At 72.8% G+C, this 86,193-nt stretch carries 75 protein-coding genes and 1 pseudogene; 41 read left to right on the top strand and 35 right to left on the bottom strand.

Annotated elements, in window-relative coordinates; translation table 11 throughout:
• Positions 1-27: 27 nt before the first annotated feature.
• The 4 genes from M8I34_RS29725 to M8I34_RS29710 form a co-directional block, all read right to left on the bottom strand.
• Entirely contained in the window at positions 28-1,554 is a 1,527-nt protein-coding gene (locus tag M8I34_RS29725; protein WP_250054555.1) for an alpha/beta fold hydrolase, read from the bottom strand.
• A gap of 217 nt (positions 1,555-1,771) precedes the next feature.
• Positions 1,772-3,061 carry a nucleotide disphospho-sugar-binding domain-containing protein gene (locus tag M8I34_RS29720; protein ID WP_250054553.1) on the bottom strand — a complete coding sequence of 430 codons (1,290 nt, stop codon included), beginning with the start codon at positions 3,059-3,061 and terminating at the stop codon, positions 1,772-1,774.
• A gap of 248 nt (positions 3,062-3,309) precedes the next feature.
• Positions 3,310-4,329, bottom strand: a complete 1,020-nt coding sequence (locus M8I34_RS29715; protein WP_250054551.1) for a methyltransferase — start codon at positions 4,327-4,329, stop codon at positions 3,310-3,312.
• Between the two features lie 159 nt (positions 4,330-4,488).
• Positions 4,489-4,959 (bottom strand): hypothetical protein, encoded by a 471-nt coding sequence (locus M8I34_RS29710; RefSeq protein WP_250054549.1) that lies wholly within the window; start codon positions 4,957-4,959, stop codon positions 4,489-4,491.
• Positions 4,960-5,071: 112 nt separating this feature from the next.
• Here M8I34_RS29710 and M8I34_RS29705 point away from each other — a divergent pair, with 112 nt between their 5' ends.
• The 5 genes and pseudogenes from M8I34_RS29705 to M8I34_RS29685 all read left to right on the top strand — a co-directional run.
• The gene (locus tag M8I34_RS29705) at positions 5,072-6,085 is read left to right on the top strand and encodes a Gfo/Idh/MocA family protein (protein ID WP_250054547.1); all 1,014 of its coding nucleotides are present in this window, start codon (positions 5,072-5,074) and stop codon (positions 6,083-6,085) included.
• A gap of 29 nt (positions 6,086-6,114) precedes the next feature.
• Positions 6,115-7,362: a cytochrome P450 gene (locus tag M8I34_RS29700; RefSeq protein ID WP_250054545.1), complete on the top strand. Its 1,248-nt coding sequence runs from the start codon at positions 6,115-6,117 to the stop codon at positions 7,360-7,362.
• 62 nt (positions 7,363-7,424) lie between these two features.
• The gene (locus M8I34_RS29695; protein WP_250054543.1) at positions 7,425-8,483 is read left to right on the top strand and encodes an acetylserotonin O-methyltransferase; all 1,059 of its coding nucleotides are present in this window, start codon (positions 7,425-7,427) and stop codon (positions 8,481-8,483) included.
• 79 nt (positions 8,484-8,562) lie between these two features.
• Positions 8,563-9,585: an acetylserotonin O-methyltransferase gene (locus M8I34_RS29690; RefSeq protein WP_250054540.1), complete on the top strand. Its 1,023-nt coding sequence runs from the start codon at positions 8,563-8,565 to the stop codon at positions 9,583-9,585.
• 167 nt (positions 9,586-9,752) lie between these two features.
• Positions 9,753-10,361: pseudogene (locus M8I34_RS29685) on the top strand (SDR family NAD(P)-dependent oxidoreductase); the annotation flags it as partial.
• A 98-nt stretch (positions 10,362-10,459) separates the two neighbouring features.
• Here the strand turns inward: M8I34_RS29685 and M8I34_RS29680 are convergent.
• Together M8I34_RS29680 and M8I34_RS29675 are read right to left on the bottom strand one after the other, a co-directional pair.
• A complete protein-coding gene (locus M8I34_RS29680) occupies positions 10,460-11,632 on the bottom strand; it encodes a winged helix DNA-binding domain-containing protein (RefSeq protein WP_250054538.1) in 1,173 nt (390 codons plus the stop codon).
• Between the two features lie 203 nt (positions 11,633-11,835).
• On the bottom strand, positions 11,836-13,398 hold the full coding sequence (locus M8I34_RS29675) for an MFS transporter (RefSeq protein WP_250054536.1): 1,563 nt from the start codon (positions 13,396-13,398) through the stop codon (positions 11,836-11,838).
• A gap of 249 nt (positions 13,399-13,647) precedes the next feature.
• Between M8I34_RS29675 and M8I34_RS29670 the strand changes: the two genes are divergently transcribed.
• The 3 genes from M8I34_RS29670 to M8I34_RS29660 all read left to right on the top strand — a co-directional run bounded on the left by M8I34_RS29670 (position 13,648) and on the right by M8I34_RS29660 (position 16,500).
• Positions 13,648-14,880 (top strand): class I SAM-dependent methyltransferase, encoded by a 1,233-nt coding sequence (locus M8I34_RS29670; RefSeq protein WP_250054534.1) that lies wholly within the window; start codon positions 13,648-13,650, stop codon positions 14,878-14,880.
• A gap of 70 nt (positions 14,881-14,950) precedes the next feature.
• Entirely contained in the window at positions 14,951-15,532 is a 582-nt protein-coding gene (locus M8I34_RS29665) for a dTDP-4-dehydrorhamnose 3,5-epimerase family protein (RefSeq protein ID WP_250054532.1), read from the top strand.
• An 11-nt stretch (positions 15,533-15,543) separates the two neighbouring features.
• Positions 15,544-16,500 carry an NAD(P)-dependent oxidoreductase gene (locus tag M8I34_RS29660; protein ID WP_250054530.1) on the top strand — a complete coding sequence of 319 codons (957 nt, stop codon included), beginning with the start codon at positions 15,544-15,546 and terminating at the stop codon, positions 16,498-16,500.
• 86 nt (positions 16,501-16,586) lie between these two features.
• On the opposite strand, the gene M8I34_RS29655 is transcribed toward M8I34_RS29660, so the two are convergent.
• The 4 genes from M8I34_RS29655 to M8I34_RS29640 all read right to left on the bottom strand — a co-directional run bounded on the left by M8I34_RS29655 (position 16,587) and on the right by M8I34_RS29640 (position 20,997).
• Entirely contained in the window at positions 16,587-17,699 is a 1,113-nt protein-coding gene (locus tag M8I34_RS29655; protein ID WP_250054528.1) for a winged helix DNA-binding domain-containing protein, read from the bottom strand.
• 66 nt (positions 17,700-17,765) lie between these two features.
• Positions 17,766-19,151, bottom strand: coding sequence for an NDP-hexose 2,3-dehydratase family protein (locus M8I34_RS29650; RefSeq protein ID WP_250054518.1), 1,386 nt, complete (start codon positions 19,149-19,151; stop codon positions 17,766-17,768).
• A 4-nt stretch (positions 19,152-19,155) separates the two neighbouring features.
• Positions 19,156-20,376 (bottom strand): cytochrome P450, encoded by a 1,221-nt coding sequence (locus M8I34_RS29645; protein ID WP_250054516.1) that lies wholly within the window; start codon positions 20,374-20,376, stop codon positions 19,156-19,158.
• A 72-nt stretch (positions 20,377-20,448) separates the two neighbouring features.
• Positions 20,449-20,997: a nuclear transport factor 2 family protein gene (locus M8I34_RS29640; protein ID WP_250054507.1), complete on the bottom strand. Its 549-nt coding sequence runs from the start codon at positions 20,995-20,997 to the stop codon at positions 20,449-20,451.
• 221 nt (positions 20,998-21,218) lie between these two features.
• Here M8I34_RS29640 and M8I34_RS29635 point away from each other — a divergent pair, with 221 nt between their 5' ends.
• The gene (locus M8I34_RS29635; protein ID WP_250054505.1) at positions 21,219-21,722 is read left to right on the top strand and encodes a DinB family protein; all 504 of its coding nucleotides are present in this window, start codon (positions 21,219-21,221) and stop codon (positions 21,720-21,722) included.
• Between the two features lie 118 nt (positions 21,723-21,840).
• Positions 21,841-22,872, top strand: coding sequence for an NADP-dependent oxidoreductase (locus M8I34_RS29630; protein WP_250054503.1), 1,032 nt, complete (start codon positions 21,841-21,843; stop codon positions 22,870-22,872).
• Between the two features lie 79 nt (positions 22,873-22,951).
• Here M8I34_RS29630 and M8I34_RS29625 read toward each other — a convergent pair whose 3' ends face one another.
• Positions 22,952-23,335, bottom strand: a complete 384-nt coding sequence (locus M8I34_RS29625) for a hypothetical protein (RefSeq protein ID WP_250054500.1) — start codon at positions 23,333-23,335, stop codon at positions 22,952-22,954.
• A gap of 187 nt (positions 23,336-23,522) precedes the next feature.
• On the opposite strand from M8I34_RS29625, the gene M8I34_RS29620 reads away from it, so the two are divergent.
• Positions 23,523-24,002, top strand: a complete 480-nt coding sequence (locus tag M8I34_RS29620) for a hypothetical protein (protein ID WP_250054498.1) — start codon at positions 23,523-23,525, stop codon at positions 24,000-24,002.
• A 54-nt stretch (positions 24,003-24,056) separates the two neighbouring features.
• On the opposite strand, the gene M8I34_RS29615 is transcribed toward M8I34_RS29620, so the two are convergent.
• The 6 genes from M8I34_RS29615 to M8I34_RS29590 form a co-directional block, all read right to left on the bottom strand.
• On the bottom strand, positions 24,057-25,298 hold the full coding sequence (locus M8I34_RS29615; RefSeq protein WP_250054495.1) for an NAD(P)/FAD-dependent oxidoreductase: 1,242 nt from the start codon (positions 25,296-25,298) through the stop codon (positions 24,057-24,059).
• Positions 25,298-25,621 (bottom strand): 2Fe-2S iron-sulfur cluster-binding protein, encoded by a 324-nt coding sequence (locus M8I34_RS29610; RefSeq protein ID WP_030984744.1) that lies wholly within the window; start codon positions 25,619-25,621, stop codon positions 25,298-25,300. Before M8I34_RS29610 ends, M8I34_RS29615 begins: the two co-directional genes overlap by 1 nt.
• A gap of 86 nt (positions 25,622-25,707) precedes the next feature.
• Entirely contained in the window at positions 25,708-26,931 is a 1,224-nt protein-coding gene (locus M8I34_RS41720; RefSeq protein WP_250054493.1) for a cytochrome P450, read from the bottom strand.
• 28 nt (positions 26,932-26,959) lie between these two features.
• Positions 26,960-28,081 (bottom strand): epoxide hydrolase family protein, encoded by a 1,122-nt coding sequence (locus tag M8I34_RS29600; RefSeq protein WP_250054484.1) that lies wholly within the window; start codon positions 28,079-28,081, stop codon positions 26,960-26,962.
• Positions 28,082-28,185: 104 nt separating this feature from the next.
• The gene (locus M8I34_RS29595) at positions 28,186-28,956 is read right to left on the bottom strand and encodes an SDR family NAD(P)-dependent oxidoreductase (protein WP_250054482.1); all 771 of its coding nucleotides are present in this window, start codon (positions 28,954-28,956) and stop codon (positions 28,186-28,188) included.
• An 88-nt stretch (positions 28,957-29,044) separates the two neighbouring features.
• Positions 29,045-30,208 (bottom strand): winged helix DNA-binding domain-containing protein, encoded by a 1,164-nt coding sequence (locus M8I34_RS29590; RefSeq protein ID WP_250054480.1) that lies wholly within the window; start codon positions 30,206-30,208, stop codon positions 29,045-29,047.
• A 247-nt stretch (positions 30,209-30,455) separates the two neighbouring features.
• Here M8I34_RS29590 and M8I34_RS29585 point away from each other — a divergent pair, with 247 nt between their 5' ends.
• From M8I34_RS29585 to M8I34_RS29535, 11 genes are all read left to right on the top strand, one after another.
• Positions 30,456-31,598, top strand: a complete 1,143-nt coding sequence (locus M8I34_RS29585; protein ID WP_250054478.1) for a CaiB/BaiF CoA-transferase family protein — start codon at positions 30,456-30,458, stop codon at positions 31,596-31,598.
• A gap of 152 nt (positions 31,599-31,750) precedes the next feature.
• Positions 31,751-32,815 carry a glucose-1-phosphate thymidylyltransferase gene (locus tag M8I34_RS29580; protein WP_250054475.1) on the top strand — a complete coding sequence of 355 codons (1,065 nt, stop codon included), beginning with the start codon at positions 31,751-31,753 and terminating at the stop codon, positions 32,813-32,815.
• Between the two features lie 337 nt (positions 32,816-33,152).
• On the top strand, positions 33,153-34,802 hold the full coding sequence (gene cimA, locus M8I34_RS29575) for a citramalate synthase (protein WP_250054473.1): 1,650 nt from the start codon (positions 33,153-33,155) through the stop codon (positions 34,800-34,802).
• A 63-nt stretch (positions 34,803-34,865) separates the two neighbouring features.
• Positions 34,866-35,900 (top strand): ketoacyl-ACP synthase III family protein, encoded by a 1,035-nt coding sequence (locus M8I34_RS29570; protein ID WP_244420117.1) that lies wholly within the window; start codon positions 34,866-34,868, stop codon positions 35,898-35,900.
• 115 nt (positions 35,901-36,015) lie between these two features.
• Positions 36,016-36,996, top strand: a complete 981-nt coding sequence (locus M8I34_RS29565) for an aromatase/cyclase (RefSeq protein ID WP_250054471.1) — start codon at positions 36,016-36,018, stop codon at positions 36,994-36,996.
• Entirely contained in the window at positions 36,983-37,612 is a 630-nt protein-coding gene (locus M8I34_RS29560) for an antibiotic biosynthesis monooxygenase (RefSeq protein ID WP_250054469.1), read from the top strand. The genes M8I34_RS29565 and M8I34_RS29560 overlap by 14 nt, the downstream gene beginning before the upstream one ends.
• 140 nt (positions 37,613-37,752) lie before the next feature.
• Positions 37,753-37,953 carry an acyl-CoA carboxylase subunit epsilon gene (locus tag M8I34_RS29555; protein ID WP_250054466.1) on the top strand — a complete coding sequence of 67 codons (201 nt, stop codon included), beginning with the start codon at positions 37,753-37,755 and terminating at the stop codon, positions 37,951-37,953.
• Between the two features lie 129 nt (positions 37,954-38,082).
• On the top strand, positions 38,083-39,825 hold the full coding sequence (locus M8I34_RS29550; protein ID WP_250054464.1) for a fatty acyl-AMP ligase: 1,743 nt from the start codon (positions 38,083-38,085) through the stop codon (positions 39,823-39,825).
• A complete protein-coding gene (locus M8I34_RS29545; protein WP_250054462.1) occupies positions 39,822-41,531 on the top strand; it encodes an acyl-CoA dehydrogenase family protein in 1,710 nt (569 codons plus the stop codon). The genes M8I34_RS29550 and M8I34_RS29545 overlap by 4 nt, the downstream gene beginning before the upstream one ends.
• Before the next feature lie 58 nt (positions 41,532-41,589).
• Positions 41,590-42,840 (top strand): acyltransferase domain-containing protein, encoded by a 1,251-nt coding sequence (locus M8I34_RS29540; protein ID WP_250054460.1) that lies wholly within the window; start codon positions 41,590-41,592, stop codon positions 42,838-42,840.
• A gap of 1 nt (position 42,841) precedes the next feature.
• Complete coding sequence (locus M8I34_RS29535) at positions 42,842-43,678, top strand: 4'-phosphopantetheinyl transferase superfamily protein (protein WP_250054451.1); 837 nt, start codon at positions 42,842-42,844, stop codon at positions 43,676-43,678.
• Between the two features lie 40 nt (positions 43,679-43,718).
• Here M8I34_RS29535 and M8I34_RS29530 read toward each other — a convergent pair whose 3' ends face one another.
• From M8I34_RS29530 to M8I34_RS29515, 4 genes are all read right to left on the bottom strand, one after another.
• Positions 43,719-44,333 (bottom strand): DNA-binding response regulator, encoded by a 615-nt coding sequence (locus M8I34_RS29530; RefSeq protein ID WP_030082846.1) that lies wholly within the window; start codon positions 44,331-44,333, stop codon positions 43,719-43,721.
• Between the two features lie 53 nt (positions 44,334-44,386).
• Positions 44,387-45,622, bottom strand: coding sequence for a sensor histidine kinase (locus M8I34_RS29525; RefSeq protein WP_250054449.1), 1,236 nt, complete (start codon positions 45,620-45,622; stop codon positions 44,387-44,389).
• Positions 45,623-45,769: 147 nt separating this feature from the next.
• Positions 45,770-48,061 carry a TOMM precursor leader peptide-binding protein gene (locus M8I34_RS29520; RefSeq protein ID WP_250054446.1) on the bottom strand — a complete coding sequence of 764 codons (2,292 nt, stop codon included), beginning with the start codon at positions 48,059-48,061 and terminating at the stop codon, positions 45,770-45,772.
• A gap of 4 nt (positions 48,062-48,065) precedes the next feature.
• Positions 48,066-48,311 carry a hypothetical protein gene (locus M8I34_RS29515; protein ID WP_250054444.1) on the bottom strand — a complete coding sequence of 82 codons (246 nt, stop codon included), beginning with the start codon at positions 48,309-48,311 and terminating at the stop codon, positions 48,066-48,068.
• A 288-nt stretch (positions 48,312-48,599) separates the two neighbouring features.
• Between M8I34_RS29515 and M8I34_RS29510 the strand changes: the two genes are divergently transcribed.
• The 8 genes from M8I34_RS29510 (at position 48,600) to M8I34_RS29475 (ending at position 59,642) form a co-directional block, all read left to right on the top strand.
• Positions 48,600-49,394, top strand: a complete 795-nt coding sequence (locus M8I34_RS29510) for an AfsR/SARP family transcriptional regulator (protein WP_030984772.1) — start codon at positions 48,600-48,602, stop codon at positions 49,392-49,394.
• Between the two features lie 103 nt (positions 49,395-49,497).
• The gene (locus M8I34_RS29505; RefSeq protein WP_250054442.1) at positions 49,498-51,096 is read left to right on the top strand and encodes an acyl-CoA carboxylase subunit beta; all 1,599 of its coding nucleotides are present in this window, start codon (positions 49,498-49,500) and stop codon (positions 51,094-51,096) included.
• A 302-nt stretch (positions 51,097-51,398) separates the two neighbouring features.
• The gene (locus M8I34_RS29500; RefSeq protein WP_244417460.1) at positions 51,399-52,664 is read left to right on the top strand and encodes a beta-ketoacyl synthase; all 1,266 of its coding nucleotides are present in this window, start codon (positions 51,399-51,401) and stop codon (positions 52,662-52,664) included.
• Positions 52,661-53,914: a ketosynthase chain-length factor gene (locus M8I34_RS29495; protein ID WP_250054440.1), complete on the top strand. Its 1,254-nt coding sequence runs from the start codon at positions 52,661-52,663 to the stop codon at positions 53,912-53,914. The genes M8I34_RS29500 and M8I34_RS29495 overlap by 4 nt, the downstream gene beginning before the upstream one ends.
• An 11-nt stretch (positions 53,915-53,925) precedes the next feature.
• A complete protein-coding gene (locus M8I34_RS29490; protein WP_250054437.1) occupies positions 53,926-54,198 on the top strand; it encodes an acyl carrier protein in 273 nt (90 codons plus the stop codon).
• 349 nt (positions 54,199-54,547) lie between these two features.
• Entirely contained in the window at positions 54,548-56,530 is a 1,983-nt protein-coding gene (locus tag M8I34_RS29485) for an acyltransferase domain-containing protein (RefSeq protein WP_250054435.1), read from the top strand.
• A gap of 339 nt (positions 56,531-56,869) precedes the next feature.
• Positions 56,870-58,378 carry an FUSC family protein gene (locus M8I34_RS29480; protein WP_250054433.1) on the top strand — a complete coding sequence of 503 codons (1,509 nt, stop codon included), beginning with the start codon at positions 56,870-56,872 and terminating at the stop codon, positions 58,376-58,378.
• 217 nt (positions 58,379-58,595) lie between these two features.
• Positions 58,596-59,642, top strand: a complete 1,047-nt coding sequence (locus tag M8I34_RS29475; protein WP_250054431.1) for a lactonase family protein — start codon at positions 58,596-58,598, stop codon at positions 59,640-59,642.
• Positions 59,643-59,659: 17 nt separating this feature from the next.
• On the opposite strand, the gene M8I34_RS29470 is transcribed toward M8I34_RS29475, so the two are convergent.
• From M8I34_RS29470 to M8I34_RS29440, 7 genes are all read right to left on the bottom strand, one after another.
• The gene (locus M8I34_RS29470) at positions 59,660-60,001 is read right to left on the bottom strand and encodes a nuclear transport factor 2 family protein (RefSeq protein ID WP_244417456.1); all 342 of its coding nucleotides are present in this window, start codon (positions 59,999-60,001) and stop codon (positions 59,660-59,662) included.
• Between the two features lie 389 nt (positions 60,002-60,390).
• Positions 60,391-61,344, bottom strand: a complete 954-nt coding sequence (locus M8I34_RS29465) for a sirohydrochlorin chelatase (protein WP_374211010.1) — start codon at positions 61,342-61,344, stop codon at positions 60,391-60,393.
• Positions 61,345-61,437: 93 nt separating this feature from the next.
• Positions 61,438-62,475, bottom strand: coding sequence for an N-acetylglucosamine kinase (locus M8I34_RS29460; protein WP_250054429.1), 1,038 nt, complete (start codon positions 62,473-62,475; stop codon positions 61,438-61,440).
• Positions 62,468-63,565: a phospholipid scramblase-related protein gene (locus M8I34_RS29455; protein ID WP_250054427.1), complete on the bottom strand. Its 1,098-nt coding sequence runs from the start codon at positions 63,563-63,565 to the stop codon at positions 62,468-62,470. The genes M8I34_RS29460 and M8I34_RS29455 overlap by 8 nt, the downstream gene beginning before the upstream one ends.
• Before the next feature lie 23 nt (positions 63,566-63,588).
• On the bottom strand, positions 63,589-64,266 hold the full coding sequence (locus M8I34_RS29450) for a uracil-DNA glycosylase (protein ID WP_250054425.1): 678 nt from the start codon (positions 64,264-64,266) through the stop codon (positions 63,589-63,591).
• Between the two features lie 181 nt (positions 64,267-64,447).
• A complete protein-coding gene (locus M8I34_RS29445) occupies positions 64,448-65,530 on the bottom strand; it encodes an exo-alpha-sialidase (protein WP_244417451.1) in 1,083 nt (360 codons plus the stop codon).
• Between the two features lie 156 nt (positions 65,531-65,686).
• The gene (locus tag M8I34_RS29440; RefSeq protein WP_250054423.1) at positions 65,687-66,790 is read right to left on the bottom strand and encodes an NADH:flavin oxidoreductase/NADH oxidase; all 1,104 of its coding nucleotides are present in this window, start codon (positions 66,788-66,790) and stop codon (positions 65,687-65,689) included.
• Between the two features lie 166 nt (positions 66,791-66,956).
• On the opposite strand from M8I34_RS29440, the gene M8I34_RS29435 reads away from it, so the two are divergent.
• Positions 66,957-67,328, top strand: coding sequence for a helix-turn-helix transcriptional regulator (locus M8I34_RS29435; protein WP_030984787.1), 372 nt, complete (start codon positions 66,957-66,959; stop codon positions 67,326-67,328).
• A 55-nt stretch (positions 67,329-67,383) separates the two neighbouring features.
• On the opposite strand, the gene M8I34_RS29430 is transcribed toward M8I34_RS29435, so the two are convergent.
• A complete protein-coding gene (locus tag M8I34_RS29430) occupies positions 67,384-68,769 on the bottom strand; it encodes an FAD-dependent oxidoreductase (protein ID WP_250054421.1) in 1,386 nt (461 codons plus the stop codon).
• 193 nt (positions 68,770-68,962) lie between these two features.
• Between M8I34_RS29430 and M8I34_RS29425 the strand changes: the two genes are divergently transcribed.
• Positions 68,963-70,054 carry a DUF6214 family protein gene (locus tag M8I34_RS29425; protein ID WP_250054419.1) on the top strand — a complete coding sequence of 364 codons (1,092 nt, stop codon included), beginning with the start codon at positions 68,963-68,965 and terminating at the stop codon, positions 70,052-70,054.
• Between the two features lie 9 nt (positions 70,055-70,063).
• Here M8I34_RS29425 and M8I34_RS29420 read toward each other — a convergent pair whose 3' ends face one another.
• A complete protein-coding gene (locus M8I34_RS29420) occupies positions 70,064-70,735 on the bottom strand; it encodes a DUF305 domain-containing protein (RefSeq protein ID WP_250054417.1) in 672 nt (223 codons plus the stop codon).
• A 167-nt stretch (positions 70,736-70,902) separates the two neighbouring features.
• Here M8I34_RS29420 and M8I34_RS29415 point away from each other — a divergent pair, with 167 nt between their 5' ends.
• Entirely contained in the window at positions 70,903-72,387 is a 1,485-nt protein-coding gene (locus M8I34_RS29415) for a hypothetical protein (RefSeq protein ID WP_250054414.1), read from the top strand.
• On the opposite strand, the gene M8I34_RS29410 is transcribed toward M8I34_RS29415, so the two are convergent.
• Positions 72,378-73,040: a TetR/AcrR family transcriptional regulator gene (locus tag M8I34_RS29410; protein WP_048829257.1), complete on the bottom strand. Its 663-nt coding sequence runs from the start codon at positions 73,038-73,040 to the stop codon at positions 72,378-72,380. The genes M8I34_RS29415 and M8I34_RS29410 overlap by 10 nt on opposite strands.
• Before the next feature lie 430 nt (positions 73,041-73,470).
• Between M8I34_RS29410 and M8I34_RS29405 the strand changes: the two genes are divergently transcribed.
• Positions 73,471-74,292: a maleylpyruvate isomerase family mycothiol-dependent enzyme gene (locus M8I34_RS29405; protein WP_250054412.1), complete on the top strand. Its 822-nt coding sequence runs from the start codon at positions 73,471-73,473 to the stop codon at positions 74,290-74,292.
• 144 nt (positions 74,293-74,436) lie between these two features.
• On the opposite strand, the gene M8I34_RS29400 is transcribed toward M8I34_RS29405, so the two are convergent.
• A complete protein-coding gene (locus M8I34_RS29400) occupies positions 74,437-75,474 on the bottom strand; it encodes a hypothetical protein (RefSeq protein ID WP_250054410.1) in 1,038 nt (345 codons plus the stop codon).
• Between the two features lie 115 nt (positions 75,475-75,589).
• Positions 75,590-76,321 (bottom strand): bifunctional 2-polyprenyl-6-hydroxyphenol methylase/3-demethylubiquinol 3-O-methyltransferase UbiG, encoded by a 732-nt coding sequence (locus tag M8I34_RS29395; RefSeq protein WP_250054407.1) that lies wholly within the window; start codon positions 76,319-76,321, stop codon positions 75,590-75,592.
• 152 nt (positions 76,322-76,473) lie between these two features.
• Here M8I34_RS29395 and M8I34_RS29390 point away from each other — a divergent pair, with 152 nt between their 5' ends.
• The 4 genes from M8I34_RS29390 to M8I34_RS29375 all read left to right on the top strand — a co-directional run bounded on the left by M8I34_RS29390 (position 76,474) and on the right by M8I34_RS29375 (position 81,371).
• Complete coding sequence (locus tag M8I34_RS29390; RefSeq protein WP_250054405.1) at positions 76,474-77,160, top strand: FadR/GntR family transcriptional regulator; 687 nt, start codon at positions 76,474-76,476, stop codon at positions 77,158-77,160.
• Positions 77,157-78,575, top strand: coding sequence for a hypothetical protein (locus M8I34_RS29385; RefSeq protein WP_250054388.1), 1,419 nt, complete (start codon positions 77,157-77,159; stop codon positions 78,573-78,575). Before M8I34_RS29390 ends, M8I34_RS29385 begins: the two co-directional genes overlap by 4 nt.
• The gene (locus M8I34_RS29380; protein ID WP_250054385.1) at positions 78,572-80,446 is read left to right on the top strand and encodes a GMC family oxidoreductase N-terminal domain-containing protein; all 1,875 of its coding nucleotides are present in this window, start codon (positions 78,572-78,574) and stop codon (positions 80,444-80,446) included. The genes M8I34_RS29385 and M8I34_RS29380 overlap by 4 nt, the downstream gene beginning before the upstream one ends.
• A gap of 244 nt (positions 80,447-80,690) precedes the next feature.
• Positions 80,691-81,371 (top strand): DUF899 family protein, encoded by a 681-nt coding sequence (locus tag M8I34_RS29375; protein ID WP_250054383.1) that lies wholly within the window; start codon positions 80,691-80,693, stop codon positions 81,369-81,371.
• A gap of 49 nt (positions 81,372-81,420) precedes the next feature.
• Here M8I34_RS29375 and M8I34_RS29370 read toward each other — a convergent pair whose 3' ends face one another.
• Positions 81,421-81,810: a TraR/DksA family transcriptional regulator gene (locus M8I34_RS29370; RefSeq protein ID WP_250054381.1), complete on the bottom strand. Its 390-nt coding sequence runs from the start codon at positions 81,808-81,810 to the stop codon at positions 81,421-81,423.
• A gap of 252 nt (positions 81,811-82,062) precedes the next feature.
• Between M8I34_RS29370 and ctaD the strand changes: the two genes are divergently transcribed.
• From ctaD to M8I34_RS29355, 3 genes are all read left to right on the top strand, one after another.
• Positions 82,063-83,796, top strand: a complete 1,734-nt coding sequence (ctaD, locus tag M8I34_RS29365) for a cytochrome c oxidase subunit I (RefSeq protein ID WP_374211009.1) — start codon at positions 82,063-82,065, stop codon at positions 83,794-83,796.
• A gap of 12 nt (positions 83,797-83,808) precedes the next feature.
• The gene (locus M8I34_RS29360; protein WP_250054379.1) at positions 83,809-84,159 is read left to right on the top strand and encodes a hypothetical protein; all 351 of its coding nucleotides are present in this window, start codon (positions 83,809-83,811) and stop codon (positions 84,157-84,159) included.
• 270 nt (positions 84,160-84,429) lie between these two features.
• Entirely contained in the window at positions 84,430-84,840 is a 411-nt protein-coding gene (locus M8I34_RS29355; protein WP_250054377.1) for an Asp23/Gls24 family envelope stress response protein, read from the top strand.
• A gap of 66 nt (positions 84,841-84,906) precedes the next feature.
• Here the strand turns inward: M8I34_RS29355 and M8I34_RS29350 are convergent, their stop codons facing one another.
• Positions 84,907-85,989, bottom strand: a complete 1,083-nt coding sequence (locus tag M8I34_RS29350; RefSeq protein ID WP_250054376.1) for an SMP-30/gluconolactonase/LRE family protein — start codon at positions 85,987-85,989, stop codon at positions 84,907-84,909.
• Between the last annotated feature and the right edge of the window lie 204 nt (positions 85,990-86,193).

Raw genomic sequence — 86,193 nt, 5'->3', positions numbered from 1 at the left:
GGGCGTGGCGAGTGGTGGGGCCGGGTGTCAGACGGGGAGGGTGGCGGCGGGCGCGGCGGGCGCGGCGGGCGCGGCGGGCGCGGCGGGCGCGGCGGCCGGAAGGTCCGGACGGGTGGCGGTTCCCGGCACGCCGGTGCGCGCGGGCGGCAGCGTGCCGTGCACGAGGTAGCGGTGGACATGGGCGTCCACCTCCGCATTGCCGGCCAGCACGAACACCTCGTGGTCGCCGGAGTCCTCGACCGTCACGAGGTGATGGCCGAGCCGTTCGGCCATGGCGACGCCGCCGGCGTAGTGGTCCATGGGGTCGCCGTCGGCCTGGACGACGAGCCCGGTCGGGTAGCCCCGACGGGTGAGGGTGACGGGACGCTCCGGCGCGGTGAAGGTACGGAAGGCGCCCACCCAGGGCTGGGCCCGCAGCACTCCGTAGCCGTAGGGGTAGCGCCTGCGGAACTCCCGCATGTCGGTGAAGTAGGTCTCCAGGTCCGTGGGCCAGTCGTGCTCCAGGGTGATGGCTTCGAGGACCCCGCAGCGCAGATCGCCCTCGCTGTCGCCGGGCCGCCAGGTGCCCTGCTCGGACAGCAGCTCGCGGGTCTTCGCCGGGTCCCCGGCCAGCGCGGCGGCCCGCACCTCCCGTACCAGGTGGCCGAGTTCGGCCCACTGCGCGCGGTCGGTCGCGCGGTTGCCCACCGCCCCGTCGAGCAGGGTGCGCACCCGGTGCCCGTCCGTCTGGCGCTCCAGGCGGGTGACCACGTCCTCGACGGTGGCCAGCACCGCCGTCGCGTCGGTGCCGAGGCCGAAGTGGCTGTGCCGCTCGCCGGCCCAGCGGGCCCAGGCGTCCACATTGCGCCGGACGGCGTCGCCCTGCCACAGGAACTGCTCGCGCCAGGTCCAGCCGGGGTGGACGCAGGAATCCAGGACGCTGCGGTCCAGGTGCCCGGGGAAGAGCGAGCCGTAGACGGCACCGACATACGCCCCGTACGCGTACCCGATGAAGTTCAGCCGGTCCTCGCCGAGGACGGACCGGATGAGGTCCATGTCCCTGGCGGTGTTCGGGGTGCTGATGTGGCGGCGCAGCTCGCCGCCGGCCCGCTCGCAGGCCAGTTCGCGGCGCCGCATGTCCTCGGCGAGCGCGTCGAAGGCCGCGTCGGGCGGGCGGGAGTCGAACGGCGCCTTGGGGAGCGTCACTTCGGCGTGCAACGGGGTGGAGGCGCCGGTGCCGCGCGGGTCGAATCCGATGAGGTCGTAGACCTCGTGCAGCGGGGTCCCGGCGAACTTCGCCGCCAGGCCCCGGCCCAGGCCCCAGTCACCGCCGGGGCCGCCGTTGACGGCCAGCAGGATGCCCCGCCGGCGGTCCGGGTCGGTGGCCCGGTGGCGGCTGAGCGCCAGGGTCAGCCGCGCTCCGTCGGGATCGGCGTGGTCCCGGGGCACTTCGAGGGTCGCGTACTCGACCGGGAGGCCGTCGTCGGTTGTGGCTGCCGTCCACCGCGGCTGCTGGGCGCGCAGGGCACGCATCGCGGAGGAAGTCGTCGGGGAGTCGGGCCGCTTGATTACCACCGGGGATCTCCGTTCTCGTGATGAGGTCAGCGTTGCGGTGGCGCCTTGAGAGGCTCTGGAACCGCTCCGGACCGGTATGCGGGACGCCCACAGGAGCCGCCGCCCGGCACCGGCCCGGCCGCGCCCGCACGACGGACAGCCGACGGGCGGACGGCGGACGGTGGACGGCGGAAAGGGACGGCGGCCGCGGACCGTTACCGGAGTCCGGGCGGCGCGTTCAGCGCGCGGCGCGGTGGAGACCGGCGAGCTTCTCCAGCACGGGCACCGTGTCGTTCGGGCTGGGCATGGCCAGCCAGTCCGCGTGCAGCCGCCGGGTGCTCTCCTGGAACGACGGTTCGGTCAGGACCCGCCAGAAGCGCGCACGCATCTCCGCCACCGACTGCTGCTGAGGATCCACCGCGAGACCCGCGCCATGGCCGACCGCATAGGCGGAGTTGGCGGCGTAGGCCACACGCAGCTCGTCCCCGACGACCAGCTGCGGCACGCGGTGGGCGACGGCCGCCGTGAAGGTGCCGATACCGCCGTGGTGAATGATCGCCGAGCAGCTCGGCAGCAGCAGGTTCAGCGGCAGATAGTCGACGGCACGGACGTTGTCCGGTAGGCGCTGCCCGGCCAGTTGGGAGGTGTCGAGGGTGGCGATCACCTCGATGTCCAGTCCGTCCACCATCTCCAGCAGCGCCGGTACGAGCACCTTGTCGTTGTCGAACATGCGCTGGGTGGCGCCCAGGGTCAGTGCGACCCGCGGACGGGCGGGCCGCGACCGGAGCCAGGACGGGACGGCTGCCGCGCCGGTGTACGGAATGCGCCGGACCGGCACGGTACGGGCGCGGCTCGGCAGCCGCATGTCGGCGGGTGTCGGGTCGAGGGTGAACTGGCCGAGCAGCAGGTCGTCGTCGACCCGCACACCGTGGCGTTCGGCTGCCGGGCGGACGATCTCGGCCACCGGGTCCGGCAGCCCCGCCGCGGCCAGCGCGGCGCGGCGCCGGTCGATGCGGTGACAGGCCCAGCCCAGGTAGTCACGCCCCCACAGCACCCGCCCGTGGGCCGCGCCGCAGGCCCGTGCGGCGACCGCGGCGGCCGGCCAGTTGGGGTCCCACAGCACCAGATCGGGCTGCCAGTCACGGGCCGCGGCGACCAGGTCGTCGACCCCGCCCCAGCCCTCCGTCGCGGAGCCGTCCGCCGGGTGGAAGACGCGCGAGGACGCCAGGGTGTAGGTGCTGACGGTGGCCCAGACGTCGGTGTCGCCGTCCTGGTCGATGTCAAGGGCCTCGGCGAGCCGTTCCCGGTGGTCCGCGGAGAGCAGATGATCGCCGACGGCCGCGGGGGAGGCGATGGTCTCCGGCGTGCCGAGCGGAACGGCGGGCAGTCCGGCGGCGGTGATGGTGCCGGTCAGGTCCGGATGCGAGGCGACGCGGACCTCGTGGCCGGCGCCCTGGAGTGCCCAGGCCACCGGCAGGGTCGGATACAGATGTGCGGTCAGTGGCCACACCACGATCAGTACGCGCATGGAGTTCCCCTTTGCTGTCCGGCCCGTTGCTGTCCGGCGCGAGTGGCGGAAGGCGTGGATCGGCCGCGCTGGGGGCCCTTCCACGACGATGCGGCCCGAGCCTCACATGCGGCCGTCGAGGGGCACTCGACTCCTCGTCGCCGTCTCCCGGCAGCCGTCCGCCCCGCCCGGTGACGCGCGTCCGGGCAGGGCGGGGGCAGGTGCGCCAAGGGCGCCGGGGAAGCGGGGCCGGGCGGCCGGCCGGCGGGTCAGGCGATGACCGCCTCGATGACCGACATCAGCGACGGTGTCGGCAGAATGCGAGTGATCTTGAACCCGGCCTTGGTGAGGATCTCCTCGAACTCCCGCTGGGTGCGCTCCTTGCCGTCGTAGACGGCCATCATCATCACGTCGATGGTCTTGCTGGCGTCGAACGCGTTGCCCGGCGGGATGACCGGGTCGACGACCAGCAGCTTGCTGTCCTTGCGCATCCCCGCGCGCACGGCCTGAAGGATGCGCAGGCAGTTCTCGTCGCTCCAGTCGTGCAGGATCGACTTGAGCAGATAGTGGTCGTGGCCGGCCGGCACCGACTCGAAGAAGTCGCCGGACGCGGTGGCCCACCGGCCCGCCACTTCCGGGTGGTCCAGCTGGTGTTCGGCGATGACCGACGCCTGGTCGTACAGCGTGCCGGTGACCTGCGGGTGCGCGGCGAGCACCGAGCGCAGCAGACCGCCGCGCCCGCCGCCGACATCGACGACGGTGGCGCCGTCGGGGAAGTCACAGCTCTGCGCGACGTGTTCGGTCACCAGGTGCGAGAAGCCCGCGGTCCCGGCGTTGAAGAGCGAGGCGGCGGCCGGGTCCGTCTGAAGGTGGGCGAAGAAGGGCGCGCCGAAGATCTCGTCGAAGGCCGTACGTCCCGTGCGGACCGTCTCGTGCAGCCGGCCGACCGGCTTCCAGTACAGGTCGTCGCCCAGCATGAGGAAGCTGTCGCGCAGGGAGCCCGGAACCCCGGCCCGGAGCAGCTCCGCCATGGGCGTGAGGGCGAAGCGTCCCTCCGCGTCCTCCTGGAACACCTGACGGGTGGACAGATAGCGCAGCACCCGGCCCAGGTGCGGGCCGTGCAGACCGGTGAGCTCCCCGAGCTCCTCGGGGGAGCGCGGGCCGCCGGCGAGGTGGTCGGCGACGCCGTGCAGGGTCACCGTGTAGAGCGCCGCCGAGTACAGAAAGCCGTTCATGTGCTCCGACAGCTGTGCGCTGAGCTCGGCGGCGTCGCCGTGAGCAGATGTCATCTTTGTCCTCCGAGGTGTACGGAAGGGCCCGCCTGCGGGCCCGGGGTGGGGCGGTGCTGCGTGTCTCCCACGGTGCCGACCGCCGCATGAGCGACGGCACAGGGCGGGTCGTACCGCGCCTGAGCGCCTGCCCGTCCGGGGCGCGGCCGGGGCGGTCCGTCAGCGGCTGCGGGTCCCGCGCGCCGCGACCTCCGCGCGCTCCAGCAGCTGGTCGTCGGCGTCGTAGACATGGGAGACCCCGGAGCTGGTGAAGGTGTCTCCCGTCTGGACGACGTGCTGCTCGATGTCCACCCAGCCCGTGAAGGTGCCGTCCGGGTCGAAGACGAGCTCGGCGAGCCGGAAGGAGAAGCGGCCGGCCCCCGTCGCGGTCCAGGTTCCGGCGCCCACACAGCCCGGCCGCGGGCCGGCCAGCAGCAGCGTGCGCCCGTTGGGGGTGAAGCGCAGGGTGCTGGTGTACGTCCCGCGCTCCAGGAGCAGCTCCTCGCTCCAGGTGCCCACCGGGGTGCTCGCCGTGGCGGTCCGGCCGGCCACCGACTGGTTCATCTCCTGTGCCTCCTCACCGCCGCACGCGGCGTCGCTGGGGGCCCAGCCTCGGGCGCGCACCTCGACGACCGCTCGAGTCACGGTCATCCGCCCCGTGCCGGACGGGCTCCGTACACGGACGAGCCGGTTTCGAGGGCGCCGCCCTACCGTCGGGCCGACCGCCCCGCCGCCGGGTGCGGCCACCGACGCAGGAGGAGCCATGCCCCCGCCCGTCCGGATCGCCGTATTGGGCTGTGCCGGCATCGCCCGCCGGCGCATGCTGCCCGCCTTCGCCGGTACGCCCGGTGTGACGCCGGTGGTGGTGGCGAGCAGAGATGCGGCCCGCGCCGCGGAGCTGGCCCGGGAGTTCGGGTGCCGGCACGTCCATGGCTATGCCGCCGCGCTGGAGGACCCGGCCGTGGACGCCGTCTACCTTCCGCTGCCCGCCGCGCTGCACGCCGACTGGGCCCAGGCCGCGCTGCACGCGGGCAAACACGTGCTGGCCGAGAAACCCCTGACGCTCGACCCCGGGCGCACGGACCGGCTGCTCGCGCTGGCCGCGGCACGGGGCCTGGTGGTCGCGGAGAACGTGATGTTCCCGCACCACCGCCAGCACACCGCCGTACGGGACCTGGTGCGCGCGGGCGCCATCGGCGAACTGCGCTCCCTGCACGCGGCCTTCGCCGTCCCGCGGCTGCCCGACGACGACATCCGCTACCGGCCCGAACTGGGCGGCGGCGCCCTCTGGGACACCGGGGTCTACCCCGTCCGGGCCGCCGTCCACCACCTCGGCGGCGGGCTGCGGGTCACCGGCGCCGTCCTGGCCCGCGGTCCGGGCCGCCGGGTGGACACCACCGGATCCGCGCTGCTGGTCAGGGACGACGGGGTGAGCGCCCAGCTGTCGTTCGGCCTGGACCACGTGTACCGCAACGTCTGTGAACTCTGGGGCACCCGGGGCCGCATCGTCATCGAGCGGGCCTTCACCCCGCCCGCCGATCTGACCCCCCTGGTCCGCCTGGAGGACGGCAGCGGCACGCGGGAGATCCGGCTCGACCCCGACGACCAGGTGCGCAACACCGTCGCCGCCTTCGGTGCGGCGGTGCGTGCCCGGCGGACCTGCCCGGACGACGGCATCCGCGAGCAGGCACGGCTGCTGCACGCCATCCGCCGCCGCGCGCAGCCGCGATCGGCGGCCGACCCGGGCTCCACCGCGGCTCCCTACGGTGCCGCCTGACGTGTCGGCCCCCGTACGGAGGTGTCCTGGTGAGTGAAGACCGCATCGTCGACCTGGCGGCCCTGGGGGAGGAGTTCACCCGGGACCCGCACCCGGTGTACGCCGAGCTGCGGGCCCGGGGACCGGTGCACCGGGTGCGGCTTCCCGAGGGCTTCGAGGCATGGCTGGTCGTCGGCTACGAAGCCGCCCGCGCCGCCCTGTCCGACCCGCGGCTCTCCAACGACTGGCGCCATGCCGCGGGCGCCGACGAGGGCGATCCGGCGGCCGCGCCGCACATGCTCATCTCCGACCCGCCCCGGCACACCCGGCTGCGCAGGCTGGTGGTCAAGGAGTTCACCCCGCGCCGTATCGAGGCCCTGGGCCCCCGGGTACGGGAGATCACCGACGAGCTGATCGACACCATGCTGAGCCGGCCCGGCGGCCGTGCCGACCTCGTGGAGGACTTCGCCTTCCCGCTGCCCGCCGCCGTCATCTGCGAACTCCTGGGGGTGCCCTACGCCGACCGGAAGGCGTTCCACGAGTGGTCCACCGAGGTCACCAAGCGCTCGGGCGGACCACGGGCCGAAGCGGCCATGGGGGAACTGGCCGGCTATCTGATGCGGCTGCTGGAGGACAAGGGCCGCCGGCCCGGTGACGATCTGCTGAGCGCGCTGGTCCGCACGACCGGCGAGGACGGCGACCGGCTGTCCCCGGACGAACTCCTCGGCATGGCCGTCCTGTTGCTCATCGCCGGCCACGAGACCACCGCGGGACTGATCTCCAACGGGATGCTCGCGCTGCTGCGTCACCCCGACCAACTCGCCGCGCTGCAAGCCGACTTCGGGCTTCTCGACGGTGCCGTGGAGGAGATGCTGCGGCACAGCGGACCGACCGGGACCTCGCTGCACCGGTTCACCACCGGGCCCGTCGACCTCGCCGGCACCCTCATTCCCGGCGGCGGGGAGCTCGTCCTCATCGGCAACACCCCCGCCAACCACGATCCCGGCCGCTACCCGGACCCCGGCCGCTTCGACATCCGCCGCGACCACCGCGGCCACCTGGCCTTCGGGCACGGCATCCACTACTGCTTCGGCGCCCCGCTCGCCCGGCTGGAGGCGCGGACGGCGATCCGGACTCTGCTGCAACGCTGCCCCGGCCTCGCGCTGGACGCCGCGCCGGACGAGCTGGTCTGGCACCACAGCGCCATGATGCGCGGCCTGCCCCACGTCCCGGTCCGGATGGTCCCCGCGCCCGCGGCCCAGGACCCGGAGGTGCACCAGGTCTCAAGCGCTCGTTGAGGGGGGTCCTGCACTGTGACGACGTCAGAAGGAGCGCTGGTGGCAGTGGAAGGGAACAGGCGATGACCGACACGGCGAGTGAGCTGGACCCGTCGACGGGGTGGGCGGGGCCGACGGCCGAGGCACCGCCGGAGGCGGCACTCATGCAACTCCTGATGGGTGGTTTTGTCACCCAGTCCCTCGGCGTGGCGGCCCGGTTCGGTGTGGCGGACGCCCTCGCCCAGGGCCCCCGGCACGTGGACGACATCGCCGCCGAGGTCGGTGCGCATGCGCCGTCCCTCTACCGGCTGCTGCGCGCCCTGGGGGACTTCGGCGTGTTCGCGGAGCTGGCGGGCCGGCGCTTCGCGCTCACCCCGGCGGGCGAACTGCTGCGCAGTGACAGCACCCCGTCGCTGCGCGGGCTGGCGGAGCACTTCGGCTCGGGCTTCCACCGGGCCGCATGGAGCGGCCTGTACGACAGCGTCCGCACCGGTGAGGCGGCCTTCGAGCGGGTCCACGGGGCGCCGCAGTTCGACTACTACCGCGGCCACCCGGAAGAGGCCGCGATCTTCGACGCGGCGATGACGTCCGTGGCCTCCGCGATCTACGCGACGCTGGAGTCCTACGACTTCGGGCGGTTCTCCACCGTCGTCGACGTCGGCGGCGGCAACGGCGCCTACCTCTCCGGCATCCTCGCCTCCTACCCGGCACTGCGCGGTGTGCTCTTCGACCTCCCCGACGTCGTGGAGCGCTCCGCCCCCGTCCTGGCCAAGGCGGGTGTCGCCGACCGGTGCGAGGTGGCGGGCGGCTCCTTCTTCGACGCGGTGCCGCAGGGCGCCGACGCCTATGTGCTGACGGCCGTCATCCATGACTGGGACGACGAGGCCTCGGTACGCATCCTGCGCAACTGCCGCGCGGCCATGCCCGCCCACGCCACCTTGCTCCTGGGCGAACCGGTGCTGCCGGACGGGCCGGAACCGTCCGTGGGCAAGCTCCTCGACCTGGAGACCCTGATCGGTACGACGGGCCGGCAGCGCACCGAAGCGGAGTTCCGCGAGCTGCTCGACCGTGCGGGGCTGCGGCTCACCCGCGTCCTGCACAGCTCGGGCCCGGACAGCCTCGTCGAGGCCGTCCCCCGCTGACCGCACACGGCACGGCACCGGCCCCGGTGCCCCGGTGGAAAAGACCTCAGCGCAACGGAAGAAGGAGTGGGATCAGCCGATGGGCAGCGACATCGCACAGGACGGCAGTCTGCAACTGCTGGAAATCAGTGAGAGCTTCATCTACGCACGGGCGCTGCATCTGGCGGCGGAGCTGAAGCTCGCCGACCTGCTGGCGGACGGCCCGCGCCCGACGGCGGAACTCGCCGAGGCCAGCGCCACCCGGCCGGCGGCCCTCTACCGCCTGCTGCGGGCGCTCGCCGGACGGGGCGTGTTCACCGAGGTGGAGACCGGCCGGTTCGGCCTCACCCCGGTCGGTGAGTGCCTGCGCTCCGACCACCCGCGGTCCGTCCGGGCGACCGTGGCGCAGGCCGGCCGGCTGACCGCGAAGACGTTCAACCACGCCGAGGAGGTGCTGCGCACCGGCGAAGGGGCGTTCACCACCGCCTTCGGGCAGCCCGTCTGGGACTACCTCCAGGAACACCCCGACGAGGGCGCGGACTTCGACACCGCAATGCACGAGCACAGCCGTATCGAACGCGACGCGATCGTGGCGGCCTACGACTTCTCCGGCACCGCCCGGCTGGTGGACATCGGCGGCGGCGACGGCACCCTGCTGGCCACGGTGCTGACGGCCCACCCGGAGACCGCCGGTGTGCTGTTCGACCTTCCGCATGTCGTCGAGCGCCACCGCATCGGCGACGCCGGGCTCACCGGCCGCTGCGAGATCGTCGGCGGTGACGTCTTCGGTGAGCTGCCCGCCGGCGGCGACCTGTACATGATGAAGTCCGTACTGCACGGCTGGACGGACCGCGAGGTCGTCAGCATCCTCACCGGCTGCCGGCGGGCGATGAAGCCGGACGGCACGCTGCTGCTCATCGAGCGGGTGATCCCCGTAGGGGACACCCCGCACTCCAGCAAGGCGTTCGACCTGGCCATGCTCGTCATGGCGGGCGGCCAGGAGCGGACGCAGGACGAGTACACGGCGCTGCTCACCGAGGCCGGGTTCCGGGTGCAGCGGGTCATCGGCACGGACTCGTCCCTGAGCATCGTGGAGGCCGTGCCCACCGGCGCCGCGCTCTGAGCCGGCCGGGACAGGGGTGCCACCGGCATGCGCCGCGGTGGCGCCCCGCGCCATGTGCGGACCGGCGCCGTGTGCCCACCGGCCCCTGCGGAGCGCGCCGGCCGCTGCCGTCACGGTGCTGAGCCAGGGACCAGCCGCGCCCTAGCGCACGGTGACAGCCTCCCTCCATGACTGCCACAGCGAAGATTTCACTGATCACCGGCGCCAACAAGGGCATCGGTTTCCAGGCCGCCCGGCGGCTGGGCGCCCAGGGCGCGGTCGTCCTGCTCGGCACCCGTGATCCGGCGCGCGGCGAGGCCGCCGCGAAGACGCTGCGCGAGGAGGGCGCCGACGCGCACGCCGTGCATCTGGACGTCACGGACGCGGCCACCGTCGCCGCCGCCGCACGGCACATCGACGAGCGGTACGGACACCTGGACATCCTCATCAACAACGCCGGGATCAACGTCGAATGGCCGGCCGGCGCCCCGAGCGAGGTCTCCCGCGACGCCCTGTGGGCGACCCTGGAGACGAATGTGTTCGGACTGGTCGAGGTCACCAACGCGCTGCTGCCGCTCCTCCGGCGCTCGGCGGCGGGCCGGATCGTCAATGTCTCCAGCGAGATGGGAATGCCCGCCTGGCTGGCCGGGTCCGAGATGCCGGCGATGACCGCGTACAGCGTGTCGAAGGCGGCGGTGAACATGCTGACCGTGCTCTACGCGAACGAACTGCGGGGCACGGCCGTCAAGGTCAACGCCTGCTCACCCGGCTTCGTCGCCACGGACATCAACCGGGGCGTCGGGGAGCGGACGGCCGAAGAGGGCGCCGAGATCGAGGTCCGGCTCGCCACCCTCGGCGCTGACGGGCCGACCGGCCGGGCCGGGGGAGGCACCCGTCACGCGTGCGGGCCGACGCCGACGGTTCCGATCGTCAGCTCGGCCGTCCCCTCCAGCACGAACGCCAGCCGCTCCACCTGCTCGTCGAGCTCCGCCCGCTGCGCGGCCGTCAGTTCGGTGCGCGGCTCGACGGTGACGGCCAGCCGGCGGCCGGACCGCCGCTGGTGCCAGACGCCGCTCACCACGCCGTCGACCAGGAGGACCGGATAGTTGCCTGCCTGGCCGCTGGGGGTCAGTGCGCGTTTCGCCATGGCTCCCGGGTAGAGCCGGTCACGCGGCTGACAGGCCACCACATAGGCGTCGAAGTACGGCAACAGCCGTACCCCGCGCGGCGGTTCCCCGGGCGTGTCGGTGTCGCCCGCGTTCACCCAGGCCGCCGTGCCCTCCAGATCGACGCGCTGGAGCGCGCCGGCCAGGGAGTCGAACAGCTCGGTGGCCCAGCGCGGTGAGACATTGAGCCAACGCGCGAAGTTCTGCGGAGTGGCCGGGCCGTAGGCATGCAGATACCGCTCCACGAGCCGGGCCAGCGCCGCCGTGCCCTCCGTGGGATCGCCACCGGTCAGATGCTGCGGGTGGGTGTAGGTCACCTTGCGGCCGCGGTTCGGGCCAAAACACAGCTGCCCGCGGTGCGAGGCGAGGGTGATGGCCTGCCGCCAGCGCGGCCACATCCCCTGGAAGGCCGGCATGACCAGATCGCCGGCCCAGGGCCCGGTGGCGGCGATGACGGCCTCGCTGAGCTCGTCGATGGTCAGTTCGGCGTCCCGCAGGGCCGACCCGACGGCCGCGACGACCTCTTCCGTCTGCTCGGGGGTCATCCGGACGTCCTTGGTGAACGGACTGGGGGAGGATGGCAGCGCGCTCAGGGCGCCCACCCACATCGGCAGATCCGCCGCCGGCAGCAGATGGACGGTGCCCCGCGGCCCGTACATCTTGATCAGCCCGGCCTCGTCCCACAGCGCCTTGCGCACCACGCTCCGGGTGAGCCCCTCGCCCCGCATGCCGATGGACAGTTCGGCGGCGCTCAGCACCTGGGCGTGCGCGCCGCACAGGGCGCCGACGATCCCGGCGGGGTCCAGATGCGGTGACGGCGCGGCGAGTGCGCTGCGCTCCAGACGCCGGGCGGAGACCGCCGGCCACCGCAGCCGCACGGCGTCGCGCGTGGTGTCGCTCATCAGTGATCACTTCCTTGTTCCTCGCGGCGCCGTCCCCGGCGGCAGACGGACTTGTGAACCTACCCATCCGGACTCGTGGCCGCCTGGACCGGCGCTCGAACCGCGGGTCCGTGTCCCGGGACAGCACGACGGCCGGCCCGAGCCCCGGGAGGGGCCACGGGCCGGCACGGGCGCATGTGGCGTCAGCCGACGCTGTGCGTAGGTCAGTTCGTGGCGGGCGCGGCCTCGCTCCGCTGCGCCGGCTCGTCGTCGGCCGATGCGGCGCCGGAGGCGGCGGCCGTGTCCCCGGCGCCGTCCTCGGCGGGCGGCGCGAACTGGGCCTGCGCGGCCTTCGGCAGGGCGAACATCAGCAGGAATGCCAGCGCCATCCCGCCGATCACCCACCACAGCGAGTGGGTGAACGCCGTGATGAAGGGCGCGCCGCCGGTCGGGGCCGGCTTCCCGGCGTCGTCCACGACGTTGAAGAAGGCCACCGACGTCAGACCGAGGCCGAGCGACAGGCCCACCTGGTTGATCGTGTTGATCAGCCCTGACGCGGAACCGGCGTGCCGGCCGGGTACTTCGGACAGCACCGCACTGGTCAGCGGCGCCATGATCATGCCGAGGCCGCAGCCGCCCACGATGAGCGGGAGGGCGATCTGCGCCGGAGTGACCTCGGTGCCCTGCTGATGGGCGATCCAGCCGTAGAGCCCCAGCCCGACGATCATCAGCAGCGCCCCGGCCTGGAGCACCTTCCGGCCGAACCGCGGTACGAGCTTCGGCACGGCGACCATGGCGACACCGGCCATCGTCGCGCCGAAGAGCAGGCTCGTCAGCGCGGCCCGCAACGGCGTCCAGCCCAGGCCGACCTGCATATAGAGCGCTCCGGTGAGGGAGAACAGGCCGAAGGAGGTGCCGAAGGTCAGCTGGACGACGATGCCGGCCGCGAAGCTCCGGATGCGGAACAGTGAGAGCTCCAGCAGCGGGGAGGCGTCCTTGCGGACCTTGGTGCGCTGGTGCAGGACGAACAGCACGAACAGCACGATGCTGCCCGCCATGGAAGCCAGGCACCAGGCCGGCCAGCCCAGGTCACGGCCCCGGGTGAGCGGGAAGAGCAGCATGAACAGGGCGAGCGTGACGAGGGTGACGCCGGCCAGGTCCAGGCGTGGCGCGCTGGGCGCCTTGGATTCGCGGACGAAGCGGTGGCCGAGGATCAGCCCGGCGATCCCGATCGGCAGGTTGACCAGGAAGATCGGGCGCCATTCGAGACCGAAGAGGTTCCACTCGGTCAGCAGGGCGCCGATGACCGGGCCGGAGACCGCGCCGATGCCGCAGACGGCACCGAACATCCCGAAGACCTTCCCGCTCTCCTGGGGAGCGAAGGTGACATGGATGATCGACAGCACCTGCGGGACCATCATGGCGGCCATCCCGCCCTGGAGCACGCGGGAGATGATCAGCATGTCCGGGCCGGTCGCCAGGCCCGACAGTGCGGACGCGAGGGTGAAACCGGCCATGGCGAGCAGGAAGACTTTCTTGCGCCCGAAGATGTCGCCGAGCCGGCCACCGGTGACCAGGCCGACGGCGAACGCGAGCGTATAGCCTGCCGCGATCCACTGAATGGACGTGTAGGAAGCATCGAGGTCCCGCTGGATGCTCGGGATCGCGATGTTGATGATCGTCGCGTCGAGCAGATCCAGCAGGGTAGCGGTCAGTAATACGGCCAGTGCCATCCAGCGCCGGGCATCCGCGACCGGTTCTGCCGCTGTTTCGCGGGCGGAGCTCATGGGCCTCTCCTGATACGGGGGTTTGGGCGTGTCTACCGAGCCTGCTGTACCGCGCTAGAGCCGCGCTCGGGTGCCGCCGGAGCCGGGGGCTCCGCCTCCGCTCCACGGGGGCAGGGCAGCGGCGGCCGGCCGCGGGCCCCTGGGGACGCTGGTCTTCAGCGACGCTCCACGGGCGTTCGAGTCCCGTCCACGACGGTGGGTCCCGTCCGAGCCGGCCCGGCTCGCCGTTCGACGCGCCCTGGAGGACGAATGGTCATCGATGCCTGCCGCATCTGCGACAACCGCACGCTGTTGCCCGTGCTCGACCTGGGCCCCTCCGCCCTCACGGGCGTCTTCCCCGCGACGCCGGAACAGCAAGTACCCACCGTCCCGCTGGAGTTGGTGATGTGCTCGCCCGACGGCTGCGGCCTGCTCCAGCTGCGGCACACCGCCGACCTGGGGCTGATGTACGGCGAGCACTACGGATACCGCTCCGGCATCCGGCCGTTCATGATCGAGCACCTGCGCGGCAAGGTGGCGGCGATCACCGATCTGGTCGAACTCGCCCCCGGCGACCTGGTGCTGGACATCGGCAGCAACGACGGCACCCTGCTCGGCTGCTACCCCCGCAACGGTCTCGCGCTGGCCGGCATCGACCCGTCGGGCGAGAAGTTCCGCGCCTCCTACCCGCCGGACGCCGAGCTGGTCACCGACTTCTTCTCCCGGCAGGTCTTCACCGAAAGGTTCGGCACCCGGCGCGCCAAAGCGGTCACCTCCATCGCGATGTTCTACGACCTCCCGCGCCCGCTCGACTTCATGCGGGACGTCGCCGCCGTCCTCGATGACGACGGCGTGTGGGTCATGGAACAGAGCTATATGCCCGCCATGCTGGAGGCCAGTGCCTATGACGTGGTCTGCCACGAGCACCTGGAGTACTACGCGCTGCGGCAGATCGAGTGGATGGCCGAGCGCGCGGGGCTCGTGGTCATCGGCGCCCGGCTCACCGACGTCTACGGCGGCAGCCTCTCGCTGACCCTGGCCAAGCAGGGCAGCCGGCTGCCCGTCGACCACACCGCCCTCGCCCGCATCCGCGCCCACGAGCGGAAGCTGGGACTCGACACCCCGGCCCCCTACGAGGCGTTCGCCCGGCGGGCCGCCGACTCCCGCGACCAGCTGGTGGAGTTCCTCGCGGACTCCCGCAAGGCCGGCCGGCTGACCGTCGGCTACGGCGCCTCCACCAAGGGCAATGTCATCCTCCAGTACTGCGGACTGGGCCCGGACGACCTGCCGTGCATCGGCGAACCCAACGAGGAGAAGGCCGGCTGCTTCACCCCCGGCACGGGTATCCCGATCGTGTCCGAGGCCGACGCCAAGGCCCTCGCACCGGACCAGCTGCTCGTGCTGCCCTGGATCTACCGTGACGGCTACGTCGAGCGCGAAGCCGCCTTCGTCGCCAACGGCGGAAAGCTGGTCTTCCCGCTCCCGGAAATCACCGTCCTGTGAGGGCGCCGACCGCACCGTACGGGCCGTCCGCCCTCGGCCCGACGCCCCGTCAGGAACGGTGGTGAGCCCCGTGCGCACCCGAGAGCTCGCCGTGTCCGGCGCCTTCGAGTTCACCCCGGAAGTCCACGCCGACCGGCGGGGGATGTTCGTCTCGCCCTTGCAGGAGGAGGCGTTCCTCGCCGCCGTCGGCCGTCCCTTCCCCGTGGCCCAGACCAACCACAGCAGATCGGCCCGCGGGGTGCTGCGCGGTGTGCACTTCACCACCGCGCCTCCCGGCCAGGCCAAGTACGTGCACTGTGCCCGCGGCCGGGCCCTCGACGTGGTGGTCGATCTGCGGCTGGGATCACCGACGTTCGGCGCCCGGGACACCGTGGAGATGGACGAGGGGACCTGCCGGGCCGCCTACTACCCCGAAGGCGTGGGGCACGCCTTCCTCGCCCTGGAGGACGACACCGTCATGTCGTATCTGGTGTCCACCGGCTACCGGGCCGAACGGGAGCTGGCCCTCGACCCCCTGGACAAGGAGCTCGCCCTGCCGTGGCCGGCCGGCATCGACTTCGTGCTCTCCGGCCGGGACCGTGTCGCCCCCGGCCTGGCGCAGGCCACGGCCCAGGGACTGCTGCCCCGCTACGCGGACTGCGCACGGGTCTGACGGAGGCCTCGATGACCACGACAGACATGCCCCGCCGGGTCGCGGTCCTGGGCGCCACCGGATGTGTGGGCAGGCACCTGTGCGCGGCCTTCGCGGCCCGGGGGACGGACGTCGTCGCGATCGCCCGCCGCGACGCCCCGCACCTGCGCCCCCATCCGTTCCTCTCGCTCGACCTGGCCCGATGCACGGGGGCCGGGCTGGCCGCGATCCTGGCGGACGAGGGCGTCGACACGGTCGTCAACGCCACCCTCGGCTGGGGGAGTACGCCCGAGGAGATGGCGCACTCCAACGTCCGCCCGGTGGAACGGCTGCTGGCCGCCCTGCCGCGGCTCCCTGACCCGGTCCGGCTCGTGCACCTGGGCACCATCCACGAGTACGGCCCGGTTCCGGCCGGCACCTCCCTCGACGAGGACGTCGTGCCGCGCCCGGCATCGCTGTACGCCCAGGCGAAGCTGACCGCGTCGCGCCTGGTGCTGGACGCCGTCCGCCGCGGGGAGGTCCAGGGCTCCGTGCTGCGGCTGACCAACACCGTCGGACCGCACCCGGCAAGGGAGAGCTTCTTCGGGGCCCTGGCGGCACGGCTGCGGCGGACCGACCCGGCCGAAGGGCTGGATGTCACGGTGGCCGCGGCCCGCCGCGACTATGTCGATGTCAGGGACGCGGCCGACGCGGTGCTCGCCGCGGCCGCGGCCCGGTCCGCCGAACCGCTGCTGAACATCGGCCGGGGCGCCGCGGTGGACATCCACACCATGGTCCGCACCCTGATCACGGTCAGCGGGCTGCCCGCGGACGCGGTCCGGGTCAGCGTCGACGACGTGGCCAGCCGCAGCGCCGGCGCGGACTGGATCCAGGTGGACCGCTCCCGGGCCGAGCGGTCCCTGGGCTGGCGCCCGCGCCACGCCCTGGCCACGTCGTTCCGCGATATGTGGGACACCGTGGGCGCCGCGGACGGCCCGTACACCGCCTGACGGAGGGCCCGTACACGGCCTGACGGACGGCCGGTGCGGGGAGCGGTGACCGCTACGCTGGGGTCACCGGCTCCCCGGTGCGCAGCTCAGCCGATCAGGACCTGGCCCGTCGCGGGCACCGCGCGCCTGCGTCCCGCGGTGCCCGCTCCGCCGGGCCCCGGCAGAAAGCCGAGCAGTGCTCCGGCCTCCTCCCGTACCTCGGCCGCCTCGTCCGGCGCCAGCGGCCGGAAGGGTGTGACCTCCAAGGTGCCGTCCCGCCACGACCAGATGCCGCGCACGAAACCGTCGACCAGGAACACCGGGCGCACCTCGCTGCCGGTGATCACCCGTCGGCGGTCCTCGTCGTCGATCACCCGCGTCCGGTCCGCATGGCCGAGGACGAGATTGTCGAAGGGCGGCAGAAAGCGCACCGGCGCGGGCCGGTCCGGGTCGGCGAGCGGAGCGCCGGGCACATCGAACAACTCCCGGCCCGAGGAGTCGTGGTACACCCGCAGCCGCGACCGCATCCCGTCGACCACCGCCCGCAGCCTGGTCAGACCGCACCACGCCTGGATGTCCCGCACCCCGGCCGGCCCGTAGGCCGCGAGATAGCGCAGGATCACCTCGTCGACGCGGGGCAGCTCCGCCATCGGGCGGCCGAGCCATTCCTCCGCGAGGACCACCGGAGTGGCGCCGCGGTGGCCCCAGACGCCGCTGGGCGGCGGGTGCACATGTGCCACCAGCGACTGCACGGCATAGGCCAGGGCGAGAGCGTCCCGCCCGGGGAACCGCGCCGCCAGCGCACGGCCCAGCTGCGGCCGGGTGAGCCCGTCGCCGCTCATCAACTCCCGTCCGGCCCGGACGAGTTCGGCCGTGTCGAGTCCTTGGATGGCCCGCCCGAACGCGCCCTGGCGGGCCTTGCCCAGCACCGGGGCCAGCAGCGGATGCAGCGTACGGAAATCCTCCGCGCGCACCAGGTGCTGGGTGTTGCGCTGGAGCTTGGCGCGGACGACGGAGCGGTCGTGCAGCAACGCCGTCAGTCCGTCGTGCCGGAAGTCCGCGAGCCGCGCCCACAGGCCCACATAGGGCGCGTCGGGCTCCTGGCCCTGGAGGCCCATCAGATGGCCGACGGTTTCGAGGGGCGTGCGGGTGGCGCGGTCGAGCAGTAACTGCCGCTCCAGATAGGTGCGGTTGAGCGTGCGCAGGGAGAGCTGGGACATGCGCCTCATTGTTGCCGCCCGTACTCGACCGGCACTCGAGGCCGCGCCGCCCCGCCGGGGGTGCGGTCAGTCCTGGAGGCCGGCGGCGCCGGTGGTGAGCAGCGAGAGCAGGCTGCGTGCCTGGACGTTGAGGTAGTGGCCGTGCCGGACCAGCGCACCGAGCATGCCGGGCGTGACCCAGCGGAAGCCCGGCGGCAGCTCCTCCGGCATGTCGTCCGCCGCCTCGACGAGCAGATAGCGGCTCTCGGCGTGGAGGAAGCGGCCGCCCTCCTCGGAGTGGACCGCCGCGTACCGGATGCGGCCGGGCCCGGCCGCCAGCACCGTGTCGAGGAACGGCGGCCGGTCCCCGGGCGGCAGAGCGGCGTGGTTGCCCGGTACGCACTGGACGGTCGGCCCGAGCTCGACGGTGTCGAGGAACCCGCCCTCCACCCGGGCGTGCACGAGTACTTGGGGGACGCCTCGGACACGACGGGTGAGGAAGGCGGTGACACCGAGTCCGCACGGCTCGATCAGGGGCTGGCTCCAGCCCGCCACCTCGCGGCTGCCCGCCTCGACGGCCACCGCCACCACACGGAAGTACCGGCCGTCCGGGCGCTCGATCGTGTCCGGCCCGCGCCGCCAGCCCGCCACCGCGTCCAGGGGGATGCGCTCGGCGCCGACCGTGTGGCGGGAGCGCTCGGCGGTGAACCAGGACAGCAGGTCCGTGTCACCGTACGGGGCGCCGGGCCCCGGAGCGCCGCCCGTGGGTACGCACGCCAGGACCGACCGGGCATCCATGTTCACGACGTTGTCCCGGCGCAGCAGCCGGCCGATCTGCCCCAGTGTCAGCCAGCAGAAGTCCTCAGCCACCGGCACCTCGTCGCGGGTTTCGACGATCATGTTCCGGTTGCTTTTGCGGAAGAACCAGGAGCCGTGTTCGGACTGGAGCACATCGGCCACCACGCTGCCCGGGGCGGGCCGCAGGAAGTGGTCGAGGTAGCGCACCGCGGCGCCGCGGTGCACCTTGGTGTAGTTGCTGCGGGTGGCCTGCACGGTCGGCGACAGCTGGAGCAGATTGCGGTTGCCCGGTTCCATCTTGGCCTGCATCAGGAAGTGCAGGACACCGTCGAACTCCTTGGCGAGGATGCCCAGGATGCCGACTTCCGGCTGTTTGATGACGGGCTGCTGCCAGTGCGGGAAGGGCCCGGTGCCGACCGAGACCTGGAGCCCCTCCACGGTGAAGAAGCGCCCGCTGTCGTGTTGCAGGTTCCCGGTCCCGGGGGCGAAGGACCACCCGGTCAGCGCCGCGAACGGGATGCGGCGCACCGCGAAGCGGTGGGAGGCGTGACGCTCCGCCATCCAGTCGGGGACCTCGGCGGTACGCAGCCACGAGCCGGCCTCGGTCACCGCGGCGGAGCGCGCACAGCGCTCCGCGAGATCCGCTGCCGTACGGGAGGGCGTGGCGGTGGCCATGGCCTCAGGCCCCCCAGGTGACCGGAAGGCTGGTCAGGGTGTGGTTGATCTCGCCCGTGTGCCAGGGGAGTTCGCTCTCCGGAACGGCCAGCCGCAGATCCGGGAAGCGCCGCACCAGCCCGGCCAGGGCGATCTCCATCTCCATCCGGCCGAGCTGCTTGCCGAGGCAGTAGTGGATGCCGTGGCCGAAGGAGATGTGCGGATTGCGGCCGCGGGCCAGGTCCAGCCGGTCCGGGTCGTCGAAGACCGACGGGTCGCGGTTGGCGGAGGCCAGGGACAGCAGGACCGGCTCGCCCGCGGCGATGTGCACGCCGCCGATCTCCAGGTCCTCGACGGCCATCCGCGGGAATCCCGAGGTGTCGGTGGCGAACAGGTTGACGTGCCGCAGCAGTTCCTCGACGGCGTCCGGTATCCGGCTGTGGTCCTCGACGAGCGCGCGCCACTGGTCGCGGTGCCCGGCCACCAGCGCCAGTACGGAGTTGGCGAGCTGGTTGGCGGTGGTGTCGAAGCCGGCGCCGATCAGGGTGAAACCGAAGGTCACCAGCTCCTGTTCGCTGAGCCGGTCGTCGTTGTCCCGGGCCGCGATCAGATCCGAGAGCATGTCGTCGGAGGGCTCGGCCCGCTTGTCGGCGATCAGGCCGACGATGTACTCGTTCAGCTTGGCCAGGCCGGCCAGCGACTCCTCGCCGCCGGCCCGGTCGTCGACCGTGGCGAAGGCGCGGGCGTAGGTCTCGAACTGCCGCAGATCCTCGCGCGGGACACCGAGCAGTTCACCGATGACCGTCAGCGGCAGCGGCACCGTCAGCTGCTGCACCAGATCCACCGGGCCGCCGCGGTCCGCCATGTCGTCCAGCAGCTCGTCGGCCACCTTCTGCACACCGGGCCGCATCTGCTCGACCCGCCGCGTGGTGAACGCGCCGACCACCAGCTTGCGCAGCCGGGCGTGTTCGGCACCGTCCAGCGAAATGATCATCTCGGGCGTGGTCGTCATCGAGCCGCCGATCCGCGGCGCGCCGGGCTTACAGGTCTCCGCCCTGCTGAGCCGGGGGTCGGCCAGCGCGGCCCGGACGTCCTCGTAACGGGTGACCAGCCAGGCGTCCACACCGCCCGCCGTCCGCACCCGTACCACCGGCGCTTCGGTGCGCAGCCGGGCGTAGTGCGGGGCCGGGCCCTGATAGGACGAGCCGGGGAAGGGGAAAGCGTCGGAAACGGGGCAGGCGGACAAGGGGCACCTCCGCGGTGTGCGGCCTTCTCGGAACGGATCGGACCAGGGGCGGCCGGCAGCCGGCCGGGCTGCTCAGGACGGGTTGTGGATCTTGTCGGCCCAGGCGGGAGAGTCATGTGTGACGACGCGCGAACGGGTGTACAGCGCACCGTCGATACGGACCAGGACGTCGTCCACGACGGTCGTCGGCTCGAAGCTGACCTTGCCCGCGGCGTCGGTCATGCTCACGATCGCCTGGTAGCGCACCTTCAGGGTGTCCTCGCCGACCGGCTCGATGTGCATCCGGTCGAACCAGTACCGGTAGACCAGACCGTCGTAGTACGAGACGTTCTGCTCCCGCGCCTCGCGGGCCGAGATCTCCTCGACGAGCGGCCGCTCCGGGTCCCCCCGGCGGGCCTGCATCTCGGTCAGCAGCTGCCGGCGGCCTTCGAGCTTCCAGCCCCCGGGACGGTGCTCGATCGAGCCGTCCTCGGTCAGGGTCTCCAGGAACTCCTCCAGCTTCCGGGCCTCCAGGAGCGGCATCTGCCGTGCGTAGAACTGCTGCACCTCGACATACAGATCCGCGGTCACCCGCTGCACGGTTGTCTGCGATACCTGGGACACATCGGCTCCTTCGGTCATGGCGCGCCACCGTCGCCGGTCGGGTCTGTGGCGCCGTCCACGGTGACCGGCCGGGCTGGACGCGTCCTGGAGAGGCGCTAGGGCGGGACTTTTCGGACACGCCCCGGGGCGGGCGCGTCGTACGGCGCCGCGTGTCCCCGGCCGGACCTGCGACGTTGTGCAGGCCGTACCACCAGCACGGACGAGAGGCGATCGGCATGCCGACACCGGCGGACCCGCGGATGGATGAATGTGAAGAGCTGTTGGCCGCCTGGCAGGAGCACCGTGCGGTGCTGCGCCGGGCGCTCGCCGGCCTCACCGAAGAACAGGCGCGCAGCACCCCCAGCGTCAGCACACTGTCGCTGGCCTCGCTGATCACCCATGCCGTGCGCGGAGAGCCGGAGTGGATCCCGGTCATCGCCGGCCGGGGGGCCGACTGGCTTCAGCGCGACGGACAGGCCGAGTTCGAGGTGCCCGCGAGCGCCACGGTGGCCGGTCTGCTGGCCGAGCACGAGCGGGTGGGCGCGGAAGTGGCGCAGGCGGTACGGGCCGTCAAGGACTTCGACGAGCGGGTGCCGATGCCCAAGACCCCGTGGGGCCCGCAGGACGAGCCGCGTACCGTCCGGTGGATCCTGCTGCATCTGATCGGGGAGGCGGCCCGGCACGCCGGCCATGCCGACGTCATCCGGGAATCCCTCGACGGCGCCAACGCCTTCGACCTCCAGCAGGCCGCCCCCGGCGCATGACGGTCTCCCGGCCCGCCGCCCCGCCCGGCGCTGCACCGGCGCCCGAGGCGGCCGCGAGCGGGCCGGGATATCCCTGGGGAGGTTTTTGCCCAGGCTGCCGACGGCACGGAGGAGAGTCATGAGCGCTGGTGTGGGTCCCGGCATTCCGCAGAAGGCGCGGGAAGTACGGCTGTCCGAGCACTTGGAGGGTGAACTGACCCTCGGCCACTTCGACATCGTCGAGGTCGAGGTGCCGGAGCCGGCCCCCGGCGAGGTCCTGGTCCGTACGGACCATCTGCCGCTGGCGGCGGCCTACCAGGATCTGATGCGGGCCGACTGCCCGCTGCCGCTGCCCCCGTTCCAGGTCGGCGAGCGGCTCGGAGGGGGCGCGCTGGGCACGGTGGTCCGGTCCGCGAGCCCGGACCTGGCCGTCGGCGACATCGTGCAGTCGATGACCGGCTGGAGCGAGTACTCCTGCGGCCCGGCCAACACGTACTTCAAGGTCGACCCGGACCTCTTCCCGAGCCCGGTGTACTACCTGAGCCAGGGCCCCACCGCCTACTACGGCATGGCCGACATCGCCCGGGTCGGCAAGGGCGACGTGGTGTTCGTCTCCGGTGCCGCCGGCGGTGTGGGCTCGCTCGCCGGGCAGATCGCCAAGTGCCGGGGCGCGGCCCGGGTGATCGGCAGTGCCGGCAGCAAGGAGAAGGTCGACTACCTCGTCGGCGCACTGGGCTTCGACGACGCGTTCGACTACCACGACGGCCCGGTCGTCGACCGGCTGCGCGAGCTGGCGCCGGACGGCATCCATGTCTTCTTCGACAACGTCGGCGGCGAGCAGTTCGAGGCCGCGGTCGAGGTCGCGGCCCCGCATGCGCGGTTCGCGCTGTGCGGCGCGCTGTCCGCACAGAACGGCGCACAGGCTCATCCCCGGCTCGACCTCATGACGGCCATCACCAAGCATCTGGAGCTGCGGCCGTTCGCGACGTACCACACGCCGGAGCAGATCACCCAGTGGACGCGGCACTTCGCGATGTGGGTGGCCGAAGGCACCTTCGTCTTCCCGCACACGGCCGTCGAGGGCGGCATCGAGGCCGCACCCGCCGCCCTGATGTCGCTGCTCAAGGGTGCCTACCGGGGCAACGTCGCCCTGCACCTGGCGCACGCCTGAGGACACGCTGAACGACCCGTGGGAAAGGGGGCGGGCACCGGAGATCCGGTGCCCGCCCCCCTTCCCACGCGCGCCCCCGCTACCCCCACCGGCGCGCGATGACCGCCACCGGCACGCGGTACCTCAGGACGCCGTGCGCGTCATGGACGCGGGACACCCCGCAGCTGGTGAACACCGCACCCCGGAACACGGCCGTCTGGTCGATGTCCACCCAGCCCCGGAAACGGCCGTCCGCGTCCCACAGGGGCTCGGAGATCCGGTAGGAGAACGCCGACGCCCCCGTGGCGCTCCACGAGCCGCAGCCCGCGGTGCCGGAGAGCAGCAGGGCCGAGCCCCGCTCGGTGAAGACGAAGGTGCTGGCGGAGGTCTCCCTGGGCCGCCGCACCAGCGCCCGCCAGGTACCGGCCGCCGCCGGCCGGAGGGTGCGGTCGTCGTGGTCGGGGTGGGTGCGGGGGAGCAGCATCGGTCCTCCTCGGGGTCCAGGGCGTGTCTTTCGGATCAGCCCGGGGCCGCCAGTGTCCCGATGTCGTCTCGCGCCCGGCTGGAGCGCGGTGCGTGCAGCGCGCTTCGAGCGCCCGTCGAGGCGGTGGCCGCAGCCTGTCCCGACCGGTTCACCACAGCACACGCGCGCCGCGCGGGGGAGGAACAGCATGAAGCGTTCGGCAGACACAGGGAGACGCCGCAGGACGCCGGCCGTCGTGGCGGCGGCCGTCCTGGCCGCGGTGCCGATGACCGGTACGTCGACGGCCGCCGCCCCGGCCGAAGCGGGTGCCCCGGCCGCGGGTGCCGGGCGGGCGGCCGCGGCAAGTCCGGTCGGGCGATGGGCACTGAAGGTGTCCTTCGAGGGCCATACCTACGACAGCACCGTGCAGTTCACCCCGGGCGGTACGGCGTTCATCGTGGGCGGCGGCGCGGGCCGCTGGAGCCGGACCGGGGACGGGCGCTTCACCTTCCGGATCGCCGAGCCCATGTGGAGCGCACAGGGCGACTACCTCGGCCGGGTGAGCGTCGACCAGAGCGCCCGGCTCACCGGTGACACCTTCACCAGCAGCGGGGTCTCCCGGCAGTACGACGCCGACGACGTGCTCACCCGCAGCGTGCAGGCGCACGACACCGGCACCCGTTCCTGATCACCACGGCGCAGGGCCCGCCCCCGGCAGCGGAGGCGGCCCTGCGCTGTGGCGTCACACGGTGGCGGCCTGCTGAAAGGCCTTGAAACCGAATCCGGGCCGCGCCGCCTCTTCGGGGGCCGGCAGCGGACCTCCCGCGCCCATCAGCCGCCGGGTGATCATGTGGTCGGCCGGCTGGTTCACCGACTCGGTGGCGAGCAGCTGCCGGCCCCGGTAGCAGAGCAGGGAGAACCGGCCGGTGCTCGGATCGCCGACGGTCACCACCTTGTCGTGGCCGTCGCCGAGCCCGGCGATCTGCAACCGCAGCCCGTACTGCTCGGTCCAGAACCAGGGCAGCGCCGTGTACGGCCGGGGATTCCCGCAGAGCGTGGCCGCCACACACCGCGCCTGGTCGGCCGCGTTCTGCACCGATTCCAGGCGGATCGGGCGCCCGGTGTGCGGGCCGGGGAACCGGGCACAGTCGCCGACCGCATGGACGGCGGGGTCGCTGGTGCGCAGGTACGCGTCGACGAGGATGCCGTCGTCCACCGCCAGACCGGCGTCGGCGGCCGGCCCGACCTCCGGCAGCGCGCCGATGCCGACGACCACCAGGTCCGCCGCGATCCGCTCCCCGCCGTCCAGTTCGGCCTCCCGCACCTGGCCCGCGCTGTCGCCGCGCAGGGCCGTCACCTGGCGGGAGAGCAGCACCCGGACGCCGTGCGCCCGGTGTTCGGCGAGCAGATGCGCCGACATCGCGCCGCTGACCGAACGCGCCAACAGGCGGGCCCCGGCCTCGAGGACGGTCACCTCCAGCCCGGCCGCCCGTGCCGTCGCGGCGACCTCCAGCCCCACGAAACCGCCGCCGATCACCAGCAGATGCCCGGCGTCGCGCATTCCGTCGCGCAGCCGGCCGGCGTCCGCGAGGGTGCGCAGGGTCAGCACCCCGTCCAGCCCGGCGCCGGGAACGGGGAGCCGGCGGGGGCGTGCGCCGAGGGCCAGGACCAGGTGCTGATAGCCGAGGGAGCGTCCGGACGCGAGGAGGACGCGGGCGCCGGCCCGGTCGAGGCGCACGGCCGGATCCCGGCCCACGAACTCGATGTCCTGGGCGGTGTGGAACGAGGCGGGGCGCAGGGCGAGATCGGTTCCGCTGCGGGTGCCGGCGAGGAACTGCTTGGACAGCGGGGGCCGTTGGTAGGGCAGCACGCCCTCGGCGCCGACCAGAGTGATCCGCCCGCCGAAGCCCTGGGACCGCAGCGCGGCGGCGGTGTCCGAGCCGGCCTGCCCGGCACCGATGACGACGACCGACGGCGCCGCCATCAGCTCTGGGTCTCCGGCAGATGCACCACGAGCCCGTCGATCTCGTCGGAGACCGGCAGCTGGCAGCTCAGGCGGCTGTTCGCGCGGCGCGGGGCGGCGGTGCCGTAGAGGACGTCGTCCTCGGACTCGTGCATCTCGGGCAGCGGCAGCGCGTTGGCCTCGTCGATGTACACATGGCAGGTGCCGCACTGGGCGGAACCGCCGCACTGGGCCTCTATCCCGTCGATGTTGTTGATCTTCGCGCCGCGCATCACGGTGTTGGGCACCGGGACGTCGACGACGGTCTCGGTTCCGTTCGGATGCCGATAGGTGATCTTGGCCATGGAGCTCTCCTCGTCGGATGTCGGCCGGCGGACAAGCGTGAAGTGGTCCCAACGGGCGCCGGTGGCACGCCGGTTGAGCCCGGGAGTCACCAGGTGACCGGCAGCTCCCACAGCCCGTAGATGACCGCGCCTTCCTTGCGCGGGATCTCCAGGAACGGCTTGGCCAGCCGGAGGTCCGGAATGCGCCGGAAGAGCTTGCTCCACACGATCTCCAGCTCCAGCCGCGCCAGGTCCGCGCCGATGCAGTGGTGCACGCCGTGACCGAAGCCGAGGTGCTTGCGGCTGCCGCGGGTGATGTCGAGCTTCTCCGGCTCGGGGAAGGTCTCCGGGTCCCGGTTGGCGGCCAGCCCCAGGCACAGGATGCCGTCGCCCTTGCGGATGACCTGCCCGCCGATCTCCAGGTCCTCCAGCGCGACGCGCGGTACCGCGGTGTCCCCGATGGTGGCGAACCGCACCAGCTCCTCGACGGCCGGCTTGACCAGCGCCGGGTCGTCCAGCAGCAGTTGCAGCTGGTCGGGGTTCTCCAGGAGGCAGGCGGTGCCCAGCGAGATCTGGCTGGCGGTGGTCTCGTGCCCGCCGTTCATCAGCAGCCGCACCATGTTGAACAGGTCCCGGTCGGTGTACTCCTCGCCGGACGCCGCGTAGTCGGCCATCGCCCGGCTCAGCAGATCGTCGCCCGGTTCGCGCTTCTTGAGCTGGATCAGCTCGTCGACATAGGCGTTGACCTCGACGATGGCGGCCTGCCGCTCCTCCGTGGAGCTGTGGCCGCCGAGCAGGGCGGTGCCGTGCTTGATGAAAAAGTCATGCTTGTCCTGCGGGATGCCGAGGAGTTCACAGATGACGGTCATCGGCACCGCCAGCGAGAACACCCGGTGCATATCGACCGGCGGCTGCATGCCCAGCATCAGGTCGAGGTGCTCGTCGACGATCTGCTCGATACGCGGGCGCAGCCGCTGCACCTGCCGGTTGGTGAACGTCAGCGCGGCCTTGCGCCGGGTCGCGGTGTGCTCCGCGCCGTCGTACCCGATGAAGGAGGTCTCGGTGCGGTACTCCGGCGGCGCCACGAAGTAGAAGGGGAAGTTGGCGTGTTTGCGCGAGGCGCTGACCCGCGGATCGGTGAGCAGCTTGCGGATGGTGTGATAGCCGGTCACCGTCCATATCCGCAGCCCCGAGCCGGTCAGCGTCACCTCCGAGACATCCTGCTCGGTCATCGCCGCGTACTCGGCCGGCGGGCTGAAGGGGCACCTGCGCTGATAGGGGAACGTCTTGGCGTCGGTGGCCGCGCCGGGTCCGGTGGCAGAGGTCGTCACGATGAGTCCTTTCCAGAAGAGGCGGGGGTCAGCGCAGGGTGCGGAAGAACGCGCGCAGGTCGCGGACGAGGTTCTCGGGCTGTTCCAGAGCCGGGAAGTGACCACCGTGCTCGTGGTCCTGCCAGTCCCGCAGATCGGTGAAGCGGCCCTCGATCCAGGGCCGCGGCATCCGGCCGTCCTTCGGGTAGTTGGCGACGGCGGTGGGGACGTGGACGGGCGCCAGCGCGAGCTTGTTCTGGCTCTCCCAGTAGATCCGGGCCGACGACGCGGCCGACGCCGTGAACCAGGCCACCGACACGGCGTCCAGCAGCCGGTCGCGGGAGATGATCTTCTCCAGGTCCCCGTCGTGATCGCTCCACGCCCAGTACTTCTCGGCCATCCAGGCCAGCTGGCCGGCGGGGGAGTCGGTCAGCCCGTAGCCGAGCGTCTGCGGCCGGGTGGTCTGGAGGACCGAGTAGCCGCCCTCCTCCTGCTGGAACCGCTTCATGGCGGCCAGCCCGGCCAGGTCCCGCTCGGACAGCTCGGCCTGTTCCTGCGGCGGCCGGGCGAACGGCATCGTCAGATGCAGCCCCAGCAGGCTGCCGCGGTCGGTCTCGCCGAGCACCGCCGAGATGAAGGAACCCCAGTCCACCCCGTGCGCCGCATAGCGGGTGTACCCCAGCCGCGCCATCAGCTCCTGCCACGCCGCCGCGATCCGCTCGGCGCCCCAGCCGGCCTCGGACGGCTTGTCGCTGAAGCCGTACCCCGGCAGCGACGGGCACACCACGTGGAACGCGTCGGCCGGGTCCGCGGGATCGGTCAACGGGCCGATGATGTCGAGGAATTCCACCACCGAGCCGGGCCAGCCATGGGTGATCAGCAGCGGTACGGCACCGGGGTGCGGGGAGCGCACGTGCAGGAAGTGCAGGCCCAGCCCGTCGATCTCCGTACGGAACTGCGGCAGCGCGTTCAGCCGGGCCTCGGTGGCCCGCCAGTCGTAGCGCTCCGCCCAGTGGGCGCACAGGTCCTTCATGACCGCGAGCGGGACGCCCTGGGACCGGTCGGCGACGGTCTCCGCCTCCGGCCAGCGGGTCCGGGCGAGCCGCCGGCGGAGGTCGTCGATCTCCGGCTGCGGAATGTCGATGCGGTACGGGGTGATGGCCGGGCTCATAGGAACGTCCCCTCCAGCGCTGCGGCTTGCCTCGGACGCACCGAGGCTAGGAGTGCGGCCTGAACGCCGGGTCGAGCCCGGCTGGACCAGGGCGTCGCGGCGGGTCACCCGTCCTGCGGCCCGCCCACGTCCATCCCGCCGTCGATGGTGATGACCTGGCCGGTGACCAGGGCGGACGACGGGTGGGCCAGCTGCACGATCCAGGGGGTGATGTCGTCGGTCTCGGCGACCCGGCCCAGCGGGATGCCGTGGGCGACCCCCGCGAAGAGGCCCTCGACCTCCTGCGGCGCCAGGCCGTTGGCGGCGTAGGCGTCGGTACGGACGAAGCCCGGGGCGACCGCGTTGACCCGGATGCCCTGTGCGGACAGTTCGGCCGCCCAGCTGCGCGTCAGGCTGTGCACGGCCGCCTTGCTGGCCGAGTACAGCGAGCTGCCGGGGCCCGGGTTGTGGCCGCCGCGGCTGGAGACCAGCACCAGGCTGCCGCCCGGCGAACGCAGCAGCGGCAGCAGATGCTTGGTGAGCAGGACCGGGCCGAGCACGTTGGTGTCGAGGACCTCCCGGGCGGCGGTCACGTCCAGGGCCGCCAGCGGGCTGAAGCGGAAGATGCCGGCGTTGTGCACCAGCACATCCACCGTCCCGCCGCGCTCGCGCACGGCCTCGGCGACCGCCTCGGCGCCCGACTCGGTGGTGACATCGGCGGTCACCGGGACGACCGCGGAGTGTGCGGCGGCGGTCTCGGCCAGCCGTTCCTTGCGGCGGCCGGTGACGAGCACGGCGGCGCCCTGCTCGGCGAAGGCGAGCGCGGTGGCGCGGCCGATGCCGGTGCCGCCTCCGGTGACGACGACGGTCCGGCCGGCGAACGGTGCGTGGGGCATGGCGGGTTCCTCTCGGGAAGGCCGGGCGGCTCGTCCGCCCGGGGCAGGGGGTCGTACCAGGCGCACCGGCCATGACGGGAGGGTGCGGTCACCCTCCGGGCGGTGCGAAGCGGATGTCGTGCGCGCGGGCGTCGGCCGCGGCGAACGCCAGCAGGCGGGCGCCCTCCTCCGACAGCGCGGCACGGTCCGGCGCGCCGAGCGGAGCGAACGGCTCGACGCGCAGCACCGCCCCGTCGCGGTCGCGGTCGATGGCCCACATGCCGCGGACGAAGCCGTCGACGAGGAAGGTGGCACGGACGATGCCGTTGCGGGTGAAGATCCGCCGGCGGTCCTCGTCGGTGATGATGCGGCCCCGGTCGGCGTGCGACAGCAGGATGTTGTCGAACTCCGGCAGGAACCGCACGGGGGCCGGGAGGTCCGGGTCGGGCAGCGGCGCTCCGGGCACGTCGAACAGCTCGTGGCCGGCGCCGTCCCGGAAGGTGCGCAGCCGGTCCCGCAGACCGTCGAGCACGGGCCGCAGCCGGGTCAGCCCCGACCAGAGCTGCACGTCCTTGACGGTGGCCGGGCCGTATGCCGCCAGATAACGCAGCACCACCTCCTGGAGGGAGGGCCCGTCCGTCAGCGGCTCGCCGAGCCAGGACTCGGCGGTGGCGTACCGCGTCCGGCCGCCCACTCCCCAGATCCCGCGCGGCGGCACCTGCACCAGCGGCAGCAGCGTGCGCGCCGCGTAGGCCAGATGCCGCGCCGCCACCTCGGGCCAGCGCTGCTGCAACGCCTCGCCCAGCTCCGCGGTCGTCAGCGGCGCCTCGGCCAGCGCGGCGCGTGCGGCGGCGGCCAGTTCGGCCGGATCCACCACCCCGTCCACCGCCTTGCCGGACCCGCTGCCCACCCACAGATCGCGGTCCAGGGCCGGCTGGGTCAGCGGGCGGAGCGTGCGGCAGTCCTGCGCCGTGACGAGATGCACGGTGCTGCGCATCACTGCGATACGGGTCAGGGAACGGTCCTCCAGGGCACCCGCCAGATCCCCGATCGCAAACCCGTCCAGACGGGTCCACAGGCCGATGTAGGGCGGGTTGGGTGCCTGGGCCTGGAGTCCGATGAGCCGGGTCACCGCGTCGAGAACGCCCAGTTGATGGCGCCGCAGCAGCAACTGGCGCGCCAGCAGGGCACGGTTGAGGGCGCGGGTGCTGAGGACGGGAGTGCCGTCCTCGCCGTTGTGCGGGCGGCTGCTCGCCGGCATCCGGGTGGCCATCGGATTCCTTCGGTCGTGGTGCAGGAGGGGCAGGCCCACTATGGACCGGGGAACTCGCCTCCGGCTCGAACCGCGCGCGGGCGGGTGTCGGCGCGGCGCGAGAGCCCCTCAAGGCCCGGTGCAGCGCCCGCTGTCACCCTCCGCGGATGCCGCCTTCCTCCTCCGCAGGACGCCCGCCCGCCGGTACGCCGCCCCGCCCCGCTGCCGTCCCACCCGCCGCGCCCGTCTCGCACCACCGGGAGCCACGGTGAGCGGCGGCCCGCTGCACGGGCTGCGGGTGCTCGAACTCGCCGCGATCGGCCCCGCCCCGTACGCCTGCATGATGCTCGCCGACCTCGGCGCCGAGGTGATCCGCGTCGACCGGCCCGGCCAGGACCGTGCCTTCGCCGCATGGCACCGCATCCTCGACCGCGGCCGCCGCCCGGTCGCCCTGGACCTCAAGGACCCGGCCGACACCGGTCTGTTGCTGCGGCTGGTGGACGGCGCGGACGTGCTGGTCGAGGGCTTCCGGCCCGGGGTGGCCGAGCGGCTCGGCGTCGGACCCGAGGTGTGCCGCGCCCGCAACCCCGCGCTGGTGTACGGCCGGATGACCGGGTGGGGCCAGGACGGGCCGCTGGCGCAGGCCCCCGGGCACGACATCAACTACATCGGCCTCACCGGCGTGCTGCACGCCATCGGGCCGGCCGGCGGCCCTCCGGTCCCGCCGGTCAACCTGCTCGGTGACTTCGGCGGCGGCGGGATGCTGCTGGTCGCGGGCCTCCTCGCTGCGCTCTTCGAACGGTCGCGCTCCGGGCTCGGCCAGGTGGTGGACGCGGCCATCGTGGACGGCACCGCCTCGCTGACGGGCATGCTGCTGGCCATGGCGCAGGCGGGCCAGTGGCGCGCGGACCGGGGCGGCAACCTCCTCGACGGCGGGGCGCCCTTCTACGCCGTCTACACCTGCGCCGACGGCGGGCATGTCGCGGTCGGCGCGCTGGAGGAGCGCTTCTACACGGCGCTGCTGGCCGGTCTCGGACTGACCGCCGACCGGCTGCCGGACCGGGACGACCCCGCCAACTGGGCTGCTCTGCGGCGGGAGTTCGCGGACCGGTTCGCGACCCGTACCCGCGCGGAGTGGACCGCGGCCTTCGACGGCACCCAGGCGTGTGTGACCCCCGTGCTCAGTCTGCGGGAGGCCGCCGGGCACCCGCACCACCGGGCCCGCGGCACCTTCCTGCGCACCGGCGAGGGCGTCGAGCCCGCCCCCGCGCCCCGGTTCGGGCGCACCCCCGCAGGGCCGGACCCGGCTTCGGCGCCCGACGGGCCCGGCCCACGGCTGCTCGCCGACTGGGGGCTGACGGAAGCGGAGAGCGCCCGGCTGCGCACCGCTGAGCCGTCTCCGGTCCGCTGAGCCCCCGTCCGCCCGGTCCGTCGGACAACGGGCCGGAAAACCAGCGGGGGTTGAGCGCGCCGCGACCCGGCCGCCGCATTCTGCGCCGGCAGGTCCCAGGCCGCCCGCCGCCGTGCAGCGGCGGCCGGCGACGCGGTGAGGAAGGACTTCCCATGAAGGCACTCGTGTTGGCCGGCGGGCTGGGCAGCCGGCTGCGCCCGTTCAGCCATTCCATGCCCAAGCAGCTGATCCCGGTTGCCAACCGCCCGGTGCTCGTCCATGTGATGGAAGACCTGCGCGCCCTCGGGGTCACCCAGGTCGGACTGATCGTCGGGGACCGCGGCAACGAGATCGCGGCCGCGCTCGGCGACGGCACCGGCCTCGGCGTCGAGCTCACCTACATCCGGCAGCACGCACCGCTCGGCCTCGCGCACTGCATCACCATTGCTCAGGACTTCCTCGGCGACGACGACTTCGTGATGTACCTGGGCGACAACATGCTCACCGACGGGGTGGCCGACATCGCCCGGCAGTTCCGGGAGGACCGGCCCGCCGCCCAGGTGGTGGTGCACAAGGTGCCGGACCCCAGGGCGTTCGGGGTCGCCGAGATCGACGAGAACGGCCGGGTGGTGCGGCTCGCGGAGAAGCCCGCCGAGCCGCGCAGCGATCTCGCGATGACCGGCGTCTACTTCTTCACCCCGGCCGTGCACGAAGCGGTCGCCGCGATCGAGCCCAGCGCCCGTGGCGAACTGGAGATCACCGACGCGCTCCAGTGGATGGTGTCCCACGGCGCGGAGGTGCGGGCTCGGATCTACTCCGGCTTCTGGAAGGACACCGGCAAGGTCGAGGACGTCCTGGACTGCAACCGCGAACTCCTCGACCGGCTCGCGCCGTCCGTGCTCGGCGACGTCGACGGGGCGAGCGAGGTGACAGGACCGGTCGTGATCGAGGAGGGCGCCCGGGTCATCCGCTCCCGCATCACCGGCCCGGTCATCGTCGGTGCCGGCACCGTGGTGGAGGACAGCCACATCGGCCCGCACACCTCCGTCGGCCGGGACTGTGTGCTGACCGCGGCGGAGGTGGAGTACTCCATCATGCTGGACGGGGCGACGGTACGGCGCGTCGGCGGCGTCCGCGGCTCGGTCATCGGCCGGGACGCGACGGTCTCGTCGGCCGTCCGCACCCGCTGCTCCCGCCTCGTCGTCGGCGACCACTCCAGCGTCGAGGTCGCCGCCTGAGCGCGAGGCGGCGAGCAGGCACCGCAGCGTTCCCGGCGGGCTCCGGTCCACCGCCGGCCGGCCCGGCGCCGGCCGGCGGTCCGTCGTCCTGCCCGCCTTCTGCCGACGGCCGGTCCCGTCGTCCTGGCCACCTTCTGCCGGCGGCCGGTCGCGCCGTCCTGCGCCCCTCGCCCCGCCCGTGCTGTCGCCCCCCCGGGCCCGGCGCCCCACGGCGGCCTCCCACGGCGGCCTCCCGCGGCGGCTTGAGCGGCCCTCCATCCCCGCTCCACCCCACAGCCCGACCGTGACCGCTCCGAGCCGCCGACCGAGGGCGGCGTGAGTCAGGGACGGAGGGACCATGGCCGAGCAGCGTTTCCAGCTCTACGACACCACCCTGCGCGACGGAACGCAGCAGGAGGGCATGGTGCTCACGGTCGAGGACAAACTCGCCGTCGCGCGCCATCTGGACGCCTTCGGCGTCGGGTTCATCGAGGGGGGATGGCCGGGAGCGGTCCCCAAGGACACCGAGTTCTTCCGCCGCGCGGAACAGGAACTGGACCTGCGCACCGCGCAGTTGGCCGCGTTCGGCGCCACCCGCAGGCCCGGCGCGATGGTGTCCAACGACCCGCAGGTGCGTGCGCTGGTCTCCGCCGGCACACCGGTGGTGACCATCGTCGCCAAGAGCCACCCGCGCCATGTCGAACTGGCCCTGCGCACCACCCTCGCCGAGAACCTCGCCATGATCGGCAGCACCGTGCGCTTCCTCGTGCACGCCGGACGGCGGGTCTTCGTCGACGCCGAGCACTACTTCGACGGCTACCGCCTTAACCGCGAATACGCCCTGGAGGTGGTGCGGATCGCCGCCGACGCGGGCGCGGAGGCGGTGGTGCTGTGCGACACCAACGGCGGGGGACTGCCGGACCGGATCGGCGCGGTGGTCGACGACACCCGTACCGCGACCGGCGTCCGCCTCGGCATCCACTGCCACAACGACTCCGGCTGCGCGGTCGCCAACACCCTCGCCGCCGTCGACGCCGGCGCCGACCATGTCCAGGGCACCGCCCACGGGTACGGCGAACGCTGCGGCAACGCCGACCTCTTCACCGTCACGGCCAATCTGCTGCTCCAGCGCGGCCTGGACGTGGTCTCCCTCGAACAGCTGCGGGAGATGAGCCTGTCCGCCCGGTCCGTCGCCGAACTGACCGGCATTCCGGTGCGCGCCGCCGCCCCGTACGTCGGTGCCGGCGCCTTCACCCACAAGGCAGGCCTGCACGCCTCCGCACTGCGCGTCGACCCCGGCCTCTACCAGCACATCGATCCGGCGTTGGTCGGCAACGCGATGCACACCCTCGTCTCCGACATGGGAGGCCGCTCCTCCGTGGAGCTCAAGGCCCGCGAACTGGGCTACGACGTCGAGGCCGGCTCCGAGCCGGTCGCCCGCGCCGCCGCCCGCATCAAGGACCTGGAGAGCCGCGGCTACAGCTTCGAGTCCGCGGACGCCTCGTTCGAACTGCTGCTGCGCGAGGAGCTCCAGGGGGCCGTCGCCGGATCGCTGGAGTGCCCCTTCGACGTCGAGACCTGGCGGGTCGGCGTGGACCGGCAGCCGGGTGGCGGCACCCGCACCCAGGCCTCCGTACGGCTGCGGGTCGACGGGGTGCCGCTGAGCGCCGCCGGCGAGGGCAACGGACCGGTCAACGCCCTGGACCGCGCGCTGCACACCGCACTCGACCCGTTCTTCCCCGAGCTCACCGCGCTGGAGGTCGTCGATTACCAGGTGCGGGTGCTGCCCGGCAGCGCCGGAGCGGGCGGCGGCAGCGGCGCGGCCGCCCGGGTGCTGATCACCTTCAGCGACGGGCAGCGCCGCTGGGGCACCGTCGGCGTGGACGAGAACACCGTCGCCGCGTCCTGGCGGGCCCTGCTCGACGCGGTCCGCTATGCGCTGCTGTCCGGTGCCCGCACCGGCGGGGACCGCTGCCGGGCGCTGCCGACCGCCGCCGTTGCCGACTGAACCCGCCGGCGCGCCGCCGGGCACCCGGCCGCGCCGGCCGCGAACCACACTCCAGGAGTGGCTGTGCGAGTGGACGACATCTTCATCCGGGGGACCGCGACCAGGCTGCCCTCCTCGTTATCGATCGCCGACGCCGTCGCCGACGGCAGCTGCCCGCCCCAGGTGGCGCGGGCGACCGGCATGCTGTCGGTGGCCCACTCGCCGGACGAGTCGGCCGCCGAGATGGGCGCGGCGGCCGCCCGCGCGGCGCTCGCCAGGGCCGCGTCCGCCCCGGGCGACATCGCGCTGATCCTGCACGCCGACACCTACCACCAGGGCCAGGACCTGTGGCCGGTCGCCTCCTACATCCAGCGGGAGGCGGTCGGCAACACCTGCCCGGCCATCGAGATCCGCCAGATGTCCAACGGCGGGATGGCCGCCCTCGACCTCGCCACCGCCTACCTCACCGCCGCCTCCGGCCGCCGGGACGCCCTGCTCAGCGCCGCCGACCGGTTCTGCGCCCCCGGCATCGACCGCTGGCGCACCGACCCGGGAACCCCCTACGCCGACGGCGCCAGCGCCCTGGTGCTCTCCCGGCAGGGCGGCTTCGCCCGGCTGCGGTCGCTGGCGCTGCTCGCCGACCCCGAACTGGAGCCGATGCACCGCGGCGACGAACCCTTCGGCCCGGCCCCCTTCAGCCACCGCACCCCGGTCGATTTCGAGGAGGCCAAGCGCGCCTTCGTCGGCCGGGTCGGCATGTCCTTCGCCATCAGCCGCGCCAACACCGGCCAGCGCACCGTCGTCAAACAGGCCCTGGCGGACGCGGACCTGGAGCTGGCCGAGGCGGAGTGGGTGGTGCTGCCGCACTTCGGCCGCCGCCGGCTGGAGGCCATCTACTACCGGCCGTACGGCATCGACCCCGCCCGCACCACCTGGGAGTGGAGCCGCACCGTCGGCCATCTCGGTGCCGGTGACCAGTTCGCCGGCCTGGACCACCTCGTGACGTCGGGGCGGGCCGTGCCGGGCGACCGGGTCGTGCTCATCGGCGTCGGCGCGGGCTACAGCTGGGGCGCCGCTGTGGTGGAGATCTGCGACCGCCCCGCCTGGGCGCGGGGCTGAGGCCCGCCCGCCGCCGGTCCGGCCCCCGTCCGACCCGTACTCCAGCTCCGCTCAAGCACTCCCTGCCAGTCTGATGCCGCCGCCTGCGCGGCGCGTAACGAAGGGAAGGTCCGCCGTGGCGCCGACCGTTACCACCACCGGCACAACCCATGTCACCGAGCACACCGTCCCGGTCGCCGCCCCGCCCGGCACCGTCTACGCCCTGGTCGCCGATGTCACCGCCTGGCCGCAGGTCTTCGGGCCGACCGTGCATGTCGAGGTGCTGGAGGAGGCCCGGGGCGAACAGCTGCTGCACATCTGGGCGTTCGCCAACGGCGAGGTGCGCAACTGGACGTCGCGCCGCACCCTCGATCCCGCCACGTTCACCATCACTTTCCGCCAGGTCGTCTCCGCCGCGCCGGTGGCGTCGATGGGCGGCACCTGGCGGATACAGCCCGATGACGACGGCGGCTGCCGGGTGGTGCTGCTGCATGACTACCGGGCCGTCGGCGACGATCCGGCCGCCGTCGCCCTCATCGAGCAGGCGGTCGACCGCAACAGCCGCGCCGAACTGGAGGCGCTGAAGAACGCCGCCGAACTCGCCGGCCGGCGCCACGAGACCACCTTCACCTTCAGCGACTCGGTGGAGATCGACGGTGCCGCCGCCGATGTCTACGCCTTCCTCGACCGCGCCGACCGGTGGCCCGAGCGGCTGCCGCACGTGGCACGGCTGGAGCTGACCGAGGACGAACCGGGCCTCCAGCACCTGGACATGGACACCCGCAGTCCGGACGGCTCCACCCACAACACCACCTCCGTGCGGGTCTGCTTCGCCGACCGCGCGGAGATCGTCTACAAGCAGCTACGGGTGCCCGTCGCGATGGCCGGTCACACCGGCCGCTGGGAAATCGCGCCACGCGCGCCGCACGGCACGGGTGTCGTCGCCACCTCCTGGCACACTGTCACCCTCGATCCCGAGGGGGTGCGCCAGACGCTCGGGGCCGAGGCGACGCTCGAAGAGGCCCGCACCCTGGTGCGCAGGGCACTGGGGACCAACAGCTCGACCACGTTGCGCCACGCCAAGCAGTTCGCGGAGGAAGCACATGCCCGGACGTGACCTCAACGGGCCCGTCACCGTCATCAACCGGTTCCGCGTCAAGGGCGACACCGGTAAGTTCGAGCGGGAGTTCCACGAGCACTCCCAATTCCTGCGCAGACAACAGGGATTCGACTTCCTGGTGACCGTGCGGCTCATCGAACAGCCCCATGTGTACGTCCACTTGGGACACTGGCGCAGCCTGCGCAACTTCCTGGACGTCGTCCACGACGACACCTTCCTGGACCGGGTGCGCCGTCTCGGCGCGCTCGTGGAGACCGAGGCCGACCAGGCCGTCAGCGTGGGCCGGCTGCTGCACGACGACGCCGCCGTCGGTGACGCCGATGTCGTGCTCACCCATGCCCGGGTCCGCGGCTCGGGCGCGGAGTTCGAGCACCGCTTCGGCGCACTGACGGACCGCTGGTCCCGGCTCGGCGGCTTCGGCGGCAGCGACCTGCTGCGCTCCACCCTCAGCCCCATGACCTACCTCGGGCTGTCGTGGTGGCGCAACGGCGACGCCTGCGTGTCCGCGCTGCACGACCCGCAGGCCGAGGAGCGGCTGCGGGAGGTCTCCGAGATCGCCGACGTCACCACCGAACGGACCGTGCACATGGCCTACCAGCGCGTCATCCGCTGACGCCGGCGCACACCCGCACCACCGGAGCCGAGGACCCACCGGTCCTCGGCTCCGGCCGTTTCCGCCCGCGCCCGGACCGTATAGCGATCTTTGCGGCCGGACACGAGTTCCCTTCGAGTGCCCCGGCGCATCCTGCGGGCATGGCCAACGACATACGGTTCACCGTGGTCCGGGGGAGACCGGACGAGGCCGAACTGGCCGCCGTCACGGCCGTGTTGCTCGCCGTGCTGCGGGCCGGTGAAGAGGCCGGCCCCGGAGCCGGCGAGCCGCTGCCGCCCCGCGCCGGATGGGGCCGCGCACACGGCCCGCGCCGCTCACCCGTCGGCTGGTCCACGCCATGACCGCGCGGCCGCCGCGCGCCCCGCACCACCGGCAGCCGCACACCGCCGGACGGGCCGCGCCCGGCGACCGCAACGCACCGCCGCAGGGGCCGACCGGGCCCGTACACCACGACATGTGAGGGGGAGGCGTTGAACGGCAACCACAACTTCACCCAACTCGTCCGCTCCAGGGCCGCCCAGACGCCCGACCGGGAAGCGCTGATCGTGCTGCCCGAATACGAGGGGCGGGCACAGCCCGAAGTGGTGACCTACCGGGCGCTGGACGAGGGCGCCCGGCGGCTGGCCGGCTGGCTCCAGGACCGGGGGGCCGCCGGCGAGCGCGTGCTGATCGTGCACAGTGACCGCAGGCTGTTCGCCATCAGCTTCCTGGCCTGCCTCTACGCCGGCGCCCTCGCCGTCCCGGTGCCGCCGCCCGACGGCCGCGGCAACCTGGAAGCCCGCCTCGCCGGCATCGTCAAGGACGCCGCGCCCCTCCTCGCACTGGCCGACGGGGCCGGTGCACCGGACGTCTCACGGCTGCTCGCCCGGCACGGCCACGGCCATATCCCCTGCCTCGCCGCCGAGGTCGTCCCCGCCTCCCGGGCCTGGCAGGAACCGGACCTGCCCGGTGACACGGTCGCCTTCCTCCAGTACACCTCCGGCTCCACCCGCGAACCCCGCGGAGTGGTGGTCACCCACGACAACCTCCTCGCCAACCAGCGGGCGATCAGCCGGGTGCTGCGCACCCTGCCCGGCGCCCGCCTCGGCGGCTGGCTGCCCTTCCACCACGACATGGGCCTGATCGGCCAGTTGCTGCACCCGCTGTGGCTCGGCGGCAGCAGCGTGCTGCTCTCACCCGAGGCGTTCGTGCGGCGCCCGGTGCGCTGGCTGGAGGCGATCGGGCAGCACCACGTCACCGTCAGCGGCGCCCCGGACTTCGCCTACGACCTGTGCGTACGGCGCGTCACCGACGAGCAGCTCGCCACCCTCGACCTGTCCGGATGGGAGACCGCCGTCAGCGGCGGCGAGCCGGTCCGCCCGGCCACGCTGCGCGCCTTCGCCGAACGGTTCGCCCCGGCCGGCCTGCGCCCCGAGGTCCTCACCCCCTGCTACGGCCTCGCCGAGGCGACCCTGCTGGCGTCCGGCGCACCGGCCGGGACCGAGCGCCGCGAGCTGACCGCCGACGCCGCCGCCCTGGAGACCCATGAGCTGCGGGCCCCCGCCGAGGGTGCACCGCGGCGTCTGCTCACCGACTGCGGGGAGCCCGCCGACGGCGAACTGCTGATCGTCGACCCGGCCACCCGCAAGCCGCTCCCCGACGGACGGATCGGCGAGATCTGGCTGAGCGGCGACAGCGTCGCCCGCGGCTACTGGCGCCGCCCCGCCGAGACCGCCGCGGCCTTCAACGGCACCACCGCGGCCGGCCGCGGCGGCTATCTGCGCACCGGCGACCTCGGCACCCGCGAGGACGGCCGGCTCTATGTGACCGGCCGCCTCAAGGACATGATCGTGGTGGCCGGCCGCAACCTCTATCCGCAGGACCTGGAGACCACCGTCCAGCGCCTCAGCGCCCTCTTCGGCGCCTGCACCGCCTTCGTGGTCCCCGGCGAGCCCGAACGCGTCGTCGTCGTGCAGGAGTTGCGGGCCGGCAGCCGCTACGACATCGACCTCGCCGCCCTCACCTCCTCGATCGGTGCGGCCCTCGCCGAGGAGTACGACGTACGGGCCGGCGCGGTGCTGCTGGTACGGCCCGGCACGGTCCGCCGCACCACCAGCGGCAAGGTCGAACGCGCCGCGATGCGACGGCAGTTCCTCCAGGGCGAGCTACGGCCGCTGCACCAGCAGATCGAGCCCGAGGTCCAGCAGCTGCTGCCGGTCGGGAGCATGCGATGAGCGGCCCGGCGCAGGACCGCATCGACCGCCTGGAGTCCGCGTTCGGCCCGCTCGACGACCCCCACAACCCCTGCGGCCAGGACGCCCTGCTCGCCGCCGACGCCGCCGGCGAGACACTGGCCGCCGCCGAAGCGGTGCTGGACTCCTACGCCTTCGACGCCGAGTTCGTGCCCGAGCGCCACGGCGGCCGGCTGGCGCGGATGGACGTGCTGGGCCGGGTGCTGCGCCCGGTCTTCCGCCGCGACGCCTCCCTGGGCTTCGGCTACGGACTGAACTGCTTCTTCGCGGCCGTCCCGGTGTGGACCGGAGGCCAGGACGACCAGTGCGCGCTGGCCGCCCGGCTGCTGCTCGACGGCCGGCGGATCGCGGTCGCCCGGCACGAGGTCGCCCACGGCAACGCCTTCGTCCGCGAGGAGTTCGCGGCCGCGCCCGTCGACGAAGGGTTCCTGCTCAACGGCAGCAAATCCGTCATCGCCAACGCCGCGCGCTCCGCGGGCCTGGTGGTGTTCGCGCGCACCGGCGAGACCAGGGGCCGCACCCACTCCGTGCTGCTGCTCGACCGCGAACGGCTCCCCGCAGGACGGGTACGCAACCTGGACCGCCGCGCCACCAACGGCATGCGCAGCACCGACTTCAGCGGCCTGAGCATCACCGACTGCGTCGTCCCGCGCGACTCCCTGGTCGGCTCCCTCGGCGACGGCTATGAGCTGAGCCTGCGCTCCTCCCTCGTCATCCGCGGGCTGATCCCGTCGATCGTGCTGTCCGGCGCGGACACCGCGCTGCGCACCGTCGCCCGGTTCGCCACCCGGCGCCGCGCCGACGGCCGCTCCTCGCTCGACGTACGACATGTGCGGGACGTGCTGACCGGCGCGTTCCTCGACCTCCTGCTCAGCGACTGCCTGGCCGCCGTCGCCACCCGCGCCCTGCATCTGCTGCCCCGTCAGATGAGCGCCTACGCCGCCGCTGCCGCCTACCAGGCCCCCAAGCTGCTCGCCGAGTCCATGGACGAGATGTCGGCGGTGCTGGGCAAGGCGACCTTCGCCGAGGCCGGCGCGTACGCCATGTTCCAGAAGCAGCTGCGGGATCTTCCGGTCACCTCGCTCGGCCACGCCGGCAGCGCAGGACGCCAGGTCAGCCTGCTGCCACAGCTGCCGTACTTCGCCCGCAACGCCTGGTTCGCCGACCCCGAGGCACCGGCCGCGCTGTTCCGCATCCACGACGGGCTGCCGCCGCTGGACCTGTCGGAGCCCGCGCTGCTCGGCGACGGCGATCCGCTCGCCGCGACCCTGGTCGCCTGCACCGACGAATTGGAGGGCGACACGGCCGCGTCCCCCGGCGGCACCCTGCGGTTCCTCGCCCGTGCCTTCACCACCGAACTCGCCGATCTGCGCGAGGCGTTCACGGACATCGCCCCCGACGACCGCAAGGCGCTGGCCAGCCCGCACGCCTTCGGGCTGGCCGACCGCTACTCCCTCGTACTGACCGCGGCCGCCTGCCTGGGGGTGTGGCGGGAGCAGCGCGCCGGCTCCGACGCCTTCCTCGCCGACCCGTCCTGGGCGACCGCCGCGCTCTACCGCCTGGGCCGCCGCCTGGGCCTGCCGCTGCCCGACCGCCCGGCCGCGGAGGAGGACCGGGTGCTGGCCGAGGTGCTGGCCAGACTCCACGGCCGCCGCAGCTACGACCTGTACGGATCCGCGCTGGCCTGACCACCCGCGCGCCCCGTCGCCGTACCGACGTACCCGACCTGCCCCTGAGGAGCCCGCCATGCACAGCACGCCGCCGTCCACCCCGCCGAACGAACCGGACTACGAGGGCTGGCTCACCGCACGCCTGCGGCACTATCTGGGCAGGCCGGTCGCGGCCGATGTCGCCTTCGCGGAGTACGGACTGGACTCGGTGGCCGCGCTGAGCCTCTACGGCGACATCGAGGAGGAGTTCGGCCCGCTGATCGACCCGACCGACATCTGGGACTACCCCACCGTGCGGGAGCTCACCCGCTACCTCCAGCTCCGCGACATCCGGCCCTGCGGCGGCCGGCGGATCCGCGCCGCCTTCGTCTTCACCGGTCAGGGCTGCCAGCACCCGGGAATGACCGCCGGCCTCTACCTGCACTCCACCGGCTACCGCGGCTACCTCGACGAGGCCGCCGACGTCCTGCGGCCCTACACCGGCCTGTCCGTCGTCGACCTGATCCTCAGCGGCGACCGCCGGATCCACCGCACCGCCTTCACCCAGCCCGCGCTGTTCGCCGTGCAGTACGCCCTCGCCCGCACCCTGGAGGAGGCCGGGGTGCGGCCGGTCGCGGTGCTCGGCCACGGCATCGGCGAGTACGCCGCGGCCACCGCCGCCGGGGCGCTGCCGCTCGCCGACGCCGCCAAACTCGTCGCGCTGCGCGGGGCGTTCATGCAGTACCTCCCGGCGTCGAACGGCGGCATGATGGCCACCTGCGCCGCGCCCTACGAGGCCACCGAGGCGATCGCCGGAGAGCCCGGCGTCGTCATCGGCGCGATCAACGCCGCCCGGGCGACCGTGCTCTCCGGGGAACTGGCCGGCCTCGAACGGGTCCGGGCCCGGCTGGAGGAGCGGGGTATCCGCTGCACCCTGCTGGAGGTGTCGCACTCCTTCCAGTCGCCGCTGATGGAACCGATGCTGCCGCGCTTCGAGGCGGTGGCCCGCCGGCTGCCCGGCGGCGCCCCGCGGCTGCCCTACTACTCCACGGTGCACGGCAGGCTCACCACCCAGCCGCTCTACGCGCCGTACTGGAGCCGGCAGATCACCGCCCCGGTACGGTTCGCCGACGCGGCACGGCAACTGCTCGACCAGGAAACCCCCAGCCATGTCGTGGAGATCGGCCCGAAGGTCGTGCTCACCCCGTTCGTACGGCGGATGGGCGGCTCGGCCGGACCCGTCTGCCTCGGGGTGTGCCGCGGCCCGGAGAGCAACGCCGTCGATCTGGCCGGCGTGCTCTCCGCGCTGGACGCCGGCCCGCTGTCCGACCCGCTGGTACGGGCCTGACATGGCACCGGCGTCCCCCGCTGCCGGGCCCCCGCTCCGCCGCCCCCGCGCCGTCGCCGGCCCGCAGGGACCGTGGCACACCGTCCATGACGACCTGGCCGCCACCGGCGTGGTCCTCGTCTACGGGCGGCTGGCGCAGTGGCTGCCGCACATCCAGGACGTGGCCCTGGTGCGCCCCGTGCTCGGCCGCGACTGGCACCGCTACCAGACGCTGACCCACCCGCGCGCCAAGGAACGGTTCCTGGCCTCGCGGCTGCTGCTGCGCTACGCCGCGGCGCTGGCCATCGAGACCGCGCCGGACCTGGTGGACCTGGCCTACCAGCCCGGCGGCCGGCCGTTCGTGCGCGGCTGCGACCAGATCGACATCAGCCTCAGCCACACCGAGGAGGTGATGGTGGTGGGCATCACCAGCCGCGGGCGGGTGGGCGTCGACGTGGAACTGGCGGCGCGCCGGATGGCCGGCACCGGCTCGGAGGCGCAGGGCTGCACCCCCTTCGAGCGGCAGCGGCTGGACGCCGCGGACGACCGGTTCCGCAACGACACGCTGGTGCGGCTGTGGACGCTGAAGGAGGCGTACAGCAAGGCGCTGGGGCAGGGCCTGCGCTTCCGCTTCACCGAGTTCGGCTTCGCGCTGGACGGCACCTGGGCCCGGCTGGTCGGGCCGGACGGCCGGGACGCGGGCGCCGACGACTGGGCCTTCGCCACCTTCGCCGTCGACGGCAAATACGTCGTCAGCGCCGCCGTGCAGGACGCGGGGTTCGGCGGCGGCACCGACCTGTCCGTCCAGACGGCGCTGGACGCCGGACTGCTGGACGCGCTGCTGGACACGGCCGGCTGACCCCGTGCCGGACGTGCGGCCGCCGCCGGCCGGCCGTCCCTTACGGGATCCAGCCGGCCTCCTCGGCGATCCGGACCGCGTCGATCCGGTTGCGGGCGTTGAGCTTGGTGACGATCGCGGTGAGGTAGTTGCGGACGGTGCCCTGCGAGAGGAACAGACAGCCCGCGATCTCCGCGGCGTCCGCGCCCCGGGCGGCCAGCCGCAGCACCTCCAGCTCGCGGGGCGAGAGCGGATTCTCGGGGGAGTCCCAGGCGGCCAGGGCCAGTTGCGGGTCGATGACGCGCCGCCCCGCCGCCACGCTCCGCACCGCCTGGGCGAGCTGGTCGGGCGGCGCGTCCTTGAGCAGGAAGCCCGTCACCTGGGAGGCCAGCGCGCGGCGCAGGGTCCCCGGCCGCCCGAGGCTGGTGAGGATCAGGGTGCGGCAGTCCGGGAGGCGCTGGTGCAGCTCCGCGGCGGCGGTCAGCCCGTCGATGCCCGGCAGGTCGATGTCGACGACGGCGACATCGGGCCGGCTGGCGAGGGCGGCTTCCACGATCTTGTCGCCGCGGTCCACGGAAGCGATCACCCGCAGATCCGGTTCCAGTTCCAGAAGGGCGATGAGCGCACCGCGGATCATGTGCACATCCTCGGCGAGCAGGATCTTGACGGCGAGCATGGCAGGTCTCCCCCGGCCGGCAGGTGCCCGGCGCGGAGCCGGGCAGGCATCGATCAGGCCGCGGGTCTCGCGGCCATCCGGTCTTGCGTGGTGCGCGCGGCGATCGGCCGCGTCGGCGCCTCGGCCACCATCCGGAAGCACCCGTCGCGCGTCCGTTCCGCCTCCAGCCGGCCGCCGACCGCACCGAGCCGGGCCTTGAGATTGCCGATCCCGCTGCCGCTGTGGGGGGAGAGCGCGGGCAGATCGTCGGGCACCCCGTCGTTGGTCAGGGTCAGCGTCACTCTCTCGTCCTCCGTGACGGCGCTGATGCGGCAGGTCTCGACCTTGCTGTGGCGGAGGATGTTGGTGACACCCTCGCGCAGTGCGGTGGCGAGCACGGTGTCTATGACCGGATGCAGATGTCCGCAGGCGATCTCGACATCCGCCTGTACGTCCGCCGAGGCCAGGATCGCCGCGGCGGAATCCGCCTCGGCGGCGAGCGACATGTCACGGTACCCACTGGCCACCGTGCGCACATCCGACAGTGCCTGACGCGAAATGTCCAGCAGGGAGGCGACCTCGTCGCGCGCCTGCTCCGGCCGGCCGGGCACCAGCCGGTAGATCAGCTCGCTCTTGAGCGTGATCGCGGAGAGGCTGTAGCCCAGCAGGTCGTGCAGGTCCCGTGAGAAGCGCAGCCGTTCCTGCGAGACGGCCAGCCGGGCGAGTTCGGCGCGGGAGCGGTGCACCTCCTGGACGAGATCGGTGAGCCGGGACAGTCCGTAGATCACCAGGCCCGTGAAGAGCGTCGACAGCACCAGATACGACGTCTCCAGCCAACTGAGCGACACCACCAGCTGGAAGGAGGCGGGCACGGCGACGGTCGCCGCGAACGGGATCCACGCCCGCGGAAAGGGCACCAGCAGGAGAATCGATCCCGCAAGCGGGCCGGTCATGCTGACCCAGGTGCGGTGGAAGATCAGGACGGGTGCGTAGGTGAACACCGCCTGGGTCAGCAGCATCAGCACCCGCGTCCGCGTCGTCCAGCGCTGCGCCCGTGACGAGGAGTGCAGGAATTGCAGGAAGAACACGGCCAGCACGATGGCCACCGAAGCGGCCAGCGTCGGCATATTGGCGCTGTACTCAAGGGAGTTGAGCGACACCACGATCGACAGGCATAAGAGCACCACGATGGTGATGGTCCGGGCGAGCCGCGGCGCGGGCAGATCACGGTCGGGCAGCCGGGCGGGCCACCGCGAACGCTGATGTGACGGCTCCGCGTCGGCATCGGACGGAACGCCGGTGACACCCATATATGCCCCCCCGTGCCTTGGCTGCGCGGCTCTCGGACGTGACAGCATAGTATGGCCAAACCCAGGCCTGGACCGCCCCGTGAAGCGGGTTTTAGGAGCTGGGCGGGGCCTCTGGCATATGGCTCGGGGGAGGGCGGACGTCCCGCTCTAGACGAAGAGCGGGACGGGGTTCAGATCCTCGTAGCGGGTCGGCCGTGCCAGCCGCCCCTCGGCCACCGGGACGTCGAAGAGCCTGCCGGGTGCGAACCGCGCCCAGAAGTGCCGCAGCCCCGGCACCAGCACCGCCACCACCGGAATACCCACGTCCGGCCTCGTCTGGTCCAAGACCAGCAATTCCAGCCCCCGTTCGGCCACCAGCCGCTCCGCCGCCTCGATGTCGTCGCGCAGATCGGCCCGCGGCCGGTAGCCGTAACTCCCCGGTGTGCGCGCGGTCTGACCGCCGTCGGGCAGCAGATACGGCTGTCCGCCCACCGTCGCCCCGGTCCACCACGCGAGCAGGTCGCGGTCCCGGGTGAGGTACCCCGTGCCGTCCTCGCGGGCGCCCAGCACCGGTGGCAGCAGCTGGTTCATCTCGGTCAGGGCGCGGCGCAGCGCCAGCCGCGGGTCGAAGTGCGCGCCGAAGCCGAAGGTGATGTCCTGCGCGGCCTTGTCCCGCCGCCGGGAGACGGCCGCCACCACCGGAATGCCGAAGTCCGAGGTGAGATCCAGCGCCCACACCTCGCGGTGCAGATCCCGTTCGTAGGCCGTGCGCAGCCCGGCGATCCACGGTTCGTCGAAGGCATCGAGATCCAGCGCGGCATGCCGGGTCCGGTTGTACCACCACTGGGCGACCGCGTCCCGCTCCACCAGTTCCAGGAAGCCCTGCACGATGGCGTCCTCCAGGCTGCTGCCGGCCGCGTTGCCGTTGGAGTCGGCCGGCACCGTGGGCGGAGTGCCGTCCGGAGCGGGGCCGAAGTACAACAGCGAGGTGGGCAGCAGCCGTTGACGGCGCTGCGTCAGCGACCACACCGGGGTCCAGTCGGTGGGCGCGGCGGCGTCGAAGGGTGCGGCGACCCGCTGGAGCGGGGAGGCGGTCGCGTTCCACCTGTCGCGGTCACGGAACTGCCGCGCCGCCCACAGCTGGCAGCTGTTGGGGTGCAGCGCGTCGCCGCCCAGCGCCCGCAGCGAGTCACGGATCACCGGCTCATCGCCCTGCCGCGTCCCCGAGTAGCGCTCCACGGCCTCACACAGCGCACTGACCTGCGCCTCGACCGCGGTGACGCCCTTGCCGCCGCTGAGGCTGCGCAGCCCGCCGCGCAGCCAGCCCAGCCCGCCGCCGAGCGCCACGTTGTGCCCCGAGGTGTAACAGTGCAGCGCGGCGGGGGCGTTGTCCGCCCGCCGGATCTCGCTGACGACGCCGGTCACCGGCCCCACCAGATGGCCGTGGCGCGCCAGCATCTGCTCGGGGGGCAGCGCCCGGTGATTGCCGCCGCCGTGCGCGGCCTTGGTGCGCGAGACCGGCTCCACCGGCCGGTTCACCGTCCGCGCCACCAGTCCCGGGTCCCCGCAACCGGGGCACTGGGGTCTTCGGTGCACGGTGTGGTGCCGGGTGTGCAGCGTCAGGGTGTCCAGCGCACAGATCGCGTCATGGCTCTCCCGTCGCACCCCGCCCAGCCAGGTCGCCGCCATCAGCACGGCGAGCTGAAGGCCCATGGCGCGGCCGGCGGCCAGTGAGGCCTCGGGCGCCGCCACCGGGCGGTCCGCCCCCAGGGCGCGCTGCACGGCCAGTTCGCCCCGCCGGTGACCGCGCAGCCGGTCCGCCAGACAGCGCCAGCAGGCGCCCGCGTCCGGCCGGAACACCGGCCCGGCCCACGGCTCGGCGCCGCCGGGTCGCACCGGCAGCCAGGGCCGGCCCTGCGAGCGGTGCCAGGTGTCGACCTCCGCCAGGTCCGGGGCGAGGTAGTCGTCGCAGAGCACCAGGGAGAGGTCCGCCGTGCCCGGGGACGAGCCGCCGCCGGGGCCGGGCCCGACCACCGTGAGCCCGGAGTCGGTGCATGCGGCGCGCAGCCCGTCGGCCGCACACCGTCCCACGGCCAGGATCTCGACCGTGGGACGAAGGCGCGGCGGGGCGGACCGCAGGCCGGAGACCTCCGCCAGATCCCAGAAGGCCGCTGCCGCACCGTCGGACGGCACACCGGGATCGGGGCGGTAGCCGATGAGACCGGCCGTCGCCAGCTCGGCCACCACCGCACCGGCCTGCATCGCGGGCAGTTCCCTGGCCGCCTCCGTCAGCAGGTTCGACAGTGTCCGCGTCCCGTCGAGCAGCGGCGCGACGACCTCGGCGGGCCGGCCGAACAGCGCGGTGACCCCCCGCCCGGACAGCAGATAGGTGGCCTCGTCGGGCACCACCTCGGCACGCAGATGGCGGCGGAAGCCGACGAAGGGCTCCGTGGTCTCCACGGCGTCAGACGGCGTACGGGATACCGGTCAGAAGCGTGGTGGCCGTGGCGTCAGGCCGTCCGAGATCCTCGATGACGAGCGACGGCGCGGTGTAGACAGGCTCCGCGCCCAGCAGCCCGAACTCGGCGAACACGGACGCCGGGTCGCTGGTGTAACGGCGCTTCAGGTCGGGCTCCAGGCCCGCACGGGCGACGAGTTCGGCGAAACGGCAGAGGTCGGCGGCGGTGTCGGTCGTGGTCTGGGCAGACATGGTCCGGTGCGTCGCGGGCATGTGACTGTTCCCTCCGTTGTCGGACGGTCCGTCGGGGTGGCCTGAACTACTCGGCACAACGCCCCGGCGTCCGGTGAGGCAGTATTCTGCGGGCGCCGGAGGCACAGGCCCCAGTGCCTGGTTCACCACATCGGCATGACATTTTCATGATTGTGTTCATGAGTGGCTCACTGGGCTCGTGCGCTCCCCGGTGCGAACCTCGCTTGAAGCTCGAGATGACCCGCGGCCCCGTGGCCGGCGGTTGTGACTCACGAGGGGAGAGCACGCATGGAAATCAAGGTTCTGGGCCCGCTGACCGCCCACGAGCACGGTGTCTCGCTGGTGCCGAGCGCCGCCAAACCGCGCCAGATACTCGCGCTGCTCGCGCTACAGGGCGACCATGTGGTGACCGTGCCCACGCTGATGGAGGAGATCTGGGGGCAGAACGTGCCGCGCAGCGCGGCCACCACCCTCCAGACCTACATCCTCCAGCTGCGCCGCAAGATCGCGGTGGCCCTGGACGGCGACCCCGTGCGCAACGCCAAGGAAGTCCTGGTCACCCAGCACGGCGGCTATCTCCTCCAGGTCCAGCCCGGCCAGGTCGACGTCCAGGAGTTCGAGCAGCTCGCCCTGTCGGGACGCGGCGCCTACGACGCCCATGACTATGCCGCCGCCTCCGCCCTGCTGGGCAAGGCACTGGCGGTCTGGCAGGGACCCGCTCTGGTCGATGTGCCCGTGGGCGGGGTGCTGGAACTGGAGGTGCTCCGGCTGGAGGAGGACCGGATGGCCTGTCTGGAGCGCCGGATCGACGCCGACCTCAAACTCGGCCGGCACACCGAGGTGGTGCCCGAACTCTGCTTCCTCGCCGCCCGGCACCCCATGCACGAGAACTTCTGCGCCCAGCTGATGACCGCACTGCACTGCTCCGGCAGCTCCTGGCGTGCGCTGGAGGCGTACCAGCGGCTGCGCGACGCGCTCGTCGGGGAGCTCGGCATCGAGCCGTCGGCCCGGCTCCAGCAGCTCCAGCACGCCGTACTGTCCGGTGACGTGGACCTCGGGCAGTCGCTGACCGCCACCGGCTGACGGCGGTCGCGCGCCGCCGCGGCCGGGCCGGGCCATGCCCGGCCGGCAGCCGCCGCCGCGCGCTCTCCAGCGGGGTTCGAGCCGCCGTTCCTACGTTCGGCCGATGACGATCCTTCAGGAAACCGCGACCCCGCCGCTCGCCCCGCCGCGCCCCGACCTCGGCCGGGCCACCGACGAACTGCACCGCCTCAAGGAGGAGGTCAGCCGCGGCCCCGACGCGGCCGCCACCCGCCGGCAGCACGACAAGGGCAAGCTGACCGCCCACGAGCGGCTGGAACTCCTCTTCGACGAGGGCACTTTCACCGAGATCGAACCGCTGCGCCGGCACCGTGCCACCGGCTTCGGGCTGGAGTCCCGCAAGCCCCACGGCGACGGCGTGATCATCGGCTGGGGCCTGGTGCACGGCCGCACCGTCTTCGCCTACGCCCATGACTTCCGGGTGTTCGCCGGGGCGCTGGGGGAGGCGCACGCGACGAAGGTGCACAAGGTCATGGACCTCGCGGAGGCGTCCGGCGCCCCGCTGGTCTCGCTCAACGACGGCGCGGGCGCCCGCATCCAGGAAGGCGTCACCGCACTCGCCGGCTACGGCGGGATCTTCCGCCGCAACGTCCGCGCGTCCGGGGTGATCCCGCAGATCTCCGTGATGCTCGGCCCGTGTGCCGGCGGCGCGGCCTACTCCCCGGCGCTGACCGACTTCGTGTTCATGGTGCGCGAGACCGCCCAGATGTTCATCACGGGACCGGACGTCGTCCAGGCCGTGACCGGGGAGAAGATCACCCACAACGGTCTGGGCGGCGCGGATGTGCACGCCGGGACCTCCGGCGTCGCCCACTTCGTCTTCGACGACGAGGCCGCCTGCCTGGAAGAGGTCCGCTGGCTGCTGTCGCTGCTGCCCCGCAACAACCGTGAACTCGCCGCGCCCGTACGGGGCGAGGACCCCGCGGACCGGCGCACCGACGCGCTCACCACCCTGGTCCCCGCCGACCCCGGGCGCGCCTACGACATGCGCGCGGTGATCGAGGAGATCGTCGACGACGGCGAGTACCTGGAGGTGCACGAGGGCTGGGCCCGCAACGTGGTGTGCGCCCTGGCCCGGCTCGACGGGCAGACCGTCGGCGTGATCGCCAACCAGCCGAACACGCTGGCCGGCGTGCTGGACATCCACGCCTCGGAGAAGGCCGCCCGCTTCGTCACCACCTGCGACGCCTTCAACATCCCGCTGGTGACGCTGGTGGACGTGCCCGGCTTCCTGCCGGGCGTCGACCAGGAACACGGCGGCATCATCCGGCACGGCGCCAAGCTCCTGCACGCCTACTGCAACGCCACCGTGCCCCGTATCTCCATCGTGCTGCGCAAGGCCTACGGCGGCGCGTACATCGTCATGGACTCCCGGTCCATCGGCGCCGACCTGTCCTTCGCCTGGCCCACCAACGAGATCGCGGTGATGGGCGCCGAGGGCGCGGCCAATGTCGTCTTCCGCCGCGAGATCGCCGCGTCCCCCGACCCGGACGCGACCCGCGAGCGACTCGTCAAGGAGTACAAGTCCGAGCTGATGCACCCCTATTACGCGGCCGAACGCGGCCTCGTCGACGACGTCATCGACCCCGGCGACACCCGGCGGGTGCTGGTGCGGTCCCTGGCCATGCTCCGCGAGAAGAAGGCCGACCTGCCCGACCGCAAGCACGGCATCGTCCCGACATAGCGCCACGGGCAGCCCGCTGACCAGCACACACGGCATCCCCGTCGGCAGATCCACGCACATACGAGCGGGTATCGAGGCGAGGGCCGAACCATGGCGGAGCCGGCAGCGGGGGAAGCGCCACCAACGGCCACCGAAGCTGTCCGCCGCGGCGGCGGGGCGCCGGGGGGCCACCCCCCGGCCCGGCCCCGGCCGCCGGGCTCATCGAGGAGCGGACCGACCGAAGGGAACACCGTGGCCCGCAACGTTCTGTCAGGCCCGTACCCGCAGGGGTACCCGGCCCCGTCGAAGGCGAGGTAGCGGCGATGCGCAGAGTCGCCATCACAGGACTCGGGGCCGTGGCGCCCGGGGGAGTGGGCATCAAGAACTACTGGGACCTGCTGACCGCCGGCCGGTCGGCGACCCGCACGATCTCCTTCTACGACGCCTCCCCGTTCCGCTCGCGGGTCGCCGCCGAATGCGACTTCGACCCGGTGGCGGCCGGACTGACGCCCCAGGAGATCCGCCGGCTGGACCGCGCCGCGCAGTTCGCAGTCGTCTCCACCCGCGAGGCGCTCGCCGACAGCGGCCTGGACACCGCCGGCCTCGACCCGGGCCGGATCGGCACTTCCCTGGGCAGCGCGGTCGGCTGTACCACCAGCCTGGAGCGCGAGTACGTCGTCGTCAGCAACGGCGGACGCAGCTGGCAGGTCGACCACACCTACGCGGTCCCCGAGCTCTACCGGCACTTCGTGCCCAGCTCGATGGCCGCCGAGGTCGGCATGGCGGCCGGCGCCGAGGGCCCCGCGGCCGTCATCTCCACCGGGTGCACCTCCGGACTCGACTCCCTCGGGCATGCCGTCGAGCTGATCCGCGAGGGCACCTGTGACGTGATGATCGCCGGCGCCACCGAGGCCCCCATCTCCCCGATCACCTCGGCCTGTTTTGACGCCATCCACGCCACCACCCCGCGCAACGACACCCCCGAAAGCGCCTGCCGCCCCTTCGACCGCACCCGCAGCGGACTGGTCCTCGGCGAGGGCGCGGCCGTCCTCGTGCTGGAGGAGCTGACGAGCGCGCAGGCACGCGGTGCGCACATCTACGCGGAGATCGCCGGGTTCGCCGCGCGCTGCAACGCGTACCACATGACCGGCCTCAAGCCGGACGGCCGGGAGATGGCGCAGGCCATCGACGCCGCACTGGACGAGGCGCGGATCGACCCCACCGCCATCGACTACATCAACGCCCACGGCTCCGGCACCAAGATGAACGACCGGCACGAGACCGGCGCCTTCAAACGCAGCCTCGGCGCGCATGCCTACCGCACCCCGGTCAGCTCCATCAAGTCCATGATCGGGCACTCGCTCGGCGCGATCGGCTCGCTGGAGATCGCCGCCTGTGCGCTGGCCATGGAGCACTCGGTGCTGCCGCCCACCGCCAATCTGCACGAGCCCGACCCCGAACTCGACCTGGACTACATCCCGCTCACCGCCCGTCAGCAGAAGACCGACACCGTCCTCAGCGTCGGCAGCGGCTTCGGCGGGTTCCAGAGCGCGATGGTGCTGGCCCGCCCGGAGAGGAGCGCCGTATGACCGCCACGACCGTGGTGACCGGCATCGGCATCACCGCACCCAACGGCCTGGGCACCGAGGACTACTGGAAGGCGATCCTGGACGGCCGCTCCGGTATCGGCCCGGTCACCCGCTTCGACGCCTCGCAGTATCCCGCGACGCTGGCCGGCGAGGTCCCCGGCTTCGTCGCCGAGGAGCACATCCCCAGCCGGCTGATGCCGCAGACCGACCACATGACCCGTCTCGCCATGACCGCCGCCGCCTGGGCCATCGACGACGCGGGGGTCGACGCGGCGGCCCTGCCCGAGTACGGCATGGGAGTGGTCACCGCCGCCTCGGGAGGCGCCGTCGAGTTCGGCCAGCGCGAGCTACAGAACCTGTGGAGCAAGGGCAAGGAGTACGTCAGCGCCTACCAGTCCTTCGCCTGGTTCTACGCCGTCAACACGGGCCAGATCTCCATCCGGCACAAGATGCGCGGCCCCAGCGGGGTGCTGCTGACCGAACAGGCCGGCGGTATCGACTCCCTCGGCCACGCGCGGCGCCACATCCGCAAGGGCATCCCGCTGGTCGTCGCCGGCGGCGTCGACGCGGCCCTGTGCCCCTGGGGCTGGGTACCGCAGCTCGCCTCCGGGCGGATGAGCACCGCCGGTGACCCGGCCCGTGCCTTTCTGCCCTTCTCGCCGGACGCCTGCGGATATGTTCCCGGCGAGGGCGGCGCCATCCTCGTCACCGAGGACGCCGGCAGCGCCCGCGCACGCCGCGCACCACAGGTCTACGGCGAAGTCGCCGGGTACGCCGCCACTCTCGACCCGGCCCCCGGCTCCGCCCGTCCGCCCGGTCTGGGCCGGGCCGCGCGCAATGCGCTGGCCGACGCGGGCCTGACACCCGCCGACATCGATGTGGTCTTCGCCGACGCCGCGGGCGTACCGGACCTGGACCGGGTGGAGGCCGAGGCGATCACCGGCCTCTTCGGCCCGCGGGCCGTGCCCGTCACCGCCCCCAAGACCATGACCGGCCGGCTGCTCGCCGGCGGCGCGGCCCTGGACGTGGCCACCGCCCTGCTCGCCCTTCGCGACGGCGTCATTCCCCCCACCGTCAACGTGGCCGCCCCGGCCACGGACTTCCCCCTCGATCTGGTCACCGGGTCACCGAGGGAGCAGGACCTGCGCGCCGCGCTGGTGCTCGCCCGCGGTCACGGTGGCTTCAACGCGGCCCTCGTCGTACGACGGCATGCCGCGACGACGGACCCGGCATCCGGCCGGAACGACTGAGAGGACACGCCATGCCCATTACCACCACCACCCACGTCACCCTCACCGACCTCACCCGGATGCTGCGCGAGAGCGCGGGCGAGGAGGAGGGCGTCGACCTGGACGGCGACGTCATCGACACGCCCTTCATCGAGCTCGGCTACGACTCGCTCGCGCTGCTCCAGGTGATCGGCGAGATCCAGCGTGAGTACGGCGTGGAGATCCCGGACGACGCGGTCGTCGACGCCGAGACCCCGCGCGCCCTGCTCGACCTCATCAACGCCGGCAGCACGTCGGCCGCATGATCAGGCGTCGAAGGCGGCCATCCCGGTTCCCCCGGCCGGACGGGCCGCCTTCGGCGCCGCTCCAGGAGGAGTGAGGCTGCCTGGTGGCGGGGCCCGCACCACCGCCGGCTCCCGCCACGCAGGCCCCTCTTCCCTGCACGTTTCCCGCGCGCCGGCTCGACGGCCGCCACCGCCGTCCCCCCCGGTCCCCCCCCCGCACCACATCTCACCCCGCACCACGCCCGACCCCGCACCGCCCATGCCCCTGCCCGGCAGTCCGCCCCCACAGGGCAGTCCGCCCCCCGGCATCCGCCCGCCGCGCACCACTTGCCACACCCCGCATGTGCACCCGCCCGGAAGGAGGGCACCCATGTCTCTCGCCAACCAGACCGCGGTGACCAGAAGGCTGGAGATCACCCCCAAGGCACCACCGCTCCCGGGCGACACGGACACCCCGGTCGCCGCCGACGACGCGGGCACCGGCCCGGCCCTCGGCACCGCGGCACCCGGCGCAGCCACCGGCACCGATGCGGCGCCCGATGCACCCACCGGCACCGACACGGCACCCGGCCCGGCCCTCGGCACCGACGCGGCGCCCGGTGCCGCCACCGGCACGTCCCTCGACACCGTCCTCGACGCCTCCGCAGGACGCGCCCTCCCGCCCACCGCCGTCACCGCCGTGCTGCACGCCTTCGGCGGCCGGACCCGTGAACTGCCGCCCCGTACCGTCGTCTTCATCGGATCCACCGCCGCGCTCACCGGGCTTCCCGCCTCCCACGAGGGCATCCCGGTGCGTACCGCCCCCTCGCCCGCGCACGCCCTGCACCTGGCCCACCACGAACTCCAGGCCAAGACCGCCGACCTGGCGTTGGTTGCGGGCTTTCAGGAGCCCCTGGGCCGGGCAGTCACCGTCCAGACCCTCCGGCGGGCGGCCGAAGCGGTCGCCGGCGACGACAGTGTGCTGGGGGTGCTGGACTTCGAGGGCTGTGCGGGACCGGCGGACGAGCCGATCCTGCGCCCCTCCCGGCACAGCCGCCGGCTCACCGACCCCGCGGCGCCCCGTCTGCTGCTCTGGTCCGGTGGCAACGCGGCGGAGGAACAGCGCGTACGGCGCGAACTGGCGCCCCTGCTCGACGGGTTGTTCCCCGAGGCGTTCCCCGCCCTGCCCACCACGATGCCCTGCGGCCAGGCCCCCGGCCCCGTCCGCGCCGGGGCCGTCACCACCGCCGAACGGGCCCCCGCGGCGGTCGCCGCCGCCCGCGCCGGGTACGCGCCCCGCCCCCGCCCGGTCGCGCTGCTCTTCCCCGGCCAGGGGTCCCAGCACACCGCGATGGCCGCCGGACTCTACGGCCGGGAGCCCGTCTTCACCGCCGCCGTCGATGCCGTACTGGAGCTGCTGGGCCCGGAGGGGCCCGCCGTCCGCGCCGACTGGCTCACCGACACCCCGTCCCTCGCCATCGACGACGTCCGCCGTGCCCAGCCCCTGCTCTTCGCGGTCGACTACGGCCTGGGGTGCATGGTGCTCAGCTGGGGCATCCGCCCGGCCGCGTTCCTCGGCCACAGCGCCGGTGAACTGGTCGCCGCGGTCCTCGCCGGAGTGGTCCCGCTCAGCGACGCGGTCACGATGATGCGCGAACGGGTCGTCGCGGCGGTGCGGATTCCCGCGGGCGGCATGCTCGCCGTGGCCGCCGGCGCCGACACCCTGCGTCCGTACCTGCGCGCCGATGTCGTCATCGCCGCGGTCAACGCCACCAGTCAGACCATGCTGGCCGGTTCGACCGCTCCGCTGGCGGAAACCGCCGCCGCACTGCGCGCCGATGGGCACACCGTCGTCACGGTGCCCGCCACCAGCCCCTTCCACAGCCCGGCCATGGCCCCGGCGGCGGCCGCGGTGGAACGCGCCTACACCGGTATCCCCTTCCGTATCCCCGCCCTGCCGCTCTACTCCGGCTACACCGGCGACCTGCTGGGGCCCGACGACGCGGTGAGCCCCCGCTTCTGGGCCCGTCAGATCACCGACCCGGTGCTCTTCCAGCCCGCGCTCGACCAGCTGCTGGCGGCCGACGACATGCTCCTCGTCGAAGCGGGCCCCCGGCAGACCCTCACCGTCTTCGCCCGCCGGCACCGCGCCGTCCGCCTGGGCGCCTCGGCCGCCGTCCCCCTCCTGCCCGCCCGCCCCACCACCCCGGAGGCCGACCGGCACGCCGTCCTGACCGCCGCCTGCCGCCTCTGGCAGGAGGGCCACCAGCTCAAAGGAGAAGCCCTGGCCCGCCTCTGGACCTGCGCCGCCGAAGAGGCCGACCCCGCCCCCGCCACCCGCGCCGGCACACCCCCGGTGGGCGTCGCGAGCTGAAGCCGCGGCGGACGGGAATCCGGCGTGCTCCCGCCGGATTCCCGCGGAGGACCTCTCCCGTCGGCCGCTCACCGTGCCGACTGCCGGGGTGCGGCCGACTGCTCCCCGCACCGGCCGCGCCCCCGAGAGCGGCCCAGGACCGGAGATCTTGCCCCGGCCCCCGCTCCCGCCCATTGGCCTCCTTCTGGCACGCCGTGGGCCGACCTGGCTGTACCAATGGCACAGTCTTCACTGCCCCTGTTGAGCAACCTGCCGCAATGATGCTGTGATGGGCCCGTCGATGGCGCTGCGGATCCCGCGGCGCCTTTTTCATGCGGGAAAGTCGAAGGGGCGGAAGCTGTGCTGAAGAGGATGTTCGTGGCTCCGGATCCGGGGTGGCTGCGGCTGCGCAGCGCCGCCCGGTCCGTCCTCGGCATCGGCCTGGCGGTCACCGTGTGCGGCTACGCCGAGCACTCGCTCGTCGCGGCCATCACCGGCGGGCTCGCCGCGCTGCTCGCCCTCTTCACGGTCACCGATGCAACGGTCGGCAAACAGATGGTCACCACGGGCCTGCTGCCCGCGGTCGGCTTCCCGGTGCTCGCCGCCGCGGCGATGCTCCACGATCACCCGGTGGCACGGGGTGTGGCCTTCGCCGCCGTGGTGGGTGCGGGGGTCTACGCCCGCCGCTGGGGGCCGCGCGGGCACGCCCTGGGGGTGTTCGCGTTCATGACGTTCTTCGCCGCGCAGTTCCTGCACACGGTGCCGGACCAGCTGCCCCAGCTGTATGCCGCGGTCGCCCTCTCCCTGCTCGCCTCCTCGACCGTCCGCTTCGGGGTGTGGTGCTACGAGCGCCGGCTGCCCCCGGTCGTACTGCCCGCTCCGCCGGGCGGCCGGGGCCTCGCCCGGACGACCACCCGCCAGGCGATCCAGGCCACCGCCGGCAGCGCCTTCGCCCTCGTCCTGGGCCAGTTGCTCTCCGAACAGCGCTGGTACTGGGCCGTGGGCGCCACGTGGTGGATCTTCGTGAACACCGCGTCGCGCGGCGAGACGCTGGTCCGCGGCTTCCGCCGGACGCTCGGCACGGTCGTCGGCATCGCCCTCGGGCTGCTCGTCGCCGTCCCGCTGCACGGTGCCGTCGTCCCCACCGTGGCGCTGGTCGCGGTCAGCGTTTTCGGGATCTTCTACACGGCCGCCGTCTCGTACACCTGGATGATGCTCGCGGTGACCTTGATGGCCACGCTGCTGTACGGGCTCCTGGGAGTGCTGGACGCCGACCTGCTCACGTTGCGTCTCGCGGAGACCGGTGTGGGCGCGCTCGGGGCGGCGCTGGCGGTGCTCCTGGTGCTGCCCGTCACCACCCACGCCACCACCGACGCCTGGATCCAGCGGGCCCTGCGCTGTGTGCACCACTGCACCGCCGAGGCCGCCGCCCGCCTCGCGGGCTCCGCGACCGCGGACCCCGCCCCCCACGTCGCCGGCCTGGAGCTCCTGCTGGGCAGGGTGCGGCTGTCGCTCTCCCCGCTCGTGCACCCGCTGAGCCCGCTGCGGGCCCGCAAGGCGCGGGCGCGTCAGGTGCTCGCGCTGCTCGACGACTGCGCCCGTGAGGTCCGCGGGCTGGCCTCCATCGCCGCCGACCCGGAGGCATCCCACGACGCCCGGCTCACCGCCGCCTGCCAGCGGGTGGAGGCGGCCGTCGAGGCCCTCACCACACCGCGCGGCGCACGCGACGCGGCAGCCGCCACCGTCGCCGAGTCGCACCCGCCCGCGGCGGAACCCGCACTGGTCCATCTCCACGGCCTGGAGCGGGCGCTCGCCGAACTCGCCGCCCCCCTGCGCAGCACCCGGCGCTCCCCACTGGTCGACGCCTGACCCCGGCGCTCTCCACTGGCCGACGCCTCCGGACGTAGCTCGCCACGCCCTCTTCGCTGCGCCCGGAGCACCCTCCGGCGTACCCGCGGTCACGGGCACCCGGGCCCACGGGCGCGCGTGCCCGTGAGCGGTAACCGGCCAACACCCCCAACGCCCCGCCCCTGGCTGTTAGCGTCGCCCGGGCACCTCAACGGGCGGGCGGACGAAGGGCGGACCAGTGGGGACGAGCGACCACGGCCGACGGGCGCACATCGGATCGTTCACCGCGGCCGGCGGCCTCGGCATCACCACGGCTGCCGTCCACCCGGACACCGGCGCACTCACCCCGCTGCACTCCACGGATGCCGTCCCCAACCCCTCCTACCTGGCCCCGAGCCCCGACGGCCGGTACCTCTACGCGGTCAGCGAGACCCCGGACGGCGCCGCAGCCGCCTTCGCCCTGACCCGTAGGGGACCGGAACTCCTGGCACCCGCCGTCCCCGTGGACGGCGCCGACCCCACCCACCTCACCCTGGCCGGCGGCCGTCTCGTCACCGCCAACTACAGCTCCGGCAGCCTCAGTACGCTCCCCGTACGGGCCGACGGCACGCTCGCCGGACCCGCCACCGTGCTCGCCCACCGGGGCAGCGGCCCGCGGTCCGACCGCCAGGAGGGCCCGCACGCCCACGCCGTGCTGCCCGACCCCAGCGGCCGCTGGCTGCTCAGCGTCGACCTGGGCACCGACTCGGTCCGCAGCTGTGCCCTGGCCACCGAGGGGGCGCTGACCGTACACACCGAGACCCGGCTGCGGCCCGGCAGCGGCCCGCGCCATCTCGCCTTCCACCCCGACGGCGACCGCGCCTATGTCATCAACGAACTCGACCCGACGGTCACGGTCTGCCGCTGGGACCCCGGGCACGGTGCGCTGACCCCCTTGGGGGAGACCCGCCTGCTCCCGGACGAGGCCAGGGCGGATGCGGCGGACACCTTCCCCTCCGAACTGGTCGTCTCCCGCGACGGCCGGTTCGCCTGGGCCGCCAACCGGGGCCACGACAGCCTCTCCGTCCTGTCCCTTCACGGCGGCACCGCAACCCTCGTCACCACCGTCCCCTGCGGCGGCCATTGGCCCCGCGACCTGGCGCTGCATCCCGACGGCCGGCACCTCTACGCCGCCAACGAGCGCTCCGGCGACGTCACCTGGTTCACCGTCGACCCGGCGACCGGCGTCCCGGCCCGGGGCGGATCCGTCGAGGCACCTGCCGCCTCCTGTGTGGTCTTCGTCTGAGCTGCCCCGGGGCAGCCTCACCCCTGCGGAAAGCGCCCGCCGAAGTACACCTGCGTCTCGGCGAGCCGGCCGTCCCGCACGCGCATCACCTCGACGTTGCGATGCCGCTCGCCCGTCGTCAGCTCGTACTCGTACCGGACGAAGACCTGCTCGCCGTCGAGGGCCACGGCGTCGAGGATCTCCTGCGACCGCAAGCGGTCCGCCGTGGGGAAGCAGATCTCCAGGAAAGCGGCCTTGCCGATGTGGTCGTCCTGCGGGCTGGTGAAGACGAAATCCTCGGCGAGCAGCCGTTCCATGGCCGCGCGGTCCTGGGCGAGATAGGCCGCGAAGGCGGCGCGGACGAGGTCGACGTGGGACATGAACTTCCTTCCGTGGGCGGCCCGGCCGCGCCACGAACGGCGAGCGGCCGGTGAATGGCTTCTACAGGGTGGGGGACTCCGCCGGGTCATCCGACTCATCGGTCGGCCCTCAAGGGGTACGGAAAGCCACCTGTAAGGTCCTCTCGCGGACGTACGCCCACGCATCCGCCTGGACCGCGACCGGCGGGCTCCTGGGCCGCCTGAGGGGCGTCTGCGCCGCTCGGAGCGGAATCGGACGTATCGCCTCCGCCTGGACGCCGCACGTGGACGCGCCGGGATACGGCGTCGGGCCACCGCACCCGGACACCCCACCCGGACACGGCGAAGGGCCGGCCCCGCGCACTGCGCGAAGACGGCCCTTCGAGAGATGCGTCCGGCCCGGGAGTCCCCTAGCGGACCGGCGCCCCCTGCGTCTGGGTCGGGAGGGTGATGCCCACCGCCGCCGCGTAGTTCGACAGCGCCAGCCGGCCCACCGTGCCGTAGGCGCCCAGCGCCTCGGCCGATGCGCAGCCCGCCTCCGCCGCGGCCGCCCCCAGAAGGCCGTCGGTGATCTCCGGGCCGATCAGGTACGGGGCCAGCGCCAGCTGCTGCGAACCGGACCCGCGCAGCTGCTCGGCCGTACGGGAGATGGCGCCCTCTTCGTCCAGGGCGGCGGCCAGCACCGGCACCGCGAGCCGCGCGGAGAGCAGCATGCCGGTGATCCCGGCGGCCTGCACGGCCTCCTCGCCGCCCACGGTGGCGAGGATGATGCCGTCCGCTGCCGTGGCGACGGTGAACAGCCGGGCGCGGTCCGCGCGGGCCAGACCGGCCTCGGAGAGCCGGACGTGCAGCGCCTCCGCGAGCAGCGGGTGCGGGCCGAGGACATCGGTCAGCTCGGCGCCGGAGCCGCTGTTCATCATGGCCTGGCGTATCCGGCGCAGCAGCGCGCTGTCCGGTCCGGCCAGCAGTGGTACCACCACAGCGGCGGGGCCGGGGTCGGGCTGCCCGTCGGCGCCCACCCGGGCCTTGTGCTCCGCGGCGGCCTGCGCCAGCACGGCCTCCAGGGACGGGAACTCGTCGTCGCCGCCGTCGACGTAGCCGATCCGGGCGTCGAGGCCGGGGAGCTCCGAGCGGGCGATGCTGGAGACCTCTTCCGCCAGGCTGCGCGAGGCGGTGGAGGGGGTGCCGGGTACGGCCAGCACCAGGGCGGGTGCGCCCTCGGGTGCGGCGAGCGGCTCCGGCTTGCGGTGGCGGCCGGTCTGCCGTCGCGGCATTCGTACAGGCAGGCCGGGTGCGGCTCCCGGGCTCGGGGAGGCGGCGTCAAAATCGGGCGAGCCAGGTGCGGGCCCAGTGGGGGAACTCATGGCGCCGCATGCTAACGGTTCGGACCACCCCCGCGCGGAGGGAGGGTTCGCCGACGAGGTATCCGTCCCGATTTATCCCGCGCGTCACGCCAATTACCCCGGCGCAGGCCGTGTGATCTGCAACAACCGTGCGTCGGCGGGCAGTGTCAGGCGGTCGCCGGCCAGTGCCGCGGCGATGGTCAGCGCCCCGTCGAGCGGGCTGCCCGCGGCCGCTGCCGGGCGGGCGTCCGGCAGCCGCTCGGCCAGCGCCGTACGCAGCGGGGCCAGCAGGGGTTCGCCTAGCCCGAACAGCCCGCCGGTGCAGGCCACCGCGGTGCCGGTCCCCGGCGGGCAGACCGCTGCGGCGGCGTCGGCGATATGGCCCGCGGCGGCCTGCACGATGCCGAGGGCCGCCGGGTCGTCCTCGGCGGCGCAGCGGGCGACCTCCGGGGCGAACGAGGCCAGTACGGCGGGCCGGTCGGGGCGCGGGTAGAGCGCTCCGGGCAGCCCGGCGACCGGCCCGAACATCGCTTCCGCCCGCGCCAGCAGGGCGGCCGAACCGCCCGGCCGTCCGTCGTGCGCCCGCATCGCGGCCTCCAGCCCGGCACGGCCGATCCACGCGCCGCCACCGCAGTCGCCCAGCAGATGACCCCAGCCGTCCGCGCGGCGCCAACCGCCCTCCGTGGTCAGGTCCGTGCCCAGGGCGATCATGCCGGTGCCCGCGGCCACCACGGCACCGGGCCGCTGGCCCAGCGCACCGGCGTACGCGGTCACGGCGTCCGCCGCGAGGGCGAGGTGGTGCACCCCGAACGCGGCGGCCAGTGCGGCCGGCAGCCGGGCACGCAGGTCGTCGCCCAGCGTCGCCATACCGGCCGCGCCCACGCACACCGCCGCAAAGCCGTGCACGCCCGCTTCCCGCCGCAACTCCTCCGCCATGGGCAGGAGTTGGGACAGCATGTGGTCCGCGTCGATCCCTGCGGGGCCGGTGCGCACCGGCTCGGGCGAGGTACGGGCGGCCGGCGGCCGGGCCTCGGCGTCGTCGGCGCGGGCGACGGCGATCCGCAGCCCCGACCCGCCCGAGTCGACCCCGAGAACCCCGCGAAGACGGCCGGACCCGAGGGCACCCGAGCTGTGGCCGGCGGGCTCAGCCAAAGCCGCGGGCGTCCTGCTTGAGGGCGGTGTCGACGGTCAGGGCCGTGGCGACGACCAGGCTCAGCAGCGGGTCGGGCAGCTGGTGGTGGACCTGGAGGACGTAGTTGTCCGCGCTCGTGAACATCGTCTTGGCCAGGCCTTCCCAGGTCTTGGTGATCCGGGCGACCTCGGTCTCGGCGTGGTCCACGATGGCGAAGTTCCAGGCGCGCCAGTTCTCGGCCTTGATGGCGCCGATCTGCTGGCCGTTGACCATCATCGCGAAGTTGATCTTCCCGATGGCGTTCTGCTGCACGATCTCGCCGACCGGTGAGCCGTCCGGACGCTGCACGATCACCTTGGACTTGATGATCTTCGCGGGCCGGGTCAGGATCAGCTGCGGCTGGCCGTAGGCGTCCCGGATCTCCAGCTTGTGGGTCATGTACTGATCGAGGCTGGAGACGACGCGGAGCACCTTCTTGGCCGTGCTCTGGCCGACCTGGACGACCGCGCCGATCGTGTTGCCGTGCTGGTCGAAGACGCCGTACTCGTTGGTGACCTCGATGAGCTTGGCCTTCTGGTTGACCACCAGCACCGGTTCGGTGAACAGCGTGCCGCCGCCCGGTCCGCCGGGTGCCACCCCTGCCTGGTGCTGCACCTGCTGCTGCACGGCGCCCGGGTGCGCGCCCGGCTGCTGCAGCGGCTGCTGTCCGTACGGCTGCTGCATGGGCCGGCCCGGCGCCTGCTGGCCGGGCGCCTGCTGGGGATAGCCGTACCCCTGCTGACCGTACGGAGCGCCGCTCTGCTGCTGGCCCGGATACGGGGCCTGGCCCGGCGCCTGCTGCTGCGGTGCGGACTGCTGGGGCATCGGCTGCTGCGGCGCGGACTTCTGGAGCGTCTGCTGCTGCGGGGGCTGCTGGCCGGCCTGCTGCTGAGGAGCTTGTTGCTGGGCCTGCTGAGCCCCCGGCTGCGGCGCCTGGCCTTGGCCCGGTGCCGCAGCCTGTTGTCCCGGGTGGGTGTGCTCCGTCCACTGGGACCCGTCCCACCAACGAAGTTGGTGGGGGGTGCCCTGCGGGTCGGCATACCAGCCCGCAGGGATGTTCGCATTCGTCATGCCAGGCACACTATCGCCCGGTGTCAGGGCAGCCTCCAGTCGACGGGCTGTGCGCCCTGTCGCACCAAGAGGTCGTTCACCCGGCTGAAGGGCCGCGAGCCGAAGAAACCCCGGTCGGCGGACATGGGGGAGGGGTGCGCGGACTCGACGGCCGGCAGATCGCCGAGCAGCGGCCGCAGATTGCGCGCATCGCGCCCCCACAGCACCGACACCAGTGGGCGCCCGCGCGCCACCAGCGCGCGGATGGCCTGCTCGGTGACCTCCTCCCAGCCCTTGCCGCGGTGCGCGGCGGGCTTGCGGGGCGCCGTCGTGAGCGCTCTGTTCAGCAGCAGCACGCCCTGGTGCGTCCACGGGGTCAGATCGCCGTTCGACGGGCGGGGCAGGCCGAGGTCGGAGTGCAGCTCGCGGAAGATGTTCTCCAGGCTGCCGGGCAGCGGACGCACCTCCGGCGCCACCGAGAAGCTCAGCCCGACCGCATGCCCCGGTGTGGGGTAGGGGTCCTGTCCGACGATGAGCACCCGCACCTCGTCGAAGGGCTGTTGGAAGGCGCGCAGCACATTGCTGCCGGCCGGCAGATAGGTGCGTCCCGCGGCGATCTCCGCCCGCAGGAAGTCGCCCATCGCGGAGATCTGTCCGGCAACGGGCTCAAGTGCCTTGGCCCAGCCTGGTTCGACAATGTCTTGGAGAGGTCGTGCAGCCACGGGATCACCCTACTGGCCGCGGCCCGCTCCCCTTCAACCGATGGCCCGAGCCTCGTCCGGCCGGCACGGTGATCCACCGCAACTGACGCCCCGTAAGGTGCCGTTATCCGTTATCCGTTATGCGATATCTGATATGCGAGCCATCGCGCACCGCCTCGCGTCCCGTGCTCCTCCGCCTCCCTCAGGCCACCGCGGCCCGTACGCACAGCACATCCGGCAGATGGGAGGCGAGCTGCCGCCAGCTGTCGCCGTCATCCGCGCTGGCGTACACCTCGCCGTTGCGGTTGCCGAAATACACCCCCGCGGGATCGGCATCATCGACCGACAGCGCGTCCCTGAGCACCGTGCCGTAATGGTCCTCGTCCGGCAGTCCGTCGCTCAGGGCCTGCCAGCTCCGGCCGGCGTCGGCGGTGCGGAAGACCCGGCAGCGGCGCCCGGCCGGCACCCGGTCGATGTCGGCGGTGATCGGGAAGAGGTAGGCGACATCTCCCGTGCGCGGATGGGCGGCCACGGCGAAGCCGAAGTCGGACGGCAGCCCGCCGCCGATGTCCGTCCACTCGGCGCCCGCGTCGTCGCTGCGGTAGACGCCCCAGTGGTTCTGGAGATACAGCCGGTCGCGGTGCACCGGGTCCTGCGCGATCTTGTGGACGCACTGGCCGAACTCGGGATGCTGGTCCGGCAGGAAGACCGCCTTCACGCCCTTGTTCGACGGGGCCCAGCTGGCGCCCCCGTCGAGGGTGCGGAAGACCCCTGCCGCGGAGACGGCGACGGTGACCGCGTCGGCGTCCCGCGGATCCGTGATCACCGTATGGACGGCCAGCCCGCCGCCGCCCGGCACCCACTGCTCCCGGCTCGGGTGGTCCCACAGCGCCCGTACGAGCTCGAAGGTCTCACCGCCGTCCTCGGAGCGGAACAGGCCGCCGGGTTCGGTGCCCGCGTAGACCACATCGGGGGCGGCGGGGCCGGCCGGATGCAGCTGCCAGACCCGCTCCAGTGAAGTCCCGGTGTACTCCGGGTACTTGACCGAGGCGCGGGAGGGCTCGTGCCAGGTTTCGCCCAGGTCGTCGGAGTGGAACACCGACGGGCCCCAATGGGCGCTGTCGGCCCCGGCCAGCAGCCGGGGTGTGGCGCGGCGGGTGTCGATCGCGAGGGAGTACACCGCCTGCGCGGGGAAATGCGGACCGCTCACGTCCCAGTCACCATGCCGTCGACGGCCGATGAAGAGCCCTTTGCGCGTGCCCACCGCGAGTAGTACGTCAGTCATGCCGGAACACCTCCGGGACGCCGTTGTCTCAGACAGGGGCAAGTTTGCACCCGGCCACTGACAACGGCGTCCCGGAACGTGTCCGCGCAGGTCGGACGGTGCGGCCCCGCTCCGGCCACGGGCCCGCACGCCCTTTGCGGGCAGCCTCGGACGGCCTCAGACGGCCCGGTGGTACGGCTGCGGCACGGCGGTCCGCGCGCCCAGCTCCCGGGCCGCGTGCTGCGCGAAGCTGGGGGAGCGCAGGAGTTCCCGGCCGAGCAGTACGGCGTCGGCCTGACCGTCCGCGATGATCTTCTCGGCCTGCCGGGCCTCGGTGATCAGGCCGACCGCGCCCACCGCGAGACCGCTCTCCTTCTTGACCCGCTCCGCGAACGGCACCTGGTAGCCGGGTCCCGTGGTGATCTTCGCGTCCGGCGCGTTGCCGCCCGTGGAGGTGTCCAGCAGGTCGATCCCGTGCTCCCGCAGCTCGCGGGCGAAGCGCACGGTGTCGTCGGCCGTCCAGCCCTCGCGCGGGTCGCTCTCGTCCTCGGCGAGCCAGTCGGTCGCCGAGATCCGGAAGAAGACCGGCAGTTCCTCGGGCCAGACCTCCCGTACGGCGTCCACGACCTCCAGCGCGAACCGCGTCCGGTTCTCGTACGAGCCGCCGTACTCGTCGGTGCGCCGGTTGGTGAAGGGGGAGAGGAACTGGTTGATCAAGTAGCCGTGCGCGCCGTGGATCTCGGCGACCTCGAAGCCGGCTTCCAGCGCCCGCCGCGCCGTCGCGCGGAACTGCTCGACGATCTCGCCGATCTGCGCCACGGTCAGCTCCGCGGGGGCCGCGAACCCCTCGCCGAACGGCACCGGGCTCGGCCCGACCGGCTCCCAGCCGTACCGCTGGCCCGGCAGGAGCGGCGCGCCACGGTCCACCCAGGTGCGCTCGGTGGAAGCCTTCCGGCCGGCATGTGCGATCTGGATTCCAGGGACGGTGCCCTGCTCCTTGAGGAAGCCGGTGATACGCCGGAAGGCCTCGGTCTGGGTGTCGTTCCACAGGCCGAGGTCGTACGGGCTGATGCGACCCTCGGGGCTCACCGCGGTGGCCTCCGTGAGGATGAGGCCGGTGCCGCCCGCCGCTCGCGCGGCCAGGTGCTGGAAGTGCCAGTCACCGGGCGCCCCCTCTGCCGGGCCCTCGGGAGCCGCGGAGTACTGGCACATGGGTGCCATCCAGAGGCGGTTCGGGATGGTCAGCGAGCGGAGGGTGATGGGCTCGAACAGTGCGCTCACGGCAGGCTCCTGTACCTGAAGGCGAACGGGTACCGGCCGGCCCCGCACTCATACGATAGGCGTCGTACTACGGTGGATGTCAAACTACGAAGCTTCTCGTACAATGAGCGGGCGGGCGCGGCGCGCCAGGCCCCACCGAGCCCCGCAGAACCAGTCAGGAGCCCTCATGCCGACCGAAACGACCTCCCCGCACGCTCCGTCGGGCTCCCGGTCGCTGGAGCACCCGGCCCGTGAGGACATCCGGCTGGCCGATGTGCTGCACGCCCTCGCCGACCCGGTGCGGCTGCGGATCGTGTGCGCACTGGCGGCCGCCGAGGGCGAGCTGAACTGCGCGGACATCGAGCTCCCGGTCAGCAAGTCGACCTGTACCCACCACTTCAGGGTGCTGCGCGAGCACGGCGTCATCCAGCAGCTCTACCGGGGCACGGCCAAGATGAACGGGCTGCGCCGGGCCGATCTGGAAGAGCTCTTCCCCGGCCTGATCGACGGTGTCCTGCGGGCGGCCGATCTCCAGGCCGGCCGCCTCGGGGCGGAGTAGCAGGGCCGGGCCGCTCCGGCGGGCCAGGGCCCGTTCGCCCTCGCCCGCCGCTGGCTCAGCGGGTCATCTCCACCGAGTGCGCCGCCTCCAACAGCCCTGCCCAGTCCGGCAGTTTGACCGTGCCGCGGCCCAGTCCACGGCCCCACTCCGCCTCGGCGGCCTCGATCGCCAGCCAGCCCGGCCACGGCACCGGCTGCTGCCCCGCCCGGATCAGCGCGGCGAGCGGGTCCCCGGAACTGCCGCGCTCCGCGAGCGTGGGGGCGTCCGCCAGCAGCGACAGCGCGGTCTCCTTCGCGCACGGCCGGTTGGTGCCGATCACCCCCGTGGGGCCTCGCTTGATCCAGCCCGCCACGTACACACCGGGGAGCGGCGTCCCGTCCCGCAGCACCCGCCCGGCCAGGTGCGGCACCGTCCCGGTCGTCTCGTCGAACGGCAGACCGGGCTGCGGCGTCCCCCGATAGCCGACCGAACGCAGCACCAACTGCCCCTCGATGTCCTCGAATTCGCCGGTCCCGGTGACCCCGCCCCGCCCGTCGGGCGCCGTCCGCTCGAACCGGACCGCGCGCACCCCGGTGGCGTCCCCGAGCACCTCGACCGGTCGCAGGAAGAACCGCAGATGAATCCGGCGCCCGCGCCCCTCGGCCCCCGCGTCCGGGCCCGCCGGGGCGGCAGCCGCCCGCTCCGCCCAGCCGCGCAGCACCTCGACATTCCGCCGTCCCGCCGCGGGCAGCCCGCCCGGATCCCGGAACGCCGGATCCAGCGCCAGCTCCTCGGGCCGTACGAGCACCTCCGTACCCGCAAGGGAGCCCAGTTCCCGTAGCTCCTTGGTGGTGAACTTGGCCTGGGAGGGGCCGCGTCTGCCGACCATCCAGACGTCCTCGACGCGGCTGTCCGCGAGCGCGCCGAGCGGCCCCTGCGGCATATCGGTGACGGCGAGCTCGTCGGCGCCACGGGACAGCATCCGCGCCACGTCCACCGCCACATTCCCCACGCCGATCACCACGGCGGACCGTGCCGCGAGGGTGAAACGGACCGCGGCCGCATCCGGATGTGCGCTGTACCAGGCGACGAACTCGGTCGCCGGATGGCTGCCGGGCAGATCCTCGCCGGGGATGCCCAGATGCCGGTCGGTGGCGGCGCCCACGCAGAACACCACCGCGTCGAAGATCTCCCGCAGCTCCTCGACGCCCAGCCCTCGCGCTCCGACCTCGACGTTCCCCAGGAAACGTACCTTGGGGTGCTCCAGCACCGTACGCAGATTGTTCTGGAGCGATTTGATCTTCTCGTGGTCCGGCGCGACGCCGTAGCGCACCAGGCCGTACGGGCAGGGCAGCCGGTCGAGTACGTACACCTCGATGTCCGGCACGGTCTGCTGCTCGATCAGGGACTGGGCGGTGTAGACGCCGCTGGGTCCAGAACCGATCACTGCGACACGAAGCACGAGTGGCCCCTTCCGCGGGATACCCCCAGGATCGCACCGGCAGGCGCGCGACGGGAGATGCGCTATCGGGGTTGCTCCCGGTGGGATGAGCGTGCCGCGCTACTGGGCCGGGTGAGCGGGGGGCTAGGTTTTCAATGTGTCGGAAAGTGACTTTTATACCGTTAATCACCGATATGAAGCCAAGGGCGCGCCATTGGAGTGGCCCACGTGGGAGCTCCAGGCGCACGGCTCCGCCGCGCCCGCTCTCGCCCCCGACCCCGCCGCCCCCGACGATCCGGCCGGACCCCGCGGCCCCGGATGCCCGCTGCCCCGGCTCGATCCGCTGGGCCCCTGGTGCAGTGCCCGGCTGACCTTCGCTGACGGCGCCCGGGTCGATGTCCTGGTGACGGTCTCCGACGACCGCATCACCGTCGAGGACGTGCGGGCCGATCCGCCGCTGACGCTCACCGGCCTCACCGACCTGGCCCGCTGGATCGAAGGCCCCCTGGACGACGCCTTCCGGGCGGCCACCGGGCGGCCGCGCAGGACACGGCCCGCACCCCGGCAGCCCGGTCCGGCGGCCACCTCGCCGGAGCGCGGCGGAAGGCCGCCGGCCGGGCCGCAAACGGAGCCGGGGAAAGGCGCGGCACCCGATCCGGCGACCGGCGCGCGGCCGAACTCGCCGAACGGGCCGACATCGTCGACACCACGGCCGATGGCCGGGACGGCGCCGGGTCGCGAGCCGCGACCGGAACCGAGGGGTGCCGGAGCGGGAGTGACGGCAGGGGAGGGCGTGGCGCCCGCGCCTCAGGGGGCGGCAGCGGCTGGCGAAGGGCCGACAGGCCCGACGGGCGTCGCGCGGGGCGACAGCGCAGTCCACGGGACAGCAACGCCCGGGGGTACCGGCCACCCTGCCGAGCCGTCCGCCGAGGTGACCGCCGAACCGGCAGCCGAGCCCTCCGCCGAACCGTCCCCGGCCCTGGCCGCCTCGCCCGCGTCGTCCACGCCCGCCCCGGCCTCCACGCCCGCCACGTCACCGACGCCGGCCGGGTCAGTGACATCGAACGAGCCGCCGCCCGCCTCGGCCAAGCCGTCCGAGCGCGCCCGCTCCGCCGTCCTCGCCCGGTCGCGGGCCGGTGAGCGTCGCAGGATCGCCGCGGACGCGTACCGCCAGGCCCAGCGGGACGGATGCGATCCGGTGCTGGCCGTCATGCTGGCCACCGGCCGTAACCGCCGAAGGGCGTTGCGGCTGATCGCCGGCGCCCGTGACGAAGGGCTGCTGACGCCACGTCACAACAAGCGATGACCGCCAACGTCAGGGCGTCTCCCCGGCGTCCGGCTGCATCCGCCGCATCCGCCCGATCTCGGCGCTCTGCTGCGCGATGACATCGTTCGCCATCTCCTCCGCGAGCGTGTTCCTGCCCCCGGAGAGCAGATCCGTGGCCATGGAGACCGCACCCCGGTGGTGCGCGATCATCAACTTCAGGAAGAGCGCGTCGAACTTCTCGCCGCGCGCCGCCCGCAACTGGGCGAGCTGAGCGGCGGTCGCCATGCCGGGCATCTCCCCGTGATGGTGGTGCCCGCTCTCCGCGCGCGGTCCGCCGAAGCCGCTCAACCAGCCCTCCATGGCGCCGATTTCGGGCCCCTGGGCCGCGGCGATCCGCTCCGCCACCCGCCCGACCTGCTCGCTATGGGCATACCGCTTGGCCAGGCCCGTCATCACCAGCGCCTGCCGGTGGTGCGGGATCATCATCTGGACGTAGCCGAAGTCGGCGGAGTTGGGGGAGTCGTCACCGCGCGCCTTCCTGGCCTCGTCGACGGTGAGGGTCTTCGCGGGTTCACCCGGCTTGCCCGGCGCCACCACGTTCGCCGCGGCGGCACGCTTAGGTCCGGCGCCGTCGTCGGACGAACAGCCGCTCAGGGCAAGGGAGATGGCCAGCCCGCAGCCGGCCGCGGCGAGGACGATCGCTCTCCTGGGACGCTTCAACGCGCGCACTCCTGTCGGTCGTCGGACCCTCCGCCGGAGCTCGCCCGGCCTCGTCCGCCTCACTCGGGCGTCACATCTTCATTGCCTTCTATTGATATGTACATGAGCAGCGCGATACTACCGGGGCCAAGAACCGTTCACATCGGAACGGACTTCAGGAGGTCCTCGTGACGTCGTTGCACACACCCCGCGTGCGGCGCAGACCCCTCAGGGCGGTGGCCGCGGCCTTCGGGCTCGCCGCTTCCCTTCTCGTGGCCGGACCGGCGGCCGCAACCCCCGACCCCGGCGACCACCCCTCAGGGGCCCGGGAGGTGAGCCGCGGCCAGGAGGCGGACACCCGGGCCGCGATCAAGAACGGCGAGATACCCGGCGTGGACGAGGTCGTCCACAGCGCCAACGTCCGCCATCTGGCGAACATCCCGAAGCAGGCCCTCCAGGGCACCAACTCCGACCTGGCCTTCCAGGGGAAGTACGCCTTCGCCGGCAACTACGACGGCTTCGTGATCTACGACATCTCCCGGCCCAAGGCGCCCAGGACCGTGAGCCAGGTGCTCTGCCCCGGCTCCCAGAACGATGTCTCGGTCTCCGGGAATCTGCTCTTCCTGTCCACGGACTCCTCGCGCAGCGACAACTCCTGTAGCAGCGCCGCACAGCCCGCGACGGAGAAGTCCTCCTGGGAGGGCATGAAGATCTTCGACATCAGCGACAAGAAGAACCCCAAGTACGTCGCCGCCGTCGAGACCGCCTGCGGTTCCCACACCCACACGCTGCTTCCCGAGCGCCGGAACGTCTATGTCTACGTTTCGTCCTACTCGCCCAGCGCGACCTTCCCCGACTGCCAACCGCCGCACGACGGCATCTCCGTCATCAAGGTGCCGCGCTCCGCGCCCGAAAAGGCCGCCGTCGTCGACTTCCCCGTCCTCTTCCCGGACGGCGGCAACCCCGGCGGCTCCACCAACCCGGGCGTCTCGCAGACCACCGGCTGCCACGACATCACCACCTTCCCGAAGCTGAAGCTGGCCGCGGGCGCCTGCATGGGCGACGGCGTCCTGATGGACCTCTCGAACCCGGCCGCACCCAAGGTCATCGACCGCGTCCAGGACAACGTCAACTTCGCCTTCTGGCACTCCGCGACCTTCAACGAGCGTGGAAACAAAGTGGTGTTCACCGATGAACTGGGCGGCGGCGGAGCGGCCACCTGCAACGAGAAGACCGGACCGAACCGCGGCGCCGACGGGATCTACGACATCGTCGGCAAGGGCTCCCATCGCAAGCTGGTCTTCAAGAGCTACTACAAGATCCCGCGCCATCAGGCCGACACCGAGAACTGCGTCGCCCACAACGGCTCGCTGATCCCGGCCAGGAACCGCGACATCATGGTCCAGGCGTGGTACCAGGGCGGCGTCTCGATCTGGGACTTCACCGACTCCGCGCACCCGAAGGAGATCGGCTACTTCGAGCGCGGCCCGCTCTCCACGGACGCACTGGTCACCGGCGGCGCGTGGTCCGCGTACTACTACAACGGCCACATCTACTCGAACGACATGGCCAAGGGCTTCGACGTGCTCGCGATCGACGACCGTCGCACGGACAGTGCCGAGCCGGTACGGATGCGGGAGCTCAACGTCCAGACCCAGCCCGACTACCGCTGACCGGACACCCCCGTACCGCTCCTCGCGTCGGCAGTCCCGCCGGGCGGCTCCTCGCCCGGCGGGACCCCCAACTCCCAGGCCAGTCCGTACCGTTGGAACAACTCGGCACGCAGCCGCACCCGCGGCATCGACGCTCCCGGCAGCAGCATCGGCACCACCGCCCCCATCAGCAGCGCACGCAACAGCGGATAGTCGGCATCGGGATCCGGGGAGCCGTATGCCACGACCGTCTCCCGCAGCAACTGGGCCAGCCGCTGCTGCTCGGGGCACTGGATGAATCCGTCGGCCGTCAGAATGCCCGCCATATGCGTCCGCATCAGCAACGGGTGATCATGCGCAAGCCCCAGGATCGCGTCGATGGCCCGCGCCATCAGCTCCCGCCCCGCGTCCGGTCCGGCCGGCCGCGGCTCGCGCTCCAGCGCGGCCTGCAAGGTGAGGTGCATCAGACGGTGCACGGCGGACTGGAGCAGCTGACGCTTACCGGGGAAGTAGTACGAGACGAGCCCCCGCGCCGCCCCCGCCCGATGGGCGATGTCGCCGAGCGTCGTGGCCTCGAACCCGCGCTCTCCGACCAGCTCGATCGTCGCCTGGAGCAGCCGTTCGCGGGACCGCCGCCGCAATTCTTCATTGACCGATGCGCTGCGGGGGGACATCCTGTAACTCCTGCGTTGACTGGCTCAGGGCCAATATACTCTGTATGACTCCGGATGTCCGTCTTCAGGCGGAACCCGGGCAAGCTGCCTGATTCGGGCGACGCGGGGGATCGCCCGAATCGGGCGGCGATGAGACCAGTGGCGGTCTCGCGACCTGCGCCTTACCAGGTCAAGAGGCCGCCCCTGGCTCGCATCGGGAGCCTGCCCGCCCTCACCTTCCGAAGAGCCGCGGGTGCAGCGAGCTACTGACGGCGGTGCGCCTGGCCGCCCGCGCCGGACGTTCCCCCCTTCGAACCGTCCATCCCCCCTGCTCAGGGTCTTGTCGCAGGCTCCGTTGGCTGGTCTTCTGTACGCCGGGTGATCCGTAGCGCGTTCGCGGCCCGTTTGCGTACGCATCCGGCACGGGCACGGGAGCGACGAGGAGAGCGGCGTGGAATCAGCGACTGGGCGGGATGTGCGGAGCACTCTGCCGGAGGGGCTCGGTGCGGCCATACGCGAGACCGCCGAGGAGATCGCCGCGCTGCTTCGCGGGGGCGCCGACACGGGGCTTCCGGTACCCGGGTCGGAGTGGAGCGTCGGGGAGGCGGCAGCGCATCTGGCGCAGGCCAACGAACTGATGGCGGAGATCGCGGCAGGGCACGTACGCAGTCACGGGGACGGCACGCCGCAGAGCCTCGCCGCGGCCAACGAGCGAGCGCTCGCCGCATTCGACGAGCGCGGGGCCGAGGCGCTGGCCGCGATGATCGTGGCCCAGGCGGAGGCCTATCTGAAGGCGCGGGACGAGAGCGCGACGGACGGAACCGTCGCCACCCCGCTGGGCCCGATGGACCCGGACGTCCTGGGGTCGTACCTGCTCACGCACATGCTCGGTCACGGATACGACCTCGCCCGTGCACTGGAGCGTCCGCACATGATCGACCGCGCCCGGGTCGAGCTGACCCTGCCGTTCCTCATCACGGCCATGCCACGGGTGACCGACACCGCCCGCACGGCCGGGCTTTCCGCCCGCTATGCGATCCGCCTGTGGGGCGGCGCCCGATTCGGCGTGACGGTGACCAACGGTGCGGTGTCCGTGAGCCCGCAGCCGCCGGCCCGTCCGGACTGCACCATCCTCATCGAGCCGGTCACCTTCCTCCTGATGGCACTCGGCCGCCGCAAGCAGTGGGGCGCCCTCGCCCGGGGCCGCATACTCGTCCGGGGCCGTAAGCCGTGGCTCGCCCCTCGCTTCCCGGCTCTCTTCAAGGCGCCCTGAACACGGCGGGCAGGGTGCGCCGCATGGAGCCGGTCTCGACGAGAGGGCCGAGCCGGCCGGGATGTCGTCCGACCCCGGTGCCTGACGAACAGAGGGCGGTCGGGGAGCACAAAGACTTGTCCGATAAGGGCTTCTGAGTGTGTGTCAGGTGAGGAAAGCGGCCAGCAGGAGGCCGCTCCCGAGGAGTGCGGGCAGGATCAGCCGGGTGGGGCGTACCACCCCGAAGACCGCGGCGAAGGCGGTGAAGACGAGCGAGAGCATGCCGGCGCAGCCGGTGAGCAGACGCAGGGCTTCGTCGACGGGCTGCCGGTCGGCGATCTGTGTCGTGGTGACGATGAAGGCGATCACTGCCGCCAGCAGCCCGAGGGTGCCGAGCGTCTCCGATCTGACCTTGCCGATCTCGGACTTGGCCCGTTCCTCGACGCCGGCGACGGCCTTGTCCAGCCGCTCCTGGAGCGTGTCGGCAAACTGGGCCGTGGCCTCGTCCAGGCGGCCGCGGATGGCGGTTGCCTCGCGGTGCAGCGTGATGTCCGCCCTGATCCGGTGGTACTCGACCACCCGCATCGCATACCCCGGCTGCTCCGAGTCCTCCAGGTCCAGGGCGCGCTGGATGGAGGTGAGGGCGAGGGCGAAGTCACCCAGCAGACCGGCGAGTTGGGCGTGTACGGCACGGAAGCGCGGGCGTTCGGGGTCCGTCTCGATGGCACGCTCCATCCGGCCCGTCGCCGAGGCGAGATCCTCCTGTCCGGTCTCACCCCCGCTCCAGGCGTACTCCGCCAGGACGCGGGCGTGATGGGCGACCAGCGCCAGATTCCCCGGGTAGGCGGCCAGCGCCGTCTCCGCGTGGCGCAGCGCGGTCACCAGGTCGGGCCCGGCCTGTTCCAGCATCGCCATGTCGGAGTCCAGGACGGCGCGCATCGGCACGCCGTCGAAGCGTGCCGCGTGCCGCTGGTACAGCCCCCGGAAGCGGCCGGCGTCCAGGGCGCGCCGGTGCCGGGCCAGCAGGACGTACAGCGCGTTGAAGCCACGCGCGGGGTCGGACGCGTCGGTGACGCACCGTTCCAGGGCGTCCATCTCCGCGGCTGACAGTCGCGCCGCTATCCCGGTCGCCACGACGTGGTACTCCGAGGACACCATGGGCGGCATGGCGGCAACGGCATCGAGGACTTGAGTGTCAGCCATGATCCGAACGGTATCGGGGGCCGGGCGGGGAGGGAACGGTGTGCCTGTTCGTCAGAGATGAGCCTCGAAGTCAGTCGTAACGGCTCCCGTGGCTCCCTCAGTTGGCACCTCTCGCTCACGGCGCGGGCCGGAGGGCGAGGAAGACCAACTCCCTCCCTGGCCGGTCGGGGGCGTCGCGCACCTCCTTCACCACATACCCGTGCGCGAGCAGGTCCGCCTCGACTTCCTGCCGGTCACGAAACCGCAGGGTCGAATCCGACGTCAGCACCTGCCCGTTGGCCGTGAACACATAGGTCGAGCGGAAGGTGACCAGCGGCCCGTCGACGTCGATCAGGTCGAACCAGCTCTCCACAGAGCCGGCACCCGGGACCTCCGTCACGCTGTAGGAGGCCTCGCGGTTCCACTCCTCCCAGGCGCGCCGGGACGGATCGCGGGTCTCGAATGCCAGATGGCCGCCCGGACGAAGTGCCTCGCGGGCGCCCTTCAGTGTCTGCCGCCAAGTCTGTGGATCGACGATGGCCTGGGCGACGTTCGCCGTCATGGTGGCGAGGTCGGCCCGGAGCGGCGGCAGTGCCGTCGCGTCACCGCAGATCCAGCGGACCCGATCGCCGCCAGGCTTGGCCTTGGCCACGTCCAGGGAAGCCCGGGCGGGATCCACGCCGACGACCTCGATCCCGCGATCGGCCAGCAGGAGCGCCAGCACACCTGTACCGCAGCCGATGTCCAGCACGTGACGGGCGCCGAGCTCCGCTGCGAGGTGCAGGTATGCCTCCAGGTCGCGGCGGTCGGGATCGAGCGGATCGTAGAGCGCGGCCAGTTGTGGGTCCCGGAAAGATTCGTCGGCCATGCGTCGGAACCTAGTCGAAGACAACAGGCGCCGCGGTGAAAGGGCTTGACGGGGGTGCACCGTGATGGTGCAGTGGATCATCCACTCAGTCACTGGCTCACCCGGCCCCACCGGGTGGCGCAAGGGCAACTGCCTGCCCCGGGAGGGAAATCGTGGAGACGCTGCCCCGTGAGACCGTCGTCGACGTCCTGGAGAACCGGCTGCGCGAGGAGATCCTCACCGGCCGCTATCCCACCGGCGACTACCTGCCCACCGAGCGCCGGGTGGCGGAGCGGTACGGCGTCAACCGCACCACCCTCAAGCACGCCTACGGCCGTCTCCTCCAGGCCGGTCTGCTGGAGACGCGGCACGGTGTGGGCACCCGGGTGCGCGACTTCCTGCGCCTCGGCGGTGCCGATCTGCTGCCGATGCTGGTGCGGCACAGCCCGGACTGGATCGGTGAGATCTTCGAAGTGCGGCGCGGTGTCGGCGCGTTGATCGCCGAGCGGGCCGCCGCACGGTCGCAGGCCGCGCAGCACGCCGAGCTGCGCGAGCTGCTGGCGGCCGTACGGACGGCCGAGAGCGGCGACGCCGTACAGCTCGCGGACATCGAGGTGCACCGTGCGCTGGCCCGCGCCACCGGCAACCGCGTCTACGTGCTGCTGACCAACACCCTCTTCCAGGCCTATCTGCCGGTCCGCTCCGCCCTGGTACGGCCCTTCACCGACCCGGACGCCGCGCACGCCCAGCTGGCGCCCCTGGTCGAGGCGGTGACGGCGGGCGACGCGGGAGCTGCGCGCGCCGCCGCCGAGAGCTATCTGACCGCCACCGAACAGATCATGCTGGAGGAGCTCGCATGAGCGACGGCGACAGCGTCCGCGGCACCACCTTCACCGAGACCATGCTCGGCAGCGCCCGGATCGACGGCGAGGACGGGACCCGGCCGGCCCGGCTCGATCTGCGGGTGGCGGCACAGGACGTACTGCGTCCGCTGGGGACCACCAAGGCCAGGCTGAGCGGGCGCCTGCGCATCGCCGGATGGGCCGACGACCCGTACGTCACGGGCGAGATGGAGATCTCGCCGTTCGCCCGGCGCCGTATCCGCTACCGGCTGGCCTGCACCGCGCAAGGGCGCCGGCTGACCCTGGACGGCTGGAAATCCGTCTCGCCGCGCCACCCCGTCCGCTCGATGACGGTGCTGCCCTACACGCTCCATGACGGAGAAGAGCGCGTTGGCACCGGCACCCTGCGCTTCCCCCTGGCCACCGGCCTGGCCCCCTTCCTGGGCAGCGTCCGCTTTCCGCGCCGCGAGGACGGCAGCCGGCACCTGGCGCCGCGCTGGCGCGGAGAGCCCGGCCGCACCGAGGTCTGGTACACCACCGTCACCGACCCGGCGACCGGCCACGGCTTGTGGCTGCACCACGAGCTGACCGCGCCCACCGACGGTTCACCGCCCTTCGTGCACGGCTGGGCCGCCGTCTTCCCCCGGGCGGAACCGGACGGCACGCGGGGCGCGGCGCGGCACGTGCGCTTCGGACCCGAGCCCTGGCACGGCGGCCCGGACGGCTTCCGTGCGGACGGCATCGTCGCCCGTGCCGGGCATCTCGAAGGCGCGGCCGGTGACTTCCGCTGGGAGCTGACCGAACGCCCCGAGGACGGCCCGCTGTTCACCTTCCCCCGCTGGTCCTGGCGCCGCCCCCGGCTGCCCGCCGCCCAGATGCTCCCGGCGGCCCGCGCCTCGTACGACGGCACGGTCACCTACGGCGGCGAGAAACTGACCCTTCAGGGTGCGCCGGGCGCCTCCGCCCGCATCTACGGGCACGGCAACGCGCGCCGCTGGGCCTGGCTGCACGCGGATCTCGGCGAGGGCGACGTACTGGAGATCGTCGCCGCCGTCTCGATGCGACCGGGACTGCGCCGACTGCCGCCGTTGGTCTTCCTGCGGCTGCGCCGCGGCGGCCGCACCTGGCCCCGGCGGGCGGAGCGCGCCGCGCTCGGCTGGGCGGGACTCGGCCGCTTCCGCGCCGCCCTCGGGCGTCCGGACTGGAGCGTCACAGGACGCGCCGGGCTGCGCCGTATCCGGGTCGAGGTGAGCCTGCCCGCCGAACGCACCCTGCGACTCGACTACGCGGACCCCGACGGCAGTCCGGCCCGCTGCCACAACAGCGAGACCGCCGACGCCGTCGTCCGCCTGGAACGCTGGTGGGGGCGCTGGCGCCCGGAGGCGGAGTGGCTCCTCGAAGGAACCGCGCACGCGGAGGTGGGGGAGCGATGAGCGCCGCCGCACTCGTTGCCGCCCTCCTCGCCGACGACGGCAGCGCACGCTGGCCGGCCAGGGTGCCCCGCCGGCTCGACGGCGTCCTGGCCTCGATGCCCGCACCGGCCCGCGCCGGGGTACGCGGCGCCGCACGGGCCGTCGACGCCTATGCGCTGGCCCGCACCGGACGCCCGCTCGCCGCCCTCGGCCCGGCGGAGCGCGACCGGCTGATGACTGCGCTCGCCGCCCGGCCGCGCCTGGCCCCGCTGCTGGACCTGCTGAAGGTTCCGGTGCTGCTGGCCGCGGGCACGGAGCGGATGCTCGACGACCGGGCCCGCGCGAGACGCGGTGCCGGTGCCGGGGGAGCGCTGCCGCTCGCCTTCGCACCGCCGCGCGATCCGCCGCTGGACTGCACACCGGCGCGGCACTGGCCCGCGCGCAGCACCGCGGACGCGGTGGTGATCGGCTCCGGCGCGGGCGGCGCCATGGCGGCGCGGGTCCTGGCCCGGGCCGGATTGCGTACCGTCGTCCTGGAGGAGGGCGACCACCACACCACCGCCTCCTTCGGACGGCGCACGCCCCTGGAGCGGTTCGCGGACCTCTACCGCGACGGCGGCGCCACCGTGGCGGCCGGCCGCCCACCCTTGCTGCTGCCCACCGGACGGGCCGTGGGCGGGACCACCCTCGTCAACTCCGGCACCTGCTACCGGACCCCGGACCACGTGCTGGAGCGCTGGCGCACCGCCTTCGGACTCGACCTCGCCGACGGCTTCGCGGCGCATCTCGACGAGGCGGAACGCACCCTGGGCGTGGCCACCCAGCCCCTCGACGTCCTCGGCAACAACGGTCTGCTCACCCTCGCCGGGGCGGAACGCCTCGGCTGGCGCGCCGCACCGCTGCGCCGCAACGCCCCTGGCTGCCAAGGCTCCTGTCAGTGCGTCGTGGGCTGCCCCAACGGCGCCAAGCAGAGCGTGCAGTTGTCGGTGCTGCCGGACGCCTGCGCCGCCGGGGCCCGGATCGTCACCGGGGCCCGGGTGCGGCGCATTCTGGTGGATGCCGACCGGCCCGGCGGTCCGCGGGCGGCGGGGGTGTCCGTCCAGCGTCCGGACGGTGGTGACCTGGAGATTCTGAGCCCGCTGGTGGTGGTCGCGGCAGGCGCCCTTCAGTCGCCGCCGCTGCTGCGGCGCTCCGGGCTGGGCACCCATCCCCGGCTCGGCCGCAACCTCAGCGTCCATCCGGCGACCAGCGTGGCGGGCCGCTTCGCCGAGCCGGTGACAGCCTGGGAGGGGGTGTTGCAGAGCGTCGGCGTCGAGGAGCTGCACAGCGCCGGAATCCTCATCGAAGCGACCGCCACCCCACCGGGCATGGGCAGCTTCGTCCTCCCGGGCGTGGGCCGCGAGCTGCGCCGCGAACTGGACGACGCCGACCGGCTGGCCACCCTCGGCGCCATGATCGCGGACCGCCCATCGGGCCGGGTCCTGGGCCGGGACCGCACCGTGCTCCGCTACGACCTCGATCCCCGCGACGCGGGCCGTCTGATGACCGCGGTACGTGCCATGGGCGAACTGCTCTTCGCGGCCGGCGCCCAGGAGGTAGTGACCGGCATCCCCACCGCACCGCGCGCCCGCTCCCTGGCCGAGCTGTCCGCACTGCTGGACGGGGTGAGCGCCCGCCGGCTCCACCTCTCGGCCTTCCATCCCACCGGAACAGTGGCCGCGGGGTCGGACCCGCACCGATGCCCCGCCGACGGGGAAGGCCGCCTGCGCGGCGTCCACGGGGTCCTGATCGCCGACGGCTCACTGCTCCCCGGCTGCCCCGAAGTGAACCCGCAGTTGAGCATCATGGCCGCGGCCCTGGGCGTCGCGGAGCGAGCGGTGGGGGCGGGGTGAGGGGGCCGGGTGAGCGGAAGCGGGTGAGCGGGGCCGGCTGACGCGAACGCCGCTCTCCGGCGGGCCCTGGGGCCTGGGTCCTGGGCCCGGGCCTGGGACATGTCCGGTGGATCCCGGTTGATCCATAGGAGTGCACTGACCGGAGCCGCGTCATTTCGCTGCCCGACGAGCCCGGTGCACGGACATACGGTGGCGGGCCAGAGCAGGTGGTGGCCACCCGACAACAGCCAGGCCGGGAGTAGCGATGCGTCCAACCCATCTCACCGGGGAGTCGGCCGACTACGTCAGCGCCCGCGAGGAGCTGCAACAAGCCGAGATCGAGCTGATGCGCCACCGTGAACGCGTCGCCGAGCTGCGTCGCAAGTTGCCGCTGGGCCCCGTCGTCGAGGACTACACGTTCGAGGAGGGCCCTGCCGATCTTCAGGCCGGTGACGCGCCGACGCGGACCGTGCGCCTGGGCGACCTGTTCACCGGACCCGGGCGTGACCTGGTCGTCTACCACCTCATGTACGGCAAGAAGCAGAGCGAGCCGTGCCCCATGTGCACGATGTGGTGCGACGGGTTCAACGGAGTGGCGCACCACGTCGCGCAGAACGTCGACCTCGCGATCGTCGCCGCGGCCGACCTGCCCACGCTCCGCGCGCACGCCCGGGACCGGAAGTGGACGAATCTGCGTCTGCTCAGCGCCGGGTCCGGTTCCTTCAAGTACGACCTGGGCAGCGAGGACGCCGAGGGCACCCAGGACTCGACGGTGTCGGTGTTCACCCGCGACGACGACGGATCGGTGCGCCACGTCTACTCAGGTCACCCCCGGATGTCCGACGACATCGACCAACGAGGCATCGACCTGTTGAGCCCCGTATGGCACCTCCTCGACCTCACCCGCCGGGGCCGGGGGGACTGGTCCGCCGCGCTCAGTTACTAGGTGTATCGACCCGCAGGGGTGTTCACGCGGCTGAGGGGCTCCCGGCCGGTCATCTGCCGGCCTTGTTGGCGCAGTCGATGCAGGTCCTCGCCGTCGGGCGGGCGGTGAGCCGTCCTGCGGAGATCGGCCCGCCGCAGCGCTCACAGCTGCCGTAGGTGCCGGTGGCTATCCGCTGGGCGGCACGTTCGAGGTCGTCCAGGTCGGCGTGTGCCTGCTTCAACATGTCGCGCAGGTGGGCCCGTTCGAACGCGACCGTGGCGCCCTCGGGGTCGTGCTCGTCGTCGTTGGCCGTCAGACTCGCCGCCTCGACGACCCCGTCCCACAGGCGCGTCAACGAGTCGATCAGCCGCTCGGTACTGGCCCGGTCCTCCGCGATCCGCTCTGCCGCGGCAGTCCGTTGTGCGCGTGAGCCCCCGGCGCTCTCGGTACGGTCTTCCACGCCAGATACAACACATTGCGTGATCCGCCTATTCCAGTATTCCCGGCATCTCGGGTATGCGTGGGGCCCCGCCGAACCCGTCCGTGCACTGGGTCGCCGTCCGCACGGTGTGCGACGCACGACGGAGAATTCCCGTGCCCGCCCTTGATGTGACTGATGGGGCGCGGCGGCGAGCCTCTTTGGCGTCTTGTGAGCTGTCTGTACCGTCAGCCCGGCGAGGGGGGCGACCACGTGCGATGAGGAGCCCGGACCGTGACTGCCGTTCAGCAGACGGAATCGTTGCAACCAGCCAGGCGGCGGAAGAATGCCGGACGGGTGGTGGTGGATTGGCTGACGACCACCGACCACAAGACCATCGGCACGCTCTATCTGAGTACCGCGTTCGGATTCTTCATGGTCGGCGGAGTTCTGGCGCTGGCCATTCGGGCGGAGCTCGCCCGGCCGGGTCTCCAGATTCTCTCGAACGAGCAGTTCAACCAGGCTTTCACGATGCACGGCACCATCATGCTGCTGATCTTCGCGACGCCGCTGTTCGCCGGGTTCGCGAACTGGATCATGCCCTTGCAGATCGGCGCGCCTGATGTGGCCTTTCCGCGGCTCAACATGTTCGCCTACTGGCTCTATCTGTTCGGTTCCCTGATCGCACTCGGCGCCTTCATCACACCGGACGGGGCCGCCGACTTCGGGTGGACCGCGTACACCCCGCTGTCGGGTCCTCTCCGTACCCCCGGAATCGGTGGCGACCTGTGGGTGATGGGCCTGGCCTTTTCCGGATTCGGGACGATCCTGGGGTCGGTCAACTTCATCACCACGATCATCTGTATGCGCGCGCCCGGCATGACGATGTTCCGGATGCCGATCTTCACCTGGAACATCCTGCTGACGGCCGTGCTCGTGCTGTTCGCCTTTCCCGTGCTGGCCGCCGCGCTGCTGGTGCTGGAGGCGGACCGGAAGTTCGGCGCGCATGTCTTCGACCCCGCGAACGGGGGCTCGCTGCTCTGGCAGCACCTCTTCTGGTTCTTCGGCCACCCCGAGGTGTACATCATCGCGCTGCCGTTCTTCGGCATCGTCACCGAGATCTTCCCCGTGTTCAGCCGCAAGCCCATCTTCGGCTATATCGGACTCATCGCGGCGACGATCTCCATCGCGGGGCTCTCGGTCACGGTCTGGGCGCACCATATGTTCGTGACGGGCGCGGTGCTTCTGCCGTTCTTCTCCTTCATGTCCTTCCTCATCGCGGTACCGACCGGAGTGAAGTTCTTCAACTGGGTCGGCACGATGTGGCACGGTTCGCTGTCCTTCGAGACGCCCATGCTCTGGTCGATCGGGTTCCTGGTGACCTTTCTCTTCGGCGGACTCACCGGCGTTCTGCTGGCCTCGCCGCCGATGGATTTCCATGTGTCCGATTCGTACTTCGTCGTCGCCCACTTCCACTACACCGTGTTCGGCACCGTGGTCTTCGCGATGTTCGCCGGCTTCTACTTCTGGTGGCCCAAGTTCAGCGGCAAAATGCTCGACGAACGGCTCGGGAAAATCCACTTCTGGACCCTGTTCATCGGCTTCCACCTCACCTTTCTCATCCAGCACTGGCTCGGCGTCGAAGGCATGCCGCGCCGCTATGCGGACTATCTGGCGTCCGATGGCTTCACCACGCTGAATACGATCTCCAGCATCGGCTCGTTCCTGCTGGGCCTGTCGGTGCTGCCGTTCCTCTACAACGTCTGGAAGACGGCGAAGTACGCACCGAAGGTGACCGCCGACGACCCGTGGGGCTACGCACGCTCCCTGGAGTGGGCCACCTCGTGCCCGCCGCCGCGGCACAACTTCACCACGCTGCCCCGGATCCGCTCCGAGTCGCCGGCCTTCGACCTGCATCATCCCGACGTCGCCGCCCTGGAACTGGCCAGGAAGGGCGCGCGGCGCGATGTGGTCGAACCCGAAGAGCCACATCGCGGCGACCGCCCCTCGGGGGACGAGCCGCGCTGAGCCGGCCGCGCCATGACCCACAGCCGAACGCCGGACAGCCGCTCCGTCGAGGCGGGGATCGCCCGCATGGAGGGCTACCTCCTGTGGCAGGCGGAGATCGACCGCGCCCGCACCGACGCCGAAGCCTTCGTCGACGCCCTCGACTGGCCGACATCCGCCCAACGGGACGAGCTGGTGGCCCTCTTGGCCCGTCGTCAGCTCGACCTCTCACGGAGGGCCGTCACCCGTATCGCCACCCGCGCACTCCAGCTCCGCCGGGAGTACCAGCAACGCTATGACGTCCTCAAACGACGCGTCCTGGTCACCGCGTTGGCCCTGCTGTCGGTCCTGACGTTCCTCGACGTCCTGCTGCTGACCCGCTGACCCGCTGACCGGCTGACCCGCTGACCGGTGTCACGAGCCGAGAGGGGGTGCTGCGTACGCGGGTCGAGGACACCCTCTCAGGTCGCGCAAAGGTACTTGCTGAAACGGCAAAGGAGAGGGTGTCATGCCTCGGCCACGGCCCACATCCCGGTCCCCGCCCCGGCCCCGGTCCGCCCCGCCCCGTTTCGGGAGGCAGCGTCACCCGTCCGGCCATAGCGTGAAGAGACGGGCGGAAAACTTCCCCGCAACGGAGCAAAGGGGTGATGCGCGATGACCGAGATCGCAGAGCGCGGGTCGCGGAAAGCCGGGGACCTGGGGCGCACGACCATCGCCGACGGTGTGGTCGCGAAGATCGCCTTTCTGGCAGCCGGTGAGGTCGTAGGGGTCCATGCCCTGGGCAGCGGGATTTCGAGATCGGTGGGAGCCCTGCGCAAACGCGTACCCGGGGGCACGACCAGCACGCACGGCGTCAAGGTCGAAGTCGGCGAGAAACAGGCGGCGGTCGATCTGGACGTCGTCGTCGATTACGGCGAGGTCATCCCCGAGGTGGGGAAAGCCGTGCGCGAGAACGTGATTTCCTCGGTCGAGCGGATGACGGGTCTCGAAGTCGTGGAGGTCAATATCGCGGTCAGCGATGTATGGCTCCCCGAGGAGGAGGAAGAGCCGGAACGGGTGCAGTAGGCGGCCCCGCGGCCGGCCCCTGAGGCCGGTCGGTCCGTCGGTGCGCGCCCGTCACCGGTGCGCCGGTCACTGTCCGGCAGCCGGGCTCCCGCTGCCCACGCCGTCCGGCCCGGGAAGGGTGCAGACGGCGATGCCGCGTTCCTCGACGCTGCTCATGAGCAGGAGGTTTTCCGTCCGGCAGACACTGGTGACCATCCGGTACGGGGAGTTGACGGCGCGCAGGTCGCGCGCCGTGCCGCCGTCGGGCCGCAGTGCCAGCACGCGCACCGTCTGCCGCACGGGCGGGCGCAGACGCAACCGCTTGCACATCTGCCATGACATCCGCCGGAAGGCGCGCGGCATGCCGTGCAGCAGCTCCAGGCCGGCCGCCCGCGGTGCCGCCAGGGCGACCCAGAACGCGCCGTCGGGGCCACGCGAGATGTTGTCGGGGTAGCCGGGCAGATCACCGGCCCAGATGTCGGCGGTGCCGGCCCGCGGGCCGGTCAGCCGGTAGCGGCGAAGGCGGCGTGCCCCGGTCTCGGCCACGACGAGGAAGGACTCGTCCGGGCCCAGGGCCACCCCATTGGCGAACTGGAGCCCGTCCAGCAGGACTTCGGGGGTCGTCGCGTCGGGGCGCAGGCGCAGCAGCTGCCCGGTTCCGGTGTGCTCCAGGAAGTCGCCCAGCCACTCGTCGAGGCCGTAGCGGCGGCTGGAGACGGTGAAGTAGAGCGTGCCGTCCGCAGCCGCGGTGACGTTGCTGGCGAACCGCAGGGGCGCGCCGGCCACCTCGTCGGCGAGGACGCGTACGGTGCCGTGCCGCGGGCTGATGCGCAGCAGCCCTCGCTCGGCGTCACAGACGAGGAACTCGCCGCCCGCGAGGGGCTGAAGACCGAGCGGCCGGCCACCGGTGTGTGCCACGACCTCCGCTCCCTCCTCCGCGCCCGACGCCGAGAGCCGCAGCCGCCAGATCGCGCCGTCCGCCGCGCCGGCGAGGAAGCTGCCGTCGGCGTCGGCCACCACATCCTCGGGGCCCTGGATCGCGGGGGCGACGATACGGGGCACCGGCAGCGGCTGGGGGCCGTCTCTCCTGACGCCGGCCGCCAACTGCCCGCTCATCGCGTCCCGCCGCGCCGGGCCGTCTTCGGGCTGCTGTGCGGGTCCATCTCCCACCTCCACATTGTGCGGGTGCCGGCGACGTGCGACGCCGTCCGTACACGCCGCGCGCATACATCGGCAAGCCAAGCAGAAGCGGACGCATCCGGCATGCGGCATGAGGCATCCGGCATCCGGCATCCGGGGATTTCTCCGCGGCGGAGAAGGCCGTTACCGGAGGGGCGAGGAGTCCCCGCGGGGGCAGTGCGTCCGACGGCTAGG

The organism is Streptomyces sp. MCA2, assembly GCF_023544705.1.
Classification (GTDB): domain Bacteria; phylum Actinomycetota; class Actinomycetes; order Streptomycetales; family Streptomycetaceae; genus Streptomyces; species Streptomyces decoyicus.
This window is presented reverse-complemented; position numbering and strand designations above follow the sequence as displayed.

Coding starts and splice junctions, on each gene's coding strand:
- M8I34_RS29655 (WP_250054528.1), bottom strand. CDS start 17,699: ATGTCCCAGCTCTCCCTGCGCACGCTCAACCGCACCTATCTGGAGCGG.
- M8I34_RS29705 (WP_250054547.1), top strand. CDS start 5,072: ATGCCCCCGCCCGTCCGGATCGCCGTATTGGGCTGTGCCGGCATCGCC.
- M8I34_RS29635 (WP_250054505.1), top strand. CDS start 21,219: ATGGATGAATGTGAAGAGCTGTTGGCCGCCTGGCAGGAGCACCGTGCG.
- M8I34_RS29600 (WP_250054484.1), bottom strand. CDS start 28,081: ATGAGCCCGGCCATCACCCCGTACCGCATCGACATTCCGCAGCCGGAG.
- M8I34_RS29530 (WP_030082846.1), bottom strand. CDS start 44,333: ATGCTCGCCGTCAAGATCCTGCTCGCCGAGGATGTGCACATGATCCGC.
- M8I34_RS29490 (WP_250054437.1), top strand. CDS start 53,926: ATGCCCATTACCACCACCACCCACGTCACCCTCACCGACCTCACCCGG.
- M8I34_RS29610 (WP_030984744.1), bottom strand. CDS start 25,621: ATGGCCAAGATCACCTATCGGCATCCGAACGGAACCGAGACCGTCGTC.
- M8I34_RS29640 (WP_250054507.1), bottom strand. CDS start 20,997: ATGACCGAAGGAGCCGATGTGTCCCAGGTATCGCAGACAACCGTGCAG.
- M8I34_RS29410 (WP_048829257.1), bottom strand. CDS start 73,040: ATGTCCCCCCGCAGCGCATCGGTCAATGAAGAATTGCGGCGGCGGTCC.
- M8I34_RS29710 (WP_250054549.1), bottom strand. CDS start 4,959: ATGACCGTGACTCGAGCGGTCGTCGAGGTGCGCGCCCGAGGCTGGGCC.
- M8I34_RS29695 (WP_250054543.1), top strand. CDS start 7,425: ATGACCGACACGGCGAGTGAGCTGGACCCGTCGACGGGGTGGGCGGGG.
- M8I34_RS29535 (WP_250054451.1), top strand. CDS start 42,842: ATGGCACCGGCGTCCCCCGCTGCCGGGCCCCCGCTCCGCCGCCCCCGC.
- M8I34_RS29540 (WP_250054460.1), top strand. CDS start 41,590: ATGCACAGCACGCCGCCGTCCACCCCGCCGAACGAACCGGACTACGAG.
- M8I34_RS29455 (WP_250054427.1), bottom strand. CDS start 63,565: ATGACGAATGCGAACATCCCTGCGGGCTGGTATGCCGACCCGCAGGGC.
- M8I34_RS29555 (WP_250054466.1), top strand. CDS start 37,753: ATGGCCAACGACATACGGTTCACCGTGGTCCGGGGGAGACCGGACGAG.
- M8I34_RS29360 (WP_250054379.1), top strand. CDS start 83,809: ATGACCCACAGCCGAACGCCGGACAGCCGCTCCGTCGAGGCGGGGATC.
- M8I34_RS29560 (WP_250054469.1), top strand. CDS start 36,983: ATGCCCGGACGTGACCTCAACGGGCCCGTCACCGTCATCAACCGGTTC.
- M8I34_RS29660 (WP_250054530.1), top strand. CDS start 15,544: ATGACCACGACAGACATGCCCCGCCGGGTCGCGGTCCTGGGCGCCACC.
- M8I34_RS29630 (WP_250054503.1), top strand. CDS start 21,841: ATGAGCGCTGGTGTGGGTCCCGGCATTCCGCAGAAGGCGCGGGAAGTA.
- M8I34_RS29470 (WP_244417456.1), bottom strand. CDS start 60,001: ATGTCCCACGTCGACCTCGTCCGCGCCGCCTTCGCGGCCTATCTCGCC.
- M8I34_RS29375 (WP_250054383.1), top strand. CDS start 80,691: ATGCGTCCAACCCATCTCACCGGGGAGTCGGCCGACTACGTCAGCGCC.
- M8I34_RS29595 (WP_250054482.1), bottom strand. CDS start 28,956: ATGCCCCACGCACCGTTCGCCGGCCGGACCGTCGTCGTCACCGGAGGC.
- M8I34_RS29680 (WP_250054538.1), bottom strand. CDS start 11,632: ATGAGCGACACCACGCGCGACGCCGTGCGGCTGCGGTGGCCGGCGGTC.
- M8I34_RS29580 (WP_250054475.1), top strand. CDS start 31,751: ATGAAGGCACTCGTGTTGGCCGGCGGGCTGGGCAGCCGGCTGCGCCCG.
- M8I34_RS29625 (WP_250054500.1), bottom strand. CDS start 23,335: ATGCTGCTCCCCCGCACCCACCCCGACCACGACGACCGCACCCTCCGG.
- M8I34_RS29690 (WP_250054540.1), top strand. CDS start 8,563: ATGGGCAGCGACATCGCACAGGACGGCAGTCTGCAACTGCTGGAAATC.
- M8I34_RS29675 (WP_250054536.1), bottom strand. CDS start 13,398: ATGAGCTCCGCCCGCGAAACAGCGGCAGAACCGGTCGCGGATGCCCGG.
- M8I34_RS29385 (WP_250054388.1), top strand. CDS start 77,157: ATGAGCGACGGCGACAGCGTCCGCGGCACCACCTTCACCGAGACCATG.
- M8I34_RS29495 (WP_250054440.1), top strand. CDS start 52,661: ATGACCGCCACGACCGTGGTGACCGGCATCGGCATCACCGCACCCAAC.
- cimA (WP_250054473.1), top strand. CDS start 33,153: ATGGCCGAGCAGCGTTTCCAGCTCTACGACACCACCCTGCGCGACGGA.
- M8I34_RS29485 (WP_250054435.1), top strand. CDS start 54,548: ATGTCTCTCGCCAACCAGACCGCGGTGACCAGAAGGCTGGAGATCACC.
- M8I34_RS29445 (WP_244417451.1), bottom strand. CDS start 65,530: ATGACTGACGTACTACTCGCGGTGGGCACGCGCAAAGGGCTCTTCATC.
- M8I34_RS29525 (WP_250054449.1), bottom strand. CDS start 45,622: ATGGGTGTCACCGGCGTTCCGTCCGATGCCGACGCGGAGCCGTCACAT.
- M8I34_RS29615 (WP_250054495.1), bottom strand. CDS start 25,298: ATGGCGGCGCCGTCGGTCGTCGTCATCGGTGCCGGGCAGGCCGGCTCG.
- M8I34_RS29670 (WP_250054534.1), top strand. CDS start 13,648: ATGGTCATCGATGCCTGCCGCATCTGCGACAACCGCACGCTGTTGCCC.
- M8I34_RS29505 (WP_250054442.1), top strand. CDS start 49,498: ATGACGATCCTTCAGGAAACCGCGACCCCGCCGCTCGCCCCGCCGCGC.
- M8I34_RS29720 (WP_250054553.1), bottom strand. CDS start 3,061: ATGCGCGTACTGATCGTGGTGTGGCCACTGACCGCACATCTGTATCCG.
- M8I34_RS29545 (WP_250054462.1), top strand. CDS start 39,822: ATGAGCGGCCCGGCGCAGGACCGCATCGACCGCCTGGAGTCCGCGTTC.
- M8I34_RS29395 (WP_250054407.1), bottom strand. CDS start 76,321: ATGGCCGACGAATCTTTCCGGGACCCACAACTGGCCGCGCTCTACGAT.
- M8I34_RS29380 (WP_250054385.1), top strand. CDS start 78,572: ATGAGCGCCGCCGCACTCGTTGCCGCCCTCCTCGCCGACGACGGCAGC.
- M8I34_RS29400 (WP_250054410.1), bottom strand. CDS start 75,474: ATGGCTGACACTCAAGTCCTCGATGCCGTTGCCGCCATGCCGCCCATG.
- M8I34_RS29465 (WP_374211010.1), bottom strand. CDS start 61,344: ATGAGTTCCCCCACTGGGCCCGCACCTGGCTCGCCCGATTTTGACGCC.
- M8I34_RS29620 (WP_250054498.1), top strand. CDS start 23,523: ATGAAGCGTTCGGCAGACACAGGGAGACGCCGCAGGACGCCGGCCGTC.
- M8I34_RS29650 (WP_250054518.1), bottom strand. CDS start 19,151: ATGGCCACCGCCACGCCCTCCCGTACGGCAGCGGATCTCGCGGAGCGC.
- M8I34_RS29590 (WP_250054480.1), bottom strand. CDS start 30,208: ATGGCCACCCGGATGCCGGCGAGCAGCCGCCCGCACAACGGCGAGGAC.
- M8I34_RS29715 (WP_250054551.1), bottom strand. CDS start 4,329: ATGACATCTGCTCACGGCGACGCCGCCGAGCTCAGCGCACAGCTGTCG.
- M8I34_RS29510 (WP_030984772.1), top strand. CDS start 48,600: ATGGAAATCAAGGTTCTGGGCCCGCTGACCGCCCACGAGCACGGTGTC.
- M8I34_RS29515 (WP_250054444.1), bottom strand. CDS start 48,311: ATGTCTGCCCAGACCACGACCGACACCGCCGCCGACCTCTGCCGTTTC.
- M8I34_RS29355 (WP_250054377.1), top strand. CDS start 84,430: ATGACCGAGATCGCAGAGCGCGGGTCGCGGAAAGCCGGGGACCTGGGG.
- M8I34_RS29500 (WP_244417460.1), top strand. CDS start 51,399: ATGCGCAGAGTCGCCATCACAGGACTCGGGGCCGTGGCGCCCGGGGGA.
- M8I34_RS29435 (WP_030984787.1), top strand. CDS start 66,957: ATGCCGACCGAAACGACCTCCCCGCACGCTCCGTCGGGCTCCCGGTCG.